Origin of the sequence: Paenibacillus sp. MMS20-IR301, assembly GCF_032302195.1 — a bacterium.
In the GTDB taxonomy this organism is placed as follows: Bacteria; Bacillota; Bacilli; order Paenibacillales; family Paenibacillaceae; genus Paenibacillus_AQ.
Map to the genome: position 1 here is coordinate 1,557,131 of NZ_CP135275.1, position 115,343 is coordinate 1,672,473.

Genomic DNA, 115,343 nt, shown 5'->3' on the forward strand with positions numbered 1-115,343 from the left:
CAAAACAACTTTGCTGGAAATGATGACCGGTTACCTGTTTCCAAGTAAAGGCTCGGTCGAGGTGCTGGGCTATAAATACGGACAGTGTGATTTGCGCGAGGTGCGCAAGGAGATCGGTTATATCGGTCCTTCCCTGATGGAAAAGCTCTCACTGAGCGATCCTGTATGGGAGGTTGTCGCTACCGGAGCCTATGCATATTTGCGTTTCTACCAGGCGATTCCGCAGGCAGTGCAGGACCAGGCGCTGCGCCTGCTCGCTGATATGAATCTTGGTGAGCTGGCGTATCATCCGTTCGGGACGCTGTCCCAGGGCGAACGCAAGAAAGCGATGCTGGCACGCTGTCTGATGGCGAATCCCAAGCTGCTGATCATGGACGAGCCATGTGCGGGACTTGATTTGTATGAGCGGGAGAAAATGCTGGCGGAGATTGACAAGCTGAAGCAGCGGAATGTTGCAGTTGTCTACGTAACCCATCATGTGGAAGAAATTGTACCGCTCTTCACGCATGTGGCGCTGATCCGTGACGGGAAGCTGGCGGGAGCCGGCCCCAAGGAGGAAGTGCTGACCCAGGATATGCTGAAGGCCACCTTCGATATTCCCGTGGATGTAGAATGGGCTGACGGCCGTCCCTGGATTAAAATTAGATCTGGAGGCACACAGAGTTGAACGATTTTATTGAAGAAGAACGGGAGCAGAATGCGGCTCCGCAAGAAAAAGTTATTTCCAGATATATCTGTACGGCGAATCATGGTTTCGCCCCCTATGCCCAGGAGGAGCTCCGCCGGCTGTTCGGCGCGGTGAAGAGCACGCTGCTGCTGCCGGGCGAGGTGTTCCTGGCTACGCTTGAGACGGAGCCGGAAGAGGTTGCCAGGCTGCTGGCCCAGAGTCCGCCGATCTTCCTGCGCCATATTCAGCCCGTACAGTTCCAGGATACAGGGGACGCATCCGCTCTTGACCGGCTTGCTGTGTATTTAAGCCGGCGTAAGGAGCTGGAAGGCGAGCGGGTGTCGCTGCATGTCCGCAAGGGCGGGACCTCCTTTTGGGAAGACAGTCCGGGCGAGCTGCGTGAGTGGCTGCAGGCCAGGCTGGAGGGCCTGGGCGCTGAGTTCACCGTGCAGGAGCCGGCTTGGATAGTCTCCGTATACGCTGACGGAGACGCGCTGTACGCCGGTGCCTCCCGGCCGGAGGAGAACCTCTCCAGCTGGAACGGCGGCATGATCCGCTTCCGTAAAGAGGATGGCCAGATATCGCGGGCCAAATTCAAGCTGATGGAAGCGGAGAAGGAATTCGCGATTCCCTTCAGCAGCTTCAGCAGTGCGGTCGATATCGGCGCTTCCCCGGGCGGCTGGACCTCCTTCCTGCTGGAGCGCGGCCTGAAGGTTACCGCAGTTGATCCGGCGCTGATGCATGAATCACTGCGCAAGCATCCGGGACTGAAGATTCTGCGGAAGAATGCCGGTGAGGTCAAATTCCGAGAGAATGAATTCGATCTGCTCGTCTGTGATATGAGCTGGAGTCCGAAGCTGATGGCGAAGCTGGTATCTGGTCTGCTGCACAGTCTGACTCCGGGCGGCACAGCGGTTGTCACCGTGAAGCTGATGCACAAGAAGCCGCTGGCGGTCATCAAGGACATAATCGCCATGTTCGAAGGGGAGCGGATGCAGATCCAGCGGGCGAAGCAGCTGTTCCATAACCGGGACGAAATTACACTTTATATGATTAAATATTAATAAGGTTTATCAAGGGAAAGCATCCCGTGATCTGCACCGCCGGCATTCTGCCGGGCTGAGGTGCGGCAGCGGGTGCTTTCCTTTTTTTTATAAGCTGAAGCTTAAGCAGGGAGGAAAACAGGATGAAGAATACAGGCAAACTGACAGCTGGGCAAATTCTTGGAGGACGTTATGGTATAACCGTTCTTATCGGCACGGGCGGCATGAGCCGTGTCTACCTGGCTGAGGATTTGAGGCTGCCGGGCAAACGGTGGGCAGTGAAAGAAAGTGTGATTCAGGAAGGCGGATACAGCGCCGGGGCGGTCACAGCGGAGGCGGAGCTGCTGCTGTCGCTGAACCATCCGCGGCTGCCGCGGATCGGCGATTTCTTCCCGCCGGACCGGGAGGGCTATTGTTATCTGGTCATGGATTATATCGAAGGGCTGACCCTGCAGCAAGCTATGGAGGAGCATCCGGCTGCTCTGCCCGGGACAATGCTGCTAAGCTATGCCCGGCAGCTGCTGGAGGTGCTGCAGTACTTGCACAGCCATGAGCCTCCGGTTATCTACCGTGATCTGAAGCCCGCGAACATTATGCTGAATCAGCAGCATGAGCTGATGCTGATCGACTTCGGGATCGCCCGCAAGCTGAGGAGCGGAGCGGGCGAGGACACGGAGAAGCTCGGCACCGCGGGCTTCGCTGCCCCGGAGCAGTACGGGGGCGGCCAGAGCAGTCCGCGCTCCGATCTCTATGGGCTGGGAGCGCTGCTGCTCTATCTGGCTACCGGCGGCAGGTATAGCCGCTGGCAGCCGGGAATGGAACGGAAGCTGCACGGCAGCCTTCCGGACCGCATGATTCCGGTGATCAGGCGCCTGCTGCGCCATCATCCGGAGGAGCGCTATGCCAGCGCCGCAGAGGTGCTGGCAGCGCTTGCGCCGCTCACGCAGGAAGCGGCGCCGGCTAAGGCTGCCCATGCCCTGCGGGGACATGGGCAGCCAGCACGGCCGCAGGCCTACCCGTCTCCGCCGGAGACGGCGGTTGCGGCCGTGCTGGGCGTGGCCCAGGGACTGGGGGCCACGCATACTTCCCTGGCCGTCAGCAGCTGGCTGGCGCGGACCGGCCGTACTGCCTGGGCGGAATGCAGCCCGGGGGCGCAGGCATTTAATGCCATTAAGAGCCTCGCTTGCGATGCGGTGGAGCTAAGCGGCATCGCGGGCCAGCGGGAGCAGGAGCAGCCCTTCACCTGGGGCGGCGTGGATTACTGGAAGCTGAATCCCGGGGACGGCCTGCCGGAGCGGCCGGATGCGGCATACAGCTTCATCGTCCTGGATCTGGGGACCGGCGGCTATGAAGCGGCGCCGGCCTTCTTCGCAGGCAGCGATCATCCTATTCTCGTCGCCTCCGGTGCGGAGTGGCGGCTGGAGGAGCTGCTGCACTGGCTGCGCCGGCGCGGGCTTACCCCGCAGCCGGACTGGACCGTCTGCCTGCCGCTGGCTGAAGCGCAGACAGTGTCGCTGCTGTCCGCACTGCTGGGAGGCGCCGATGTGCGCAGCCTGCCGGTGCAGCCGGACCCTTTTGCGCCAAAAGGGAAGCTTGTTCAGGCCGTTAAGGAACTGTTCAATCAGCGTGCCGGCAGCCGGTTGTTTGCGAAAAACAATCATAAATTTCAGAAAAGAAGCTGAAATTATTAATTTTCATCACTCATTTTACCTTCTTTAGGCTTAATTACTATTCCGGTGCGGCCTTTAGGTATGCTAGAATGGAGCGATGTATGTGTTTATGAATTTTGAAATTTTATATATATAGACAGGAGCTAGCAGAGAAATTATGAGTTTACTTACTGTAGAAGACGTTTCCCATAACTTTGGGGACCGGGTATTGTTCAAGGATGTTTCGTTCCGTTTGCTGGACGGGGAGCATGTAGGCATTGTTGGAGCGAATGGCGTAGGCAAATCGACGCTGATGAATATTTTGACCGGCAAATTATTGAAGGACAGCGGCAAAGTCGAATGGACCCCGCGTGTCCGTTACGGTTATCTGGACCAGCATACACTGCTGACAGCAGGCAAAACAGTGCGGGATGTATTACGCGATGCCTTCCTGCCGCTGCTGGAGCTGGAGAAGGAGATGCTGGCAATCACCGATAAGATGGGTGAGGCGTCTCCGGAGGAGCTGGAGGAGCTGCTGGAGCAGATGGGGGAAATCCAGGAGCAATTAGAGATCGGCGACTTCTATCTGATTGATGTGAAGGTGGAGGAAATGGCCAATGGCCTTGGCCTGTCTGTAATCGGGCTGGACCGGGATGTAACCTCTCTGAGCGGGGGGCAGCGGACCAAGGTCCTGCTGGCCAAGCTGCTGCTGGAGAAACCGAATGTACTGCTGCTCGATGAGCCGACCAACTATCTCGATGTGGAGCATATCGACTGGCTGACGAATTATCTGAAAAATTATCCGTATGCATTCATGCTGATCTCCCATGATACGGAATTCATGAATAAAATCGTGGATGTGATCTACCATCTGGAATTCTCCAAGCTGACCCGCTATACGGCGAATTATGAGAAGTTCCTCGAAATGGCCGGGATGAATAAAGCACAGCATATCGACGCCTACGAGAAGCAGCAGGAGTATATCAAAAAGCAGGAAGACTTCATTCAGCGCAACAAAGCACGGGCATCAACCTCAGGCCGGGCCAAAAGCCGCGAGAAGCAGCTCGGGCGGATTGAACGGATTGACCGTCCGGAAGAGGCGGTGAAGCCTTCCTTCAGTTTCAAGGAGAGCCGGGCCAGCGGGAAGACGGTATTTGAGGGTGTTGATTTCGAGATCGGTTATGACCGTCCCCTCTTGCCTGGCAAGCTGAATATGATCATTGAACGCGGCGAGAAGATTGCGATTGTCGGTTACAACGGAGTCGGCAAATCGACGCTGCTCAAAACGATCCTTGGCGTAATTCCGACCTTCAGCGGCAAAACCTTTCTTGGTGATTATCTGAGTTCAGCGTATTTCCAGCAGGAGGTAAAGGCAGAGAATATTACACCGATTGACGATGTATGGAATGAATTCTCCGGCCTTACCCAGAATGAGGTGCGCGGACATCTCGCCCGCTGCGGGCTTAAGAACGAGCATATTACCCGTCCGCTCAGCATGCTCAGCGGGGGAGAGCAGGCCAAGGTGCGCCTGTGCAAGCTTATGATGCGCGAGAGCAACTGGATTTTGTTCGATGAGCCGACGAACCACCTGGATATTGTGGCTAAGGCAGAGCTCAAACGGGCCTTGCAGGAATATAAAGGTACCATTTTGCTGGTCTCCCATGAGCCGGAGTTTTATGAGGATTGGGTGACCAAGGTGTGGGATGTTGAGCAGTGGTCGGCTCAAACTGTATAACTGGGACAGGGGGTTAGGCTATATGAATCCTGATGGTGACAAAAGAACAGGTGCTGGTTCCGCAAGCCGGGACGGCAGGTATTCCAGACAGATCCGGTTCACCCCCTTCGGGGCTGCCGGGCAGCAGGGATTAGCACGATCAACTGTACTGGTTGTCGGAATGGGGGCGCTGGGCACCGGTATCGCCGAGACGCTGGCGCGCTGCGGGGTAGGCCGGCTCATCCTGGTTGACCGTGATTATGTGGAATGGAGCAATCTGCAGCGCCAGCAGCTGTATACCGAAGAGGATGCCAGACAGAGGACCCCTAAGGCGGCTGCAGCCTGGCAGCGGCTGGCGGAGATTAATTCGGAGATAACGATTGAAGCCCATGTGCTGGACGGGCGTGCGGAGGAGCTGGGCAGCCTGCTGCCAGGGGTTGATCTGATTATGGACGGGACGGACAATTTCGATACCCGGCTCATCATCAATGATCTCGCACACAAGCACGGTATCCCTTGGATCTACGGGGCGTGTGTAGGAAGCTATGGAGTCACTTATACCATTTTGCCGGGTGAGACCCCCTGCTTGAATTGTCTGCTGGGTACTGTTCCGCTTGGCGGAGATACCTGTGATACGGCCGGAATTCTGCCCCAGGCTGTGCAGCTGGTAACGGCAAACGGCACTGCGGAAGCGCTCAAGCTGCTCGGCGGATACCGGGAGAAGCTGCGCGGCAAGCTGCTGACCTTCGATATTTGGCGTAATGAGCAGCAGGAGATCGGGGTGAAGGCGGCGAAAAAAGTAGACTGTCCTTCCTGTGGCAAGCAGCCTGTGTATCCGTACTTGTCGGCGTCGGGCAGTGAGCGCAGCGATGTACTGTGCGGCCGGGATACTGTGCAGATTCGTCCAGCCCGGCGCGGGAGCCTTGATCTGCAGGAGACTGCCGCCCGTTTGTCCAGTCTGGGCAGCGGCAAGGTAGAGAGCAATCCTTACCTGGTCTCATACACAGAGGAACCATACCGTATGGTTGTGTTTGCCGACGGGAGGGCGCTGATTCATGGAACCAGTGATACCGCTGCCGCCCGCAGCTTCTATCACCGGTATTTCGGATAAAGAAGGAGCGAGAACATTGAAGAATGGAACGATACGGCATATGGCCGTCTTTACACTGAAGGCTGCCCCGGATTCTGCGGAAGCCGCCGCTTTTCTGCGCGATGGAGCGGAGATTCTCAGCAATATTCCGGTAGTGATGAACTTCGAGGTGCTGCGCCAGGTCAGTGCCAAATGTGAATTCCAGTACGGCTTCTCCATGGAATTTGCCGATCAGGCGGCTTATGACGCCTATAATGCTCATCCTGACCACCAGGCATTTGTCGAGAAGCGCTGGGAAACTGAGGTTGCCGCTTTCCAGGAGATAGATTTCGTGAATTAATTCTGCTTTTGCCCTATCTAGAGTACAGTACACAAAGAGACCATCCGGAAGGAATGGTCTCTTTGCTTTGCGGGAATCCTAGGCTCATCTGCGGCGGCACAGCCGGTGCAAGGCGAACATGCGGGGGAATCCATAATGAATGAACTTATCGCTTGGTATGCTCCAGGTCTGCCCCCGGGTGAGCAGGAATCTGCGGAGGACCGGAGGAGCCGGGAAGCCGGATATTCTGAAGTTGAAGCAGCGCTCCGTGATCTGGGGATGAAGACAGCCATAAGCGAAGATGTAGAGGAGCTGCGTCTGCTGCTGTCCGGTACAGAACCTGTACTGCTGCTTGCAGAGCTGTGTGATCCGGGCGGCTGGCCAGGCTGGAGTGTTGTTGCGGATATTAGGAATCACGGAGGAATTCTGCCGGTGATGGTGCTCTCTGCAGCTTCAGAAGAGCAGCAGGGTGCGGCGGCTGTATCCGCTTTTGATGCCGGAGGGAATGAATATATGTCGCTGCCTGTGCATACCGGAGAATTCAAATGCAGAGTGCTCAATCTGCTCAAGCTGACCGGGCGCCGCAGAGGACTGGCCTCGCTGCTCAAAGTAGACGGCCTGATCCTGGATCCCAGCCGCCGGCAGGTCAGCCGGGACGGGAACGAGCTGAAGATGACCCCCAAGGAATTTGATCTGCTGTATTATCTGGCGGTGAATCTGGGTGAAATCTGTTCACGCAGCGAAATACTGAAGCAGGTATGGGGGTACCAATTCCACGCAGACACCAATGTGGTCGATGTATATATCCGCCATATCCGCATGAAGGTGGACAAGGGCCACCGGAACAAGCTCATTCATACGATACGCGGAACCGGTTATGTGCTGCGGGCGCCGGAGAACGGCGCCAACTGCTGAAGATGAGATTCAGCACACTAAGCAAAGTCTACAGTACGCGGCGGGCCTTCAGGTAGGTTCTTTTCCAGTTTCCGGAGTTGAGATCTGAAATCGTTACACCCGGTGAACCGTAGGTGTGAAGAATCTTGCCGTTCCCTGCATATACAGCCACATGGGTTACATTCTTGCCGGTAGCCCGGCTTCCGCTGGAGAAGAACAGCAAATCGCCCGGACGCAGATTGGCTTTGCTTACGGCCGTGCCGACTTTGGACTGGGCTACGGATGTACGCGGCAGATTAACGCCATATTTGCTGAAGATATATTTTGTAAATGAAGAACAGTCAAAGTATCTGGTAGTTGAAGTGGATGCGCCGAACTGATACCGCGTACCCAGATATTTTTTGCCGAAGCTGACAATGCTTGTACCGGTTGAGGAAGCTGATACAGAGGCAGCAGCGGCAGAGTCAGCTGATACAGATGCTGCGGCAGCAGGGGCAGTGCCCGCTCCGGTTGACATTAGTGTGCCGAGACCGATTGAAGTGCAGATCCCGACGGCAAGTGCTTGCTTAAACCATTGATGCTTATTCATGTAGTAATACCTCCCAGGTTTGTATCTATCTTTCTAGTGTCCTTCTCTGATTCGTAGTATAGCAGGTAATTTATATCCTAAATTCTGGGGGGGAGGGGCGGAAGTCAAGCTGGGACTGGAATGAAAGCGTTTTATTAAAAAATCATTAAAAGTTACAAAAAATTAATATTTAAGCTTAATATTCATTATAAAAAGCCGGGAATCCCTTGTCTGTCAAGGGAAATCCCGGCTTTACATATTTGAAACAAAGGTTACAGCGATGTCTCCAAATCCCTATGTAATCAGTCCTTGCTCTGGATAATCAGCAGCAGTCCGCTCTCAATAGTCACAGTTCCGGGACTAGTCAGCAGCACATTGCTAACAGCCAGGGACTGTCCCAGCTTCAGGGTGGCATTGGTGAGCGGATACTGGAAGCCCTGCAGCGTAATTCCTGTAACCTCCGGCGTCAGGGGCAGTAAGGATACATAAGTGAATCCCCGTTCCTCTACAACCGCCTGGGAGCCGGTGAGTGTAATATAGTTATGCTCGTCCATAATCGAGCACGCAACCTGCCGCTGCTGGGCCCGGGTCATCATCTGGATGCTGGCCAGTGTGTGATCCATACGTGTGCCGGTTACCCCCAGAAACAGGATGGACTCAGGCCGGGTGTCCAGCGCAAGATCCAGAGCCATCTCCGAATCGGTCAGATCCTTGTATACCGGATCACAGGTGATAGTCTTTGTTGCGCCAGCCTCAATCCGCTGCAGGTCCTCCGCAGAGACGGAATCGAAATCGCCTACGGCTATGTCGGGCTTAATCCCGTGCTGGATCAGGAACAGAGCCCCCCGGTCGGCACCGATAATATAATCTTCTTCATCTAATAGGCTCAAAAAATCAGGTGACAGTCCGCCGCCTGCAAAGATGACAACACGTCCTGTTGGCAATCCAATCTCCTCCTTGCTGCAATTAATACAGTCATCCTGAACAGTATAATGCAGTTTGAAAAGTTGTACAATTGCTGCACGGACGCTAAAATAAAGAGAGTACGTCTGCCGCACGTAGCTGTCAGAAAGTAAGAGGCACTAACTATCACTAGGAGGTGGGAGCGATCGTAAACGTATTATTCGTCTGTCTGGGCAACATTTGCCGTTCCCCGATGGCTGAGGCTGTTCTGCGCCATAAGGTTGCACAGCAGCAATTGTCCGGGCAGATTACAGTGGATTCGGCCGGAACCGGAGACTGGCATATCGGCAAGCTGCCGCATGAGGGAACCCGGCGCATTCTGGATTTGCACGGAATCAGTTATCTGGATATGATGGCGCGGCTGGTCAGCGGTGATGATTTTGACAAATTTCAATATATAGTCTGTATGGATCAGTCTAATGGAGTTAATGTGCGCAAGCTTCCCGGAGGCGATAAACGGGAGCTGATGTATTTCATGGATCTTCTGCCTGAGGAGGAACTGCGTGAAGTGCCGGATCCTTATTTCACGGGGAATTTCGAACAGGTCTATGATCTGATCAATGCCGGCTGCGATGTGCTGCTTGACCGGATCAGAAGCGAGAAACTTCAGCAGGCCTAATCTGCTGCAGGAGTTGGAGGCCGTCCTTGCATGACAAGGGCGGGCATAGCCCGCCGTAATATGAAAACGCACACACCTGCTATACATACATAAGTTCGGAAGATGTTCACTTTTAAGGCCGGTTTGGCTGTTTCAGCGGTTAAAGAAATAGAGTAATGATTCCGGTAGTTCTTTTTGCCAGAATCCCCAGAGATGGCGGCCATCCTTCTCGCGGTAGGAGACCGTTGCTCCCCTTGATTCAAGCAAGGCTTTGGTTTCCCTGTTCATTTCTACGAAATCGTAGATCCCGGTATCCGTCGCATAGTCCCGTTCCTGCAGGCCGACCACCATATTGATCTGCAGCCAGGACAGGTCCTCTTCACGCGCCAGCAGTTCGCGGGATTCGGGATAATAGGCCCCGGAGAGGCTGAGGACACGGTTGAACAATGCAGGATAAGTTAGGGCAAGATGCAGCGATACGCTGCCGCCAAGAGAGTCGCCTGCAACAATCCTCTCATCAGGTGTTCGGCGCACAGGATAATTATGTTCAATGAAGGGAATAATCTCTTCGGCGAAGCATGCAAGGTACTGCTTGTAACGGCTGCCGAACGGAGCGTACTCCTGGGTGCGTACAGCGACGTTCACTTCAACGCCCACTATAATGAAGGGTTCCACATCCTGCTCCATGATCAGCTGCCCGGCAAGTGTCGCAATCCGGCCGAAGTTGAAGAACTCCTCGCCGTCCTGGCAGTAGACTACAGGATAGCTGAGAACCTCATTGTAACCGGGGGGCAGATAAATGCGCAGCTTGCGCTCCTCCTGCAGATGCTCGCTCCATAACGTTTGTTTCACTATTGTACGTTTCAGAAAAACAGGTTCACTCATTGGCGATTCGTCACCTTTCATGTCGTTTTTTGCATTAGACTAAGCGTTGCGTTAAAATTACCCATGATACAAATGTGGGATTTATCATTTACTTGATAAATTTCCTCGCATCTGTTATATGATAATTATTCGCCTGTTATACATACAAAATTTATGGAAACATAAATTTTATGCGTATTTCTTTGACGAAACAGCTGAAACAGGTGTATAATAATTCTATAACAGAGACCACTGATATTCAAATTTTTTTATTGAGGTGAAGATAATGACTAGAGTTCCTTATGAAGTGTATACAGAGGACGTTGAAGCCCTTTCGGTACTTTCTCCGGATGGTGAAGTTATCAACAAGGAAATGATGCCTGATCTTACCGATGATCAATTGAAAGAAATTATGTACCGTATGGTATTTACCCGTACCTGGGATGACCGTGCAGTCAACCTGGGCCGCCAGGGCCGCCTTGGTTTCTACGCACCGGTATCCGGCCAGGAAGCTACAATGATCGGCAGTGAATTTGCACTGCAGAAAGAAGATTTCGTCTGCCCGGGCTACCGCGATATTCCGCAGCTCGTATGGCATGGACTTCCATTATACCAGGCTTTCCTGTATTCCCGCGGTCATCAGCACGGCGGACAGATTCCTGACGGCGTAAATGTACTTATGCCGCAGATCATCATCGGTGCGCAGATTCTTCACGCTACCGGGATTGCCATGGGCTTCAAATTGAAGAAACAGCAGAATGTTGCTATCACTTATACAGGGGACGGCGGTTCTTCCGAAGGTGACTTCTATGAAGGCCTTAACTTTGCCGGACGCTTCAAATTGCCGGTAATCTTCTTCGTACAGAATAATGGTTATGCCATCACGACTCCATTCGCTAAGCAGACGGCTTCGAAGTCCATTGCACACAAAGCGGTTGCGGTCGGTATTCCCGGAATCAAGGTAGACGGCATGGACGTCTTCGCGGTAATCGCTGCTGTGAAGCAGGCTGCTGAGCGTGCCCGTAACGGTGAAGGTGCAACGCTGATTGAGGCTGTAACCTACCGTTTCCGCCCGCATTCCCTTTCTGACGATGCCAGCAAATACCGTTCCAAGGATGAAGAAGGCCAGTGGAATGAGAAGGATCCGATTGCCCGTCTTGCCAAGTATCTGGAGAAGAAAGGCCTTTGGACCGAAGAAGATACTGCCCGCGTAAGAGAAGAAGCGAAAGCGACTGTAAACGAGCAGATCAAGAAAGCAGAACAGACCGAAAAAATGACCATTCCCGGCTTGATCGACAGCATGTTCGAGGTAACTCCGAAACATCTTGAAGAACAAAAAGCCGATTTTGAATAAGGGGGATATCAGGCAATGGCACAGATGAATATGAAAGAAGCAATTCGTGACGCAATGCGCGTTGAACTGAGTCGCGACCCTAATGTTATGATCTTTGGCGAAGACGTTGGTAATGTAGGCGGCGTTTTCCGTGTAACAGAAGGGCTGCAGAAAGAATTTGGCGAGGAGCGCATCTTCGATACTCCGCTGGCCGAGTCCGCAATCGGCGGTCTGGCTTTTGGTCTCGGGATTCAAGGCTTCCGTCCAATCGCTGAAATCCAGTTTGTCGGTTTTATTTTCGAAGCCCTCGACCAGATCGTTATCCAGGCTGCACGCCTGCGTTACCGTTCGGGCGGCAAATATAATGCACCAGTTGTATTCCGCACTCCGTTTGGCGGCGGCGTTAAGGCTGCTGAGCTGCACACGGATTCCCTTGAAGGCCTGATTGCCCAAAGCCCGGGGATCAAGGTAGTTATTCCTTCAAACCCTTATGATGCAAAAGGCCTGATGATTGCCTCGATCCGTGATAATGACCCTGTATTCTTCATGGAGCACCTCAACCTGTATCATGCGTTCCGTGCTGAAGTTCCTGAAGGGGAATATACTGTTGAGCTGGGTAAAGCGAGTGTTGTCCGTGAAGGCAGCGATGTATCCATCATCACTTACGGCTTGATGGTACATACAGCTATCAAAGCGGCTGATCAGCTCGAGAAGGAAGGCATCAAGGCTGAAGTCATCGACCTGCGTACAGTTAGCCCGATTGATATTGATACCATTGTGGCTTCTGTCAAGAAGACCAACCGGGCAATTGTTGTTCAGGAAGCCCAGAAGAGCTCCGGCGTAGCCGCTGAAGTGATTGCACAGATCAACGAAAAAGCTCTGCTGCATCTGGAAGCCCCTGTGCTTCGTGTAGCAGGCCCGGATACCATCTTCCCGTTTGCACAAATCGAGGATACTTGGATTCCAACTCCTGCACGCGTAATTACAGCTGTGAAGAAAGTTTTGGAATTCTAGGATACATTCATCTTGCCGCCCTTGCGAAAGGGCGGCAACCGTTTCTGTAATATATCTGACTGAAATTTAATTTAACTTTTATAGGAGGTTATCAAGGTGGCAAAATTTGAGTACCGGTTCCCAGAGCTGGGCGAAGGTCTGCATGAAGGCGAAATTATCAAAATGCATATCAAAGCCGGCGATAAAGTAACCGATGACGATATCGTAATGGAAGTTCAGAATGACAAGGCAGTGGTAGAGGTGCCTTGTCCGGTCAACGGCACAGTGCTTGAAGTATTCACTAAAGACGGTCAAGTGTGCCGGGTAGGTGAAGTTGTGGCGATTATCGATGCGGAAGGTGAAGTTCCTGAACAGGAAGGCGGACATGCTGCAGCCCAGGCTACCCAGGAAGCTGATGCAGCTAAAGGCGGAGCGGACACAACCTCCTCACCGGCAGCCGGCACGCCTGCAACCGGTGGAGCTACAAACTTCCAGTACCTCTTCCCTGAACTGGGTGAAGGTCTGCATGAAGGCGAAATTATCAAAATGCATATCAAAGTCGGCGACAAAGTAACTGACGATGATATTATCATGGAAGTTCAGAACGACAAGGCGGTTGTAGAAGTGCCTTGCCCGGTTAACGGTACAGTGCTTGAAGTCCGCGTGAAGGACGGTCAGGTATGCCGTGTCGGCGAAGTTGTAGCTGTCATTGCAGCGGAAGGCGAAGTTCCTCACCAGGAGGGCGGCCACGCTGAAGAAGCTCCTGCAGCCCAGGCAGCGGCACCAGCCCAAGGTACAGCAGCGGCAGCAGCACCTGCTCCTAACCGCGAAGTACTGGCCACTCCAAGTGTGCGTAAATTTGCCCGCGACAAAGGCGTTGACATCTCCAAGGTGAACGGCAGCGGCAAGAACGGCAAGATTACACTTGAAGATGTAGAGTCCTTCCTGAAGGGCGGCCAGGCAGCACCAGCAGCGGCTCCGGCAGCAGCGGCATCCGCACCGGCAGCATCTGCAGCAGCAGAAGCTCCAAAAGCTAAAGCAGCAGCTCCTGCAGCAGCCGGCAATGCCAACCTTGAAGAAGAACGCGTACCGTTCAAAGGTATCCGTAAAGCGATCTCCAATGCCATGGTTAAATCAGCCTACACAGCGCCGCATGTTACCATCATGGACGAAGTGGATGTTACTGAGCTGGTGGCCTTCCGTGCCCGTATGAAGCCAGTTGCCGAGAAGAAGGGCGTGAAGGTAACTTATCTTCCGTTCATCGTGAAGGCACTTGTTGCGGCTTCACGTCAATTCCCGGCGCTTAACGCTATGATTGATGAAGAGTCCAACGAAATTGTCTACAAGAAATACTACAACATCGGTATTGCCACTGATACAGATAACGGCCTGATCGTTCCTGTCATCAAAGACGCTGACCGTAAGAGCATCTGGATGATTGCAAGTGCCATTACCGATCTGGCAGTACGCGGACGTGACGGCAAGCTGGCTGCAAATGAAATGAGAGGCAGCACCATCTCCATCTCGAACATCGGCTCCGCCGGCGGCATGTTCTTCACTCCGATCATCAACTTCCCTGAAGTTGCGATTCTGGGTACTGGCCGCATCACTGAGAAGCCGGTTGTTAAGAACGGTGAAATCGTTGCAGCACCTGTAATGGCACTGTCCCTGAGCTTTGACCACCGGATTATCGATGGCGCAACAGCACAGAATTTCATGAACTACATTAAGACCCTGCTTGCAAATCCTGATATGTTAGTAATGGAGGTGTAATAAATGGTAGTCGGAGACGCTTCAATCGAAATCGACACATTGGTAATTGGTGCAGGTCCCGGCGGGTATGTGGCGGCAATCCGTGCCGCCCAGCTCGGCCAGAAGGTCATCATTGTAGATAAATCGGAACTTGGCGGCGTGTGCCTTAACCGCGGCTGTATTCCTTCCAAAGCCCTGATCTCAGCAGCTCATCAGTTTGAGGCTGCACAGCACGGCGAAGTGTTCGGTGTAACTGCCGAGAACGTTAAAGTGGACTGGGCCAAAACCCAGGAGTTCAAGAACGGCGTTGTCAAAAGAATGACAACCGGCGTAACCAGCCTGATGAAGGGCAACAAAATTGAAGTGTTCAACGGTGAAGCTATGTTCATCAGCACAAACGAAGCCCGTTTGTTCAATGATCATGAATCCCCGCGCTACAAATTCAATAACTGCATCATTGCAACGGGTTCCCGTCCGATTGAACTGAAGCCTTTCCCGTTTGGCGGACGTATCCTGTCCTCGACCGAAGCGCTTGATCTTCCGGAAATTCCGAAGAGCATGATCGTTATTGGCGGTGGATACATCGGTGCCGAGCTGGGTCAAATGTACTCCAAATTCGGCACAAAAGTAACGATCATTGAAGGTCTGGACACTGTACTGCCTGGCTTCGATAAGGATATGACCCGTCTTGTAGCCAAGAACATGGCGAAGACCGGTATTGAGATCGTAACGAATGCCAAAGCAGAAAGTGCTGTACAAAATGATAAAGAGGTTACAGTGAAATACTCCGTGGGCGGCGAGTCCAAGGAAGTTACTGCTGAATACCTGCTGGTTACAGTTGGACGTCGTCCTAACACAGACGGCGAGCTGGGTCTTGATCTGATCGGTGTTGAGCTGGATGAACGCGGTCTGGTCAAAGTTGACCACCAGGGCCGTACTAATATCCCTAACATCTTTGCTATCGGTGATATCGTTCCTGGTCTTGCTCTGGCACATAAAGCTTCTTACGAAGGTAAAATTGCTGCTGAAGCTATTTCCGGACATAAATCCGTGGTGGACTACAAGGTTATGCCGGCTGTTGTGTTCACAGATCCTGAATGCTCCAGTGTAGGTCTGACTGAGAAGGAAGCGAAGGATAAGGGCTATGCTGTGAAGAGCGGCAAATTCCCGTTCGCAGGCAACGGCCGTGCCGTGTCCCTGAACGCTCCGGAAGGCTTCATCAAGATTGTCGCTAAGAGCGACAACAACCAGGTGCTCGGCGCGCAAATCGTCGGTATCGAAGCTTCGAACCTGATTGCTGAGCTGGGTCTGGCGATTGAAATGGGCGCTACGCTCGAAGATATCGCACTCACGATCCACGCGCATCCAACCCTTGGCGAAATTGTCATGGAAGCGGCTGAGCTGGTCGAAGGCCATCCGATTCACGTAATTAAATAATTTCGGCCGGGTAATTCCGGTGAAATAAGCAGAGGATGTTTCCGCGGCCATGTTGAATGGTTAAGGAAACATCCTCTTTTGCCTGGGAGCTGCAGGAAATTGCATTTTCTGCACTCAGGCAAGTTACAAGGGCGGTCAGGTCATGGTAAACTGAGAAATGAAAAAGAGAGAGGGGTGCGATACTGCTTGCGTAATTATTTGGATTTATTACAGGATATACTGGACCACGGCACAGCCAAAGGCGACCGGACCGGAACAGGCACAGTCTCTGTATTCGGGCGTCAGCTGCGGTTTGATCTGTCGAAGGGCTTTCCGCTGATGACCACCAAGCGCATCCATTTGAAATCGGTGGTGCATGAGCTGCTATGGTTTCTGAAAGGCGATACGAATACTTCATACCTGAAGGAGAACGGTGTCAGCATCTGGGATGAATGGGCCGATGAGAACGGGGAGCTGGGACCGGTATACGGTTCACAGTGGCGGGCCTGGGAGAGCAAAGACGGACGTCATATCGATCAGATCTCTGAAGTAATAGAGTCGATTAAGAACAATCCCGATTCGCGGCGTCACATTGTAAGTGCCTGGAACGTGGGCGAGATTGAGCAGATGAAGCTTCCGCCCTGCCATTTTGTCTTTCAGTTCTATGTTGCGGACGGGAAGCTTTCCTGCATGCTTACGATGCGTTCAGTAGATACCTTCCTGGGACTGCCGTTTAATATTGCCAGCTACGCGCTGCTTACCCATATGGTGGCCCAGCAGACCGGTCTTGAGGTGGGTGACTTCATCTGGTCCGGCGGTGATGTACACATTTATGCAAATCATATGGAGCAGGTGGCAACGCAGCTTGCGAGAGAACCTTATCCTTTGCCGCAGCTGAAGATCCGCAGATCTCCTGACAGTATATTCGATTATACCTTCGAGGACTTCGAATTTGAGGGCTATGTCCATCATCCGGGGATCAAGGCACCGGTAGCAATCTAAACCCTATGATTTCGTGGAAAAGAGGGCATAAATATGAGTATCACAATGATTTGGGCAATGGCTGCAAACGGTGTAATCGGCAAAAATAATGCTATGCCCTGGCATCTGCCGCTGGATTTCGCCTATTTCAAGGCTGAAACGCTGGGCAAGTCCATGCTGATGGGCCGTAAAACCTGGGAGTCGCTCGGCAGCAAGCCGCTGAAGGGCCGCAGAAGCATTGTCCTGACCCGTGATCAGAGCTTTGCGCCTGATGGTGCACAGGTTGTCCATACGCTGCAAGAGGCGCTTGCAGCCGGCCGTGGAGAGGATGAGCTGATGATTATCGGCGGTGCGGAAATTTACCGTCTGCTGCTTCCGCATGCCGATAAGCTGCTCATAACGCGGATTGAAGATGATATTGAAGGTGATACCGTATTTCCTGAAGTGGACTGGAGCCAGTGGCAGGAAATATCAAATACACCTGGAATCCGCAATGAGCAGAATCCATATGATTACCGGTTCCTTGTTTATGAACGCAGGTGTGACGATAAAGCGTTTTCTCTGACACATGATGTGAAATAGTACAAAAAATCTGCAGATTAATCCATTACTGTGCGAAAGTATAGAATGCTACTATAATTAAAATTAGAAATGCTAATATTTGCGTAGTATAAAATATGCAGAATCTTCATTGCGCTGTAGACAGCTATAATTTTACTGCGGATATGCTATAGTGTACTATACATCAACACGACGAGAACGGATGGGGGAAACGTATATATGTCTACACCTACTGGATTTATGGAGTATAAGCGCCAGCTCCCAGGAGACCGGGCACCCGAGCAGCGCATTAAGGATTGGGAAGAGTTCCACGAGCATCTGACTGAGGACGAGCTCCGGACCCAAGGTGCACGCTGTATGGACTGCGGAACACCTTACTGTCATACGGGCATGGATATGAGCGGTGGGACCTCAGGCTGTCCTGTACACAATCTGATCCCGGAATGGAATAACCTGGTCTACCGGGGGCTCTGGCGTGAAGCTCTGGAGCGTCTGCACAAGACGAACAACTTCCCAGAATTTACGGGCAGTATCTGTCCGGCTCCCTGCGAAGGCTCCTGTACCGTTGGCCTGATTGGACAACCGGTAACGATTAAGACTATCGAGCTGGCTATCGTGGATAAAGGCTTTGAAGAGGGCTGGGTAGTGCCGAATCCTCCGGAGAAACGCACCGGCAAGCGGATTGCCATCGTCGGCTCCGGCCCTGCCGGACTGGCCGCGGCAGCGCAGCTGAACAAAGCAGGACATTCGGTAACTGTGTTCGAGCGCAGTGACCGGATCGGCGGCCTGTTAATGTACGGAATTCCTACCATGAAGCTGGACAAACGTGTGGTGCAGCGCCGTGTGGATCTGCTGGCAGCAGAAGGCATTGAATTCGTTGTGAACACAGAAATCGGCAAGGACATCCCGGCACAGCAGCTGGTTGACGAGTACGATGCTGTGGTCCTGTGCGGCGGAGCGACCAAAGCCAGACGCTTCAATGTTGAAGGGAACGAGCTTAACGGTGTAATGTACGCTATGGATTATCTGAACGGAACAATCAAGAGCTATCTCAACTCCAATCTGGAGGATGGCAATTATGTATCTGCGGCAGGCAAGGATGTAATCGTGCTTGGCGGCGGAGATACAGGCTCAGACTGTGTAGCTACCGCACTGCGGCACGGCTGCAGCAGCATTACCCAGTTCGGTACGCATGACAAGGCGCCGCTTACACGGGATCCGATTGCGAACCCTTGGCCGCAGTTCCCTAATGTCTATACGCTGGACTATGCACAGCAGGAAGCCAAAGCCGTGTTCGGTGAGGACCCGCGTGAATTCTCCATCATGACTACGAAGTTTGTCGGGGATGAAGCAGGAAATCTGAAGGAGCTGCATACGGTTCAAATCCGCCGGATGGTGGATGAGACCGGACGGAAGATTTATCAGCCGGTTCCCGGCACCGAAGCGGTTTATCCGGCTCAGCTTGCCCTGATCGCGATCGGCTTTGACGGACCGGAGCAGGACATCATTGAAGAGCTGAAGCTGGATACGGACCGCCGCAGCAATGTGAAGGCCCGTTATGGCAAATTCAATACCAATGTAGATAAAGTGTTCGCTGCCGGCGATATGCGCCGTGGACAAAGTCTGGTTGTCTGGGCCATTAACGAAGGCCGTGAAGCGGCGCGTGAAGTGGATAAATACCTGATGGGCTCAACCGTGCTTGTCTAAGCCTGAACCTAGATGCAAATAAGCCGCCGCCTCAGCATTGCTGAAGCGGCGGCTTTATTTTGCCTGGAATTAGAGGAACATAAGGAGGTTAGCCTCCTGCACGCCTATTCCTCGAGCTTAAAGCGCTCAATCTTATGCTGCAGATCTCCGGCCATTTTGGACAGCTCTGTCGATGAGGCAGAGATCTCCTCCATCGAAGCCAGCTGCTGCTCAGTAGCTGCTGTAACACTCTGGAAGGCATCAGAGGTTGAGCGTGATATACCGGAGATCTCATGGACGGAAGCGGCAACCTCCTGCGCTCCGGCGGACATCTCCTCGGTAATCGCCGAGATATCATGAAGCTGGCTGTTAATTTTGGCGGTGGAATGCTCAATGCTGATAAAGGCTTCTTTGGCTTCGGCGGTGACCTGAATGCCCAGCTCTACATCGGCAGCGACTGTATGGCGGACAGCTTCATAGGTCTGATCAATTAATCCGGTCATTTGAAGCAGGGTAGCCTGGATATCCCCGGCTGTGTTTTTTGATTGATCTGCAAGCTTGCGTACTTCTGTAGCCACTACGGCAAAGCCCCGGCCATGCTCTCCGGCCCGTGCAGCTTCAATCCCGGCATTCAGTGACAGCAGGTTGGTCTGTACAGCAATGGCCGTAATCGCGCTGCTCATGGCAGACACCTCTGAGTTCAGTCCGTTCAGCTGCCCGATCAGCTCTGAGGAATGATGGGTGGAGCTGCGGATGGCATCCATTTGCCGGCTGACCTGCTCCATTTTCTGGCTGCCGCTGAGCACATTAGCTTCCGTATCTGCTGAAGAATCTACGATGGTCGCTGCAGCTTCCGCAATTTTTTGAATACCGGAGGACATTTCCTCCATCGCCCGGGAAGTTTCAGCCATCGCCGATGTCTGGGTTTCAGCGCCAACGGAAGAATCCTGCACCAGCTCAGCGACATAGGCGGTAGCCTTGGCATTCTCTTCAGTCGTGGCTGTAAGCTGTTGGCTCGATGAAGCAAGCTGTGTTGAAGTGTCTGATATATCAGCTACGATACTGCGCAGTGAGCCGACCATCAGATTATAATTCTCGGCCAGTTGTCCGATTTCATCGATCCGGTCGATGTGAATCTGCTCGTTCAGGTATCCCTCACTTACCCGGCGGGCAGAATTGTTCAGGCTGCGGATCGGCTTCGTAATCGAGCGGATAATCAGGTACATCAGAAGCATTGTAATAACCAGAGCTGCACCAAGTACCATCAGGCCTGTATAAATAATCGGCATAGAGGCTTCTTTGAACTCATCGGTAGGCACTACACCTACAACTGTGAAGCCGGTGTTCCGGTCGGTAGTATAATAGCCGCGCATATCTTTACCTGTATCCGGGTTCTGATAGGCCAGATCCCCGCTGCCGCTTCCCAGCATTTTAATTACATAGTCTGCCACATCTTCACCGGCGGCTTTCACCGGGTGGGCAACGAATTTGTGATTGCCGTCAACAATGTAAAAGTAACCTGTTTTGCCGGGAGTAACTTTGTTGATCTGCTCACTCATGGTTTTGAGATTCAGCGAGGTGGTGATGACACCTTTGCCGTCTTGCAGTGTTTTGGAAATATAGAGCGTGTAGTTGCCGGTGGTCACAGAGATGAGCGGATTGATAATAGTGACTTTTCCGGGATTCAGCAAGGATGCCTTGTACCAGTCACGGACACGCGGGTCGAAATCCTGCTTACCGGGATCAGGTGCCTTCATCCAGGCTCCTTGTTCGTTGCCGACTGAGAGAATCTCAAGCTCCGGATGATTTTTCATGAATAGCTCGATCAATGCGCGGGTTTGCGGGGACTGGGCATCAACGTCTGCAGCATTGATCTGCTGGCTCAGCAAATCGACATTGCGCATTGCCGCAGAAACATACTCGTCAATTGTGCTCGCGACGAGATCCACGCTTGCGTGTGTTGCATCCTGCATAGTAATTTCAAGTTGTTTGCTTGCACTGAAATACGAGAAATAGCTGACAAGGAGGACCGGGATCACCAGCATGACTCCAAAGAGCAGCATCATTTTTCTTTGCAGCGAGCGTGAGGTGATAGTCTGGATAATACGTTTGATAGGCTTGATCATGGATATGGTTCCCCCTCGGATACATGGAAATCGGCTTTATCTGTATCAATTGCCGATTCTTTGAATTACTCTAATAATATATTCGGTTATTCGACATAATTTTTTCATATCTGTTCTCCGTTCGGGCAAAAAATTAATTGCCCAGGGATAAATTTGAGCTGTACAGGATTACATGAGGCCGGATTTTAAATGCAATAAATTGTTATTTTATACAGCTGACTTGACGGGCTGACGGATTTCGGATAGATTAAGAAGCAGATTTATAATGTAAAAGCGTTGACCAAGGATCTATGTTTCCGTAACCGCCGGAACAGAGAGGGGATTCACCGGCTGAAAGGTCCCCCGAGAGCGAGTGAGACCTATCCTGCCTTGGAAGCTGCAGCAGACATTTGCTGACGGACCCGGCCGTTATCCGGATTAGAGGACTGCCTGCTCGTACAGCAGCGGTCGAAACAGGGTGGTAACACGACGCATTCGTCCCTGACGGATGCGTCTTTTTGCGTTTGTTAGAGCTGTAATCTAATTCTTGAAGAAAGAAGCTGATCATTATGCGTCAATCCAATCTATTCTTAACCACCCTCCGCGAAGCGCCGGCCGAAGCGGAAACCATCAGCCACCAGCTGCTGCTGCGGGCCGGCTATATCCGCCAGCTGGCGGCTGGAGTGTATACATATATGCCGCTCGGGCGGCGGGTGCTGCGCAAGCTGGAGCGGATCGTCCGGGAGGAGATGGACGGAGCAGGTGCGCAGGAGGTGCTTATGCCTGCGCTGCAGCCGGCAGAGCTGTGGAAGGAATCAGAACGTTACGAGGTATACGGCAAGGAGCTCATGAAGCTGCAGGACCGTCATGAACGTGAATTTGTGCTGGGACCGACTCATGAAGAGGTAGTGACAGCGCTCGTCAGAGGGGAAATCAGCTCCTACCGCAGGCTTCCGCTTACGGTGTATCAGATTCAGTCCAAATTCCGCGATGAGCGCCGTCCGCGTTCGGGGCTGCTGCGCGGCCGGGAGTTTCTCATGAAGGATGCCTATTCTTTTGACACCGGCTGGGAAGGGCTGGATCTGGCTTATGAGCAGATGTATCAGGCCTATGGACGGATATTCGAGCGCTGCGGACTGAAATACCGGGCGGTGCAGGCAAATGCCGGAGCCATCGGAGGCAAAGGACAGAACCATGAATTTATGGCTTTATCGGAGATTGGTGAAGATACGGTGGCTGTATGCACCAGTTGTGACTATGCCGCTAATCTGGAGCAGGCGGAGGTGCGCGGGAAGTCTGTAACACCAAAGCGTGATTTCAGCGGAAATGCTGTCCCGGTTAAATTCCATACGCCTAACCAGAAGACTATTCAGCAGCTGGAACAGGAAAGCGGGATCAAGCCGCAGGAGATTATTAAGACATTGATCTATACTAATGGCAATACTGTCTTCGCCGTATTGGTCCGGGGAGATCATGAGGTGAATGAGCTGAAGGTGCAGAAATATATGGGCGGCGGTGAAATCACACTGGCGGAATATGAACTCGTGCAGCAGGCGGCCGGGGTGGAGAGCGGTTACGTCGGCCCTGCCGGCTTGTCGCTAACTGTGCTTGTTGACCAAGCTGTTGCCGGGATGGCTGAAGGTATTACGGGTGCCGGGGAGAAGGATTACCATCTGCGCGGAGTTATACCCGGCCGTGATTTCCCGCTGGAGAATGTTGGTGATTTCCGCAACGCCGCAGCCGGTGATGCTTGTCCGGAGTGCGGGAGCGGTCAGCTTGAGTTCCACCAGGGAATCGAGGTAGGACATGTATTCAAGCTGGGAACCGTGTACAGCGAGAAGCTCGGGGCGAACTTCCTGGATACTGCGGGCCGGAGCCAGCCTATGGTAATGGGATGTTACGGCATCGGCATATCGCGTCTGCTGTCGTCAGTGGCAGAGCAGAACCATGATGATGAGGGGCTGATCTGGCCATCCTCTATAGCACCGTTCGCAGTCCATATTCTGCTGATGTCCGCCAAGGATGAAGCTCAGCGCGAAGCTGCTGAAGCGTTGTATATACAGCTTACTTCCTTCGGGATTGAGACCCTGCTGGATGACCGGGATGAGCGCGCGGGCGTGAAGTTCAAGGATGCGGGACTGATTGGTATCCCAGTAGCGCTGGTTGTAGGTAAAGGGTCAGCGGAGGGCAAGCTTGAATATATGGACCGCAGAGCGGGAACCAAAGAAGTGATTGATATAGAAGAAGCGGTGGCAAGAGTGCGCGGAATTTAACAAGCCGCTGAAGTGAAGCCGCAATTATCCGCTGCTATGAACCCGGTCTTCAAGTCAATACGTTAAAAAGTGGTGAAGAAATGTTATAATAGGCTACTAGACGTATTTTGGAAGAACCATGGGTAAGGAGCGATTATTTTTGAAGACACTTATTATTGCGGAGAAACCGGACATGGGGCGGAATATCGCCGCCGCAATAGAACCGAAGGCCAAAAATCACCGTTCCTATCTGGAAGGGGAGCAGTATATCATTACCTGGGCGATCGGGCATCTCATTGGCCTGGCTGAGCCTGAAGCTTACGACAGCAAATATAAAAGATGGAACATTAATGATCTGCCGATCATCCCGGATCAGTTCAAGCTGGTGCCGAATGCGCGGACACTCGATCAGCTGAAGGTGATTGGCGAGCTTGCGAAACGCAGCGATCTGCTGGTTAATTCCTGTGACGCCGGGCGTGAAGGCCAGCATATTTTCTCACTGATTCAGCGTCATTTGCAGCTGAGCCAGCCGGTCAAGCGGCTGTGGATCTCGGACCTGACCCCGGAAACGATCCGCAAAGGCTTCCAGGAGCTGAAGGACGGCTCGGAATACGAGAATCTCACCAAGGCGGCCAAGGCCCGCAGTGAAGCGGACTGGCTGATCGGGATGAACGGGTCGCGCGCTTTTACAACAAAGCATAATGTCCTGCTCTCAGTGGGCCGGGTACAGACGCCGGTGCTCGCCCTGATTTATGACCGCCAGAAGACGATTGAAGCCTTCTCCTCGCTGAAGTTTTTTGAGGTGGAAGGGCATTTCACCCAGAATGAGCTGATGTATAAGGGAATGTGGCAGGGAGAACGTTTAACGGACGGTGCCAAGGCGGAAGCACTGGCTGCCAAGATAAAGGGTAAACCGGCCAGAATCGAATCTTATGAGGTTAAAGAAACGAAGGAGTATCCGAACAAGCTGTACGATTTAACGCTGCTGCAGCGTGAAGCGAACGGGAAATATGCTTTTTCAGCCAAAAAAACGCTCGATATCGCCCAGGCGCTGTATGAAAAGCATAAGGTGATCTCCTACCCGCGGACGAACTCCAACTATGTGACGGAGCAGAATATTCCGGAGATGCACAAGACGCTCTCGGCGCTCCAGGGGACACAGTTTGATGAGTGGGTGAAGGGGGCGAACCGCAATCTGGTTCACAAGGGCAACAAGTTCATCTGTAACCCTTCCAAGGTTGAGGATCACCATGCCATTCTGCCGACGAACCGTAAAGCCTCCGGGCTCAGTGCTGACGAAGCCAAGCTGTATGACCTGATCGTCCGGCGGTTCCTCTCCCAGTTCTATCCGGCAGCAGAGTACAAATTGCATACCGTGATCACCGTAGTAGAGGATGAGAAGTTCAAAACTACGGTCAAGGAGCTGCTAAGCCTGGGCTGGAAGGTGATCTATGCCGACCAGAAGAAGGACAAGCTGAAGCCTGCTAAAGGCAAGGGCAAGGAGGAAGAGGAGGACGAGGAGGTTGAAGTAAATGAGCCGTTCTCGGTCTCTAAGGATGATGATGTGGTCTGCAGCGATGCCATCGTGAAGGAGAAGGACACCCAGCCGCCAAAAGCTTACACGGAAGGCACGTTATTGAAGGCGATGGAGAGCGCGGGCAAACAGATTGAGGACGAAGAGCTGCGGGATGCCATGAAGGATTCGGGGCTCGGCACACCGGCGACCCGGGCGGCGACGATTGAGCGGCTGAAGAATGTCGGTTATGTAGAGATGCAGGGTAAAAAAATTGCCATTACCCAAAAAGGGCGGACCGCCATTGAGCTGATCCGCGGAGCAGGTGTGGAGCTGCTGACCTCCCCGGAAATGACCGGACAGTGGGAGCGCCGCCTGAATGAAATTGCCCGCGGTACAGCGGAAGACGGGCAGTTCATGAACAATGTCAAACGCTTCGCCTCCATGATTGTGGACAAGGTCCGGGTGCAGTCCCGGGCGGATAAAACCTCCTTCGAAGGGGAGACTCCTGCGCTAAATACGGGGGCCAAAGGCCGCAGTACGGGCGGGGCAGCCCGCAAAGCGGAGGGCAAGGAGAGCAAGCCGGCAGCGCCAAGGAAGCGCAGTATGGCGGCGGCAGCAGCTGCGAAGCCAGCGGATTCCGGTCCGAAGGTAATCGGCAGCTGCCCGCGCCCCGGCTGCGGCGGCATGATCTTCATGGGCCGCAAAGGATACGGATGCTCCCATTACAAGGAAGGGTGTAAATTCGTCATCTGGAAGGAAACCCACGGGCGTACGCTGACCGACTCCCAGGTGAAGGCGCTGATTGAGAAAGGGCGGACCGGCAAGCTGAAGCTGGCTGCTGAAGACGGAACAGCGCTTGAAGGCAAGCTGGTGCTGATGAATACGGATACCGGCCAGCTGGGTGTGGAGTAAAGATATCTGTTTTCGGGCATTAGCATAAACATGTTGGAAGACAGAATGACACACATGCTGCGGCTCCCGGCGGACGGCCTGAGAAATAATTGAACCGCAGCAATAGTAAGGGGCTGTCCCAAAAGTAGTCTTTCTACGAGTAGAGACAAATCCTTCTCATTTTTAAAACCGCAAAAAGGTCAAAAGAGCAGCCATTCTCCCGTCATTGGAGAAAGGTTGCTCTTTGTTTTTGGTCATTTGCAGCTTGCTTCAATAAATTGTGGGCAAGCGAAAGCCAACCGACCTGGGACGTCACTTTTTCCATGCCGCGAAGCAGAAAGCGCCGGAAGCCCCGGTTATTCTTCAGTTGTCCGAATACACTTTCCGGTTCCGTCATTCGGCGTACGGCCAGGGCATAGCCTTCCTCACTTCGCAGGATATCCCGAGCCTGCTTCTGGTACAGCAGCCTCTCCAGACTGACAACCACTTCCCGATTTCCTGCAGCCTTGGTGCAGCGTTCCTTTAGCGGACAGCCTTCGCAGCTAAAACAGTGGAGAGGACGGGCTGATTGTGGAAAAGCGGTAGCGGTCGCCTTGGTCTCCGGATTTTCACCGCTAAGGGGAATCAAAAAAATCTGGAGAGCACAGCGACCCAAACAACGGTCCGTTCTCGGAGCGTCCACTTAAGTGCTCACGTTGATCCTACTCCAAAATAAAGAGCTGTCCCAAGCAGCCATTTCATGGCTTTTGGGACAGCTCCTTTTAGATTATTATACCGGACAAAGATTACTTGGCTTCCGCCAGACCGGCTTCAATCGCAGCAGCTAAGCCTTCATAAGAGGAGTCCGGCAGCAGAACACCGTTCACCATGAACTTGGGTGTGCCGTTTACGCCGTAAGCCCCGGCAATTTTGAAGTCCTCTTTGACATCGTACATGTAGGTGTGGTTCTTGATATCCTGCTCAAACTGGGCATAATCAAGGCCTTCAATATTGTCTTTGACAAACTTCAGGATGAACTTCTGGGTAGCCCAAATCTTGCCCTCATCCCCTTGATTCTCATACAGCTTGTGCACATATTCCCAGAACTTCTCGTTGCTCTGCTTATAGATGGCTTCTCCAGCACTTGCGGCAAGATAGGAGTCGCGGTCAATAAAGGCAAAGTTCATGAAATAGAACTGGACCTTTCCGGTGTCCACATAGTCCTTGATGAAGGTATCCAGATAGGATGCTGTCCATTTCTTACAGGCCGGGCATTTGAAGTCGGCAAATTCAATGACCTTCACCTTGGCATCATCACTGCCCAGATGCGGCTGCTTCTCATATTTCAGGCCGTCGACGACGAAGGTTCCCTTGACATCCGTGTAATTCGGGAGATTGTCGAGCTCGTCTGTGCCCTCAGAAGTGTTGCCAGTAAGTAGGAAGACAAGTACGGCAACCAGAATAACGACCACTAGTGCAAGCAGCATAAGGAGCAGATTCTTGTTGCCTTTGGCATTCCTGCCAACCGTTTGTTTATTCATGAGTGACCTCCTGCACGATATGAAAATCTACTCAAATAGTATAAACATACCCGCAGTCAGCTGCATATGCCATTTGTAACATAACCGTAACAATGTGAGCCGGGAGCTCAGCCGTGATGCTTGCGGAGCGCGGCTGAGCGGATCACCGGAGGAACCTCGCTGATTGCCGAAATCGTCCGTACAGACTGCTGCATTTCACGCTGAAGCTCGATCAGGTTGTAGAGCCATTCATTGGGCTGCTTCAGATAAATGCTGTTAATGCCGGCAGTCAAGGCCGGAAGCACATCGGTCCGCAGGGAGTTGCCGATCATCCAGGTGATTTTGCGGTCAAACTTGTAAGAATTCAGAATATCCTCCAGCGACTCCACGTTTTTATGCTGGCGGATATAGATCCGGTCATCGAAATAAGCGTCGAGCTTCATTTGGGCGATTTTGCGCTGCTGGATGGAATCATCACCGCCGGTATAGAGGTAAAGTGAGTGCCCGTCCTGCTTCAGCGTGTCCAGTGTCTCCACCATTCCCGGGTAAGCCTCAATCTCCTGATCATATACACTGAGGCCGAGCTTCATCAGCTGCTGTTCCTCATAGGGATCTGTCTTGCGGGCAAATTTGCTGCTGAAGAACCTGTATGTGGCAATCAAGGATTTCGGGAAATTATCACTGGCCAGTCCGCTTGTGCTGACGGTCTCTACATCGATTTCAACCTGCTTGGCGCGCAGCTCACTGGTCGTAACGCCGTAGTCACTGAACCAGTCGGACATCAGCTCGAAATAGCGGCCCAGAATGAGGTCAAAATATTTGTTGCAATGCACCAGGGTATCATCCAGATCGAAAATAACTTGTTGTGTCAAATATTTCATCCTGCTCACTCCTAAAGTTTTGTGAGAATCCATCTATGCTCCGCCAACTAAATGCGAATATAGGATTCCAGGAACATCTGCAGCTCGGAGGCCCCGTCCGGGCGGATGCTGTACCGCTCGGTGCCCTCACCTGACAGATGTACACGCAGCAGTCCGGCGACCCGCAGGCTGAGCAGATGATGCATCAGCATTTCCTGTGACTGCTTCAGCTCAGCCTGCATATCCAGGAGTGTTTTGGGTTCACCGGCAACGAACCGCAGCAGCCGGAGCCGGGTCGGGTCGGAGAGCGCCTGGGTCAAGCGCAGCAGCACTGTAGGCGGTTCTTCCTCATCCTCCGAAGGCACATCGACCGGATACTGGACGAGCATCAGATTTTTATAGAAGCAATACGTATTAATCGGCCGGTTATGTACGGTCGGGAGGAGGACAATCGTTTCAAGCCCCGGAACATCCTCAATCACCACACCGCCGGAGGCGTACTCAATTAACGGCACCATATCCATTTTGCTCTCCAGCATCTTCTTCTCGGAGGCATCCTCGATCAGAAGCGGAAGAATGTTGTGCTCCACATGGCGGAAATAATATTCATACCACAGCCGCAGCAGGGGAGTATAGCCATCCTTGATACGGGAACATTCTGCAGCCGTGAAATTATGGAAAAAAGGCTTGGTCCGCGCGAGGCATTCTTCGACCCTCGAGGAATCCAGCTCATCCAGAAACTGCTGTACCTTCGAGGCTTCGCCACGGCTGTAAGCCCATGCATACAGCACATCATAATCATCAAAGGGCCACTCGGCAGCCTGTCTCAGCGCCTGCAGCTGCGCCGGTGTAAAACGGCTGTCCACATCCCTGATCCAGTCGGTGCCGATCTCCAGATTGGAAATCCACTTCTTTGTCACATATAACATAAAACTGTCCAGCAGCTCATATACGGGGGATACATCAATTTTGAGTTCATAGTTCAGCAAACCGGTCACCTCCAGAAAATCCGTCACTTCTATATATTATCTCTTGTTTTGAAGAGGGTTGTCCACTATAATGTTCGGTGTTTGCCGCTCCGGTGTCTGATTGTTATACCGCCGGATTACATAGGAGGATTCAAACGTGTCAGATTCCAAAGCGATTCCGCAAGAAATCAGCAGCAAAATGAATTATGTTATTTTGATTACCGTAATTATCCTGGCCGGACTGAGCCAGGGGATGCTGCTCCCGGTGCTCTCCATCCTGCTGGAGCAGACTGGCATATCCTCATCGCTCAACGGACTTAATGCTGCAGCGCTGTATATCGGCTCCTTCGCCATGACGCTGATTGCCGAGCGGATGCTCGGGGCGCTCGGCTTCAAGAAGCTGATCAGCGGCGGGTTAGCCCTTGTACTGGTAACCTTGCTGCTGTTTCCGCTTATTCCGGGAGTGAAAGCCTGGTTCGTGCTCCGCCTGCTGGTCGGCATCGGCGACTCGGCGATAAACTACGCGGCACAGCTGTGGGTGCTGCTGATGTCACCGGCGGAGCACCGCGGACGCAATCTCTCGCTGTACGGCATGTCCTACGGCCTCGGCTTCAGCCTGGGGCCGCTCGGCATAAGCCTGCTGCGCTTCGGGCAGTCCGCACCGTTTCTGATTACCGCCGTATTGTTTGTGCTCGCGCTGCTGCTCGTCACCTTGAAGCTGCCGGATTCCCGTCCGGAGGCGATGGAGCATAGCGACGGCCAGGCGAGCCGGTTCGGGCGGAGCTACCGGCTCGCCTGGTATGCACTGATCCCGGCACTGCTCTACGGTTATATGGAAGCCAGCCTGAACAGCAACTTCCCGGTCTATGGCCTGCGTATCGGCTATAATACGGATCAGATTGCGACCCTGCTGCCGTTTGCGGGCATTGGCGGACTGCTGCTGCAGCTGCCGCTCGGAATCTGGAGCGACCGTTACGGCCGCAAGAAAATTCTGGTTGCTGCCGGAACAGGCGGCGGACTGGCCTTCGTCCTGCTGCCGCTGGCGGGCGGGCATTTCCTGCTGACGCTGCTGCTGCTCATGGCTGCCGGCGGGCTGGTCGGTTCCTTCTTCTCGCTGGGGCTAAGCTATGCCGCAGATATTCTGCCGCGGAGCCTGCTTCCGGCGGCGAATGTAGTCTCTTCCTTTCATTATAGTCTGGGAAGCATCGCCGGACCCGGCATCGGCGGACTGCTGCTGCAGTTCGGCTGGGGCGGCAGTGTATTTGCGGTGATGGGCGGTTTATATATTTTGTTCGGACTCCTCGGGTTATTATTCTCGCCACCGAAGACGATTTGAGGTAAAATAGGAACGAATGCTCGCATGGAATTTGATCCCGCTTTCAGAGTACACTATAGAGTAGAGTAGAGATGAGAACAGGAGAGGCTGAACTTATGATTACAGTTGAACATTTGGCCAAAGCGGTCGGGGAAGATAAAGCACCGGTACTGCAGGACATCGGATTTCAATTAGAGCCGGGAGAATTTGTAGCGGTGCTGGGAGGCAGCGGCAGCGGTAAATCCACACTGCTGAAGTGTCTGGCGCTGCGCGAGAAATGGGACAGAGGAAATTTCAGGGTAGACGGCACGGATATTATGAAGAGCCCCTTCGCCGGCAAACGCAAGATCCGCCGGGAGTGGGCTTATCTGGAGCAGAACGCGGAGCTGAATCCGAACCGCACAGCACTGAAGAATGTGCTGATTGGACAGGCCTCCCAGACACCGCTGTGGCGGATGGCGACAGGCATGGTCCGCTCGGATGATTATATGGGGGCCATGGACCAGCTGGATCTGCTGGGTCTTCTGGACAAAGCGAAGATGAAGACCAGCCAGCTAAGCGGCGGTGAGCGCCAGCGTGTGGCTATTGCCCGCGCACTGGTTCACGGCGCGAAGGTAATTCTTGCAGATGAGCCGGTTACCGGGCTCGATCCCAAGACAGCGGAGAATGTGCTTGATACACTCCGTAAGCTGTGCAAGGAAACAGGGCTTACCGTTATTACCGTACTGCCGATCGAGCTGGCAGAACGTTTCGCCAGCCGGTTATGGGTGCTGGAGGACGGCAGAATCAAACATGATGTGAAAGGACGCCGGCTGACCTCGCAGGAGCGGCTGCATCTGTGAGTGAAGCAAGGCGCGTAATAAGGAGAGCGTGATGATTGTGAATAAACGGTTACTCGGAAGGCTTGCTGCAGCTTCTCTGACCCTGCTTGCCCTGTCGGGCTGCACGTTCATCAGCGATCCGGTTTCCCAGATGAAGGTGCCGCAGCTGTCTGCGGATAAGGCTTCCCTGATGACAGCCATTAATTCTGCACTGAAGCCGCTGGATGCGGCGCTGATCCGTCCGGCTAATGATGATGACAGCTCCATTTTTACTGAGGATCTGGACAAGGACGGGATACTGGAGACGCTTGTCTTTTATCAGACGAAGAATGAAGCCGTTGTGATTCATGGAATGATTCTGGAGAAGCATGACGATGAATGGGTCAAGAAGCTGGTTTTTGACGGGGATGGGACGATGCTGGATTCCGTTGATCTGAAGGATGTGACAGGGGACGGGAAGCTGGATATCGTGACCGGCTATTCGCGCGGGGAAGAAAAGGGAATGGTTGTCTACAGCTATTCCGGCGGAGAACTCGAAGAAATTCTGACGAAGCCGTACACCAAATATATCGTGGATGACCTGAATGAAGACGGGGTCTCCGATATTACAGTCGTTTATTTCAAGCGGAATGAGTTCTCTACAATCACTACTTATCAATATAATGACGGCTTCAAGGTGCTGGATGAGCTGGACGAGCTGGACCCGTATTTCAATAATTATTACAATATTGTCTCAGGAAAAGTGGCCCAGAACAAAGAAGGTATAGTTCTGGATTCCTCCGTAGATTCACGCTCCGCTTACACAACGATGGTTGTAATGGAGAATAACAAGCTGCGTGTGGCTATTCCGGGGGATGTCCGGACCTTCAAGGACCGGAAGATTGTCAGTGAAGATATCGACGGGGACGGAATTATCGAGATCGGGATGCTTGAACCGCCGGCGGGCTGGGAATATTTCGACCCCGAGAGTATTCCTTACTTCAATTCGTATTTCAAATGGGACGGCAACAACGGCCTGACCTTCAGCTCGCAGCAATACAATGATCCGGAAGAACGGTTCATTATTAAATTTTCCCCGGAATGGCATGAGAAAGTCACCGTGGATACCAAGTCCGTACAGGACAAATCGCTGAAGTTTATTATGTCTGACACCGGGGAGACGGTTGCTGAAGTATCGTTCTTCACTCCTGCGGAATGGGACAGGGTAAAGAACACCGGCTGGAAGCTGCTCGGGCGTGATCTTGATAAGATGATCGGCTACCGCGGGGAGCTGGAGCAGAGCACAATCGGAGGAGACGACGGCAGAGTCAAATCCTCTATTGAAAGGAAGGGAATCGATGAGTAAAGTACTGATTCTGGAGGATGAAGAATCCATCCGCAGTTTTATTGTAATTAACCTGAAACGCAACGGCTTCGAAGTGCTTGAGGCAGCTGACGGAAATGAAGCGCTGCATAAGCTGACTACAGTTCCTGATATTGATATTGCACTGCTGGATGTTATGGTGCCCGGCATCGATGGCTTTGAGGTCTGCAGACGGATCAGAGAGACTAATGAGCGTCTGGGTATCATCTTTTTAACCGCCAAGGTTCAGGAGCAGGATAAGGTGTACGCGTTGTCGGTAGGTGCAGATGACCATGTCAGCAAGCCGTTTAGTCCTACTGAGCTGATTGCGCGGATTCAGTCGCTGCTGCGCCGGGTGAATGTGCACCGGGAGCAGTCGGCCAAGGTGTCGTTCCAGTCGGGTCCGTTCACGCTTGACCTGATCTCCAAGCAGTTTAAGCGCAGCGGGGAAGCAATTGAGCTTACGCCTACGGAATTCTCGCTGGTACAGTTCTTCCTCGAGAAGGAGAATACTCCGCTCAGCCGGGATTCGCTGCTGGATCATGTGTGGGGCAAGGAGTATATGGGGGACCCCAAGATCGTTGACGTAAATATCCGCCGCTTGCGCCAGAAGATTGAAAATAATCCGTCAGAGCCCGAATTTTTGCAGACGGTGTGGGGGCACGGCTATAAATGGAAAGGTCAGGTACAATGATCAGGAAGGGGATGCGCAGACAGATTGTACTGCACTATATTCTTGTAGTCTTTGTGGCGCTTCTCCTCGTTGAGACTATCTTTCTGCTGGCGATCCGGACGTATTATTACGACAGTATTTACAGCAAAATAACCCTTCATATCAGCACCGCCGAAACGTTTCTGAAATACGAACTGTCGGATGAGCGTTCACCCAATCAGCTCCAGAAGCTGCTTGATTTCTTCAATCTCGAATATACCGAGCTTGAGATTCTGACATTGAACGGTGATATCATCACCAGCTCAACCGGCTTTCAGCCTGACCGGACCATTACGACCAGTGATGTTCCCGAGGCGGTAGGCGGCAGTATCGGACGCTGGGTAGGCCGTCAGGCCGGCACGAATGAGAGTGTAATGGCTGTCTCGAAGATGGTGCAGATTAACGGGCATGATACTTATGTTTTGCGGTACCTGACCTCGATGGAGGGGGTGAATGCGGACCTGCTTAATCTGACCCTGCTCTCCATCGGTATCGGGGCAGCGGTTATGACCATTGTTGTCCTGTTCAGCTTCGGACTGGCCAATTCCATAGTGCGTCCGCTCAATAATATAACGGCGGTATCGGCGCAGATGGCCAAAGGCAAATTCACTACCCGCATCAAAGGGGATTACCGGTACGAAATCGGTGAACTGGCTTCAACGCTCAATTATATGGCGGAGGAGATTGTCCGCAGCAACCAGATCAAGGATGATTTCATTTCCTCTATCTCCCATGAACTGCGTACACCTCTGACCAGTATCAAGGGCTGGAGTGAGACGCTGATCTCCGGCGGCTATGATCCCGAGGAAACCAAGCTCGGTGTCGGCATTATCTCGAAGGAAAGCGACCGGCTGATCGGGCTGGTAGAGGAGATCCTCGACTTCTCCAAGCTGCAGCAGAATGAAATGAAGCTGTCCATCGGACAGGTGGATATCAAGGTGCTGCTGCAGGAGACCCTGCTGAATATCTGGGCGAAGGCTGAGAAGAAGCGGATTCACCTGCTGCTTGAGTGCGAGGAGACGATCTATACGAAAGGGGATGCCAACCGCCTGAAGCAGGTGTTCCTGAATCTGGTTGACAATGCGGTGAAATTCTCGCCGGAAGATTCCAGCATTGTGTTGTCCGCAGAGCGGCTGTCCCATGATGAAATGGCAGTAGCCGTACGCGACAGCGGAATCGGCATCAGTGAAGCCCATTTGGCCCGGGTGCGCGACCGTTTCTTCCAGGTCGATGCGCTCAACGGGGGAACCGGCCTCGGGCTCGCGATTTCCCAGCAGATTGTCGAGCTGCATAACGGCAAGCTGGAAATGGACAGTGAGCTGGGTAAAGGTACACAGGTCACTGTGATTCTGCCGCTGATCGAGCAGGCCCTGCCGGTTGATGGCAGCCAGCTCTAAGCAGGCTTGACAATCTATATATGTAAGTACACAAAAGGGATACAGCATGGGCCGGAGGGGCCGCAGTTGTATCCCTTTTGTGCGAGATGATTTAAATGCTATTGGGTTAAGAAGGCATTCCTTCGGCGACCAGGCGGCCGGTCTTCTCATAGACCTCTTGCAGGAGCCGGGAAGGCTGGGTACGGATGAGCGGTTTGGCCGCTACGATCTCATGAGGGCCGACTACTACAATATTGTCTGCACTGCCCTTGATCACAGCGCCGTCTTTAATGACGGCTCCTTCACCAATAATCGCATTCTCGATCAGGACACCGCGGCCGATGCGTACGCCCGGCATTACGACGCTCTGTTTGATTTTGCTCTGCTTGCCGATCTCTACACCGCCGAAGATTACAGAACGCTGCAGGCTGCCTTCCAGCAGGCAGGTCTCATGGACCAGGCAATCCGTGGATGGAGCCTGAGCCCGCGGCCGGTAAGCTGCCAGCTTGGTACGCAGCGCGCGGCTGTACATCGGCCAGCGGGAGTTATCGAGGCTGAAGCCGTCTTCTTCCTGTAGCAGGTCCATATGAGCCTCCCAGAGGCTGTCAACGGTACCTACATCTCTCCAGTATCCTGCAAAACGGTAAGCGAACAATTGATCACCCGCATCCAGCATAGCCGGGATTACATCTTTACCGAAATCATGGCCGGAGTCGGCACTGGTAGCATCACGCAGCAAATGCTCTTTCAAATACGCCCATTCAAATAAATAGATACCCATGGAGGCCAGATTGCTCTTGGGAGCCTTTGGCTTCTCGGCAAATTCGGAAATTTGCAGCTCCTCATTTACATTCATCACACCAAAGCGGCTCGCTTCATCCCACGGTACCTCCATGACTGAAATCGTTGCCTTGGCTGCTTTGAGGATATGGTAATCCAGCATTTTGCGGTAATCCATATGATAAATATGGTCAGCCGACAAAATGAGGACATGCTGCGGATTTTGACTGTCTATGAAATCAATGTTTTTATAAATGGCGTCAGCGGTACCTGTGTAGCTCTCTCTCCCTTCAATTCCGGAAGGAAGCAGCTTCACTCCCTGATCACTGCGGCTGTGCAGGCCCCAGGGCTCACCTTCACCAATATGCTGATGCAATGAGTTTGCTTCGTACTGTGTCAGCACACCTACAGTGTCAATTCTCGAATTCACACAGTTGCTGAGGGGAAAATCAATGATTCTGTACTGTCCACCGAAAGGGACTGCAGGCTTAGCCATACTGGAGGTCAAGGGGGCTAATCTGCGTCCTTCCCCGCCTGCCAGGAGCATGGCGATACATTCTTTTTTACTCATTAGTTATCCCTCCCATTTTTTTGTCAATGCTTGTAATATAACCTTCGGGCAAGTGCTTGAAACGACATAGGTGAATTATATTGCGGTACTTCTGGAAAAATTACATGAATAATTTTCTTTATTCAGAAATGCTGATTTTGCCCGCAAAGTTATTTTCAAATGGCAAATATTCGGGTAATGTAATAGGTGCATCCTATATACTAAGGTGGTGATGATTTGGCCGAAATACCAAAAACAGTAAACCTCCCGTCATCTGAAGATATTTATCTGTTCCATGAGGGCACGAATTATCGCAGCTATACGATGCTTGGCGCGCACATTGCCGTAGAAGAAGGGCAGGCCGGCGTTCGCTTTACCGTGTGGGCTCCTCATGCGGCATATGTAGGACTGGCTGGTGATCATAACAGCTGGGATGGAACAACAGACCTCGACACGTTATATAAGATACCCGAATCAGGATTTTGGAGTCGTTTTTTTCCGGGAATAACACCGGGAACTTTTTACAAATACAGGATTACTGGTGCAGACGGGACAAGCTTCCTCAAAGCCGACCCGTACGCGTTCAAGGCTGAGCTTCGCCCGGCGACGGCATCCGTTGTGGCCGATCTGGGCGGTTACCAGTGGGGGGATGCGGCATGGCGGCGGAAGAGCAAGCCTCCGTACAATGCACCAATGAATATTTACGAAATGCACGTTGGCACCTGGCGCCAGAAGGAAGACGGGGAGCTGTACACCTACAAAGAGCTGAGCAGCCTGCTGATTCCTTATCTGACCGATATGAGCTACACCCATGTGGAATTTATGCCGCTGGCTGAGCATCCCTATGATCTGTCCTGGGGATATCAGGGCACAGGTTATTTTGCCGCTACCAGCCGTTTCGGCGAGCCGCAGGATCTCATGTATCTGATCGATCAGCTGCATCAGGCAGGAATCGGCGTCATACTGGATTGGGTTCCGGCCCATTTTGCCAAGGATGCGCACGGTCTCCGAATGTTCGACGGTTCTCCGCTCTATGAGTACGCAGATCCGCTGCTGGCTGAGAAGCCGGGCTGGGGCACCTTGTCCTTTGATTTCAGCAAACCGGAGATTTCCTCGTTTCTGATCTCCAATGCACTATTCTGGTTTGAGCAGTATCATATTGACGGCATGCGTGTAGATGCAGTGACCAGCATGCTGCGGCTGGATTTCGAGAAGCAGCACCACCAGTACAGAAGGAACAGGAACGGCGGCATGGAGAATCTGGAGGCGATTGCTTTTATCCAGCAGCTTAATACGGCAATCTTCCGTTATTATCCGAAGGCGCTGATGATGGCTGAAGAATCCAGTGCCTGGCCGGGCGTCACCTCACCGGTGCATGAAGGCGGACTGGGCTTCAATTACAAATGGAACATGGGCTGGATGAACGACACCCTGGGTTACATAGAACATGATTTCGGGGCAAGGCCGTACCATCATAATCTGCTGACCTTTCCGATCTGTTATGCCTATTCGGAGAACTATACCCTTCCGCTGTCCCATGATGAGGTGGTGCACGGCAAGAAATCGCTGCTCGACAAAATGCCGGGTACCTATGAGCAGAAGTTTGCCGGCCTGAGGCTCCTGCTCGGTTATCAGATCAGTCATCCGGGGAAGAAGCTCCTGTTCATGGGCGGTGAATTCGGACAATTTATTGAATGGAAGGACCAGGACCAGCTGGACTGGCTGCTGCTGGATTATGAAGCCCACCGCAGGATGCTGGCGTATACCGCTGCTCTGAACAAGCTCTATCTTACGGAGAAAGCGCTGTGGGAGCTGGATCATGATATGGAGGGCTACCAGTGGATTGACGCAGACGACAGCGGACAAAGCGTGGTTTCTTATATCCGCAGGGGCAAAAAAACTGTCGACACGCTGCTGATCATTATCAACTTCCAGCCGGTGGAGCGGCGTAATTACCGGATCGGCGTACCGCGTCCAGGAACCTATGAAGAGATATTCAGCTCAGAGAATATAGAATATGGCGGAACAGGTATTCACAATGAACCGCTGAAGAGCACGAAGAAGGATTGGCATAACCAGCTGAACAGCCTGGAGCTGACGATCCCGCCGCTTGGATTCCTGGTGCTGAAGAAAACGGGACGCAAAGCAGTTAAATAAATGATCCATAATTCAAAAGGGGGAAATCGGGATGAAAGTTTTATTTGCCGCAGCGGAAGCCCATCCGTTTATCAAAACAGGCGGACTCGCCGATGTCATCGGCGCTTTGCCGAAAGCGCTCAAGGCCGCCGGAGTGGATGTACGGGTCATTTTGCCCAAGTATAAGGGAATTGCCGAGAAGTATTCCTCGCAGATGGAGCATGTAACTGAGCTTGAGGTGCCGATCGGCTGGCGCAACCAGTATTGCGGAATTGAACGAATCGTCTTTGAAGGTGTGCCTGTGTACTTTGTAGACAATGAGTACTATTTCGGGCGCGACGGAATCTACGGGTATATGGATGACGGTGAACGTTTTGCCTTCTACAACCGGGCGGTGCTGGAATGCCTGCCGGCCATTCAGTTTCAGCCGGATGTGCTGCATTGCCATGACTGGCATGCAGCGGTAATCCCGCTGCTGCTGCAGGGACACTATCGGCATGATCCCTTCTACAGCGGAATGCGCACCGTGTTCACGATACATAATCTCCTGTATCAGGGCGTATTCCCGTATTCGGTACTGGGCGAGCTGCTTGGCCTGGACGGCGGGTACTTCCCGAGCGTGGAGTATTATGGCAATGTGAATTTCATGAAGGGCGGGATCGTACACAGTGATCATGTCACTACGGTCAGCCCGACTTATGCAGATGAAATCCGTACGCCTTATTATGGTTACGGGCTGGACGGGCTGCTTGGCTCACGCTCTGAGGCGCTGAGCGGAATCGTCAACGGAATTGATACCAAGGTGTATAATCCGGCCAGTGATGCGGCGATTTACACCCGGTACCGTTCCAACCTGGCTAAGAAAGCCGAGAATAAGCTGGGCCTCCAGCAGGAGCTGGGTCTGCCTGTCGCTCCGTATATCCCTATGGTGGGGATGGTTACAAGGCTTGTAGATTCCAAAGGTCTCGATTTGCTGACCCGCGTACTGGATGAGCTGCTGTACTATGATGATATCCAGTTCGTGCTGCTCGGCACGGGAGATGAAGTCTATGAGCGCTGGTTCCGTGAAGCGCAGTGGCGTTATCCTACCAAGCTGTCGTCGCAGATTACGTTCAGTGATGCCTTGTCCCGCAAAATCTATGCCGCCAGCGACCTGTTCCTGATGCCGTCCAAGTTTGAGCCCTGCGGGATCAGCCAGCTGCTCGCCTTACGTTATGGCAGTATTCCGGTTGTACGTGAGACCGGCGGGCTGAATGACACCGTTCATGCCTATAACGAAGTGACCGGTGAAGGCAACGGCTTCACCTTTAAGGATTACAACGCCCACGATATGATGCACACGCTCCGCCGTGCCGTATCCTTTTACCACCAGCCCGACCACTGGAAAAGAGTAGCCAAGAATGCCTTCTCCGGCGATTACAGCTGGAACGTATCGGCGCAGCAGTACATTGATATTTATACCAAGATTACGGAGTAGAAAATTAATGATACAAAAGGCACTCCCCTGGTTGAAGACTGGGGGAGTGCCTTTTGCTTAGTCATTATGCCGAGTACCCGGAAAATAGATGGATTTTCTCCACTTGTTAACGAAAAACGGGGACGATTTCAAATAATAATTGGAAAAAGAACACTTAATATCAGGAAAATAGGGCAGAGTAAGAGAAATGGGAGAAGTTAAATGACATTTATCCAATTAAATATCCCGGAGTAGCTAAATCAAAGAAATTAAGATACGTTTTTCCACTTAATTCCATTGGATGAGTTGGCTGATGTACTAATCAGAGCGGCCACTAATTATCAGAGGCTGAGCCAGCTGCTGCTTCGTTTTCTCCGTACGGATAATAGTGTGGTGTTTTCGATTGAAACTCCTTTAACCTCACAATTCTGTTCCCAGCATTAAATTCAATCAATGACACTCCGTCAAAATCTCCAATCTCCGACTCATATTCGCACTGGAAGTACCACTCAACGGCAGTTGAACTGCCTTGATGAATGAATTGTTTGATCTCCCAGCAGAGGACCGTACCCTTCGTGTTCCAATCGTCGAACCATTGCTCAATAGCAGCTAATCCGTGGTATTCAGGACCGTAGCATTCCGTGTAGATGATGTCCGGAGCGAAGGTTTTCGCTAATACCGGTTTGTTTTTATAAATCCAGGACTCAAAATAATCTGCAATGATCTGTTCCCGTTCTTTCATTATGTATCCCCTTTCTTTGGCTGCTATTAGTGTACTACATAGGAGCATCCATACAGAAGGGTTATCCCATGCAGCCAACGTTCGGCTGAAGAGATAACCCGTTTTTATTAACCATACTCAATCCAGATTACGGTACAGAATCCGGTACCTGTACGGATCAAGCGCAATATTCATCATCCCGTTCTCTGGGATTACCGCTTCACCTGTCAGCGCATCGAGCCAGTCATCTGTCTCCATCGGGTGGCTGAGTGTACGCAGCTGCGGTGAATTATTCATCCAGACGGTGAAGTGGATCAGCTCATCGGCGCGCTCGTACACAATGCAAGGGTCGTTCTCACGGGCATACAGGATCCGGAAGCGGCCCTCACGGAGCGCCTTATGCTCCTTGCGCAAAGCAATCATCAGCCGGTAAAAGTCGTACAGCTCGCGGTCCTGCTTGTCCTTATCCCACTCCATGCATTTACGGCAGTCCGGGTCTTCATGACCGGTCAGCCCGATTTCGTCTCCGTAGTAAATGCAGGGCGTGCCCATGAAGGTGAACAGGAAGACGACGGTCAGCTTCAGCTTGCGCTTATCTTCGCCAAGGACGGTCAGCAGGCGGGGGGTGTCATGGCTGCCCAGCAGATTAAAGACAACCTCGTTCGTCTGCTGGGGATAACGCATAAGCAGGCCGCCGATGCGCTGACCGAAGGTAATCCCGTCCATTCCGCCGTTGAAGAATTCCAGTACGGTACCTGAGAACGGATAATTCATCACAGAATCAAACTGGTCACCGAGCAGCCAGTTTAACGAGTCGCTCCATACCTCGCCGACGATATAGGCATCCGGGTTCGCGGCTTTGACTACTTTACGGAAATCACGCCAGAAATGATGATCGACCTCATTGGCTACATCCAGCCGCCAGCCGTCGACTTTAATCTCCTTGATCCAGTACTCGGCAACCTCCAGCAGGTAGGACTTCACTTCGTGATTGGCAGTGTTAAATTTCGGCATATTACCATAGAAGCCGAAGGTGTCATACGTCGGAATGCCGTCAACAATTTCCGCCGGATATGAATTAATGTGGAACCAGTCACGGTAAACGGAGTACTCTCCCTTTTGCAGCACATCCTGGAATGGCGGAAACTGATCGCTGCAGTGATTGAACACGGCGTCCAGCATAACACGGATGCCGCGCTTGTGGCATTCCTCCACTACCTGCTTCAGCAGCTCATTATCGCCGAAATACGGGTCCACTCTTTTATAGTCAACAATGTCGTATTTATGGTTGGAAGGGGAGACGAACAGCGGCGTGAAGTAGAGGGCATTAATGCCGAGCTCCTGCAGATCATCCAGATGATCGAGCACCCCCTGGAGGTCACCCCCGAAGAAGTTATCCAGCTCCGGCTTGCCGCCCCAGGCCTCTGTTCCCTCAGGATCATTCAGGGGATTGCCGTTTGCGAACCGCTCGGTCATAATCTGATAGAACACCGCGTCCTTGGCCCAGGTCGGAACCTTGAACAGATCAATCCCGTGAATATAAGGGAATTCGTAAAAATGGTTTGGCGGCTGCGGACAATAGGTGCGGATGCCGTTATCGAGCAGATACACCGTTTCTTGTCCTTTGCTGACCCGGAAAGTATAGCTGAGCCGCTTGTATTTGGGCCGGACGGCCGCTTCCCAGTAGTCGAATTTATCGTCTGAGGCGGCTTTTTCCATGATGATGTCATAAGAAGTATGCTCCCAATCGTACTTGTCGCCAGTGAGCGCAACAACATAGTCTACATCATCACGTTTCGTGCGTACCCGCAGATGTATAGTTTTGGTGTCGTAGGCATAAGCCCACTTATCACGGGGAACATGGTACATTGCTTCCAGCAGCATGAGGGCACCTCCTAAAAAATTTTGTTACTTCAGAAGCACATACTTAATTCCAATTTATACCGCCGCTGAGTCCGCCTGAAACAATGCGGTTATTTCAGCAGCATGTGGAGATAGTAAACAGTATATACCCCCATTCATAGGATGTGCAAAATGCAGAGTACGCAGACATTACTGAATACGCTTCCTCTAAGCCCGTGAATTTGACAGGGGTTGTCACAAAAATGTCTTTGCATATTCATGCGAAGTGATTTATAATAAATCGGTCAATGAGACTACTTAGAGAACTTAATGAACTTAGAAGAATAGGGGAGAGAGACAGATGAACAAATGGGGTAAACTTTCTATGGGGCTGCTGCTGGCAGCAGGACTGCTGGCTGGATGCGGCTCCAATAACAACGACAACAATACCGCAGCTAGCGGAAATACCAATACGGGGAATGCAACTGCAGCCAAGAAGCTGATTATGGGAACAAGTGCAGATTTTCCGCCATACGAATTCCACAAAGTAGTTGACGGTAAAGACACCATCGTGGGCTTTGATATTGAAATTGCCAAGGATATCGCTGCAGATATGGGTGCAGAGCTAGAGATTAAGGACCTGCCATTTGACTCTTTGCTGAATGAGCTGTCAAGCGGCCGGATCGATATGGTCATCTCCGGACTCAGCCCGACTCCTGAACGTGCCGAAGCTGTAGGTTTGTCCGATATCTACTACAAAGCTGAACAGGCTGTAGTGGTGCGTGAAGCGGATAAGGATAAATTTGCGACGATGGATTCATTGAAAAATACTAAGATCGGTATTCAGACCGGATCGATCCAGGAAGATATCGCCAAGGGCATCGAAGGCGCACAGCTGACTTCGCTCGGCAAAATCTCCGAGATCGTGCTGCAGCTGCAATCGAACCGTGTAGACGCTTCTATTATGGAAGGACCTGTAGCCAAGTCCTTTGTGAAGAATGTTAAGGGACTTGTGATTACTGACGCCAAGCCTGAAGTGGAAGATGACGGTTATGTTATCGGCGTGAAGAAGGGCAATACGGAACTGCTGGATCAAGTGAATAAGACGTTGACCCGCCTGAACTCGGAAGGTAAGATTGACGAGTATGTAGCGGCAGCAAGTGAGCTTGCTGAGAGCAAGTAGAACAGCAAGCCGTGAACACGGTTAGCTGAAGATTTACAACCCGCAGCACGATTTGCGGGACATGCTCTGGTATTGACAGAAAATGGCGGTGATCCGTCGTTTTCTATTTTTTTGAAGACAGGAGGTAATACAGGACATGAATTTATTTGATATTGCCTATGAATACCGCAATTTTTTCTTCTCCGGTTTGAAGTATACACTGCTGCTGGCCGTCCTTGGAGTATTTTTCGGTTTCTTGCTGGGGATTGTTGTTTCTTTACTGCGGATGTCCAAGTGGTGGATTTTGCGCTTTATCGCTACTGCATGGGTTGAGTTCCTCCGCGGGACACCGATGCTGGTCCAGTTATTCCTGATTCACTACGGCTTAACGAGTCTGGGACTGGAGTTCACACCGATTCAGTCGGGAGCCATAACACTGACGATCAACAGTTCCGCTTATCTGGCGGAGATTTTCCGCGCGGGTATTCAAGGTGTTGACCGCGGTCAGACGGAGGCTGCGCGCTCACTCGGTATGAAGCAGGGGATGACGATGCGTTATATCGTGCTCCCACAGGCGCTTAAGAATGTACTGCCGGCCATCGGGAACGAATTTATTACGATCATCAAGGAATCTTCCATTGTCTCCATGATCGGGGTAGCAGATCTGTTCTTCCAGGCCAAAAGTATTACAACGATCACATATGAAGGTTTGACTCCGTATGTCATCATTGCCCTAATCTATTTTGTAATGACCTTCACACTGTCCAAGCTGCTGGGTATACTGGAAAGGAGGCTGAATACGGATGATCGAGGTTAAGAATCTGCAGAAGAGCTTTGGCAAACTGGATATCCTGAAAGGCATAGACCTGAACATTCATAAAGGTGAGGTTGTGGTTGTCATCGGTCCCAGCGGATCGGGTAAAAGCACCTTCCTGCGCTGTCTGAACCTGCTGGAGCAGCCTACCGGCGGCGAGATTAAGTTTGAAGGGGAGTCTATTACTGCCCGGAAGCATGACATCAACGTAACCCGTGAGAAAATGGGGATGGTCTTCCAGCAGTTTAACCTGTTCCCGCACAAATCAGTGCTGCAGAACATTATGCTCGCGCCGCTGAAGGTGCGGAAGCAGCAGGCGGCCGAAGCTGAGAAAATTGCCATGGAGCTGCTGCGTACCGTTGGCCTTGAGGACAAGCGGAATGCTTATCCGGCCCAGCTGTCCGGCGGACAGAAGCAGCGGATTGCCATTGCCCGTGCGCTCGCGATGCAGCCGCATGTGATGCTCTTCGATGAGCCTACCTCGGCGCTTGATCCGGAGATGGTCGGCGAAGTGCTGGAAGTTATGAAGCAGCTGGCTGAGCAAGGGATGACGATGGTCATCGTCACGCATGAAATGGGCTTCGCCCGCGAAGTCGGCGACCGCATCCTGTTCATGGACGGCGGCGTTATCGTTGAGCAGGGCACTCCGGCAGAGGTGTTCGGCCAGCCGAAGCATGCCCGCACCCGGGATTTCTTGAGTAAGGTTCTGTAATCATCTACGCCCTAACCTCACTTTGTGGGGTTATTTTTATTTTGCGGAGCAGGAAATGGGTGATATAGTATACAGATGATCAATCTACTTGAAAAGGAGTACATACAGATGAGAGATGATCTTTGCCGGATAGGCATTATAGACATTGGTTCTAACTCCATACGGCTTGTAATCTATGATACGACACAGGCAGGCGGCTATAAAATAATTAAGGAATGCAAATACTCTGCCCGCCTGAGTGAGAAAATTACCAAGGACGGAAGACTGGAAACAAAGGATATGGATACCATTGTTCCTGTCCTTCACCAGTTCAAGGAGATTTGTGATGACTTTGAAGTGGATAAAATCCGGGCAGGCGCTACTGCAGCGATCCGCAACGCCGCCAATTCCTCCGAAATTATCAGCTATTTATCCGCAGCCTCATCCATTCAGATCGAGGTCATCAGCGGTCACCAGGAAGCCTATTTCGGATTTCTCGGTGTGATCAATGCCTTTGATATCCAGGACGGATTTGTCATTGATATCGGAGGGGGCAGTACCGAGGTTACCTTATTCCGTGGCAGGCGTTACCAGCACAGCATCTCTTTCCCGTTCGGTGCGGTGAATACCAACGTGATGTTCAGCCACCACGGCAACTGGAACAGTGATCAGGTACGTAAGCTGCAGGCTTATGTTACCGGCAGGCTGGTTGAGCATGACTGGCTCACGGAAGGGGCAGGGCTCCCGCTGTACGGTCTTGGCGGAACGCTGCGTTCGCTCGGTAAGCTGGATCAGAAGAACCGTGATTATTCGTTGCCCAATTCGCACGGCTATATGCTGTCAGGTGAGACAATCGACAGGTTCATGGAAGTTCTGCCGGCGACCCCTTACGAGAAGCGTAAGGAACTGGAGGGGTTGTCCAAGAGCCGGGGGGACATCATCGTCTCCGGTCTGATTATTTTTCACACAGTCTATCATTATATTCAAGCCAGCGGTGCCTTAATCAGCGGAGAGGGCCTGCGGGAAGGCATGCTGCACGATCTGCTGAAGCCGGACGAGCCTGTACGTGACAGTGCGCTGGAATACAGTCTGGATACGATTATCCGCTTTGATATCCGTACCTCGAAGCGCCATCTGGATCATATCTATAAGCTGGCACTCAGTTTGCTTAACGCCTTCGAGCCCGAAGGAGACCGGGCTGAGCAGGAGATGCTGGTCTATGTGGCGATTATGCTGCACCGGACTGGCTCCAACATTAACTATTACCAGTCCAAGCGCCATACGCGCTACTGGCTGATGAATTCACCGATCCGCGGGCTTACCCACCGCCAGCTGATTCTCAGCGCTCTAATTGCTTCGTACAGCACAAAAAGCCGGAAGCAGAAACTGTCCCAGATGCATAAGGACATTTTACTGGCTTCCGACGAGATGTGGATTCATAAGCTGGGGACGCTGGTGCAGCTGAGCATCGCGCTTGACAGCACCGAAATCGGGATTGTCAGCGGGCTGAATACACGGCTGCACAACAACACCCTTGATCTGGAATTGCTGGGCGGACAAGTCCTGATCGGCCTCGAGGATATTGAGAACGGGCTCAAAGCTTTCAGGAATGCTTGGTCGGTGAAGGTAAAGCTCGGCTTCCCTTCCAGCGGGAAACATTCATAGCGGCGAACTGGCTCCGGAACGGGGCCTTTTTGTCGTCAGCCAGCTCATAATATCCGTTAGGCTGCAGGAAGCGGGCTTTCACATTGTCCTGCAGGGTCATCTCCAGAATTTTGATGATCTGCTTACGGCTGATATCGTCCTTCACCGGACACATCAGCTCGATCCGCCGGGTCAGGTTGCGGGTCATCCAGTCCGCACTGGACAGATAGACCTCCGGCTCTCCGCCGTTCTCGAAGTAATAGATCCGGGAATGCTCCAGGAAGCGGTCAACGATACTGCGTACCTTAATCCGCTCACTAAGCCCTTCAATGCCTGGACGCAGGCAGCAGACCCCTCTTACGATCAAATCGATGTTCACCCCGGCCTGGGCAGCTGTGTACAGATTATCAATGACCTCCTGATTGGACAGCGAGTTCATCTTGGCAATAATTCTGGCAGGTCTGCCGGCAGCCGCATGCTCCGCTTCCCGCAGAATCAGCTTCTGTAGCGACAGGCTCATATTGGTCGGTGCCACAATGAAGGAATTCCATTTGTAGTTGGCGGAATAGCCGGTCATCTGATTGAACAGCTCTGAGGCATCCAGCCCGATTTCGTGATTTGCCGTAAACAGACTGATATCAGTATAAGCCTTGGCTGTGCTGTCATTATAATTCCCGGTTCCTACATGGACATAACGCCGCAGCTCCGGACCTTCCTGGCGGACGATCAGGGTGACCTTGGCATGGGTCTTGAGTCCGACAAGCCCGTAGACGACATGGCAGCCGGACTGCTCCAGCTTGCGTGCCCAGGCAATATTACGCTCCTCGTCAAAGCGGGCCTTCAGCTCCACGACCACGGTGACCTGCTTGCCCGATTCTGCGGCTGTAGCCAGGGCGGCAATCAGCGGGGAGTTGCCGCTGACCCGGTAAAGCGTCATCTTGATGGCCATGACCTGTTCATCCTCAGAAGCCTGGGTAATGAAATCAGTCATCGCATCAAACGATTCATACGGATGATAGACCAGCACATCGCGTTCGCTCAGCACCTGGAAGAAATCCTCGTTCTCTTCAAATTCCGCCGGATAGAGCGGTTCAATCGGTGCATAGTGCATATAGCTGAAGCCTTTAAGGCTGCCGGCGAAGCTGCGCAGGAACCCGAGATCAAGCGGCCCTTCAATTTCGAAGACGAATTCCTCCAGCTCGAATTCCGCCTGCAGCTGCTCCAGCGCATAAGGATGAATGCCTTTTTGCACCTCAAGCCGGGCAGGCACGCCGCGGCGGCGCTTGCGCAGCTCCTTCTCGATTTCCTCCAGCAGATCCTCCGCGCCTTCCTCGTCAATCGTCAAATCGGAGTTGCGGGTCAGCCGGAACTCGCTGACGGCTACAGGATCATAACCGCTGAATAAGGTCTGGATATGATAGCGGATGACGTCTTCAATGAAGACGAACTGGCGCTTCTTGCTGTTGGAGCGGTGAGGCAGCGGAATGCAGCGCGGCAGGTTCGAAGGAATCTGCAGAATAGCGAAATAGGGTTCTTCCTCCTGGCTGTTCCTGCGGGTCAGCACAACTGCCAGATAGATGAACTGGCTGTGGACAAGCGGAAACGGACGGCTCTGGTCGACAGCCATCGGAGTCAGGACAGGGAAAATAATATCACGGTAATATTGCTCAATCGACTGCTCCTGGGCATGGGTTAAATCCTCATAATCTACGAAGACAATGCCTTCTTTATGCAGATTACGGGAGATATCCTTGAAGGTACGGTATTGGTCAGCGACAATTTTGGTTACCCGCTTGCTAAGACGCTTGTACAGCCCTGAAGGGGTGTAGCCGGTGAAATCCTTCTTGGTATAGCCGGCACGGATCTGATCCTGGATGCCTGCGACCCGGACGCTGATGAACTCATCCAAATTGCTGGATACAATTGCCAGGAATTTCGCCCGCTCCATCAGCGGGTTCTCCGGGTCCTGGGCCTCGGCGAGGACCCGGCGGTTGAATTCGATCCAGCTGAGGTCACGGTTAAGATAGGCCGTAGCGGGACTGGTATGGCTGATTTTTTTTTCTTCTACATTCACGTTCATTGACCCTCCAAGTATGCTTCAGTGTCTATTAAAATCTATCGTATTCTATTATTCTACTATTTGCAGAAGAGAGAAATGTTAAAACTGTGTAAAATTTTCGCGCAGCAGGCATGAAGCTGTTTTATCCAAAGTGGAGGCAGATAAAACGATTTCGATAAAAAATTAAGAATATGTAATTTTTTCGGCTGTGAAAACGCTAAATATAGGATAATTTTTGCCAATTGTAACAAAATCATAGCCAGAGGTTACAAAAATGTGATATATTCATTCCTGTCAGTTTACACAACACTGCATTTCGGCAGACCTTTAAGGAAGAAAGTACATAGGTCCAGCACCCGCGGCGCCATAAGGTTCACAGAATTGACCCTTACTGACGCCTACAAATGAAGGAGGCACTATGAAAATCAAGCCCTTAGCCATCACAGCCATCGCGGCCGTACTGGGACTTGGCACATTGCTTCAAGCCGCTCCCGTCCTGGCCGACAGCGTACATGTCGCTGGAGATTCTACTACCTATTATACTCTATCTAACCATTATGGCATAAGTGTAGAAGAACTAATGGATGCAAATCCGGAAATTCCCTCTGATAATATCTATCCTGGTCTTAAGCTTGCAATTCCGGGAACGGTCCAAGCGAAGGCTGCTGCAGCAGAGGCAATTACTGCAGCACCGGCGGCGAAGGCCGCAAGCGCTGCAACCTTCAGCGTTGAACCGGCATCGAATACTGTTCAAGCCTGGGGCAAGGAATTTAATTATGCCAAAGTCCTGCAGGTGAAGGCCTCAGCCTATTCCTCCGCCGCGAGCGAGAATGGAAAATGGGGGGCCGTCGATTATTTCGGCAACGCGCTTAAGCTGGGAACGATTGCGGTTGATCCTAGCGTTATTCCTTTGGGCACGAAGGTGCTCGTCACCGGTTATTCGCACCCGGGGCTGCCGAAGCAGGCTTTTCTTGCCACCGCAACGGATATGGGGAGCGCAATTAAGGGCAACCGGATTGATATTTTTATCCCCGGAAGCCAGAGCTTTGTAGCGGATTTCGGCTATCAATATGTACAGTTGTTTATTATTCAATAACCCGATAATCGTATAGTTGCACCAGTGCAGAGGAAACAAAACCCGGCCGTGCCGGCAGTTTTGTTTCCTCTTTTTAATCATTAAGAATATATATGTTTCGGGATCCCTGCAAAGTAGCTGAGTCAGCACCCGAAGATTCGGCTGCACTGTGTGGGGGGGTTATTTACTCTTGCTGACCTGGAACATTTGCGGAACGGTAACAAAGCTGTATCCGCGTTTACGCATAATGCTGATGATTTCCGGGAGTGCCTGAATGGTTCCCTGCAGGTTGCTGCCCTTGCCGCCGCCCCCGTGCTGCAGAATAATGGCGCCCTTACCGGCCCGGGCCAGAATATTATTCCTGACCTGAGTTTTGGATAAGCCTCGCCAGTCGAGGGAATCCACGTTCCAGTTCACCAGCTTATACCCGTGCGCTCTGGCCCAACGCAGCTGCGGTTCATTGATATCACCGTATGGCGGGCGGATCAGCCGCGGCTTGTAGCCTGCCATCAGCTGGAGAATATTCTCCGTCCGGATAATCTGGGTCCGGAATTCATTCATGCTGAGTTTGCTGAATTCAGGGTGGTTGTAGGAGTGGTTGCCGATGACATGGCCTTCTCTGATCATCCGTGCAACCAGATCCGGGTGCTTCTCCGCACGGCTGCCTACTACGAAGAAGGTTGCCTTGACGTGATACTTGTGCAGCACATCAAGCAGCTCGGGAGTAAAGCGCGGGTCAGGCACATCATCAAAGGTCAGGGCAATACTCTTGCTGCGCGGTCCTTGGGTCTTGATCGTATCCGGATATTTTCGCAGCAGCTGGCTAAGTGAGAGGCTTTTGTTTTTTTTACGGCGCTGTACAGCAGAGCTGGATGTGCCTGAGCCTGCGGGTATGGCTTCATCATCTGCAGCTTCATCCGGCTGTGGCAGAAGATAGGACTGGATGGAAAGAGCTGTTTGAAGGGAAGCGGAGGCTGAAGCAGACCCGGCAGCCGGGTGGACATCGGGCATTATTACTACAATGGTAAGAACCAGGAGCAGAATTCGGCGGATTCCGGTCAGCTTCATGGAAATAAACCTCCTTTATGTGAGCTTCCGTTATTTTAAAAGTCAAGAATTGTTATTTCCAAGGTTGTCTGATTTTATGCCGCAGCAGGAAGAGCAGAAGGATTTATCGTATCCGCAAATGCGTGTATAATTATGAATACGTGGGACTCCCGCTAAATGATAGCGAACAGGAAGGATGGAGACAAGCATGACCGATTTGTTTGCACCTTATGAACTGAAAGCCCTCACCTTGAAGAACCGCGTGGTTATGCCGCCGATGTGCCAATATGCCGTAGAGCAAGAGGACGGCATTGCCACTGACTGGCACTTTGTGCATTATGTCAGCCGTGCCGTCGGCGGTACCGGGCTAATCATTGTAGAGATGAGCGGGATTCATCCGGACGGGCGGATTACCAGCCGCGATACAGGAATCTGGGATGACAGGCAAATCGCAGCATTCAAGCGGATTACCAGTGCTGTTCATGCAGAGGGGGCCAAGATTGCAATACAGCTGGGACATGCCGGCCGTAAAGCGGTGGATGCCGCAGTTCCTGTTGCGCCTTCAGCGGTTGCCTTTGATGAACGCTCCAAAACGCCCCGGGCGCTTACCCGGGAGGAAATTGCCGGACTGGTCACTGCTTACCGTGATGCTGCACTCCGGGCGGTAGAAGCCGGGTTTGATACCGTAGAGCTTCATGGGGCCCACGGCTATCTGATCCACCAGTTTCATTCTCCGCTCACTAATCTACGTGAGGATGAATACGGACAAGATCCGGCATTGTTTGGTATGCAGGTAGTGGAGGCTGTACGTGAGGTGCTGCCGGTGGAAATGCCGCTGCTGATGAGGGTTTCAGCGAAGGAGTACGTGGAGGGCGGTTATAATGAAGCTTACGCGCTGGAATTCTGCCGCCGCTACAAAGACGCAGGAGTGGATATGTTCCATGTCTCCTCCGGAGGAGAAGGACCCATCGGATCGAACGGCGGTCCTAATGCAGGACCTGCATATCAGGTGGAGCTCGCCGAATACATTCGGAGCGGGCTGCATGTACCGGTAATCGCTGTCGGAAGGCTGGAATCCTATGAGGAGGCACAGGCAGTTATTGTTGAAGCCAAGGCGGAGCTTGTAGCAATCGGCAGAGGGATGCTTAGTGATCCTTACTGGGTATTGCATGCTGAAGAGGCGCTGGGCGGGATTCGTGTAGAGCATCTGCCGAAGCCTTATGTCCGCGGACATTGGAACAAGAAATAGAGGGCTATAATTGTGAAGAATATCACAGATTTTACGCTCCTTCTAAGGCATGGTTAATAAGATTAAATTTGAAGGAGCTTGATAACGTGGCGACGGTGATTAGTAACGAGCGGCTGGGAGACGGAGTATACCACCTGGTGGTTGAAGGAGGGAATGGTGGTGCGATGGGTCAGTTCTACATGCTGCGGGCATGGGGAGCCTATCCGCTGTTGTCCAGACCGCTTAGTATACATCAGGTGAATGATAATGGTGTTGATTTTTTGTATCATGTGGTAGGTGAAGGCACCGAGATTCTCGCGGGACTGAATCCGGGAGATTCTCTTGAGCTTGAAGGGCCATTTGGTACCGGTTTTCCTAAGGTGGAAGGAAAAGTTGCACTCGTAGGCGGGGGAATCGGAATTGCGCCGCTCTATTACTGTGCCCAGGAGCTGCCGGATAGCGATATTTATCTCGGCTTCAGCCGTGAGTCCTTCCGTACAGACGCATTCCGTCCGCTGGCTGCCGAACTGACCGTTGATGTTGGCGGCCTGATTCTGGACAGCGTGGATTTTGCAGCTTATGATCATATCTTTGTCTGCGGGCCGCATCCGATGCTGAAGGCAGCGCAGCTCAAACGGATCGCCGTGGAAACCTCCGGCAAGCGCCCTAACGTGTACTTATCGCTGGAGAACCGTATGGCTTGCGGAATTGGCGCTTGCCTGGTCTGCAGCGTATCCTGCAAGGACGGGCAGCGGAAGGCTTGTGCAGACGGGCCGGTCTTCCTGGCAGAGGAGGTGCTTTTCCATGATTAAGACCTCTGCAACGATAGCCGGAGTGCATTTCAAGAATCCGATTGTTATGGCTTCGGGTACATTTGGCTTCGGCCGTGAATACGGCAAGCTCTACGATGTATCTCTCCTAGGCGGAATTTCGGGTAAGGGGCTGACTCTTCATGCCAAAGCGGGAAATCCCGGTGTGCGGGTGTATGAGACCGCTTCTGGCATGCTGAACAGTGTGGGTCTTGAGAATCCGGGAGTGGAAGCCTTCCTGGCTAAGGAGCTGCCTTACTGGGAGACACTGGATACAGCACGGATCGTGAATCTGGGCGGCAATACATTGCCTGATTATGTGCTCGGAGCCGAGCTGATCCAGCGTGATGCCGATGCCCGCCTGCTTACGGGCAAGAAGGCTGTCGATATGATCGAGCTGAACATCTCCTGTCCGAACGTGAAGGAAGGCGGAATTGCCTTTGGTGTGAAGACTCCGGCGGCCCGTGATGTGGTCCGCGCCGTGAGAGCGGCAACCAGCCTGCCTCTGGCGGTGAAGCTGTCCCCGAATGCTGAAGACATCGCAGAGATGGCCGAAATGTGCGAAGCTGAAGGTGCGGATGCCGTATCGCTGATTAACACCATCTCGGGGATGAAGATCGATGTCCGCCGCCGCCGCAGTGTGTTCAATAACCTCTACGCCGGTCTGTCTGGCCCGGCAATCAAGCCGGTAGCGTTAAGAATGGTACATCAGGTTGCCAGACGGGTAACCATTCCCGTAATCGGCATGGGCGGCATCACTACAGCTACGGATATTATTGAGTTCATTATGGCGGGGGCAACGGTAATTCAGGTAGGAACTTATAACTTTATGAATCTGCGGGCAGGCAGCACCCTCACCGAGGAACTGCAGCAGTTTATGGCTGAAGAGAATATTTCCTCGCTGGATGAAATCCGCGGCATCGTATAAATATATGGCCTGTTCCGGACGGTACGGAGTATTATTTGCAGCTTGAGAAATCTTCGCTTACTATGGTTAATATAATGGGTAAGGGGGGATACTGCGTTGCTATCACATCAGCCTCATCCGGATGACATAGAACTGTCCGAGATTGCGGTCGGCCGCGATTTACTGCTGCTGATTACCGGCGGAGTCCGCCATATCGGTGCCGCAAGCACGGCATATATGGACGGAGAGACGGCCAGAGTCATGACCTCTGCAGTCCCGCATCACAAGGAGCATACAATCAGCGAAGCCATTGCACTTGAAGTGGCAGCTGCGCTGAACAGGACAGTTACGGTAGTGATGGGGATTCATTACGATAATCTCAGCAAAGAAGGCATCGCAGAGGTTGTGCGAATCGTGGGTGATAAGGTATCACAATATTTATTGCGGCAAGGTTAAATATTTTTTGAAACGATACTGGCACTCCCTGCGTAAAAGATAACAAATGAGCAAGACACTTTTATTTTGGAGGAATGAACCCATGTCTATATTTAAAAGATTACGTGATTTGACCATGTCCAATGTGAATGCGATTATTGATAAAGCCGAAGATCCGGTAAAAATGACTGACCAGTACATCCGTGATATGACCGAAGATCTGGAGGATGCCGAAAAAGCGGTAGCTGCACAGATCGCCATCGAGAAGAAATTCAAACAGCTATACGAAGAACAAGAAGCACTGGTCAACAAACGTAATCAGCAGGCCCATGCCGCTGCCCAGGCCGGTAATGCCGATCTGGCCCGCCGTGCGCTGGAAGAGAAGAAGGCCGCAGAAGCCAAGCTTGCTGAATACAAGACGAGCTTCGACCAGAATAAGGCTTCAGCGGATAATCTCCGCGGCAAGCTTGATGAAATGCGCAAGCAGCTTACCCAGATGAAGAACAAGCGCGAGACGCTCGTTGCCCGTTATAATGCAGCGAAGGCACAGACCGAAATCAACAAAGCGATGAGCGGATTCAGTACGGATTCAGCTTCCGCCGGACTCAAGCGGATGGAAGACAAGATGCTGCAGGCGGAAGCCCAGGCAGAAGCCAGCAACGAGATGGTATCCGGCAACAAATCGCTGGATGATGAGTTCGAGAAGCTGAGCAAGGACCAGGCTGTCGAAGATGAGCTGGCTGCGCTGATGAAACAGTACGACAAACAATAATATACTGGCATAAGCCGGACTTCAGGCGGATGTCTACAGGCGGAGGGGAGACAGAACCAGCGGTTTCTCCTTCGCCTTATCTATGTCTTTACGCTTCACAAGTAAACTGAACAAACGGGGGCTTGAGCAATGGATTTCCATAACCTGGTGTCCATGGTAGTGTGGACGGTCAGCGGTGCAGTGCTGCTGTGTGGGCTGATGTTCGTGGATTCGCTGTTTACCCGTTACAATGATCTGGAAGAACTTAAGGCAGGCAATCTGGCGGTGACTACCCGGTTTGTGCTGAAGCTGGTTGCGCAGGGCTATATTCTGTCGTCATCCATTGCAGTGGCCAGCCGACTCGGGAATGCGCTGATCGTCTCGGCTGTTTCTTTTGTCCTGTTATTCGTTCTTGAGAAGACGGCTGAGCTGCTGCTGGGCAAATGGGGCAAGGTTGATCTCGATCACGGCACACAGCTGGGCAAGGTCGGCTATGGGCTGCTTGCTGGCTCATTGCATGTGACAGGCGCTTTAATTATTGGTGCATTTATACGGTAATAGACCGGAATGAGCAGAGACTTTGAGATGGACCAAACATTAGGAGTGATAGCTTTGAGTATCTGGAAAAGAATCGGTAACATCTTCTCGAAGCCGGAGGCGCCCGCTGCGCCGAAGAGTATGCTGAACCTGTCCCCAGGTGATATTTGCGAGGTTTCCCTGGTAAGCTACGAAGTGACCGGCCGGACCAAGACCACCGGCCGCAACGCTGTGGTGCTCACACTGCGTGACGGAAGCCGGATTGCCTACCTCTATATTGAAGAACGCGAGCAGGTACAGTACCGGCTCTATTATCCCATCGACGGCCGGCTCGACAGCCCTTCCGAGGTTCCCGCCACGCTGGAGCTGGATGACCGTACCTTCTATCTGGAGGAGGAGTATGAGGGGTATGCAGCTGTTAAGGGACAGACGCCGTATATGAACGGCGGGGAGCAGCATGTCTGGCAATACCAGTCGGATGACTCACGGCTGCTGCGGGTCGAGTGGCAGAACGGCAGATTCATGCTTTACGAGGGCGAAAGTATCATTCCGGCAGATGTCAGAGTGATCCGTGCAAGTTAGGGTGCCGGAAGCAGTGGAACTGCTGCGGCATTACAGGCATTACAATAGAAAGTAATCAGGGAATGCCACCGGCGGGTAATGCGGGTAGCATTCTCTTTTTTGTCGTCGCTTATTTTTACTTTCCGGGGCAGCGTGTTAGAATAGGGCTGGACCAGCCGGACTATGACTTTGGCAGAGTAATGAAGGAGGATAAGCCGATCTATGAACAACTCAGAGGAATACAGCAGCAGTAAATTTCAGCGTACAGTGATTTCCGTAGAAGAGGCCGGGGCAAGGCTGGCTGCTTATGCAGTACTGCTGGAACAAGAAGTGGTCCCCTTGAATCAAAGCTGCGGACGCATGCTGGCTGAGCCGGTACATACTCCGCATCCGTTTCCGGCGTTTGACCGCTCCGCTATGGACGGGTTTGCCGTCCTTGCGGCAGATACTGCGGCTGCAACAGAAGATAATAAGGTCTGGCTTGAGATTGCGGACTTTATCCCCTGCGGTGCAGTGGCTTCCAGAGATGTAACTTCCGGGACAGCTGCACGGATTATGACCGGAGCGCAAATTCCGGGCAGTGCAGATACGGTAATTATGATGGAGGCCACCGAGAGCAGGGTGGTGAACGGCATTACTTATGTCGGCATCTGCAAGCCGCAGGAGGCGGGATTACATATTACTCCTTGCGGCTTAGAGATGCAAACCGGGGAACTGGTGCTGCAAGCCGGCAAAATCATCGGTGCTGGTGATATCGCAGTGCTGGCTGCACTCGGAGTGTCCGCTGTTCCAGTGCGCCGCAGGCCGAAGGTAGCCGTTTTTGCGACCGGAACTGAGCTGCTGGATGTCAGTGTGCCGCTTGAGCCGGGTAAAATCCGCAACAGTAATTCACCGATGCTCGAAGCGCTTATTAAGGAGGCCGGCGGAGAACCTGTTATGCTGGGTACAATTGCTGATAATCTGGAGCTGGCCCGCCATAAAGTACAGATGGCACTGGAGGCTTATGATCTGGTGATTACCACGGGAGGGGTCTCGGTCGGCGATTACGATATTATGGGTGATTTGGTCCGGGAGCAGAGCGGTGAGATGTTGTTCAACAAAATAGCCATGCGGCCCGGCAGCGTAACCACCGCAGCAGTCCGCGGGGGAACACTTCTGCTTGCATTGTCAGGCAACCCCGGTGCCTGTTTCACTGGATTTCAGCTGTTAGCCCGTCCCGTGATCGGTATGATGCAGGGTGCGGCACAGCCTAAGCTGCCGGAATGGAACGCACGGCTGGGGGCGGATTATAAGCGGAGCAACAGCTATACACGGTTTGTCCGTGCCCGGCTGGAGCTCCGGGAGGGAATGCTCTATGCGCATCCGGCTGCTGTGGATGAATCTTCGGTAATGGTGACGATTAAAGACAGTGATTGTCTGATTGTTATTCCGCCTAACAGTGGCCTTATATCCGCCGGAGAGCTGGTCACCATCATTAAGCTGCCGGGTGAAATCCGCGGCTGAGCGGCTACCTGGGTAGCTAGTATAGTATCAGTTCTTAATCTGTGAATTAAACTCACTGCTTAGGTGTGGTGAGTATTGTTTGATCCTTACGGACCGTACAGCCGTTATTTGTCTCCAATATGCTCTTTTCGCCGGCTAACGGACCCCACAGCGCTTATTGTTTCTCAAGCAACCCCAATTGGTGTAAATATCAGTAAATAAAGCCTCTGGTGTCCGCCTGCAGAAAAATGAGATATATTCGAAATAAGAGCTGCTGTGTCCGTTGAGCTTTAATAATCCAGCAGGTACCCCGTTATGCAGAGGATGTCTACAAAATTCACTTCTGCGGCCGCCATCTGCTGCATAGTTGGCTCCACCATGATTCATAAAATTCATCATATGAAAAATTCGAAAAAGAAATACCACTTTAACAAAAGAAATACCACTTCAACGTTTCACCGCCGGTCATCACTATCGTTAGTTGACCTGATCCTCATCTCTATTCATGAAATCCGTTTTGTACTCCGGCCACTATGACGGTTGGACCCCGCTGCCCACCTTCGAATCGGCAGGCGGGGCTGGGACGGCGGGTGAAAAAGCTGTCCGGCAGAACGTCGAACCAAAAACAATAGCTGTATTTTGTTTTATTATTAAAAATTTCATCATGTGAAAAATTCACAACAGAAAGCTATAATATGTAATACTTCCTTAGCGCGAACACTCTATAACCCCCGGTATAAAGCCAGTCCCGGCCCTTCACCGCAGCAGCTGCGGTGAAGGGCCGGGACTGGAATTACCTCAAGCCCGCTATCAAGGAGCACTAAAGAAATAAACGAAATACAAAAAAGAAGCGGAAATTTGGAACTGTAGGAGTGAAAGCTCCGCCTTTGTCACCGGATTTCTACCGTTAAAAACGGTAATAATCAGGAAATCTGGGGACAACAGCGGCCGGAAGCCCAAAGGCTCACTGCAGTGACAACTACGCTATAAGTTCAAGTCTTAAGTGCGTCTTATATAGCGGCTGTAAAAATAAGAAGTAGAGTAACATATCTTCGTTTCCAGGCGGAAACTCTCGGGATAGTTGTATTATGTGCAACTAAATGGAGCAGTAAGCGATTTTTGAATTGTATAGATGCACTCTGTACAATTAAATTCGCCCGAAATACGTTAAATCAAGCTGCTCACGGCAGTTTAGTTGCACGAAATACAGCTAAACCGATAATAGGTGGACTATCAGATTATCTAGTTGTATGTTGTGCAATTAACATATCGTTGTTGGGATAACACAAACCTCCGGCAAGCGCACTCCACTTTCATTTCACAGATTTAAATCTGATTGAGTGAAGCGTTGAAATGCAACACTCCGGCTGCTGCATCTTAATGCAGTGCTGCGGCCCAATGCTCAGGATATGACAATCTCTCCGGCAGCCTGGTCGTGTGATCTCCCTTGGCGGCTTGCAGCTGTGCCTGGGTAAGGAAGAGGGCGTGCCGCAGGTCCGCGCTGCACAGGTTCGTGTCGCGCAGATCCGCACCGATTAAATCACAGTAACGCAGATCCGCACCGCTGAGGTCAGCGGCAATCAGGTATGCCCCGCGCAAGCTGGTGCAGCGCAGATCGGCCTGGCGCAGCTTCGCGCCGATCAGATCTGCGCCACGGCCGTAGTTCTTCTGGCGTCCGGGTGCCGGCTTCAGCTGCTTCAGGGTCGCCGTGCGCGTCAGTTCACTGGCCTGCAGCAGCAGCCCGTTGATCTCCGCCCGGTGCAGCGGCACATTGAGCTTTACAAGCTCATCAGGCGGGAGACTGGTTAGCTCTGTAGTCTGCTCTAGCAGTGATTTCATTGAGCTATGCAGACTGTCCACGGCGTAGAAGTCTATAGCCTCATGCAGATACCACAGCAGTTCATGGAGCTGGCGCATTACCAGGAACGCTTCGAACATCTGGCCTGCTGTTTCCGGCGCCTGCCGCCAGTCGTGCCCGCCGTAAGTCTGCTGCGAGACTTTCTGCCCGGCTCCGAAGCAGTCATATACGGTACAGCCCCGGAAGCCGCGCGTTCTAAGCTCCGTATGAATGCCGCAGCGGAAATCCCCGCGCAGATTAGGACAAGGCTGTCCGGCCTGCTTGTCGATGGCGAAATCAGATGAAGCCGCGAACGGCAGCGCCGCGCAGCACAAGCCGAAGCAGCTTAGGCAGTCGGAATGCAGCTCCGGCAGGCCGGGATGTTGAAAGGAAACTTGGGATAATGGATGATCAGTCACAGCAAAAAAACCTCCGCATTAAGTGATAAAATGGTTAATTGAACGGTTAGCGGGGACGTAAAGACCCGGTTATTCTTTCTGGGCTTCGTTCTCCAGGCGGCGCTCAATTGCTTCCGACATTGTTTTATCGGTGAGATGGGCATAGATTTCGGTAGTCTCTGTTGAAGCATGTCCAAGCTGTTCCTTCGTCCGGTAAATATCATTTTGCAGATAGTAGTCGGTGGCGAAGGAATGCCGCAGCTTATGCACCGTCAGATAAGGCTTGCCGAAACGTTTGGCGTATTTGATAATCATCTCCTGGATCGCCCGTTTGGTCATCCGTTTCCCCTCGGTACTGCCGTTAGGGAGCGCGATGAACAGGGCTTTTTCCCGTTTCGGTGTCTTATAGCGGCTCTGGCGAAGGCTGAGATACAGGCTTAGATCATCTTTTGACTGCTCGCGGAAATAGACCGGAGTCTTGAATGTCTCGTCGTTATGCCCCTTGCGGAATACATAGATCAGCTTGTTGTTCAGATCTAAGTCATCCATATTCAGATTGACCACCTCGGAGACACGCAGGCCGGAGTTCAGAATCAGGCTGGCGATGCAGGCATCCCGTTCACGGTTAAGCTGAAAAGAGTAATAAGCCTGTTTATTGGCCTCCACATCCTTGCCGTAGCCTTCATAGATATATCCTACGAACTCCAGCAGCTCCTCGTCCTCAAGGATTTTGCCTTTCAGCTTGGCTGCCGTATCCTTCGGCTTGTGGATGCGTTTGATCTCCACCTTGGCCATGATATTCCGCTTCAGCAGCGGATAAAAGTCCTCATCCTCGGCAATCTGGCTCAAGTAATGGAAGAGGGAGCGCAGTGCAGACAGCTTCCGGGACACGGTCACACGGCTATTCGCACTCTCCGCCCGGGTTGTCAGATGCAGCCGGTATCCGACAATGCTGTCCATGTGCAGGGTTTCCAGCTCTAATAATGTGATCTCGGCGTTGCTTGCGCCGGCAGACAGCCCTTCACCCCGCAGCCAGCCGAAAAAAGATTCATAATCGCGGATATACTCCAGCAGCGTGGAGGGGGAGAGGTCGGGCCGTTTATAATCTATAAACTGCTGCACGAACCAGGGCATTAACGGCAGCCGCTGGTCGAGCTTTTGGCGGTCGGCTGTTTTTTGAATGCTGATGAGCTTCACCTTCTTTGTAGTTTGCCTTTAATTAGCAGGAACCGTCTTTCTTATATTATCATGTTTCAGCCGTTAACGGCCTTGTATCTGCTGCGTTCATAGCGGCGCCCTTGCTCCTGATGTGACAAAGTTATATGATGTGAAGTAAACGTAAACGGCAGAGGTGAACCTGATGGAACTTGGAATCGAGCTGGTTCCTAAAGAGCAGAAGCAGATGTTAAACAGATTAATGCAGTTTTACCTGTATGATTTCACCCGTTATCTGGAGCTGCAGGTGGACCGGGACGGGTTATTTCCCGCCTATCCGGGACTTGAAGCTTACTGGAGCAGCGGCACCAATAAATTCCCGTATGTGTTCACAGTAGACGGCAATATTGCCGGGTTCGCCCTGGTTGACCGGCTGCTGCGCGACCCGGAGGGGCAGTTTTATATGACAGAGTTCTTTGTCATGCAAAGATACCGCCGCAGCGGAGTGGGAACCTGGGCCGCACACCGGCTGTTCGATATGTTTCCCGGCGACTGGAAGGTATCCCAGATCCGGGCGAACCTACCGGCGCGCAGCTTCTGGCACCGGGTGATCGGGGAATACACGGGCGGTGACTTCAAAGAGCGTTTCAATACACGCCAGGGGAATCCCAGCCAATATTTCAGTACCATACACTCGAATCCGAACATTAACCGGATGAAGAAATAATCTTCAACCGGAATTCGGCAGCAATGTTCAGCCGGTAATCCGGCCGTATCGCAACTTTAGCCTATTACCAGCGTCTGGTAAATGAGGTGATTATCTATGTCCATGCGTAAGCGCATGATTGGAGCCGGTTGGATTGCTGTTGTCCTTGCACTGAGTACAGGCTGCACCAGCGGGAAGAACACTGACAACGGAGTAGAAGGAACAGCACAGCCTGAGGCCAGCCCGGTAACGGTTACACCACAGCCTGCCGCTGCTGGGACAGCATCAGCCAGTCCAGCAGCCACAGCGGCGATGCTTCCGGCAGGTTCTGTCCCTCTGATCCCCGAAGTAGAGGAGTACAGCGGGAGCGGCCGGGAGTTCGAGATTGCGGGTACGCTGGTCCGGGCCGGTTTCTCTGCGGATCAGGAATTGCCGCTGGGCCTGTTCCTGCCCGAAACCATGATCCGCTTCGGGCAGGAGGGGAGAACGGCCTGGGGGACTGCCGACAAGCTGAACTATATTACCTTTGTTCATGTGAAGGGAACTGAGGCAGAGGCTGCTGAACCCAGCTTCAAGCCGGGTACAGATCAGGCATTGCTTAAGTACAAAGAATACCTCGGAACCAGCAGCGGGCCGGGGCATCCGGTTGAAGCTTTCCGGTTCATAGCCATGGGAGAGGAATACCGGGCAGAACTGACGGTTACAGCGGCGGAGCGGGCAGCTATTCTTCCTGTTCTGGTCCAGATGCTTAGCCAGGTTGAGCATATGGAGAAGCGGACGCCCATCGTTCCCGGTGTATTCCTTCAAGAGCCGGATGTAGGAGAGGACCCGGGGAACCGGCAAGCGCTGCAGGAAACTATGAGCTGTATCGAAGCCTGGGTTGCCAAGGATAAAGATAAGTTCGCGGCCACGATGCATTCGCTGGGGATTAATGAGGCGCTGCAGTTTTTGCTGGATGGAAAGAATGTCTACCGCATCAATGAGCTGACGCTGCTGGGCATTCCGATTGAAGGGACCAAGCGGGCGGGCTTCACTGTTGGCTATGAGCAAATGACCTCTGAAGGGTACATTACCAAGGGGACATATGAAATCTCGCTGCTCCGCAATAAGCAAGGTGAGTGGAAGATTGCCAATATCGATTAGGTACACAAATGCTGCTACAAATTCATTTTGCAACAACTGTCTATACTGACAGGTGCCGGAAATGAGGATTTATCATGTCAAGACAATCAACACCAGCAATATCCAAAGCTATATCTCAGCCGCTGTCCATCCTGATTACGCTCGCAACTGCTCTGGCTGGCGGCGGTATATTCATGCTGCTGCACTGGCCGCTGCCATGGCTGCTTGGCCCGATGATCGCTGCCCTGATCAGCTCAAATCTGCGCAAGCAGGCTTACTCCTGGCCAGGACAAATCCGGAATACCGGGATGATTATTGTCGGGTACACCATTGGCCTTTCCCTGACTGCCCCGGCGCTCACAGAAATCTCCCGCCAGCTTCCTGCAATGCTGTTGATGACCGCGCTGCTGCTGCTGTTCTGCGCTGGAATAGCTGTTCTGGTCTCCAAGGTGTCCGGAACCAATTACAAAACGATTCTGCTCGGGAGTATTCCCGGCGGGTTAACCCAGATGCTGGTGCTGGCTGAGGAGTCGGAGGATGTTAATCTGACCGTGGTGACAGTGATTCAGGTGATCCGCCTAATGATGATCATCATTTGTATCCCTCTGTTAATTTACAGCCCGCTGTTTGCCGGCCATGCAGGGGGGGCTGACAGTACACCGCTTGTGTCGGCCGCCGCTGAAAGCACAGGCGTGTTGTTCCCGAATATCATCTACTTCGGCATCGCATGCACGCTTTGCGGAATTGGCGGGCAGAAGATTAAGTTTCCTACCGCGTTCCTGCTCGGACCGGCGATCATAACAGCAGTGCTGCAGATCAGCGGCCTTGAGGGGACGATGCTGCCTGCAGTATTAACCAATGCTGCGCAACTGATGATCGGGGTCTACGTTGGATTGCTGCTTGATCCGCGCAAGCTGAACCATAAGCTGCTGACGCTGTCACTTGCGGTAGGGAGCGGGGCTGTGCTGATTGCCGGTGCTTACGGCTTCAGCCTGCTGTTTGCTTATCTGGAATCCGTATCTGCGGCGACTGCACTGCTGAGCCTGGCGCCGGGCGGGATGGATCAGATGAGTCTGATTGCGCATGAGGTCGGGGCCGAATTGCCGACAGTTGCCGGTTTCCAGCTGTTCCGGACATTTTTTATCTTTTTTGCGGTTCCGCCGCTGTTCAAGCTGATTTTTCATGAGCGGAAAAGAAAACCGGAAGCAGCCGGCACTAAGTTAACATAACTTAGATTATGTTAACTATCCGAAGCGAATGTTGTATTTGCGATATATAGATGTTTCATAGAACGAACTAACAGTTGAGCTTGGGATGCCTGTAATGGGCCGCCTCAGGCTTTTTTGAAGTTCTTAGAATTTTAACCTGAAAGTTGTCAGAATAATCATATTATTTCAAGCATGCTATAGCATACACTAATCATTGAACAGTGTTCAACATAAATTACAGTGTTCAAAATAACGATGTTACATCAGGAGGAACTTTGGATTATGGGCAGAGAGCAGAAGCAGGAACAGGAACGGGAAGCGATGCGCCGTCTCATTCTGGCAACAGCCGCTGAGCTGGCCGCCGAGAATGGGCTCGATAAGCTGTCCGTCCGCAAAATTGCTGGCCGGATGGAATATTCTGCCGGAATTATCTATCACTATTTTCAAGGGAAGGAGGAGATTGTGGAGCAGCTGCTGCAGCAGGGATACCAGAAGATGATTAGCGGTATGGATGCTCAGGTTCAGCTGCCTGCTGAACAAATGTCTGCGGAAGACAAATTCAAATATTCCCTTACTCAATTTATCCGCATGGGTATAGCTGAGCGTTCGCCATACAGCAGTATTATGTTAAATAGTTCACCAGCCGTCCTCAGTCTCACCGCCGTACTTCATCAGGGAGCAGCGCAGGAACGCAGTGCAATCGGGATGCTCTGCAGCATCATCGGTGAGCTGGAAGGCAGGCCCTTACAGAAGGCAGAGGTGACTGAAAAGACGGCCCAGGTGATCTGGAGCGCTGCTTTTGGGCTGATCATACGGCTGAACTTGGAAAAGAATTTGCCGGAAGCACAGAAGGAGGCGCTGATTGACCGGCTGGTGGAAGGGATGTTAATTATTGCCCGGAGCTAGAGCCAGGCGGCGGAAATATTGGCTAAGGAGGAAGATGGCGATGAGGTATAGGCGGTCTGTCAGTATTTTAACATGTATAATTGCTGTTCTGGCCATAATTGCTTCCGGATACGGGCTGTTGTCGGGAGGCGGTGAAACGGCGGGGGGAAGTTCCGGTATGTTCACCTCGATCCGGGGAGAAGAGGTTGAATTATACGGCACAGGAATATACAGGCACGACTCCGTGTCTGCGGCGGCACAAGCCCGGGCACAGGATGGGGTAACTCTGCTTGCAGCGGTTCCGTTACTGCTGCTGTCTCTGCGTATGAGCCGCAAGGGCAAGATTAAAGGTCAATTGCTGCTTAGCGGAGTTTTAGGCTATTTTACGTATACTTACGCTTCATACAGCTTCCTGGCAATGTACAATAACCTGTTTCTTATCTATGTAATGCTGCTGTCAGCCAGCCTGTTTGCGTTCCTCTTAACACTGGTATCGCTGGAACGGGAGCAGGTGAAACGTTATTTCAAACCGGGCTTGCCGGCAGCCAGTATCGGCGGATTTCTGCTGTTTATTGCTTTTATGCTTATGATGTTATGGCTGGGCAGAATTGCAGGGCCGTTAATGCATGGAACTGTACCCCAAGGACTGGAGCATTACAGTACCCTGGTCATTCAGGCATTGGACTTAGCGGTTGTAGTACCGGTTACGGCAGTTACAGGAATTATGCTTATCCTCAGACGGGCAGCGGGGTTCCTGCTGGCTTCCGTAGTTTTAGTTAAAGCTGCCACGTTGTTAACCTCCATCTCGGCCATGATCGCCGGAATGCTGTATGCGGGGGTAAAGGTATCGTTAATAGAGCTTATCGTGTTTCCTGTGTTTAATCTGGGCGTGGTGATCTGTTTGTTTGTCGTGCTGAGCCATGTCCAGGAACCCGGCAAACCTATATCAGTATGATCAACGGAACAGGGGCGGATCTAATGGGACGAACACTGATTGTATATACGAGTAAATACGGCTGTACTGAGAAAGCGGCGTTGCTTCTGAAAGCCAGGCTTGACGGGGCGGAAGCTGTTAATCTGAAATCTGCTAAAGTACCGGCTCTGACCTCATATGACACAGTAATTCTTGGCGGTTCCATATACTTCGGGAAGATCCGCAAAGAAATGGTGCAGTATACTGCGAAGCATGAACAGGAGCTGTCAACTAAGCGGATAGGATTATTCATCTGTGCCGGTATGAGGGGAGAGCAGGCGGAGCAGGAGCTGAAGCAGGCTTATCCTGAATCTCTGAACAAGATTGCTGTCACAAGGGTTAACCTGGGAGATGAGATATATCCGGAAAAGCTTTCTTTTATGGATAAATGGGTTGTGCGGATGGTGAGAGGAAAGGGGATGGGGGCAGCTGGCGGGTTATCCATGGATCAGCTGGACCGGTTTGCTAGGGCGATGACCGGTTCCGGATAGGATTGGCAGAGCGGCGGCACAAGAACGGCATGAGCAGCAGTGAAAAGGTAGTACTATTTTAATGCTGGCGCTCATGCCGATGCACGTACTATTTTGATTAGAATAACATAATAATAGTTATGTTAACCGATTCGTTGTATTGATTTTAAAACTGACGAGGGTTGAAATCACATCCGGCAACGGATATATTTTCAACTCTCTAATTATGTAATTTCAACATATGAAAAATTCACATTAGAAAACATCCCTCCTAACTCTCCGCAACTATCCCATAGACACCAAACAATCTATTTACTTAGCTACATCAAAGAGGAAAAAGGAAGAACTATCATACCCTGCCCTCCGCGTCAATAAAAATCTCCCAGTGGTGGTATGTTCAGTTACGAATGAACTTTTTTTGCAAGCTGCTCCGTCAGCTTTAACGCTGTTTCGAGCGATTTCTGCGCGTGCAGCATGGATTGAATAGAGACTGTACCGTGCTGCAGTGACAGGAGTGCATGGCGCAGGCTTTGCTCATAAGAGTTGACCGGGCTTAGCGGAATCTCTTCTTTGCCTGCAGCAGTATAGCTGGTCAAGGTAGCCGTTGTCTCGCCAACCTCATTGCTGGTTTCGTGAAAAATCAGCTTCGCCTGCTCGAAATAAGCCTCATAGCTTACTGTAAACGGATGAGAACCAGGCAATTGGGAAGAGACAATGACCTGTGCGCTCAGCTCAGGCTGCTGGAAGGAAGCATGTACGAGCGCCTGACCGTCCTTACCTCCGGAAGTTCCCCATACCGCAGATAATGCCGGAGCATCAAGCAGCCATTCGATAAAGTCCAGCTCATGAATCATCAGATTGGCAGCGATGGACCCGAGGCCGAGATCTCCCCAGACAGGTGCGGTTTCCCGGCGCAGTGTGAGATGCAGCAGTTTACCGTAGGTCGCTCCGCGTGCAGCCTCATATAGAACCTGATGTGCATATTCGTATTTGATGAATTGATTGACCAGAATCCTGCGGCCGTACTGCTGTTCGGCTTGCAGCATGTCCCGGGCATCCTCCAGATTCAGGGCAACCGGTGTTTCGCAAAAAACATGTTTGCCGCTCTTCAGCGCCTCTACAGCATAAATCTTGTGCAGTGCAGACGGCAGACAAATATCCACCACATCTATTGCCGGGTCCGACAGAATATCCTCGATAGATAACGTAATCTCTACTCCAAGCTCTTCCTGCAGCTTCAGCAGCTTACCCTCATTCCGTCCGAATACAATGACCCGGTCAACAAACTCCATCTGCTTCAGCAGAGTAGCGTGATACGCCCCAAAGCCTGTTCCCAGTATGCCAATATTCATTTGCAACAGCTCCTTATGTTTGATACATTCATTGTAATGCTCAATTGTTGACAACAGAGTGGCAAGAATAGAAATATGAAATGATAGCCGATTATGAAGCGGCCAATGGAGGAATACGATGCGGGTACACCGTTTGATTGCGATATTATTACTTATTGAATCCCGGGGGAAAATGAAAGCCTCTGCTCTGGCCGAAGCACTTGAAACATCCGTCCGTTCAATCTACCGGGATATTGATGTACTCGCAGAGTCAGGCATTCCGCTCTGTACCACAACCGGACCCGGGGGCGGGATTTCGCTGATGGAGGGGTATACGGTAAATTTGCGGCGGCTGCATGGGGAAGAGGTGGTTCAGCTTTTTTTGACCGGGATGGGGATGCCTGCTGAAATGACGGGGGAGAGTAGTCTGCTGCTCACCAACGCACTGCTGAAGCTGGAAGCAACTCTGCCCGCTCCGTACCTCCAGGATATCCGGACCGCACGGAACCGGTTCCTGTTCGACACTGCGCCCTGGTGGGATGAACAAGCTATACTGCCTTGTCTGGAGACGCTGCGTGCTGCAGTATGGAGAGGAACCAAGCTCAAGGTGCTGTACCGTAAAGTGAACGGGGATATGTCACATCGTAGCCTGCATCCCTATGGGCTGGTCGTCAAACAGGGCGCGTGGTATCTTGTGGCCTATTGTGAAAGCGCATTGGAGGTCCGTACGTTCAAATGTGAGCGTTTCGCTTCAGTAGAAGGATCAGGGGAGAACTGCACAATTCCGGATGACTTCTCCCTGCAGCAATACTGGTCAGAATCGAATAAGACCTTTATGGATAACAGCAAAACCCGGGAATTCTACCCGGTAGTCCTCCGGACGCAGGGGTACAATCAGGAGCTTCTGAATCAATTGGAAGTACTGGCAACAGAGCACGCCAGAACTGAGCTGATCATTACTGCCAATATGTACGACTATGAGACTGCCTGTGCCAAGGTACTGCCATTGCTGGTGCAGGCTGAAATTCTGGAGCCGCTGCCGCTGCGGGATTATATTGCAATGCAGATTCGGACGTGGCAAAATATATATTTGTGCGACTAGTTTACATAATCAATATTATGTTAACTACATGCGTTTAATTGTATCTATAATTATAGGCAACTGCTGAAGCTATGTTTATATAAAAATGGGGCTGTCCCAAGCAGCCATTTCATGGCTTTTGGGACAGCCCCATGATGCTAAATCATATGTTCAACTTCTTTGTTCTCCCGCTTCAACAAGCTCTCTGATCCGGAGCCGCTTATGAGCGGTAAAGAGGAAGGGCAGGCCTAGCGCAGTAGTCAAGGCTATCGGTATGAAGACCGCAGGGCCGTTCGCCGCACCGAATTGATCGAGCAGCACGCCCCCGAGAACAGGCGCCATTACGTTGCCCAGGTTATTGAAGCCGATGGTGCCGAAATAGGTGCCTTTCCACTCCGGCCGGGCAATCCGGTCAATCAGCATATCCATCATGGTAAAGAGGAGCACCTCCCCGACCGTGAACAGGATTACGCTGAACATTAGCAGGGCAATTCCGCCTGGCATGCCGAAGAGCAGCAGGCTAAGTGCAATGCAGACATTCCCCAGAATCAGCGGGAGGATCGGCGGGAATTTGCTTGCTGTGCGGACGATCGGGTACTGCACAACAAGCACAGTCACCGCGTTCAGCGACAACATATAGGAGAAGATCTGCCCGCCGTTTGTATAATGTGTGTTCATCGCCAGAAACTGGGCCAGTGTGGAACTGAAATGCCCATAGCCTAATACGCAGAAGATAGTACCCAGCAGAACAGGCAGGAACACCTTATCCCTCCCGGTGGTTGCCAGCGCTTCGCGCAGTTTTGGCGTCTGTGCTTCACCGTGAACCGGCAGGCTGGACTTGTGTACTGAAAATTGCAGAAACAGCACCAGGCCATAAGCGATATAGACCAGCCCTGCGATCAGGAAGGGGAAAGTTGATTTTGCCGATCCCAGCTGCAGCCCGATAATCGGTCCGAATACTACACCGACATTAACCGCTGCATACCGCAGATTGAAGACAAGCAACTTATGCTCTTTCGGGGTAATGTCTGACAGCAGCGCCCGTGAGGTTGGTTCAAATACGGCCCGGCATAATCCGTTCAGCGTATTGACGAGAAAAAAGACCCATAAATGCTGCGCGGCAGCAAAGCCGAAGAATACACAAGCCCAGCCGAATACGGAGACCAGCATGACGATTCTGCGTCCGATAACATCAGAGATGTATCCGCCGTAGAAACTGATCATTACGCCTGCCAGTGAGCTGACGGCTACTGTAAATCCGGTCTCGGTTGAGGAAGCGCCCAGGACCTGTGTCAGATAGATTGAAAGAAATGGAATGCTCATGGAGGTGACCATCCGGCCGAACATCGTGCCGATGATAATCGTCCAGGCCAGAGGGTGAATATGCCGCAAATGCTGTTTCATAATAATCGGGTGTCTCCTAATCAGGTAGATTAAATGTGTCTGATGCTTCTTGTAGCTGGATTAAGTATAATTGTATAGAAAAAAGGGGGAAGTAAAAGTGTAAAGTTTATTTACAGCTTTTCACCTTTAAAGGAGCGGAAGTTAATGGATACCAGCAGCACACACTATCTTTGCCTGGCCGGGGCGCTTGACGCCTCGCTCAAGCAGCAGCCCATTCCGGTGACGATCGAGCAGTTAACCGGGATTCTGTGCTGCACACCGCGCAATGTGAAATTCATCCTGCGGAAGCTTGAGGAGCTGGAGCTGATTGCCTGGCAGCCCGGCAGAGGGAGGGGGAACCGCTCGCTGCTGACCTTCAGACGAAGCACTGAAGAGGTATTAGAGGAGAGCTTTCAGGAGCTGGCCGGCAAGGGCAGAATCAAGGCAGCGATTGAGCTGATCAGCCGGTATCAGGTCGGGGAGGCACTTAAGGAGCGGCTGCTGACGGTGCTTGACAAGCAAATGGGCTTCCGCACAGAACAGGGGGCGGCAGCCGGGGAAGAAGTGCTGCGGATCTCCCGTAACCGGGCAATGGAAAAGCTGGATCCGGCAGCGGTATATACGGCTTTTGAGACCTACCTGCTGGGTCATATTTGCAGTACTCTAATTACCTATGATGCCGGGAGCAGCAGCTTCCAGCCGGGGCTGGCCCATACCTGGGAGAGCAATCCGGAGCATACCAGTTATCTGTTCTATTTGCGTAAAGGGGTCAGATTCCATCACGGCAAAATGATGACTTCGCGTGATGTTAAGGAGACTCTGCAGCGCCACATTACCCTGAACAGTCCGGCAATGAGTCATTTCCAGGATATTCAACATGTGGAGCTGGAGAGTGATTACCGGATCCGCTTTGATCTGTGCCGCCCGAATCTCTTTTTCCTTCATCTATTCAGTTCAATCTACATGTCTATTCTTCCTTATGATGTGGACTTTGCCGTTAACCCGGTGGGAACAGGCCCATACCTGGTGCTGGATCACAGTGAGAGTGTGCTGGTGCTTGGTGCATTTGACCTCTATTATGGCATTCGTCCGCTGCTGGACCGGGTTGAAATCTGGTATTTACCCCATGCAAGCTCAAACATACGCCAGTACCAGCTGACAGAAGCCAATCTCAGCCCGCTTCCGTCCGAGGAGAATCAGAGTCATAACATTGATTATCCGGCGCTCGGTTGCCGCTATATTCTGTTCAATTTCAAGCGGGAAGGTGTTCAGCATAAGCCGGATGTACGGCAGGTGCTGCAGATGCTGTATAATCAGCCTGCGATGATCAGAGAGCTGGGGGGCAACCGGATCAGGCCGGCGGACAGCTTCCTGCCCTGGAAGAGCAGCGGACATGCATTCACCGAACCTCCATTAGAAGCGGCCTGCAGCTTGCTGAAGGCCGCTGATTACAATGGTGAGGTGCTGACCGTAGCTTACCGGACCCGGAAGGAAGATCAGGAGGAAGCACTATGGCTGCAGGAACGCGGCCGGAAGATTGGGCTGCAGCTTCGGCTTCATCCGTTAAGCGAGTATGACCTTGCTGATGTTATGAGCCATGCAGATATGCTGATTGCCGAGGAGGTACTGGAGGATGACTGGCAGTGGGGGATGATTAATTATTTCCGCAATGAATCCAATTATCTCCATGATCTGCTGCTGGAGGAGCAGCTGCAGTCACTGCGGCATTTACTGGAGCCGTTCTCCGCATTACCTGCAGCTGCAAGAACTCAGCTGCTGGAGGCAGCAGAGGATAAACTGCGCAGCAGCTCGTGGGTGCTGTATGGCTGCCATATGAACAAAAAAGCACAGCTGAGCCAAAGCCTGTACGGGCTGCAGACCGGCTCCTTCGGCTTTCTGGATATTTCGAAGCTGTGGGTCAAATCAGGCTTTCAGCTTTAACCATGCCATAAAATGCGAAACGGCCGCTGTCCGCTGGAGACAGGCAGGCCGTTTCTTTGCGCTAATCAGTGTTCAGCCTGCCTGTTTACCGTCACATTTCTTGCAGACGGCAAGCTTATCGCCTTGCGCCCCCTGGCCGAAATAGAGCAGCTTGATCCGGGTGCTTCCGCAGATCGGACAGGTTCCTCTTGCTCTGGAGGGCATACGCCATAATGCTTTGCCGCGTTTGTTCTTGGACATGTAATACTCCCACCTTCACCATTGATAAACTATCATATGCCCGGTACATTCCGGACATGCTGCGGGTACGATAACATTTCATAACATTTATGCGGCAAGCAGAACAATTCTGGCGCGCCAACGATAGGACATGCCAGTTTCCATTCAGAACTTTAACTATTTTAATGATGCTTAACATGGCGTACAAAAAAGGCTATTTCCTATTGGAGATAGCCTTTTTGTACGTATTCATTTATTTGGATGGATAAAAGCCCTTCAGCATTTCACGCATATCTTGCTTAATTTTGATATCCGGACGCTTTTCTTTGGCCAAGACTTCAGCTTCTTCTACAGTTGCAGCAAGACCTAACTCAATCAAAACACCAGTAGCAACCGTTCCAGTACGCCTTCGATCAGTTCATGATAATTTACCATTAAAGTTCTCCTTTTTGTTATTCTTCATTATTTCGCTGTTTCAGCGAATTGCTTGATTCGTTCGCCCACCTGATCACGGACTCGCTGGAATACTGCCCATTTCTCCTCATCTGTTCCTTGAGCTTTCGCGGGATCATCGAATCCCCAATGTTCACGTTTGACTTGAGGCGGGGTAATTGGGCATTTATCTGCTGCATCTCCACACAATGTAATGACGAGATCGGAACTATTCAGTAGCTGTGGATCAATAATATCTGACGTTTGACCTGAAATATCCATTCCTACTTCGCTCATCGCCTGAACAGCTTTAGGATTCAGACCGTGAGCCTCGATGCCGGCACTATATACATTCCATTCATCGCTCAAGTATTTCTTAGCCCAGCCTTCGGCCATCTGGCTCCGGCAGGAGTTTCCTGTACACAAAAAGTAAATCGTTTTCTTATCCATGAGTCGTAATCTCCTTTGAGTTTAAAATAAAGTCAATGTTATATAGAGGCCCAGCAGCGTAATAAATAGCGTAGGGATCGTCAAAATAATGCCTGTTTTAAAATACGTTCCCCAGGATATCTTCACACCTTTGGTGGAAAGCACATGCAGCCATAGCAAGGTTGCCAGTGAACCAATCGGTGTAATCTTCGGTCCCAAGTCAGAACCAATTACATTCGCATAAATCAATGCTTCCTTAATCAGTCCCGAGGTTTGCGTAGTATCAATGGCCAGTGCATCAATCATAACGGTAGGCATGTTATTCATGATGGAGGAGATCACTGCGGCTATAAAGCCCATCCCCATTGTTGCCGCGAACAGCCCTTGATCCGCAACGGCCTGGATGACATCAGCTAATACGTCTGTAAGACCCGCATTTCTCAGACCATATACGACAACATACATCCCGATGGAAAAGAAGACAATGGCCCAAGGTGCCCCCTTCACCACTTCCAGTGTGGATACAGCCGGACTTTTCCTTGCCATGAGCAGGAGAAAGATCGCGATGATACCAGCCACTACAGATACCGGAATGTTCAAAAACTCACTGACAAAGTAACCTACCAGCAGCACTGCAAGTACAAACCAGGAGAGCTTAAACATCTGTTTGTCTTTAATAGCCTCTTCAGGTTTTTTTAGCTGGGAGCTATCAAAGTTTCTTGGAATACTTTTACGGAAGAAAAGATAGAGCACCAGAATACTTGCCCCTAAAGAAAATAAGGTAGGCATTAGCATCCTTCCGGCGTATTCCATAAAGGTAAGCCCGAAAAAGTCAGCCGATACGATATTCACCAGATTGCTTACAATTAGGGGCAAAGACGTAGTATCTGCTATGAACCCGCTGGCAATGATGAATGGAAAAACCCTTTTCTCATCAAAATTCAGCGCGCGGACCATAGCCAGCACGATTGGTGTTAGAATGAGAGCTGCACCATCGTTAGCAAAAAATGCTGCTACAATGGCGCCAAGAATGATGACATAGATAAACATCCGGGTACCATTTCCACTGGCAGCTTTGGCCATATGTAAAGCAGCCCATTCAAAGAATCCAATTTTATCGAGGATCAAAGAAATAAGGATGATTGCAACAAAAGCCAGTGTGGCATTCCATACAATCAGCGTAACATCCAGAACATCATTTAAGCTGACTACACCGACAAGTAGAGCGAGTACTGCTCCTCCGCAGGCAGACCAACCAATGGACAGGTTTTTAGGCTGCCAAATGACAAAAATCAATGTAACTATAAATATAAGACTTGCCAGAGCTACCAAATGAATTCCCCCAATTTATGTCCAATTCCCATATATCAGAGCACTCCCTCCAAAAGATTAAGTTGAATATTGAATATAAGTATATAATTATACGCTTATATACTCAACGGAAAAATATTATTCGCAGCAAACAGTGCTAGACGGCTTATTAAAATTCAATAAAAGGATACTAGCTTCTGGCGCAAAATCTAAAATGGCCTTAATATGGGGTTTATCTTCAATATTTAATGAATAATATACCCATTGGCCCTTTTTTTGTTCCTTTATTAATCCACTGCTTTTTAGTTTGCGCAGATGCTGACTAACGGCTGGCTGTGAAATGTCAAAAAGATCCACTAACTCACATACACACCACTCTCGCTCTTGGAGAAGTGTAAGAATTGTGAGACGTATTTTATCTCCAAGGAGTTTTAAATCTTCTGCAAGATCATTTAGTAAATCCACTATAAACTCTCCTCCCCCTGTATATAAAGATAATACTTATATTCTAAATCCTGAATGATCAATTATCAACTAAACAAAATAATATTTGCAATTTGCAATTAAATTCGATATAACTTTGTTGAGAGGTGAAAACAATGGAAACTCCACGAGAACTATTCCAAATTATGACCCGGCGTCTAGGTCTGCTAAATAAGGATTGCTGCAGCGTAGGGGGATGTAATCTTTCCGCGGCCCAAAGCCACCTGTTATATGAGATAGATCGGAGCCATAATCCTTCCATGCAACAAGTTGCCGAAACACTGGGCACAGATATTACAACCTTCAGCAGACAAGTCCAGTCTTTGGTGAAAATGAACTTGGTTAAAAAGACTCCTGATTCCACAGATCGAAGAATTTATAACCTGTCACTTACCTCTGAAGGAATAATGGTGGCTACGACAATTGATCAACAAATGAATGAATACTTGAATGAAGCCTTCTCACACATGAGTGAGTTTGAAGTAGAAACATTACTACGATCCATTAAGCTTTTCAACGAAGCCATGGGGAAGTCCAGCAATTGCTGCGCACCTGTAAAAGGGTGATTTTTCTTAATATTTACTTGCAAGTTACAAGTTTTATTAGAAAAGGAGTGTTTAATTATGAGCAAACTTACTAATGATCAGATCCGCCAAAATGTACGGGGGCGCTATCAAAAAATCGCTGTAAAACAGGCCGAAGCTTCCTCTTCCTGCTGTACACTTGATGACAGAAGTTGCTGTGACTCCCCGGCTGATTTCGATGCCATATCCGCTAAGTTAGGTTATTCTAGTAGTGATCTCGCTGCAGCACCTGTGGGCGCGAATTTAGGCCTTGGTTGCGGTAATCCTCAGGCTATTGCTGAACTGCAGGCGGGGGAACATGTTCTGGACCTCGGAAGTGGCGGCGGATTTGATTGCTTCCTAGCTTCCCGGCAGGTAGGGGGCCAAGGCCATGTTATAGGTGTCGATATGACGCCTGAGATGATCAGCCGAGCAAGGGATAATGCTATTAATGGTAAGTTCATTAATACCGAATTCAGATTAGGTGAGATTGAGTATCTTCCTGTCGCCGACAATTCTGTTAATGTCATTATTTCCAACTGCGTAATTAACCTCTCACCAGACAAACAGCAAGTATTCCATGAAGCCTTTCGTGTTCTTCAACCTGGTGGACGTCTGGCTATCTCTGATATCGTAACTACAGCTGAGCTTCCCCCTGAGATCAAAAATGACCTGGACGCATTGTATTCCGGTTGTATCTCCGGAGCCTCCTCCATCACTGATGTAGAGCAGATGCTTCGGGAAAGTGGATTTTCTGAGATTAGTATTGAGCCAAAAGACGAATCCAGAACATTCATCAAAGACTGGGTTCCTGGTGTGAACGTTGACCAGTACATCGTTTCTGCTGTAATTAAAGCAAGAAAGTAAACTGAAGGGGATGTTCATGATCAATACATTAACTGTTCGCCAGGCCACTCCAGTGGATCTCGAAAGTATCCTTCGTATCTACAATCAGGGAATCGAGGACCGGATCGCTGACCTCTCCGTCTACATTGACCGAAGCTTTCGTGGGCAGGGTGCAGGTAGCTCTCTACTGGAGTCCTTACACAAGGTTGCAAAAGAAAACAACTTTTATAAAATTGTTCTATTTGCCTTTCCGTTCAACCATGGCGGTCAGGGATAGCACATGAAACTGGGTTACCGGCAGGTTGGTGTGTTTGAGAAACAAGGGGTTATAAACGGAGAGTTTGTTGATGTGATGATTATGGAGAAATTTCTTTGAAAAACAGTAATTGAGGCTGTAAAGTACCGAATAACCTTTGAACACTTAGTTCAACTGACAGATGTTTTATGACAACGGATTTCGTCTAGAAAAGAAAGAAGCAGTACTTAACTAGGGTTGCATACAGGCCGAAATATTTCAAGACGTTGTGGTGTAGCTATTATGAATACATTCCAGAGAATTCACTTTTGGACCCCTATAGACGCGAAGCAGACGTATTGTTGGAATCCAGAATTGAGTAATTTTAGTGCGAATGATGTAATAAAAGGAAAGAGTATTAATTGCATAAAATAAACAGTTACTTATATATGTGTCGCTGGACAATTATGCGGCAAGCAGAAATACGGCATTTTCCGGCCCCGAAAAACAGCGTATAATATAAATTATACGCTGTTTCGCTTCAGAGAGACTTTTATATCAGTTTTGAAGCTAGTGATCAGCTGCAATTGAGCTATTTTATAGAATAATAATATAAAGAAACCTTAATATACCATTTGCAGATAAGGTCATTCTTTCGTGCGCTCAGCGGACAGAACACATGCTATACTATTTGATAAAAACAAATGCCGGAGGTAATACATTGACACACAGCAGCGCAAAACAAAAATGGAGATCGGACAAGCTGGCGCATTTGGGATCGTCAATATTCGCTGAAGTCGCCGCAACGAAAGCCGAAGTCCGGAAATCGGGGATTGAAGTGATTGATCTGGGAATCGGCAGTCCGGACCGGGGACCGTCTTATAAGATTCGTGCGGCCTTAAGTGAAGCGGTGCTGAGGGAAGACAGCTATTCGTATCCGGCCTCCAAAGGCAGTGCTGCCTTTCGCCGGCAGGCGGCGGAATGGATGAACTGGCGGTTCGCTGTCGAAGTGGACCCGGAAGAGGAGATGGTCGCCTTAATGGGTTCGCAGGACGGACTGGCGCATCTGGCACAGGCGGTATGCAATCCCGGAGATCTGGCAATCGTGCCGGACCCGGGTTATCCGATTTATTCCGGTGCGCTTGCGCTGGCTGGTGTACGGGCCTGGACGCTGCCGCTGCTGGAAGAGAATGCGTTCCGCCCGGATCTGGAGCAAATTCCCGAGGAGGTCTGGCGTGAAGCGGTATTCATCCTGCTGAGCTTTCCCGGCAATCCTATTTCGGTTACCGCAGATTTGCCGTATATGACGAGACTGATTGAGCTGGCCCGTAAATGGGATGTACTGGTTGTTCATGATCTGGCCTATTCAGAGCTGGGCTTTGACGGATATAGGCCAATCAGTATTTTGGAGGTGCCCGGAGCATTGGACACAGCGGTCGAGTTCCATTCCTTCTCTAAAAGCTTCAATATGGCCGGCTGCCGGATCGGCTTCATGACAGGGAACCGCACAGCCGTTGGAGCACTTCGTGAGCTTAAGAGCAACGTGGACTACGGTGTCTTCGGTCCGGTTCAGGAAGCGGCGGTTGTTGCCCTGGAGCAGGCGATGGCATCAGCACCGGATGAGGGAGTATCTAAGATGTATGAGCAGCGGCGGAATGTTTTCGTGGAGGCTTTGGCACGTGAAGGCTGGACCGTCCGGCTACCGGAAGCGACGATGTTCATCTGGGCGAAGCTGCCTGAAGCCTATGGCGTGAACGTTGAGGCAGGAAGATCCCGGAGGTTCGCGCATGAGCTGCTGCTGGCCACCGGAGTCGCGGTGATTCCCGGCGATGCATTTGGCCAGCAGGGAGAAGGGTATGTACGGATTGCACTGGTGGAAGAGGAAGAGCGGCTTCTGGAAGCCGCCCGGAGAATGGGTATTTTTTTGCGAAGAAATGGCTGTTAAGATTTACTTAAGTTACTGGTATTGTTGCGGCAGGGCAACAGCGATTATATGATGCTCCGTAGGGATCAGGGCTGTTCCATTATGCAGCGTAATGTTACCGAAGCTGGGATAGGTGCTTCCGGCCTCAATCATGCCCAGCAGTGCGCCGGTATCGTAGTGATGGACTGCGATATAGCCATTGTTGTATAGGGTAAATACAGCCTTGCCGACTCGTTGCAGATGTAACGCCTTACCGGCCGGAACATTATAAGAAGTAACGCTGTCATCCGCAAGGTTTAATGCAGTAATCCTGTTATCTTGCTGGAAGTAGGCTATGCCGCCCGCCGGTCCGGCCAGCCAGCTGCCATATTGCTCATAGCTTGTGGTAGCTGCTTCAGCATCTGCTCCGCGCAAAAAGCGTGTAAGCGTATATCTATCCGTATCCGGATTCATGTCAGCGGAATAGACATAGGAATCCTGGATTATTGTGAAATTGTTCCGTATTTTGGAGATGTCAGCTATTTTATTATAGTTGTTCCTGGCGGTAATTTTACCGGTAACAGGATTCAAGCGGGCCAGAGTTAACTGGTAGCCCGGCACGGGTGCCGAAGGGCTTTTTGCCGCATAATCCGTCTGCTCCCGCAGCAGCAATTGCCCGTTCTCATAATTTACATAGCTGTACAACCCTTCGATTCGCCAAAGCTTCTTGCCGCTAGCCGGATCAAGGCCATAGAATTGGGAACGGATATTATTCACTGTACTGGAAACGACAAGCACACCTCTATATTCTCCATAGATCGTGCCCGCGTACATAGGGATCTCTTTGTTGTCCCACAGCCTTTTACCGGATACCGGATCATAGGCAGTAACTCCGCCGCTCTCATTGGCGAAATAGATTGTTCCGTTCATCAGGCGGGCTTGTGCGCCAATTTCAATCAGCTGATCTGCTACCTTCACCTTCCAGATAACCTTTCCGGTTGCAGCAGATACTTTGACGAGACGTTCTTTGTGATCTATGAAGAAAACGGAGTTATTCGTAACGATTTGCGGATGTCCGCCCTGCGGATAAGACCACTCCATTTTACCGGAGGCTATATTTTTGGCATAAAGTGTACTGTTGATGTCTGAGTAGTACAGAATTCCGTTACTGACGGGCGGCTTGCTGTCGTACATGCCCATGCCATTCGCAGCGGCCTTCCATTTCAGCGGGACCAGCGAGTCTTTAGCGGCCGAAGTGATGGATGTGGTTCCAAGAGTTGTATGAACACTGCCCCGCGTTATATCCGGCATTGTAGTTAATGCGGTTGATGACAGCAGGCTCATAAAGAGCAAGGGGGTAAGTAAGGATTGGATGGGCGGCAATAGGTTCAGCTCCTTGTTAAGTCTTGTTCTCTGTAATAAGACGCTGAAAGATTACATTGGTTGCTAAAATAAGGAAAGACAATATTGTAACCAGAAGAAATGATTTCATATTTATACTGACTGCTATATCGCCAAAGCTGATTTTGGGTAATAAGGAGCAACTACAATGATCAGGAGGGTACAGCAATGGGATTCAATCTTGGAGGTCTTGGCGATAAAATACAAGGAATGGTAGGCAGCCTGAAGGACAGCGGAGTAGGTGAGCTGCTGCAAAAGCTTCCACTGGACAAGCTTCCGCTCGACCAGCTGCTGGAGAAGCTGCCTCTGGAGCAGCTATTGTCCAGCTCTTTTCTGCAAAAGTTCACTCCGTTCTCCTCACTTAAAGAGCTGCTGCAAAGCGGCGGATTCGCGGCGGGTTCCACTGAGGAGCTGAAGACGCTGCCGCAGGACGAGCTGGATGCGCATGTAAACAAAACCACTTCCTTCGGCTCGCTGAAGGATCTGCTGATTAAAGCGGCTGAGTTCTATGCCCAGCGGAAGTAGCGGATGTTATAAATACTTATCTTTTTAAAATAAAACAGCAGCAGCCATGGACTGTATTATATCCATGGCTGCTGCTGTTTCGTGTATGGGTTATTGCTTCAGCCAAGCTGTTGCGAGCAGCAAGGCGCCTTTGTTAGCCTGGGTGTCGGCAAGGGCATCCAGCATGACAAAGTCGTGGATGATGCCCTGGAACCGCACAGCGGTTACAGGCACGCCGGCTTCACGCAGCCTGGCGGCATAAGCTTCGCCTTCATCGCGGAGGACATCGGCTTCGCCCGTGATGACCAAAGCTTCCGGCAAGCCGCTAAGCTGCTCCAGACTGGCCCGCAGCGGTGAAGCGGTTATCTCTGCCCGCTCATCAGGATCCGTAGTGTACTGGTCCCAGAACCACTTCATTCCGGTCCGCTGCAGGAAGTACCCTTCGGCGAACAGGTGATAGGATTCGGTATCGAAGGCGGCATCGGTTACCGGGTAGAAGAGCAGCTGCTTGGAGATGGCCGGGCCGCCGCGCTCCTTGGCCATCAAGGTGATGGCTGCTGTCATATTACCGCCGACACTGTCACCGGCCACGCTCAGCCGGGAAGCATCCAGACCGTAGGCTGCGCCGTCACGGCTGATCCAATCCAGCACAGCATATATTTCTTCAATGGCTGCCGGGTATTTAGCTTCCGGAGACAGACTGTATTCCGGGAATACGACAGCTGCGCCGGCTCCGGCAGATAACTCGCGGATTAAGCGGTCATGAGTGTGGCTGTTGCCGAATACCCAGCCTGCTCCGTGTATATAAAGAATGACAGGAAGTGAAGTCTGGGCAGTACCAGGCGGCCGGACAATCCGTACCTTGACCTCTCCACCGGGGCCGCCTGCTACCGTCAGATCCTGAAGATCTGCTTCGGGCTTGGGAATGTCACCGGACTGGACTTCATTAACAGTCTCGCGGCCTTTTTCAGGTCCAAGATCAGGCAGAAAGGGAGGCTCGGAGTTATCATCAGCAAATTTCCGGGCTGCAGGCTCGAGAATAATTTTGTTATGATCAGGCATAGTTCACAGTCTCCTTCTTATCTGATTATGTTGAAGCTCACCTTCATCCATAACCACCTGACCGTTATCTGAAACGATAAGCTTACAGTGCCTGACTTGAATCCTCTTCAGCCTTCAGGTGTGAAGGAACCTTAGCTGCAGACTTACGGCCATGTCGTAAATACTCAATCAGCGCAAACAATATAGTAATCAGCAGCGGATATATAATAGCCCAGCCGGTGAACGGGAAGACAGCTACGGTAGCGGCGAAGGAAATCCAGCTGATAGTCACACCGGCACGGCTGCCCTTGAGCAGGCGGATTCCGGCTGCACAGCCGCCGATGTAAGTCAGAATAAAGGTGGCATTAGGGAATTGAATTAATGTAGTAATCGACAAGAGGCCGCTGCCGTACAAGGTCAATACAGCAGTGAAGCAAAAGGTCAGGAACCCGATGGCCCCGACTGGCGTCTGGTAGCGGTCCGAGAGCCGGCCCATCCACTTCGGAGCATATCCTTGCCGCGATAAAGCGTAAGCGACGCGGGAAGCGGCGCTGGAATAAGCGATAATCGTCGCGGTGCAGATGAACAGCCCGGTAAGCCCGGCGATGAATCCGCCCCATGCCCCAAGCGGCTGGCTGATGATCCAGACGAGGGAGGAATCGGCGCCGCCGCGCAAATAGCTTTGTGTCCCGACGGTTGCCAAGGCGGAGAGGAAGTAGAGCACTCCGACAATAACCGCAGCGATGGTAACCCCTTTAACCGCTGCCCGCTGCGGGTCTTTGAACTCTTCTGACAGATGCGAGACGGCTTCCCAGCCGATGAAGCACCAGAAGAGAATTGCCGCAGCCTGTCCGACACTGCTCCAGCTATGCGGCATGAACGGAGTGAAGTGGGCGCTCTCCATTCTTGGAAGAGCAGCAGCGAAAGAGAAGACCAGAACCGCGATAATGGCGATGACCACTGCAATTTGCACTTTGCCGGCAACCTTCATGCCGATCCAGTTGGTGATCAGGCCAATAGCCAGCATTCCGGCGGCAATGGCAATGCGGGCCGGATCCCCCCAGCCCATGGCGGCAGTCATATATCCCGCACCGGTTAAGGCGGCGACAGGTCCGCCGATAGGTACCGACATCAGGAAGAACCAGCCGACCAGAGCACCGGCCTTCGGACCGAAAGCCAAGGTGGCGAAATGGGATACACCTCCGGCATTCGGGAACTTAGCAGAGAGCAGGCCCATAGAGAGTGCGAGCGGAAGAATCAGCAGTGTCATGAAGCCCCAGGCGAGCAGGGAAGCAGGACCAGCCATTTCGGCAGCCAAGCCCGGCACAATCAGTACCCCTGAACCTAAGACGGCTCCGATGTACAGGGCAATCGCCTGCGGCATGCCGATATTCCGTTGGAGAGATTTATTTTCCTTCATATCATTAGTCCCGCTTTCCTTGTAATTAAATCTAGAGTATCAGATAATAGATCCATTGGAAAAACGGAATTATCGAATGGAATCCATTCGTTTAACCGATAGGTTGAAGGAGGCCCGTATGGAGTCAAAGCATCTTTTTACTTTTCTTGTCGTAGTAGAGACCGGGAGCTTTACCCGTGCAGCCCAGAAGCTGGATTATGCCCAGTCCAGCATTACCGCACAGATTCAGGCGCTCGAAGCTGAACTCGCTCAGCCCTTGTTTGACCGGATCAGCAAAAAAATCATTCTCACCGATGCCGGCCGCCGTCTGCTGCCTTACGCCCAGGAAATCTCCAAGATGCATACGATGGCCGAGAATGCGCTGCGCTCCGAAACGGAGATAGCCGGCTCACTGCGGATTGGTGCGCCGGAATCGCTGGCTGCGTTCCGCCTGCCGGGAATTATTAAGGAATTCCGCACCCTGCATCCGCAGGTACAGATTACACTGAAGCCGGGTGCATGCTGGGAGCTTACCGAGTTCGTCCGCTCCGGCGAGCTGGATTTGGCTTTTCTGCTGCAGCCGGAGACGGAGTATAAGGATATGTATTGCGACACCCTGATTCATGAAGCCATGACGCTGGTCGCGCCGCTGGATCATCCGCTGTGCGGGCTTCCGGAAGTGGAGCCGCAGCATCTTAAGAATGTAACCATTCTGCACACCGAGACGGGCTGCACCTACCGGACCTTATTCGAGCGGCATCTGAACAGCCACGGGGTGTTTCCCGACCCGAATTTGGAGTTCTGGAGCATTGAAGCGATTAAGCAATGCGTGATGGCCGGGCTCGGCATTTCCTTTCTGCCGCTGATTACCGTCCGCAGTGAGCTGGCGGAAGGCAAGCTGGCCGGGCTGCACTGGAATGATGAATCCCAGCGGGTAGCTACCCAGATTGCGTACCACAGCAAGAAATGGAAATCACCTGCACTGAGTGAGTTCCTGGGAATAGTGCAGAAGCATGCTGCTTCATGGAGGGGGACGGCAGATGTCTTAACACAAAGGGTGAAGCGTAGAGCATGAATGAGCTGGAGAATAGCTATGAAGAAGAGCTGGATGCATTTCTGATCTGGATGAAGGATGCCGGTTATACGGCTTACACGCAGAAATCTTATCTGGCTGATGTGCGGGAATTTCTGGCTACTTTGAGCGGCCGGGAGCTAACCTCTGTCAAGAAGCTGCATGTTGTCTCCTACCTGACATCGGTCCGTGAACGCGGGGTAAGTGATGCCACCCGTAACCGCAAGCATGCTTCCGTCAGCTGCCTGTTCAAGGCGCTGACGGAGATGGAGCTCCTGAATATGAACCCGGCCGCCGGGATCAAGAAATCCAAAACCGAAAAAAACCGCGAGCCGGTCTACCTGGATGAAGCGGATCTGCAGCGGTTCTTGTCTGCGGTGGACGGCAAATATCGAAGCCGCAATCTGGCAGTTTTTCTGCTGATGTCTTATATGGGGCTGCGGGTAGGGGAAGTCCATACGCTGAATCAAAGCGATTATAACGTAGAAAGACGTTCATTGCGTGTCTTCGGAAAGGGCCGCAAATGGCGTAATGTTCCGGTTCCCGACGATATTGCACCTTACCTGGACCAGGCTATAGCCGACCGGCTTCCGCCCTGGCGCAGCAAAGAAGAAGCCTTATTCATCTCCCAGAAGGGCCGCCGGCTCTCCATCCGCGGAATCCAGGGGATTGCTGCCAATACATTCAGCCGCTTCCAGAGTGAAGTCCCTTCCTCCCAGCGTCTCCCGTACTCCAGTCACAAGCTGCGCCACTCCTTTGCCACCATGCTGCTGCGCAAGGGAGCGGATCTGCGCACGGTACAGGAATTACTTGGACATTCTTCCATCCAGACAACCACTGTATATACACATATTACAAGCCGCGAGAAGGAAGAAGCCATGTCCAGACTGCAGATCAGCATGCCTGAGCCTGCAGGTCATAATGTATAAATAACCGGGGGGACAAAAGCAAGAAGCTATAGTATGAACATTTGTTCAAAACATAACGTATAAATCACATGTAATGTACATTTTTATAATGACAAGAGAGCCGTGAATTGCTAACATGATAAAGGGCCAAACAGCCGCCAATCCGTGAGAGGGTTGGCGGCTGGCTTGTCCATATTTATGCTGGCTAAGCCGGAGTTACAGCTCCAGCTTGGCAATTTCGCCTTTGAGCTTATCTGCAGACTGCTGGAACAAGACCTGCTCCTCTTCACTGAGCGGGAGATCCAGCACTTCGCGCACACCTGAACGGTCAACGACACATGGAGCACCGAGGAATACATCCGAAACGCCATTGTAGTTGTTCAGCAGTGTGGATACGTTCAGCACAGAGCCTTCATTGTTCAGGATGGATGCAACAATCCGGTCCAGTGCCAGGGCGATAGCATAGGAGGTAGAGCCTTTGGCATCGATAATCTCGTATGCGGCATTTTTGGTATCCTCGAAGATATCCTTGCGTTCGGCTTCATCAAAGCCCAGATCGATCCCCGCGACATTGGCGAGACTCCAGACCGGCAGCTCGGAATCGCCATGCTCCCCGATGATTTGACCGTGGATGCTGCGCGGATCGATTTCTTTGTGGCGCCCGATCAGATAACGGAAGCGTGCGCTGTCCAGCACGGTTCCGGAGCCGATAACCCGTCTGCGGTCGAAGCCGCTGATCTTCAGGGTAGCATACGCTAGAATGTCGACCGGATTGGTAGCAATCAGCAGGATAGCATGATGATTGTATTTCGTAATTTTCTGGATGATATCTTTGAATATCGTTATATTCTTGCGAAGCAGATCAATCCGCGTCTCCCCGGGCTTCTGGGAGGCCCCGGCTGTAACGATGATGATGTCGGCTTCCCGGCAATCCTCATAGGTGCCGGCCCATAGCTTTACACCGCCGACAAACGGCATGCCATGGTTCATATCGAGCGCTTCACCCAGCGCCTTCTGATGGTTCACATCAATCAGTACGAGCTCGGGCATGCGTTTACGCAGCAGCAGCGTATAGGCGGTTGTGGTTCCGACTGCACCGGTGCCGATGACTACGACACGATTGGGCTTAAATGGGGCCATGGTTAATCTCCTCCAGCTTTTGAATTTTGAGAATCTTATCCATCATAATCGCTAAGGATAGTGTTTTCAAGCTGTCCGCTTTTAATCCATTACCCCGAATTGGGCATGCTAACATGGTATTTCATAGTATTCACTCAACCATTTGACAGGAGCGAACTACAGAATGGATTTATTCCGTAAAAAACCGCTGGCGATTCCCCAGAATGCCGGATCAGAAAAACTTAGCAAGACACTGGGCGCAATGGATTTAACCATGCTTGGTGTCGGGGCCATTATCGGCACCGGGATCTTCGTGATGACCGGAGTGGCGGCTGCCGAGCATGCCGGACCGGGGCTGGTGCTGTCTTTCATCATCGCCGGCTTCGCCTGCGTGCTGTCCGCACTCTGCTACTCCGAATTTGCCTCCACTCTGCCTGTATCCGGCAGTGCATATGCTTACAGCTATGTTGCCTTCGGTGAACTGCTGGCCTGGGTGCTTGGCTGGGATCTTGTACTGGAATACGGAGTGGCGGCGGCTGCAGTAAGCAGCGGCTGGTCAGGGTATTTCCAGGGCTTGCTTGAAGGCTTCGGCCTGCATTTGCCCACAGCTTTATCCGGAGCGTATAATGCGGATAAAGGAACTTTCATTAATTTGCCTGCAGTGATAATTATCCTGCTCATTTCTTATCTGCTGACCCGGGGAGTGAAGGAGACCGCCCGCTTCAACGCGGTTATGGTTGTCATCAAAATATCGGTAGTGCTGCTCTTCATCTTCACCGGAGTATTCTATGTGAAGCCTGAGAACTGGACGCCGTTTCTGCCGTTTGGTTTCCATGGTGTGATGAACGGGGCGGCAACTGTATTTTTTGCCTATATCGGATTTGATGCTATTTCAACGGCTGCCGAAGAAGTAAAGCGCCCGCAGCGGGATTTGCCGATTGGCATTATCTCTTCGCTGGCGATCTGTACGGTGCTGTACATTGCTGTTTCGCTGGTGCTGACAGGGATTGTACCTTTCCAGAACCTGAATGTCAGTGATCCGGTATCCTTCGCCCTGCGGTTTGTTGACCAGAATATGATTGCCGGACTGATCTCAATAGGTGCTATTGCCGGGATGACTACCGTGCTGCTCGTTATGCTGTTCGGCCAGACCCGCCTGCTGTTTGCCATTTCCCGCGACGGTCTGCTGCCGCAGAGCCTGTCCAAGGTCAGTCCCAAAACTCATACCCCGGTGCGCAGCACCTGGATGGTAGGCGGGATTATTGCTGTTATGACCGGCTTCGTTCCGCTGGACAAGCTGGCTGATCTGACCAGTATCGGTACACTGTTTGCCTTCCTGGTAGTTTCACTGGGAGTCATTGTACTCCGCCGTACGCATTCCGATCTTAAGCGGGGATTCAGAGTGCCTTGGGTACCCTTTATTCCAATTTTGAGTGCCTTAACCTGCGGTTATCTGATGACCAATCTGGGCAGACATACATGGATCGGCTTCCTCGTCTGGGTTGCAATAGGGCTGGTAATCTACTGGCTGTACGGATATAGACGCAGTAATTTGAATTCAAAGAAATAACGGATATATAGAGGAGGAGAGAGGGCATTGGCAGCGAAAACATCAGGTTATACATTTCTGAGAGTAGGGTTCATGCTGCTCATGACTCTGCTTATTCTCTCGGCCTGTTCATCTGCTCCTGCCCCGGAGCCTTCCCAGCCGCCACAGCCGACGGAAGCGCCGGAGGAGGGCCAGACGATTACGGTGATCACGCCAGACGCGAAGAACGTAGACAACGAGAACGCGACGAAATACCAGATCCAGACCCGGCTGACGGATTTCAGGCTGCTGAACGATGCAGCAGGCATAGCCTGGGGAGTTACCAAAAATGAGCTGCGCATGTATATGACGCTTAATAACGGCAAGACCTGGGCGAATATTTCCCCGTCGACGAATGTGCAGTTTCTGACTAATCCGGTGTACGGTAAAGAGATTTTCTTCACTGATCCCAGTAACGGCTGGATTATAAGAAGCGCTTACGGCACGACCGAGACGGTGGTGCTGCGGACAACGGATGGGGGACACAGCTGGAAAATATCCGCTTTCCCGGATTCCAACACGATTTCCTCCATCTATTTCAGCTCCCCGGACAGCGGCTGGCTGATGACCTCCTGGGATGCTTCTTCAACCAAAGAGAGCAAAGCCTTATACGCGACTGAGGACGGAGGGGCAACCTGGAATCTGGTCATGCAGAATGAGCAATATAATCCGAACCTGCCGAATAATACAATTCCACTCGCGGGTGTAACCACTGGCATGCTCTTCCGGGATCCGAGCCGCGGGTTTGTAGCGCTGCAGACCGGTGCCCTGCCGAGAACCTTCATGACCCGGGACGGGGGATCCAGCTGGGTGGCCGGTCCTGACTTCCTTGTGAACGAGAGCTTTGCCGGCTGCGACAGGGTACTTACCGGTGTGCCGGAATTTTTCGGGGAGGACCGGACCGGCGGGTGGATGTCAGCGGGCTGTCAATTAGAGAAGGAAGGCAGCGTAACTTATAGCGGCTACTTTACCGCTAACGGCGGAGAGAACTGGAAGTTTGTCAGCCTGGGTCGCCCGGCAGTCTCGGGAATTAACCGCCATGTTGTGCCTGACTTTTTGAACGCTCAGACCGGCTGGGCACTGGAAGGCAATTTGCTGTACAAGACGGTGAATCAGGGGCAGACCTGGTCGGCGCTTCCGGCCAGCAGTGTGCTGCAGTCTAAGCTCCTGGAATACCCAGAGGTTGTGAAGCTGCAGTTCATCTCCAGCGATGTAGGCTGGCTGCTTATTGAGAAGGAAGAAGACCGCAGATCTATCCTGCTGCAGACTACTAACGGCGGGGTAAGCTGGCGGGTCATGTAAGTGTAAGGAATTTTAGAGGTTGTCCGCTGCTTCGCGGGCAGCCTTTTTTTGGAGTACACGTAAGGCAGGAGGATTCCAGTATGTGTTAAACTGATTGCAGACAAGTATATTCATTTAATATGAGGTTGGGAGGGTGAGGATGGATCAACAGCTGATTGAACAAGTCCTGGCTATGCTTCAAATAGAGTCTACAGATTATAGGCTTATAGGCGGGTACTGCAGCAATGTATTTGAAGTTGGAGCCGGCAGGAAGCTTATCGTTAAAATCCTCGACAATGCAGTAGCTCTGGAGACCTCTACGCTGGCTGAAATGGAGTGGTTAGCCTGCCTTTGCTCACAGGGAATTCATGTCCCTAGACCGGTACGCATTCTGGGACAAGACTATATAAAGCGGATTAATAACGGATTTTATTTTATTGTATATAACAAGATAGACGGCTTACCAGTCAATCCGGCCAGCAAAGAAATGTGGAATGCCCGCCTGTTTGAACGCTGGGGTGAGCTGTTGGGGCAAATTCATGCTGCCTCACAAGCTTATACCGCGAATCATGTCTTTCCCAAATGGAATGAAAGCAAAATGTTGCTGCAATTGGAGCAGGCTGAGCTTCATCCGCACCTGGCCGGAAAATGGCTGAGATACGTTGACGAGCTAAACCAAATGAAGGTATCCACTGACCGGTTCGGGCTCATTCATGGAGATCTTCATCACGGCAATCTGCTAATCAATGATAATGTATTAAGTGTCATTGATTTCGGCGACTGCGAGTATCATTGGTATGCTTATGATGTAGCCATAGTGATGTATCACACCGCACAAACGGTGGGCAAGAGTGAACGGGAGCAGTTCATACAAGCATTCTGTAACTATTTTATGAAGGGCTATGTCCGCGGAAATCCGGGTACGGATGTTGTTCAGGATCTTAACTATTTCATTCAGTACAGGCATTTATACTCCTTCACGTATCATATGATGTATGCTGACAAGAGTCAGCTCTCGCGGCAGCAGGCAGAATATCTGCAGGCAATGGAGGCGTCACTGCTTAAGGATGAACCGTACCTGAATCTCATATTATCTTAGTGAATACTGCGGTTTATACAGAAGTTGATAATCGGAAAAAAGGTAATTAAAATTTTCTTTAAAAATGTGAAAAAAATCACATGACAAACTATAAATCCTGTGATATATTTAACACATAGAGAACAAGTTCATTTTTTCACAAACTTTCATCCCGAAGAGGAGAGATTATTATGAAAACATTTGAAACGGATTATATGACTAGAAACCTGCTGCAATTGTGCTACAACTGTGATGATGCCCACCTGTGTGAAACCGAAGAGCAATGCAGAGCCTGCTGGGCAGACAATGGCATGATGCCGGTAGAAACAGATGAAACCAGACAATTGTTAGACCTCGTACATGCTTAATGTGACTGCCCTTCTGGCGATAATGAAGACCATTTAGATTCCTTGAATTACGGGAATGTAGATGGTCTTTTTGCTGTTAGGGCAGCTTGTGCTGTCTTGAAGAGAAGGGGCATATACTTATAGCAGTCCTGTGAAGGACAGGGAAGCTAATTCATCGGAACAAGGGGGAAGAGATCATGGGAACGGGACCGGACCCATCCTGGATGTTTGATTTTACAGGAACGGTATTGCCGATATTTCTCGCTCTGATCGTGGGAATTATCGCTGTATCTGCAGGCAGAGGACTGCTTCAGTGGAGCCGGAACAATAACGCCCCCCTGCAGTCCGTCCCTGCCCGGATCGTCAGCAAGCGCAGTGAAGTACGCCAGCAGCAATCATCGGATGAAAGTCAGTCCAGCCGGACCAGTACAACCTATTATTTGACGTATGAAGCTGAGGATGGCGTCCGGAGAGAATTCAGGGTGGATGGCCATGAATACGGCATGAGTGCTGAAGGGGACCGGGGAATGCTGACCTATCAAGGAACACGGTATCATGGTTTTCAGCGGCGTCCTCATTACTCAACTGCAGAATAGATTCAGGTAATAAGGCTTCATCAATTAACAATTCAACTCCAGCCCTCTTGCCTCCCCCCGCGGAGACAGAGGGTTTTTTGAATGAGAAGACAGTAAACCGTTCAGTCAGCAGGTTTTTGGGCGGAGACTGTCACCACTCTGGGCGGATACACATACAATACAGCGAGCAGCAAAGAACAACGGATGCTTGCGCAGACAGCAGTTCATAAAGAGTTACAAGGAGGAGAACGCGTGGCCGTCATCAAAACGAACTCGGAGGATGTAAGGGTGCTTGCGCGGCTGATGCGGGCAGAGGCCGAGGAGGATGGGGAGTCAGGCATGCTGATGGTCGGCAATGTTGGGGTGAACCGGATTCTGGGCAACTGCCTGGATTTCAACAACATCCGCAGTGTGAATGATATGGTCTACCAGAGCCCCGGAGGCTTCGAAGCCCCGCAGAAGGGATACTTCTATCAGCGGGCCCGGGAAGCCGATGTCCGTCTGGCAAGGCGGGCCATTAACGGCGAGCGTACCTGGCCGGCATCGAATGCGCTGTGGTTCTTCCGGCCAGTCGGAGCCTGTCCGGATACCTGGTATAACCAGCAGAACACAGGCCGTTATAAGGCACATTGCTTCTTCACTCCGACAGCAGCAGATTGCCCGTCATTATTCTAGGCTATGCAGAGACCGGAGGGAACAGGTATAGCGGCCTGCTGCATAAGTACAGGGCGCCAGACCATTCGCCTGTCCTCCCGGGCTGCTTCTTGCAACGCTGACGTTCAAACATGAAGCAGCAGTTTTAAGATTTTCAACTTACTTATTAGGAGGTTTTTCACAAATGATCGGTCAACCTTACCGTCCCGTTACTTATATGATGGGCAGCACACCTGCAGGAAATATGAACAACATGAACAACATGAGCAACATGAATGGTATGGCTCCCATGGGTACAATGGGCGCGATGAGCAATAAAGGCAGTATCGGCAATATGGGTACCATGAGCGGTATGCCGCCGCAGGTGACCAGCGGCAGCCCGATGACTCCGGCCGGAACTGTAATTTCGACTGCGGCTCCGGTGTATGAGCAGTCTTATGTAGAGAACATTTTCCGCCTCAATCTGGGCAAGGTTGGCACCTTTTACTTTACGTACGAGAACAATAAAGACTGGAATGCCAAGGTGTATACCGGTGTGCTAGAAGCAGCCGGCCGTGACCACCTGATCATCAGTGACAAGGCAACCGGACAGCGGGTTGTACTGCTGATGGTGAACTTTGATTATGCTACTTTCGATGAGCCGCTTGTCTATCAATATCCGGGCGTCATTGGAAATCCCGGTGGTGTACGGGGCTGCCGATAAGCTTTCTGGCCATTTATCCATAGAATAACGCAAAAACGGCTGTCCACCTTTGTTTAAGGCGGTCAGCCGTTTCTTATGCCCCCGTACTTACATATGCTGTATTTTTCGAGGGGACACGCATGCTTGCTGTTTCGCCTAATATATTTATATAATAAAAGTATTATTTATAATTCGTGATTTCGTACAGGAGCTGAAGACACTTGGGAAATTGATGCTGAAAGGAACAGATCGTATGATCCAGTCTGACATTTTGAACAAACGAAGGAGGTGGGCCTATCCGCCCGCACAGGAAACGGCGGATAGGAGTATAATTTGAGCGACCCTTTACCCGGTATATTTAACGTAGGACTTATCATTTTACTTGTGCTGCTTAACGGTTTTTTTGTTTCGGTGGAGTATGCGATGGTGAAGGTGCGCAGCGGGCGCATTGATGCACTGATTGAAGAAGGCAGCAAACGGGCACCTGCAGCAAGAATCATCGTTCATAATCTGGACGGCTTCCTGTCTGCCTGCCAGCTGGGGATTACCCTGGCTTCGCTTGCGCTGGGCTGGCTCGGTGAACCGGCGATTGCCACCATTGTGGGGCCGCTGGTCACGAATCTCGGCTTTGGCGAGACCACGGTGTTTGTGATATCCCTGATTATTGCCTTCATGTTCATCACCGTATTGCATATCGTGCTTGGTGAGCTTGCCCCCAAAACGATCGCCGTGAATAAGGCGGAGGCGGTACTTCTGCTAACTGCGGGTCCGATGAATGTTTTTTACCGGATCATGTATCCTTTTATTTGGGTGGTTAACGGCCTTGCTCTCGGGCTTCTGCGGATCTTCCGTCTGACTCCCGCTTCAGAGCTGGCTACCGCACATACGGAGGAAGAAATACGCATTTTGATGCAGGAGAGCAACAAAAGCGGCCTGATCGACAACACCGAAATGGCACTGGTGGATAATATCTTCGAATTTGCGGATACGATGGCCAGGGAGATTATGATTCCCCGCACGGAAATGATCTGCCTGAATACCCATTTGGATACCGAGGAGAATCTGGAGATCGCCTTTGACGGCATGAGAACGCGTTACCCGGTCTGCGACGGGGATAAGGATCATATTCTCGGTTTCATTCATATCAAGGATATGATCCGCGATCAGGCGCCGAAATATAACGAACTGATCCGTCCAATCCTGACCGTGCCGGAATCCATTCAGATCAGCAGCCTGCTAAAGGTCATGCAGCGGGCCAAGACTCAAATCGCCATCCTGATTGATGAATATGGCGGTACCTCGGGAATGGTTACCCTGGAAGATATAATGGAGGAGATTGTCGGAGAGATTCAGGATGAGTTCGATGAGGAGCGCCCCGGCATCGAGATGCTGGGCGAGGATGAGTATTCTATTGACGGGCTTATGCTGATTGAAGAAATCAATGACAAGCTGGGAATTCATATGGAGACGGATGATTATGATACCATCGGCGGCTGGCTGTACTCGAAGCTGGAGATCAATCCTCCGCAAAAAGGCCAGACCGTTGAGTTCGACAATCATCTGTTTGTGGTAGAGGAGACGGAGAATAAGCGGATTTCGCGGATTAAGCTGCTGAAGGTGCAGTTTTTGACCGAGGAAGCCGGGGCTTAGGCCTTATTCAGGAAGAGCATGACGCTGGTTACAGCGTCCGTGCTCTTTTTTTTAGCGGTAAAAACTGACTGTCCATTTCATGTAAACTGCCGATTCGACCGGATTCGTTCGGGGTAAAGCATGTGTAAATAGGTGTAGTCTAAAAGGAAGGGGCGAGGTATTTGGGACATCCTCATAACCATTACAATGATTTGCTTGTCCTTCTATCGCTAACAATAGCATTCTTATCCTGCTTTACGGCACTGGATCTGGCGGAACGTATGCTTCGCGGAGCAAAGGGGCAGCTGTATATGCTGCTGATTTCCGTTGTGCTGGGTACAGGAATGTGGACGATGCATTTTATCGGAATGCGCGCAATGGACTTTGGAGTTCCGGTGTCTTATGATCTCCCGCTGCTGGCCTTCTCACTGGTAATACCGGTGGCAGCTTCCTATATGCTGTTCGTCATGCTGAACAACCCGCATACCCGCAGCCGGATCTATCTGGGACTTGGCGGACTGCTCTTCAGCAGTGGCATCCTGATTATGCATTTCAGCGGAATTCTGGCAATGAAGCTGGCTGCGACCTATGAGCAGGGGATAGGCTCCATGATCCTCTCCGTATTGTTTGCGCTAATTGTTCCAGCCGTGACCGCTTCTTATAACGAACAGTGGCTGAGGAATAAGTATAATATGTTCAGTTTCTCAAAAATACTGCTTGTGCTGCTATTAACCGGGGCGTTCGCCGGTATCCATTATGCCGCTATGGCCGGTGCCGCGTTTACACCGGATGTTTCGGTCAGTTATACGGGACAGTCGCTGCTGATGGATGATTCCCAGCTTGGTCTGTTGCTGGGGGGAGCCTTCCTGTTCATTGTGGCGGCAACGCTGGGGCTCCTGTACAGGGACCGGCAGCGTGTGCTGCATTCAGCCGAGTTCAATGAGCAGCGTTACATCGCATTGTTTGAGCATAATCCTGATATGGTGCTGTGCATTGATCCGGTCCGGCATAGGGTAGTCAGTATCAATCCCGCCCTCCGCAATACTACCGGATACAGCAGAGAGGATTTGGGGAATTATAAACATATTCTGTATAGTGACCGGGATGCTGCAGCGATTCATGAGGCGGTCCTGCAAGCCTCGCGGGGGCAATCCTCGAAGCTTGAGCTGAAGGTCCGGACCAAAGGCGGAGAGCAGATGATCTGCAGTGCGACAGTGTTCCCGCTGCTTCACGGCAAGGAGCATCTGGTGTATATCGTAGCTGAGGATGTGACTGCCCAGATGGCCAACCAGCAGGAGCTGATCACGGCCCGGGATGCTGCGGAAAGTGCTGCAAGGATGAAAAGCGAGTTCCTCGCAACCATGAGCCATGAGATCCGTACCCCGCTTAACGGCATCATCGGTATCAATCAGCTGCTGGCTGAGGAGATCAGCAGGCCGGAGCATCTGGAGCTGCTGAAGCTGCAGAGCAGCAGCAGCCATGCACTCCTGCATGTCATGAGCGATGTCCTGGATATCTCCCGGCTGGAGGCAGACAGCCTTGTTCTGCATAAAGCGCCTTTTGATCTAAAGGTACTGCTGCAGGAATGTATCGATATGTATGCGGTGGTTACGAGGGACAAGCAGCTGGCGCTTGCGCTGGAGATCGAAGAAGATCTTCCCGCCGGCTTTGTAGGTGACAGTGCGCGCATCCGCCAGATTTTGATTAACCTGATCGGCAATGCGGTGAAGTTCACGCCTTCCGGGACGGTTACTGTTACTGTAGAATCCTATGGAATACGCGGCGCTACTCAAGGCCTGCAATTCACTGTACAAGATACGGGCATCGGTATTCAGCCGGATAAGCTGCAGCTGCTTTTCCAGTCATTTTCACAAATGGATGCAACGCATACCCGTAAATATCCGGGGACGGGGCTGGGGCTGGCCATCTGTAAAAAACTGGTTGATCTGATGCAGGGGGCAATCTGGGCCGAGCCGGCAGAAGGGGGCGGCAGCCGGTTTCTGTTCAGAATTATGCTGCAGTCACTGGAGCAACCGGCGGAACTGATATTCACTCAGGAGAAGAAAAGCGGATTTCCGGCAGATAATGCAGCTGTATAATTCAGGGTTTGCCAAGGAGAGAATTTTAATTATATAATTGAAAGTAACTTATCTTTTATCACGATAGTCCTGAAGGACGGAAAGGAACTCTCTTTGAGCAAACCTAAAAAGAACAATGCCGCAGTTCCCCAAATGAGCAAACAGGAGAAACGCAGGGCAGAGCAGGAGCAGCAGAAGCAGAAAACGAGAATTCTGATCGTGAGTACAGTAGCACTGGTCGTAATTATTTTCGCCGGCTTATTCCTCCTGGCCTCGAAGGACAGCTCCACTACCGCTTCAAATGCAGATCCGGTTAATTTCAATTACAGTGAGATGGCGCGGCTCGGCAAAGAAGACGCCCCAGTCAAAATTGTGGAATTCGGAGATTACAAATGCCCGGCTTGTGCCCAGTTTACCGGGGTAATTAAACCGCAGCTTGTGCAAGAATATGTGAATCAGGACAAAGCCGCCTTCTATTTCGTCAACCTGGCCTTTGTCGGTGATGATTCAAGAACAGCCTCACTCGCAGCATTGTCTGTCTATCATCAGGACCAGGAAGCCTTCTGGAAATTCTTCGATGCAGTGTACGCTAACCAAGGCGATGAGAATGAAGAGTGGGCTACAACGGATTATCTGGTAAGTCTGGCGAAGCAGCTGGAGCTGCCGGTAGACTACGATTTGATGCGTAAGGATATTGAAGACCAGACCTATTCCGCTGAACTGGAAAGAGATATCGAACTCGGCAGAAGCTCAGGGGTCACGACAACGCCTTCGATCTTCATCAATGGAGTTAAGGTAGCTGAACCGTTCAATATCGAAGCTATCGACGCTCAGATCCAGCTGGCTGCTGAAGCAGGGACTGCACAGTGAGTGCCTTTTCTGCCTTTTGCCGGCGCAACTGCCTCTACCTGGCCTGGTTTGTCTCTGTCATTGCTGTGGCAGGGAGTCTGTACCTTAGTGAAGTTCTGAAATATGAGCCCTGCAAGCTGTGCTGGTTCCAGCGCATCTTTATGTACCCGCAGCTCTTCCTGCTCGGGATCGCCACCTACCGTGGAGATAAGCGCATCATTCCGTACGTGCTTCCGCTTAGCCTGATTGGCGGGAGTATCTCAATCTATCACTATGCGGAACAGAAAATACCGGCACTCAGCAAGGTCCTTCCATGTACGATTGGTGTTCCCTGCAATAAGGATTATCTGAATTATTTCGGATTTATTACGATTCCTTTGCTTGCCCTGATTGCGTTTGCTTTAATCGCAATTTTGCTCTGGACAGGACGTAAAGAGGATACAGCAGAGTAAGAAGGCTGCCGGCACAATAATAAGATTGATTTTTCCTTTAATTTTGGACAAATAGTTAGGCAGAAATGCTGCAAAATCACGCCATAATGGGATAATAAGAGAGAATGAAAGATCCAGACATACCGGATGTTAGATTTGGTTGTTTTGGATGCTTTTCATTCTTTTTTCATTTGTTTCAACGCTTTACGGAAAGCCTGTTGTAGACTAATATTAGTCCTTGTGAGAAGTTGAATATGCGCTGAATTTTTCGGAAGGAAAAACGGGGGAACCACACTTGGTCTTCATGACAAAGGGGTGAATCGGACCGGGGTCACATACCCGGAACCGTAGGGCTACCACAGCCCGAATCCGCCAGCTAACCTCGTAAGCTAACAGTGGGATAATGACCATGCACCCCTTAAGCATGCGGATCATTTCCGTATGCTTATTTTTGTGCCTGCATTTATGAAATCCACTTTGAAAACAGCGCACGGAATATCCGATTCAACTCAACCAAGAAAGGAACTGTTACTACGATGGTAAGCAAGGTAAAACGACTATTGATCGGACGTCCGATGAAGTCGAACGAACTCGATCATGAAAAGTTATCCAAGGTGAAAGCACTGGCTGTCCTGTCTTCTGATGCGCTCTCGTCTGTAGCCTACGGAACAGAACAAATCTTAATTGTACTCGTGGCTGCCGGATTTACAGCTATATGGTACTCATTGCCAATTGCCTTAGCCGTACTGGGCCTGCTGGCTATCCTGATTATGTCCTACCGGCAGACTATCTTTGCCTATCCGCAGGGCGGAGGCGCATATATCGTTGCCAAAAGCAATCTGGGCGTGCATACCGGACTTCTGGCCGGCGGCTCGCTGCTGGTGGATTACATTCTGACTGTGGCCGTAAGTGCTTCAGCGGGTACGGATGCGATCACTTCAGCTTTTCCAAGTCTGCATAATCATAGTGTATTAATTGCGGTTTCTGTAATCCTGCTCTTGACAATTGTCAATCTGCGGGGCGTTACCGAGTCTGCTTCCTTCATAGCTATTCCGGTGTACCTGTTCGTTGTCTCCATCTTCGTGCTGATTATCGCAGGGTTCATCAAGTATATGACCGGCGGTGCGCATGCGCATGTGCCTGAGATCGGGTCAGCGGTATCGAATGTCAGTATGTTCCTGCTGCTCAAGGCATTCAGCTCTGGCTGTTCGGCACTTACCGGGGTTGAGGCGGTCTCCAATGCTATTCCTAACTTCAAGGCTCCTGCGGAAAAAAATGCCGCCAAAACCCTTATGCTGATGGGTCTGATCCTCGGGATTATGTTCACTGGAATTACGCTGCTGGCTTACTGGTACGGTATTATGCCGGATGAGAAGGCGACGGTGGTCTCACAGATTACCGAATCGACCTTCGGCCGCGGCGGTTTGTACTTTTTCATTCAAGGGATTACAGCAGTGATCCTGTTCCTGGCAGCTAATACAGCTTACTCGGCATTCCCGCTGCTGGCCTTCATGTTCGCCAAGGATAAATATCTGCCGCATGCCTTCATGGTCCGCGGTGACCGGCTGGGCTTCTCGAACGGTATTATTTTCCTCGGAGTGTTGTCGGCTGTACTGGTAGCAGCATTCCATGGGAATACAGAAGGGCTGATCCCGTTATATGCAGTCGGGGTATTCATCCCGTTCACACTGTCCCAGCTGGGCATGATGGTGCAGTGGTTCAGAACCAAGCCGCAAGGCTGGAAGAGCAAGTTCGCGGTTAATACGGTAGGCATGCTCACCACCTTGACGATTACCCTGATCTTCATTATTACCAAATTCTCAAGCGTGTGGATGGCTTTCATCTTCCTGCCGCTCGTCATTATTGTGTTCCACCGGATTCACCGTCATTATATGAATATTGCCGATCAGCTGCGGATTTGCCCGGCTACCGATAAGCCCTGCATCAAGGGAAGTACGGTTGTCGTTCCCGTTGCGGGCGTAACCCGCGCGGTGCTGCATTCGATCAGCTACGCAAAGTCCTTGACTGATAATGTAGTGGCTGTCTATGTAGGGTTCGATGAGGAAGAGATTCATAAGATGGAACAGAAGTGGGAGGAATGGAATCCCGGTGTCCGGCTGATTGTACTCCGTTCGCGGTACCGCAGCATTATCCGCCCGCTGGTGAAGTTTATCGATACGGTAGAATGGAAGACAGCGTCAACTGATCATATCACTGTATTAATTCCGCAATTTGTAACGAAGCACTGGTGGCAGGCGGTTCTGCATAATCAGACCAGCTTGTTCATCCGCTCTTATCTGATGAATCAGAAGGATATTGTTATTGCAACCGTTCCTTATCATTTGCACAAATAAACATTTCTGAAGAGATGTGAACAGACAGTTCCTGCAGGCGGGGGAGCTGTCTTTTTAATGTGACAGGGTTGTTTTATATAAAACTAAACAATTTTGTTGACATAGAGAATGAGAATCAATATCATCTAATAATATGAGGCAAAGGCATCAGGCACCTTTGACCGATCAAAGAATGTAAATACAGGAGGGGTAATCAAATGTTGTCGTTCAATCTGCAAAGACCGAAGAGTATGAAGCTGGCCGTGGCCGGACTCATGACCATGACGGTACTGCTGTCCGCATGCGGTAATAATAATGCTGCAAACAGCGGAGCGGCTGCAACGGCTGCACCGGCAGCTGAAACCACGGCTGCACCTACAACTGCACCGGCAGAAACAGCTGCACCGGCTGCGGAACAAACGGTGACAGACGCAATGGGGCATAAAGTTACGATCCCGGCGAACCCGCAGCGTGTACTTGCATCTTATATGGAGGATTATCTGGTGGCTCTCGGTGTGACTCCGGTTGCCCAGTGGTCCGTAGCCAACGGTATTCAGGAATACCTGGCAACCCAGCTCAAAGATATTCCAACGATTAGCTATGACCTTCCGCTGGAGGCTGTAACCAGCTTCGCTCCGGACTTCACCATCGTACAATCGGAAGGCCTCGTTCAGAACGGGCTGTATGACCAGCTGAACAAAATTGCACCTACGTATGTTCTGGGTGATGAGGTCAGCAAAGACTGGCGTGCAAGCTTGCTCCGGATCGGTGAGCTGTTAGGGAAGACTCCTGAAGCTGAGAAAGCCCTTGCAGATTATGATCAAAAAGCGGCTGATGCCAAGGCGAAAATCACCGCTTCAATCGGTGATCAATCTGTAGCGATCCTGTGGCTGGTCTCCAAGAACTTCTTTATCGTAGACGAAACCCGCAGCAGCGGGGCGGTACTGTATGGTGATCTTGGTTTGAAGCTGCCGAATCTGGTTACCGACATCCCGGCAGAGTCCAGAGCAACCTGGAATCCAATCACACTTGAGAAGTTGTCCGAGCTGACTGCAGATCAGATCATCCTGGTGAACAGTGACGGGGCGGATGCAGCTGAAATTACGGATGGCGCAATCTGGAAAGGAATTCCGGCTGTAAAGGCGGGGAATGTTCATGAGTTCGGAAGAGAATCCAGCTGGCTGTACAGCGGGCCGGTAGCTAACTCCAAAACCATTGATGATGCCCTGAGCAGTCTTGTAAAGTAAGCAGAGCTGCGGTAAGAAAATTTACCGCCTGAGAATGTGCAGGTCCTTGTATCTTTCAGATACGATGATCTGCACGTTTTTTTTAGTACTGTATAAGTTGTACAATTTTCATATATTTGCGATAATGAGAATGATAATCAGTCAGGTGCTCGTAATAATCCTGTTAAGGAGTCGGCTTATGGTTTCATCTACAAGATCCACACTTCATTCTTCTGCTGCTCCCGGAGACCAACCGGTAAAGTCGCGGCCGGTTGCCGCAATGACTATTCTGGTGCTTGGGATCGCAGCAATTATTATCGGGCTGATGTTATCCGTATCTGTAGGTGCTGTGGATATCAAGCTGGCCACCGTATGGGCAGCGGTCTTCCGGTTCAACCCGGAGCTGTCCCAGCATCAGGTAATCCGTGAGCTGCGCATTCCCCGGGCCTTGGCCGGAGCGCTCGTTGGAGCCTGCTTCGCCGTTGCCGGGGCGATTATGCAGGGGATGACCCGCAATCCGCTGGCCGACTCGGGCCTGCTGGGACTGAATGCCGGTGCGGGCGTGGGCCTTGCGCTGGCCTTTGCTTTTGCGCCATCACTGTCATTCGTGTATATCCTGTTCTACTGCTTCACAGGTGCGGCTGTGGCCTCACTGCTGGTGTTCGGCATCGGCTCGCTCTCCCATAGCGGCCTTACGCCTCTGCGGCTTACTCTTGCAGGCGCGGCAGTCAGTGCCATGCTGCTGGCAATCAGCCAGGGGATAGCGATTCTGTTCAACCTGTCCCAGGACATCGCATTCTGGATGGCGGGCGGGGTTGGCGGGGCGAACTGGACGCAGCTTACAATCATCTCCCCCTGGATCGGGGCGGCCTTGACAGCTTCTTTGGTGCTCTCGCGGTCCATTACACTGCTGAGCCTGGGCCGGGATGTTGCGGCGGGGCTTGGACAGCGCACACGGCTCGTGCAGGCTGCCGGGATCATCATAGTGATCATACTTGCCGGAGCTGCAGTATCGACGGCCGGGCCGATTGCTTTTGTCGGATTAATGATTCCGCATATTACACGTTATCTTGTCGGCGTCGATTACCGCTGGATTATCCCTTGCTCGGCGGTTCTTGGAAGCCTTCTGATCCTGTTCGCGGATATTGCGGCAAGAATGATCAATGCACCGTATGAGACTCCGATTGGAGCCTTAATCGCTGTAATCGGGGTGCCGTTCTTCATCTATCTGGCCAGTAAGCGCAAGGGGGAGCTGTAATGAACCGGACACTTGCAGTATCCTCAGTGAAACCGCGCCGCGCCAGGGAATTCAGTATTCTGGGCATCCTTGCCGGACTAATCGTCCTTATGTTTGTTATCAGTATGAATACCGGATTCATGCGGCTGTCTCCGCTTGAAGTTCTACATACCCTGCTTGGAGAAGGCAGCAAGCAGCAGAAGCTGATTCTGTTTGATTTCCGGCTTCCGCGTATCGTGATCTCCTTGCTGATCGGCGCGGGGTTTGCTGTATCAGGCAGCATTCTGCAAGGCTTGTCACGCAATGCCTTAGCAGAGCCTTCTACCTTGGGGATTAATGCCGGTGCAGGGTTTGCTGTCCTGATTTTCATTTCCTTTGTCCCTGCAACTACGGCGGCCCCCATCTTTGTCCTGCCGCTGCTGGCGCTGGCAGGTGCCGCCCTTACGGCAATGCTGATCTATCTGCTGGCCTACCGCAGAGCAGACGGACTATCACCTACCCGGCTGATTCTGATCGGAATTGCCGTCGGTGCCGGCATTTACGCATTTCAGCTCATCCTGTCGCTGCGGCTCGATCCGCAGAACTATCAGTTCGTGGCGGTCTGGCTGGCCGGCAAAATCTGGGGCGGGGACTGGCGGTTCGTGCTTGCCCTGCTGCCCTGGATTCTCATTCTGCTGCCCTTTGCTTTGTATAAAGCGCAAGTACTCAATGTGCTGAACCTGGGTGATGATACGGCAAAGGGGCTGGGGTTGCCGCTCGAGCGGGAACGGCTGCTGCTGTTAGCCGCTGCCGTAGCTCTGGCCGGCGCTTGTGTCTCGGTAAGCGGCGCCATTGGCTTCGTAGGACTGATTGCGCCGCATCTGGCCCGCAGGCTCGTCGGCCCGCGCCATCAGATTCAGCTGCCTGCAGCTGCACTGGTTGGTGCGCTGCTGCTGCTGACTGCAGATACGGTCGGGCGCTGGATTCTCCAGCCTGCAGAGGTTCCTACGGGTATCGTTGTAGCTATCATCGGCGCGCCGTACTTTTTATATCTGCTCGCCAAGTCAAGGGCATAAGGAGCACGGCTCCATAAAACTTTGGCTTATGCTTACGAAGCGAGTTTTTGCGAAGAGTTATTCATAGAAGCGTATGCTTCAAAAACTTAAGCTTATGCTTACGAAGCGAGTTTTATTGCGCAGTTATTTCTAGAGGAGCATGGCTCCATAAAACTTTTAAGGAGTGAAGATCATGTCGGAACGTTTAAATACCGAACAGCTGAGTATCGGCTATGCAGAGGCAATGATAGTAAAGGGGCTCAATCTGTCGCTTCCGACAGGGAAAATCACCGCACTGGTCGGGGCGAACGGCTCCGGGAAGTCAACGATTCTGAAGACAATGGCCCGGATTATGCGGCCGAAGAGCGGCAGTGTCATGCTGGACGGAAAGTCGATTCACAACCTGTCCACTAAAGAGGTGGCCCGCCAGCTGGCCATTCTGCCGCAGAATCCGACGGCCCCGGACGGGCTGACAGTTTCCGAGCTGGTCGGTTACGGGCGTTACCCGCATCAGAAGGGCTTTGGCACCATGACTCCGGAAGACCGGAGCATCATCGCGAACGCAATTGCCGTAACCGGCATGAATGAGTTCCATGACCGCCCGATCGACCGGCTCTCCGGCGGCCAGCGGCAGCGGGCCTGGATTGCGATGGCTCTGGCACAGCAGACGGATATCCTGTTCCTCGATGAGCCGACGACCTTCCTCGATATGGCTCATCAGCTGGAAGTGCTGCAGCTGCTGCAGAAGCTGAACGATGAAGAAGGCCGGACCATCATCATGGTTGTCCATGACTTGAATCATGCCTCTCGTTACGCGCAGCATATGGTTGCGATCAAATCCGGCAGTGTCATCAGTGAAGGGTCTCCGGAAGAAGTGATGACACCGGGTGTACTGCGTGAGGTGTTCGGAATTGAAGCGGATATTGTACCTGATCCGCGTACCGGAGTACCGCTGTGCCTGCCGTACGAATTGGCGGCTTACAAGGCTGCCGGTCTCTAGCAGCTGAAATATATTTATTACCGGAACGGAGAGGAGCAGGAACATGAATGAGTTACTTATAAAAGAGTTCGCCGTCCGGTTCGATCTTCATCCTGCAGCGCCGGAAGGAACGCAGCATTCGTTCGCAGCCTCGGAGCTGGTGCAGGAGCAGGGGATGGAAGCATTCGTGAAGGCCTACCGGCCGCTGATGAAAGCGCTGGATGACAAAGCCGTCGCTGCGTATTTTGGCGGTTATCTGTCCAGTATCGCGCTTGCGGTGCAGTATTCAGTTACAGGCTTCTCCTGCGTTCCGGACTTCAGCCTGGACAATCTGGCCATTCATCTGGTTCCCGCAGACGGCTACTGCCGGATAGCTTACTCGCTTCAGGAATGGAAGCCCGAATATGGACCGGCAGCAGAGCAGGGCGGTTCACGGGAAGCATGGCGCAGTGAAGTATTAATCCGCTTTTACAAGGAGACAGCCGGACCCTTAATCCGCAGTATCTCACAGGTAAGCGGACTAGCCCCAAGCGAGATTTGGGGGCAGCTGCCGAGTAAGTTCAATTACTACGTAGAGGCTTTTGCTGCCGGAGTTACGGATACTGCACTGCTCCAGCGGATTGCTGACGATTATGGTTACCTGAAGGATGAGCTGCCGGCGGAAGTCTTCCAGATGCCGCGGAATCCCTTCCAGGTAAAGGTACGCAGAATGGAGTCTCTTGCTGATCCGGAGCAGACTGTACAAATGCGCAACCGCTGCTGTATGTATTACCGGACAGAAGGCGGCCGTCTCTGCTACACCTGTCCGCGGATGAAAGAGAGCGAACGGGCTGAGCGGAGGGAAGAATACCGCTTGGAAATGGCTGCGGCGAAAGAATAGGTTATATTCAGGAAAGTTGCAACATAATAATGCTGTAAGCAGCTTCAGAACAGGCTCCTGTCATTGACAAGGGAGCCTGTTCGTTGTTACAGTTGGGGTTGCTGCAGTAGGAAGGATTCAGCGGCGGCCAAGGATTCCGGTCATTATTTATCCAGAGTTAGGAGCATGAGCAATGAATATCGATAACATATATAAGGATTTGCAGGAGCTGGTTACGGAAGGCTCACTGAAATGTCATGAGAATCTCAAGGATCTGGTCTATACCCGCATGGGCGGCGAGGCGGATATCTGGGTGGCTCCTGCATCATACGATGAAATTAAACTAATTTCTACATACGCACAGGGTAAGCAGATTCCGCTTACCGTGCTTGGTAACGGTTCAAATGTAATCATCCGGGACGGCGGCATCCGCGGGATTGTTCTGCAGACTTCAGAGATGAAGGAGACAGGAATCCGGGACGGACTGCTCTATGCCCAGTGCGGTGCGAAGATTATTGATGTCTCGCGGTACGCCCTTGAGGCAGAGCTGACAGGCTTGGAGTTTGCCTGCGGTATTCCGGGAACAGTAGGCGGGGCGCTATATATGAACGCCGGTGCTTATGGCGGAGAAGTGAAGGATGTGCTCCATAGCGCTCTTGTTCTGGATAAGGACGGCCAGCTCTTAACGATGCAGGGCGACCAGCTTGCCTGGGGCTACCGCAAAAGCGTCTTTGCAAGCGGTGATTATATTGTGCTGGAAGCACGGTTTGCACTGCAGCAGGGCGACCCTGCGGCTATCAAAGCGTCGATGGATGAGCTGACCTATCTCCGCGAATCCAAGCAGCCGCTGGAATATCCGTCTTGCGGCAGTGTGTTTAAGCGGCCGCCGGGCCGGTTTGCCGGGCAGCTGATTCAGGAGAGCGGGCTGCAGGGAACACGGATCGGCGGAGCCGAGGTCTCGCGCAAGCATGCCGGATTCATCATCAATGCAGACAATGCCTCGGCTAGTGATTATATCGGGCTGATCCAGCATGTGCGCTCTACGGTCAAGGATAAGTTTGACGTTGAACTGGAGACAGAAGTGGAGATTATCGGCGAAGAAGTATAGGCCTTACACCGTCGAATACCCCGCGGGCATAAGCCGGCGGGGTGTTCAGATAAACTAAGCTGGGCGTCTTCACTTTACCACGCTGAGGGCTTTATGAAAACAAACAAGTCCGGACTCTTGAAAAAATGACGGGCTCAAGAATTTTCTATGTGCTTCAAAAAAACAGCCAGTTCCCGGAGATCACCGGCGGCTGGCTGTTTGTATTTAGTTCTTATTGCAGTCTATCCGCGCAAGACCAGCGAATACTTCGCCCTGTCTGTCTGCAGCTCCACATGGTCTTCGGCCAGGGCAATTACCTTCAACCCGTTCACTGCGATCTCATAGCTGGGCTGGGGCAGCGGCACCAGCTCTCCGTCAGCATTGAGTGTGCTGCCGGAACCGCGCAGAATCAGCGCACTGCTGAGGTATTCATCAATAACATCATCTGCGTTACGGTAGTCTACAGAGTTCAGATTGAAATGGACGGTGTCCAGATCATCAAGCTCCTGTTTCTCGATTACAAGCGAAGCCTCCGGTTGTGCTTCAAGCCATTCCATAAGCCTCTGTACATTTTGTTCCATACCAGTGCTCCCATCTTTCAGTGATTTAGAGATTATTAATTCTAAGTTACCCCCTTTGATGAAAATGAATCCATACGATTGCCACATCTCTGCCAGCCGCATCACAGGAATTGCCCGCGGTAGAACCGAATGTTAAGAATATCAGCTCAGAGGGATGTTACTCTGCTTCAAGGAATAAGCTTGGGTATGGCAAACTATGAGCAAAGGTGGTAAGTCCATTGATTGAGCTTAAAGAGGTCTCCAAACAATATCAGGATAGGTGTGCTGTTGACCGGTTGTCATTCACGGTGCAGGAGGGTGAGATATTCGGATTCCTTGGTCCGAACGGTGCCGGAAAGACGACAACAATCCGTATGATGACCGGACTGCTCACTCCGAGCGAAGGTGAAATTTTAATTAATGGGATTAATATTTCACGGCATAAAAAGAAAGTTCATTCGCTCATCGGTGTTGTCTTCGAGCTGCCAAATCTGTATACGCGCAGTACGATCCGCGGTAATCTCAGCCTGTTCGCCGATTTGTACGGAGTAACGCCGCAGCGGGTGGATGAAGTGCTGCATAGCCTGCAGCTGGAGGAGCGGCAGCATGAGAAGATCAGCAGCTTATCCAAGGGCTGGAAGCAGCGGGTGCTGATTGCCCGCAGTCTGCTGCATAAGCCTGCAGTCCTTTTCCTGGATGAGCCGACAAGCGGACTCGACCCTAATTCGGCAGCCATGATCAGAGATTACATCCGGACTATTAAGGCTGAAGGAACAACTGTAGTAATTACCACCCATGATATGCAGGAGGCGGATGAGCTAAGTGACCGTGTAGGCATTATGCATGCCGGCAGCCTGGTAGCACTGGATCAGCCACGGCAGCTGAAGCAAGCCTGCGGAAGACGGGAGCTGGCGGCGGAGTTCTGGCAGGGTGAACGGATTATCCGGGAATGCTGGCCGCTTGATGAAGAATCTACGAAGGAGCAGGTGTACCAGCTGCTGTCCGGAGGACAGATGATCAGCCTGCACAGCCGGGAAGCCACGCTTGCGGATGTCTTCGCAGCCTTGACGGGAAGTGAGCTGAGTTGAATCAGGTACTGAAGCTGACTAAGCATGAATGCAGGGATTTCCTGCACAATCCTTCGTTTCTTATCCTCTTTATTTTACCTGTTTTCATGTCAAAAATTCTAATTGCGGTAATGGATAACGCCGGACTTAACTTCATGCTGCTGTCGACATGGATTCTGTTCGCTGAGGTAATGGTCGGCATCATGCTGACCGGGCCGTCCCTGCTGGAAGAGCGGGAGAGCCGGACCTTTGATGCGCTGCTGGTCTCGCCGCTTGGCAAAGGGCAGATTCTTGCAGCCAAGGGGATGACGGTGCTGTTATTCTCTCTGCTGGCGCAAATTGCCGTATACCTGGTGAACCAGAAGCTGAATTCCGGATTCTTGGCCGCAATGCCGTATATGCTGGCCGGCGGACTTTTGTTTGTGGAGGTCGGAATGATCATCGGGCTGAAGCTCAGCTCGGCGAAGAACGGATCAGCCGTCAGCTCTGCTGTGATGATTGTATTCTTCCTGATTGTCTCCGTGTATGGAGCTTTGCCGGACTGGACGTATCCGTTGTTCATTATTCTGCCAAGTATTGCACTTGTTGAGAATCTGAATAGTGTAATGAGCGGCAATGCTCCCCTGCTTGTTGAGAGCCTCCTGCTGCTCTTATGGATAACCGGGTTGACCGTGTGGATCTGGCGGATAGATGTTGAGTAGGTAACGCTGAATCAGCTTCCCGGTGGGAACGGGATGTTTGCCTTGCCGGATTACGGTGTAATCTACTTCTAAGCACTAATCAAGATACATAATCGGGGAAGGTGAATCTATTGTGGAGCGCATTGACATGGGGAGCGGTGTCCGGTTCTGCCGTATTGATCGGGGCGCTGCTGGCTCTCTTCCTGCCGATTCCGGGTAAGCTGATTGGCTTCATTATGGCGTTTGGAACAGGCGTGCTGATTGGTGCAGCAGCTTATGAGCTGCTGGAGGATTCTGCGAATGACGGCGGCTTAACCCCTACGCTGATCGGATTTACCGCCGGGGCGCTGGTCTTCACGCTGTTCGACTGGCTGATTTCACGGCGGGGCGGAGCCGGGCGGAAGCGTTCGGCTGGTGCTCCGGCAGGAGCCAAAAGCGGTGGCCTGGCCATTTTTGCCGGAACCGTACTGGATGCCATTCCCGAATCGATTATGATCGGGGCCAGCCTGATCTCCGGACAGGGCGTAAGCCTGCTGCTGGTCATTGCCATTTTTATCAGCAACATTCCTGAAGGCTTATCCAGTACGGCAGGACTGAAGCAAGGCGGCTATGGAAAAAGCAAGATCGTACTGCTCTGGCTCGGTGTACTAATAATTTCCACTGCGGCATCGGGCGGCGGATATCTGTTCATGGATCATGCAAGCGAGCATACAGAGGCTCTGATTGCTTCTTTTGCCGGGGGCGGAATTATCGCCATGGTCTCCTCAAGTATGATGCCTGAAGCCTATGAGGACGGCGGACCGCTCACGGGCTTCATCGCTGCGATGGGGCTGCTGTGCTCACTGGTTCTGGATCAGCTGTGAGGGTTGTCAAGCCGGCAGTAAACATGATATAGTTCAAGACGCACCGACAGTCCAGTCATAAGTATAAAGAAGGAATCTGCGCCGCATGCGCAGGAGAGGTTCGCAAACTCCCTCTATAAAAAACTAAGACCGCCATCCGCATAACCGGCTAACCGGCCTCCCGGAAGCTATTCAAGTATGGGCCGCTACAGCCTGTGCTTATTCGCTGTTATGCAGTTAAACAGGCGTGTCTCATCTTAGTAGAGCATGTTTTCGAAATCTCGTTCTTCTTTCCAGTTCCGGCCACGGGCCGCGGGAAAAGAGAGGGGTTTTTTGTCATGTCAGAAGGCAGACTGAAAGAGGAAATGCAGGAGGTTACCCTGCTGGGTAATCAAGGTACGCAGTACAAGTTCGGTTACGCGCCGGAGATTCTGGAGTCGTTCGATAACAAGCATCCCGGGCGTGATTATTTTGTTAAATTCAACTGTCCGGAGTTCACCAGCCTGTGTCCGGTTACCGGCCAGCCTGACTTCGGGGTGATGTACATTTCGTATATTCCGGATGTAAAGATGGTGGAGTCCAAATCACTGAAGCTCTATCTGTTCAGCTTCCGGAATCACGGGGATTTCCATGAAGACTGCGTCAACATTATTATGAATGATCTGATCTCGCTGATGGAGCCGCGTTATATTGAGGTCTGGGGCAAATTCACGCCGCGCGGCGGCATTTCCATTGATCCTTACTGCAACTGGGGGCGTCCGGGGAGCAAGTATGAGGCTATGGCCGAGCACCGGCTGATGAATCATGACCTGTATCCTGAGAAAGTGGACAACCGTTAATCCGGCCGAAGCGAAAGGAGCGTATATATAATGAATAAAAAAGCACTGGTCGTCTTCAGCGGCGGCCAAGACAGCACTACCTGCCTGGCCTGGGCTATGCAGAAGTTCCAGGAGGTTCAGGTGGTTACGTTTAATTATAACCAGCGGCATGCCGAGGAGATTGAGGTCGCCAAGGAAATTGCCGCGAAATTCGGAGTGAAGCAGCATATTCTCGATCTGGGGCTGCTGAATCAGCTGGCTCCGAATGCCCTGACCCGGGATGACATTGAGATTGCCGCCGGCGGAGAGGGGGAGCTGCCGAGCACCTTTGTGGATGGGCGGAACCTGCTGTTCCTGTCCTTTGCAGCCATCCTGGCAAAGCAGCTGGGCTATGCGAACATCATCACCGGCGTGTGTCAGACGGATTTCAGCGGTTATCCGGACTGCCGGGACGTATTCGTGAAATCCCTGAATGTGACGCTTAATCTGTCGATGGATTATGAGTTCGTGATTCATACCCCGCTGATGTGGCTGGATAAGAAGGAAACGTGGAAGCTGGCTGATGAGCTGGGCTGCTTCGACTATGTCCGTGAGCAGACTTTAACCTGCTATAACGGGATCATCGGCAGCGGCTGCGGCACCTGTCCGGCATGCCTGCTGCGCCAGCGCGGTCTGGAGCAATATGAAGCTGAACGCCAGGGGGCGGGCCACTGATGCCGGGCGAAGTATCGGTCTGCAAAATCTTCACCTTCGACGCCGCCCACCAGTTGATCGGCCATCAAGGGAAATGCAGCAATCTGCACGGGCATACTTACAAGCTGGAAATAGTGCTGAAGGGGGTTCCATCTGTAGAGGAAGGGAGTTCAGGTGAAGGCTTCGTCATCGATTTCAGCGAAATCAAAAGGATCGTGAAGCAGTCTGTTGTGGACCGGCTGGATCATGCCTTCCTGGCCATGGGCAATGAGCCTGTACTGGATACGCTGAAGGCTACCGGCTCCAAGGTGGCCCAGCTGTCGTTCCGGACGACGGCGGAGAACCTGTCTGCTTATATTGCCTATGAGCTTAAACAGGCAGCCTTGCCGGTATACTCGGTCAAGCTGTGGGAGACACCGACTTCCTGGGCGGAGGTACGGGCAGCCGATATACCGGAGGCAGGACCCTCTTACCGTCTGTATGGAGGCTGTGACCATGAGTAGAATTCCGGTTATCGAAATGTTCGGTCCGACGATTCAGGGGGAAGGGGCAGTAATCGGTGTCAAAACGATGTTCGTCCGCACCTCCGGCTGTGACTACCGCTGCAGCTGGTGTGATTCTGCCTTTACCTGGGACGGTTCGGCCAAAGATAAAATAACGCTGATGGAGCCCGGGGAGATTCTCGCCGGACTGCTAGAGCTTGCCGGGGATAACTTTGACTGTGTAACCATTTCCGGCGGCAATCCCGCGCTGATCGGAGAAGCCATGGGAGAGTTCATTACCCTGCTGCATGAACGCGGTATTCAGACAGCCATTGAGACGCAGGGAAGCAAATGGCAGGACTGGTTCCTCGATGTGGATGTGCTGACGGTCAGCCCCAAGCCGCCCAGCTCCGGCATGAAGACGGACTGGGACAAGCTGGATGAGATCATGCGCCGGGTAGAGAACAGTAACAGCGGTAAAGGGGCGCACAGTCTGAAGGTCGTTGTCTTTAATGAAGAAGACTACGACTACGCACGTAAAGTTCATTTCAGATACCCGGAGGTTCCGCTGTTCCTGCAGCCGGGCAATGATAATGTTACCGAAGAGGGTGATATTTCGGGCCGGCTGCTCGGCCGGCTCGAATGGCTGTTCAATCTGGTCATTGCCGATCCGCAGATGAACCAGGCACGGGTACTTCCGCAGCTGCACGCACTGATTTGGCATAATAAGCGGGGCAAGTAGATTTTTCATATATATAGAAGACCGGACTTCCAGCATAGCGGAGGCTCCGGTTTTTTTATATACTTAATGGAGGATTAAGCACAAGGGGGAGCAGAAATGGAGAACGGATATTACGCCGGCTGGGGAACGCTGGCTCTAATCAATGCGGGAATTGCCCAGGGGAAGAACCGGAGCGGATTGAACTGGTTCCTGCTGTCCTTGCTGCTGGGGCCGCTTGCCACCTTTATTCTTGTGATCTCGGACAAACTTCCGGAACGAAGCTGACGGGTAACCAGAAGCTCCGCAGATTCTTCTGCAGCTTCAGCGGGTCAGCCTGCGGCTGACTGATTTGTACAGCATATGGCGGATCTTCTTCAGCCGGGCGAAATTCTCAGCAAAGCTGACACCGGAAGATCTTCTCAGACCCTCACCGAAATCCCTTTTGTAACGCAAGGGCGCCTCCAGATAGAGGGCGATAATATGCAGCTGATTCCAGCCGGGATACCGTTCGTTGTGGCAGAGGATTTCGGCAGTTTCGAGTGCGGTGAAGCTCTGGCACCACTGCCGTTCTTCAAGAATGAACCGCATGGCCGGCCCGTTACCTGCAATCATGATGTCACGGAATTCATTCAGGGCGTGACTGGCCACATCAACATATTCTACAATCTGCAGTGGCTTCAGCCAGCGGCGGCGGAACTTCGGAGCAGGCTCAGGGTAATTACTATCCGGGGTGCTGAACAGGATCTCCTTGCGGATCATTTCAGCAGCGGGGAAGCGCTCAAGGTTGTCGAGTCTTGCGAGGCATTCTTCCGCTTGCGGCTTCCCTCTCAGCTGCAACAGATGCAGCATATTCCATACTGTGAATTTGCCGTGTTGCTCAGCCGTCTTCCTGTGCTGATAAATTGTGCAGGAGGCTGTCAGATCATTTAGACTGTCATAGAACGGCATGATCGTACTGCGGACATACCGGAAGTAGGCTTTCAGCTCTTCCTTAGGCACTCTATAAGTAATAGCGAGATAATAAGTATCATTAAGCGGATTCATTGTTCTGTTCACTCCTAAGCAAAGTATTACATCCATTTTAGCAGAGCCAGCCTGCCGGTCCCGGACAAGAACAGGATTGTTTTGAACGAAATCTGGATTATCTTCATTTGCAGCAAGCTCTTAAAATCAAGGAGGAGGCGTTAGTAATGACCACGGCTTTACTGGTGATAGATGTTCAAGAGGCAATGTTTTCTTATCCCGGAATGAGTCTGTATGAGGGAGAGCAGGTGCTGGAGCGGATTGCTTCATTGATAGCGAAGGCCCGCTCTGCGGGTACTCCGGTAATTTACATCCAGCATACGGAAGATGAAGGTGAATTCGTAAAGGGTACACCTGCCTGGGAGATTAACAGCCATATTGCCCCGCTTGCAGGGGAGAGGGTCATTGAGAAGACGACGCCGGATTCCTTCCATCTCACCGGGCTGCAGCCGGAGCTTGAACGGCTTGGGGTTAACGAGCTGTACCTTTGCGGGATGCAGACGGATTATTGTGTGAATGCCACCAGCAGACGCGCGTCTGCCCTAGGGTATTCAACTGTACTGGTTAAAGACGCACATAGCACCTTCGACAATGACACGCATAGCGGTGAAGAAATTGTGAATCAGCATAATCAGGACCTCGGTTCGGGAATTGTAACCCTGCGCGCAGAGCAAGAGATATCGTTCACATGAATCCGGTGATTACGGCAATGAAGCCAATCCGCCGGTCCAGGCTGAGACTATTCGCGGGCAAGCGGTATTTTACCTGGAAAAGATACTGGAAATGGATTACCGCAAGCCATGATCTGGCAAAAGAACACCGCACGGAATCCCTTCCTTATGAGCCTGTCAGTCACGCTACCCCGCTGCTTCGGAGCCTGCGTAATGTGGATATGCAGCTGCAGTATAATAAAATAACCAATCTGCGCCTGGCGTTTGCGAAGCTGGATGGCCTGGTAATTCAGCCGGGTGAGACTTTCTCCTATTGGAGGAGCATCGGCAAGCCTACCCGGAGGAAGGGGTATCTGGATGGAATGGTGCTGCAATCGGGCGGCTTCCGTTCCGGAACAGGCGGCGGGCTGTGCCAGCTGTCCAATCTAATCTACTGGATGACGCTGCATACACCGCTCACGGTTACCGAACGGCACCGTCACAGCTATGATGTCTTCCCCGATGAGCAGCGGACCCAGCCCTTCGGAAGCGGAGCTACCTGCGCTTATAATTATCTCGATTTGCAGCTGAGGAATGATACAGAGCATGCTTACCAGCTGAAGCTTCATCTGGATGAGACGCATCTCCATGGGGCGTGGCGCTGTGCAGGCAGACAGCTCTACACTTATGAGGTCTATGAGGACGGCCACCGCATCAGCCTGGAGCCTTGGGGCGGTTATGTCCGCAGCAATGCCATCCGCCGGAGAGTATTTACGCTTACAGGGGAGCTTGCTGGTGATGAAGCTGTTACCGAGAATTATGCGCTGATGATGTATTCTCCGCTGCTGCAGGGATAAAGCCGGACGATTCGGGGTTATAACATAGTGGATCGGATCTTCATATCTATAATGGAGAAATCCCGGGAATGCATGATGACTACATTATCGGGCATGAGCCTATGGGGATCGTTGAGGATACAGGACCGGAGGTTACCAGAGTCAAGAAGGGTGACCGTGTGATTATACCTTTTAATGTAGCCTGCGGACAATGCTTCTTCTGCCAGCATGAGATGGAGAGCCAATGCGACCATGCCAATGAAACTAAGGATACCGGCGGTTATCTGGGATACTCTGATACTTACGGCGGCTTCGCCGGAGGGCAAGCCGAGCTGCTACGTGTACCGTACGGCAATTTTGGCCCGTTTGTCGTCCCTGAGGATGCTGAAATGGAAGATGAGAAGCTCCTGTTCCTTTCGGACATCGTTCCTACTGCCTGGTGGGGTGTTGAGAATTCGGGAGTGAAGGCCGGTGACACGGTCATTGTGCTGGGCTGCGGCCCGGTAGGTCTGCTGACGCAAAAATTCGCCTGGATCAAAGGAGCGGCCCGTGTGATTGCAGTGGATTATATTCCTTACCGGCTTCAGCATGCGAAGCTCACGAACAACGTGGAGACGGTTAATTTCGAAGAGACCAAGGATGTTGAGCTGTACCTGAAGGAAATTACCCGCGGCGGGGCGGATGTGGTCATTGATTGCGTAGGTCTTGACGCTAAGAAGACTGTTGTAGAAAAGGTAGAGACTGCCTTAATGCTGCAGGGCGGTTCACTGGGCGCTTTCCGTATTGCCTCTGGGGCCGTCCGCAAATTCGGGACCATTCAGCTTGTCGGGGTATATGGACTGAACTATAATATGTTCCCGCTGGGCCATCTGTTTGAACGTAATATTACGCTGAAGATGGGACAGGCGCCTGTTATCCATTACATGCCGCTGCTGTACAAGATGATCAAAGAGAATAAATTTGATCCTACGGACATCATTACTCACCGGCTGCCGATCAGCAGGGCGGAGCACGCATACAATATTTTTCAGGAGAAGGAAGAGGATTGTATAAAGGTTGTACTGAAACCGTAGAGGGAGGACCAGAGCAGCGGTAGTCTCTAATAAAAAGCATTAAAGGCATGAAAATCCGTTTCCGGCGGATTTCATGCTTTTATTTGTGAAAAATACTGCTTTTTTCTGCAATTTGCGTTAAATTAACATAATGAGTCTTACATATTGCAAAAGGGGCGCCT

The 115,343-nt window shown here is 51.7% G+C and carries 107 protein-coding genes, 2 pseudogenes and 2 riboswitches (1 of these 111 cut by a window edge); of the genes and pseudogenes, 81 read left to right on the top strand and 28 right to left on the bottom strand.

Annotated features, from left to right (window positions below):
• From LOS79_RS06885 to LOS79_RS06915, 7 genes are all read left to right on the top strand, one after another.
• On the top strand, window positions 1-667 hold the 3' portion of the coding sequence (locus LOS79_RS06885; protein ID WP_315417365.1) for an ABC transporter ATP-binding protein. It extends 116 nt beyond the left edge of the window; only the last 667 of its 783 coding nucleotides appear in the window; its start codon lies off the left edge, out of view; its stop codon occupies window positions 665-667.
• Complete coding sequence (locus LOS79_RS06890) at window positions 664-1,731, top strand: SAM-dependent methyltransferase (protein ID WP_315417367.1); 1,068 nt, start codon at window positions 664-666, stop codon at window positions 1,729-1,731. Before LOS79_RS06885 ends, LOS79_RS06890 begins: the two co-directional genes overlap by 4 nt.
• Window positions 1,732-1,853: 122 nt before the next feature.
• The gene (locus LOS79_RS06895) at window positions 1,854-3,392 is read left to right on the top strand and encodes a serine/threonine protein kinase (protein WP_315417369.1); all 1,539 of its coding nucleotides are present in this window, start codon (window positions 1,854-1,856) and stop codon (window positions 3,390-3,392) included.
• Between the two features lie 145 nt (window positions 3,393-3,537).
• Window positions 3,538-5,094: an ABC-F family ATP-binding cassette domain-containing protein gene (locus tag LOS79_RS06900; RefSeq protein WP_315417372.1), complete on the top strand. Its 1,557-nt coding sequence runs from the start codon at window positions 3,538-3,540 to the stop codon at window positions 5,092-5,094.
• 22 nt (window positions 5,095-5,116) lie between these two features.
• The gene (locus LOS79_RS06905; protein ID WP_315417374.1) at window positions 5,117-6,184 is read left to right on the top strand and encodes a ThiF family adenylyltransferase; all 1,068 of its coding nucleotides are present in this window, start codon (window positions 5,117-5,119) and stop codon (window positions 6,182-6,184) included.
• Window positions 6,129-6,503 carry a Dabb family protein gene (locus LOS79_RS06910; RefSeq protein WP_315417376.1) on the top strand — a complete coding sequence of 125 codons (375 nt, stop codon included), beginning with the start codon at window positions 6,129-6,131 and terminating at the stop codon, window positions 6,501-6,503. Before LOS79_RS06905 ends, LOS79_RS06910 begins: the two co-directional genes overlap by 56 nt.
• A gap of 135 nt (window positions 6,504-6,638) precedes the next feature.
• Complete coding sequence (locus tag LOS79_RS06915; RefSeq protein WP_315417379.1) at window positions 6,639-7,397, top strand: response regulator transcription factor; 759 nt, start codon at window positions 6,639-6,641, stop codon at window positions 7,395-7,397.
• A 28-nt stretch (window positions 7,398-7,425) separates the two neighbouring features.
• On the opposite strand, the gene LOS79_RS06920 is transcribed toward LOS79_RS06915, so the two are convergent.
• Complete coding sequence (locus LOS79_RS06920; protein ID WP_315417382.1) at window positions 7,426-7,965, bottom strand: C40 family peptidase; 540 nt, start codon at window positions 7,963-7,965, stop codon at window positions 7,426-7,428.
• A gap of 281 nt (window positions 7,966-8,246) precedes the next feature.
• Complete coding sequence (locus LOS79_RS06925) at window positions 8,247-8,888, bottom strand: thiamine diphosphokinase (protein WP_315417384.1); 642 nt, start codon at window positions 8,886-8,888, stop codon at window positions 8,247-8,249.
• 164 nt (window positions 8,889-9,052) lie between these two features.
• On the opposite strand from LOS79_RS06925, the gene LOS79_RS06930 reads away from it, so the two are divergent.
• The gene (locus LOS79_RS06930) at window positions 9,053-9,526 is read left to right on the top strand and encodes a low molecular weight protein-tyrosine-phosphatase (RefSeq protein WP_315422043.1); all 474 of its coding nucleotides are present in this window, start codon (window positions 9,053-9,055) and stop codon (window positions 9,524-9,526) included.
• 132 nt (window positions 9,527-9,658) lie between these two features.
• On the opposite strand, the gene LOS79_RS06935 is transcribed toward LOS79_RS06930, so the two are convergent.
• The gene (locus LOS79_RS06935) at window positions 9,659-10,390 is read right to left on the bottom strand and encodes an alpha/beta hydrolase (RefSeq protein ID WP_315417387.1); all 732 of its coding nucleotides are present in this window, start codon (window positions 10,388-10,390) and stop codon (window positions 9,659-9,661) included.
• Window positions 10,391-10,655: 265 nt separating this feature from the next.
• On the opposite strand from LOS79_RS06935, the gene pdhA reads away from it, so the two are divergent.
• The 7 genes from pdhA to LOS79_RS06970 all read left to right on the top strand — a co-directional run bounded on the left by pdhA (window position 10,656) and on the right by LOS79_RS06970 (window position 19,112).
• Complete coding sequence (gene pdhA / locus LOS79_RS06940; protein ID WP_315417389.1) at window positions 10,656-11,723, top strand: pyruvate dehydrogenase (acetyl-transferring) E1 component subunit alpha; 1,068 nt, start codon at window positions 10,656-10,658, stop codon at window positions 11,721-11,723.
• Between the two features lie 15 nt (window positions 11,724-11,738).
• The gene (locus LOS79_RS06945) at window positions 11,739-12,716 is read left to right on the top strand and encodes an alpha-ketoacid dehydrogenase subunit beta (RefSeq protein WP_315417391.1); all 978 of its coding nucleotides are present in this window, start codon (window positions 11,739-11,741) and stop codon (window positions 12,714-12,716) included.
• A 96-nt stretch (window positions 12,717-12,812) separates the two neighbouring features.
• Window positions 12,813-14,468: a 2-oxo acid dehydrogenase subunit E2 gene (locus tag LOS79_RS06950; RefSeq protein WP_315417393.1), complete on the top strand. Its 1,656-nt coding sequence runs from the start codon at window positions 12,813-12,815 to the stop codon at window positions 14,466-14,468.
• Window positions 14,469-14,471: 3 nt separating this feature from the next.
• On the top strand, window positions 14,472-15,884 hold the full coding sequence (lpdA, locus tag LOS79_RS06955) for a dihydrolipoyl dehydrogenase (RefSeq protein WP_315417396.1): 1,413 nt from the start codon (window positions 14,472-14,474) through the stop codon (window positions 15,882-15,884).
• A gap of 186 nt (window positions 15,885-16,070) precedes the next feature.
• Entirely contained in the window at window positions 16,071-16,865 is a 795-nt protein-coding gene (locus LOS79_RS06960) for a thymidylate synthase (protein WP_315417398.1), read from the top strand.
• Between the two features lie 33 nt (window positions 16,866-16,898).
• Entirely contained in the window at window positions 16,899-17,426 is a 528-nt protein-coding gene (locus LOS79_RS06965; RefSeq protein ID WP_315417400.1) for a dihydrofolate reductase, read from the top strand.
• A gap of 198 nt (window positions 17,427-17,624) precedes the next feature.
• Window positions 17,625-19,112, top strand: a complete 1,488-nt coding sequence (locus tag LOS79_RS06970) for a glutamate synthase subunit beta (protein WP_315417402.1) — start codon at window positions 17,625-17,627, stop codon at window positions 19,110-19,112.
• A 104-nt stretch (window positions 19,113-19,216) separates the two neighbouring features.
• On the opposite strand, the gene LOS79_RS06975 is transcribed toward LOS79_RS06970, so the two are convergent.
• Window positions 19,217-21,217, bottom strand: a complete 2,001-nt coding sequence (locus LOS79_RS06975) for a methyl-accepting chemotaxis protein (RefSeq protein WP_315417404.1) — start codon at window positions 21,215-21,217, stop codon at window positions 19,217-19,219.
• Window positions 21,218-21,765: 548 nt separating this feature from the next.
• Between LOS79_RS06975 and LOS79_RS06980 the strand changes: the two genes are divergently transcribed.
• Together LOS79_RS06980 and LOS79_RS06985 are read left to right on the top strand one after the other, a co-directional pair.
• Window positions 21,766-23,469, top strand: a complete 1,704-nt coding sequence (locus LOS79_RS06980; protein WP_315417407.1) for a proline--tRNA ligase — start codon at window positions 21,766-21,768, stop codon at window positions 23,467-23,469.
• Window positions 23,470-23,608: 139 nt separating this feature from the next.
• Window positions 23,609-25,876: a type IA DNA topoisomerase gene (locus LOS79_RS06985; RefSeq protein WP_315417409.1), complete on the top strand. Its 2,268-nt coding sequence runs from the start codon at window positions 23,609-23,611 to the stop codon at window positions 25,874-25,876.
• A 202-nt stretch (window positions 25,877-26,078) separates the two neighbouring features.
• Here LOS79_RS06985 and LOS79_RS06990 read toward each other — a convergent pair whose 3' ends face one another.
• From LOS79_RS06990 to LOS79_RS07005, 4 genes are all read right to left on the bottom strand, one after another.
• On the bottom strand, window positions 26,079-26,537 hold the full coding sequence (locus LOS79_RS06990; RefSeq protein ID WP_315417411.1) for a transposase: 459 nt from the start codon (window positions 26,535-26,537) through the stop codon (window positions 26,079-26,081).
• 103 nt (window positions 26,538-26,640) lie between these two features.
• Window positions 26,641-27,375, bottom strand: a complete 735-nt coding sequence (locus LOS79_RS06995) for a DsbA family protein (protein WP_315417415.1) — start codon at window positions 27,373-27,375, stop codon at window positions 26,641-26,643.
• Window positions 27,376-27,482: 107 nt separating this feature from the next.
• Window positions 27,483-28,235, bottom strand: a complete 753-nt coding sequence (locus LOS79_RS07000) for an HAD family hydrolase (RefSeq protein WP_315417418.1) — start codon at window positions 28,233-28,235, stop codon at window positions 27,483-27,485.
• Window positions 28,236-28,282: 47 nt separating this feature from the next.
• A complete protein-coding gene (locus LOS79_RS07005) occupies window positions 28,283-29,200 on the bottom strand; it encodes an ArsR/SmtB family transcription factor (RefSeq protein WP_315422046.1) in 918 nt (305 codons plus the stop codon).
• Between the two features lie 181 nt (window positions 29,201-29,381).
• On the opposite strand from LOS79_RS07005, the gene LOS79_RS07010 reads away from it, so the two are divergent.
• The 5 genes from LOS79_RS07010 (at window position 29,382) to LOS79_RS07030 (ending at window position 34,769) form a co-directional block, all read left to right on the top strand.
• Window positions 29,382-30,518, top strand: a complete 1,137-nt coding sequence (locus LOS79_RS07010) for an MFS transporter (protein ID WP_315422048.1) — start codon at window positions 29,382-29,384, stop codon at window positions 30,516-30,518.
• A 95-nt stretch (window positions 30,519-30,613) separates the two neighbouring features.
• Window positions 30,614-31,339 (top strand): phosphonate ABC transporter ATP-binding protein, encoded by a 726-nt coding sequence (locus tag LOS79_RS07015; RefSeq protein WP_315417420.1) that lies wholly within the window; start codon window positions 30,614-30,616, stop codon window positions 31,337-31,339.
• Between the two features lie 37 nt (window positions 31,340-31,376).
• Window positions 31,377-32,663 (top strand): hypothetical protein, encoded by a 1,287-nt coding sequence (locus tag LOS79_RS07020; protein WP_315417422.1) that lies wholly within the window; start codon window positions 31,377-31,379, stop codon window positions 32,661-32,663.
• Entirely contained in the window at window positions 32,656-33,354 is a 699-nt protein-coding gene (locus tag LOS79_RS07025; RefSeq protein WP_315417425.1) for a response regulator transcription factor, read from the top strand. The genes LOS79_RS07020 and LOS79_RS07025 overlap by 8 nt, the downstream gene beginning before the upstream one ends.
• The gene (locus LOS79_RS07030; RefSeq protein ID WP_315422050.1) at window positions 33,351-34,769 is read left to right on the top strand and encodes a sensor histidine kinase; all 1,419 of its coding nucleotides are present in this window, start codon (window positions 33,351-33,353) and stop codon (window positions 34,767-34,769) included. The genes LOS79_RS07025 and LOS79_RS07030 overlap by 4 nt, the downstream gene beginning before the upstream one ends.
• A gap of 106 nt (window positions 34,770-34,875) precedes the next feature.
• Here LOS79_RS07030 and LOS79_RS07035 read toward each other — a convergent pair whose 3' ends face one another.
• Window positions 34,876-36,099, bottom strand: a complete 1,224-nt coding sequence (locus LOS79_RS07035) for a glucose-1-phosphate adenylyltransferase (protein WP_315417427.1) — start codon at window positions 36,097-36,099, stop codon at window positions 34,876-34,878.
• Between the two features lie 303 nt (window positions 36,100-36,402).
• Between LOS79_RS07035 and glgB the strand changes: the two genes are divergently transcribed.
• Window positions 36,403-38,235, top strand: a complete 1,833-nt coding sequence (glgB, locus tag LOS79_RS07040; RefSeq protein WP_397386781.1) for a 1,4-alpha-glucan branching protein GlgB — start codon at window positions 36,403-36,405, stop codon at window positions 38,233-38,235.
• Window positions 38,236-38,266: 31 nt separating this feature from the next.
• Window positions 38,267-39,691 (top strand): glycogen synthase GlgA, encoded by a 1,425-nt coding sequence (gene glgA, locus LOS79_RS07045; protein ID WP_315417433.1) that lies wholly within the window; start codon window positions 38,267-38,269, stop codon window positions 39,689-39,691.
• A 313-nt stretch (window positions 39,692-40,004) separates the two neighbouring features.
• Here glgA and LOS79_RS07050 read toward each other — a convergent pair whose 3' ends face one another.
• Window positions 40,005-40,412 (bottom strand): nuclear transport factor 2 family protein, encoded by a 408-nt coding sequence (locus LOS79_RS07050; RefSeq protein ID WP_315417436.1) that lies wholly within the window; start codon window positions 40,410-40,412, stop codon window positions 40,005-40,007.
• A 117-nt stretch (window positions 40,413-40,529) separates the two neighbouring features.
• Window positions 40,530-42,275, bottom strand: coding sequence for an alpha-glycosidase (locus LOS79_RS07055; RefSeq protein ID WP_315417438.1), 1,746 nt, complete (start codon window positions 42,273-42,275; stop codon window positions 40,530-40,532).
• A 319-nt stretch (window positions 42,276-42,594) separates the two neighbouring features.
• On the opposite strand from LOS79_RS07055, the gene LOS79_RS07060 reads away from it, so the two are divergent.
• From LOS79_RS07060 to LOS79_RS07075, 4 genes are all read left to right on the top strand, one after another.
• Window positions 42,595-43,416: a transporter substrate-binding domain-containing protein gene (locus LOS79_RS07060; RefSeq protein ID WP_315417440.1), complete on the top strand. Its 822-nt coding sequence runs from the start codon at window positions 42,595-42,597 to the stop codon at window positions 43,414-43,416.
• Between the two features lie 136 nt (window positions 43,417-43,552).
• Window positions 43,553-44,212 (top strand): amino acid ABC transporter permease, encoded by a 660-nt coding sequence (locus LOS79_RS07065; protein WP_397386739.1) that lies wholly within the window; start codon window positions 43,553-43,555, stop codon window positions 44,210-44,212.
• Complete coding sequence (locus LOS79_RS07070; protein ID WP_315417442.1) at window positions 44,199-44,921, top strand: amino acid ABC transporter ATP-binding protein; 723 nt, start codon at window positions 44,199-44,201, stop codon at window positions 44,919-44,921. Before LOS79_RS07065 ends, LOS79_RS07070 begins: the two co-directional genes overlap by 14 nt.
• A gap of 108 nt (window positions 44,922-45,029) precedes the next feature.
• Entirely contained in the window at window positions 45,030-46,565 is a 1,536-nt protein-coding gene (locus LOS79_RS07075; protein ID WP_315417445.1) for a Ppx/GppA phosphatase family protein, read from the top strand.
• Here the strand turns inward: LOS79_RS07075 and ppk1 are convergent.
• Window positions 46,504-48,624, bottom strand: coding sequence for a polyphosphate kinase 1 (gene ppk1, locus LOS79_RS07080; RefSeq protein WP_315417447.1), 2,121 nt, complete (start codon window positions 48,622-48,624; stop codon window positions 46,504-46,506). The two genes, LOS79_RS07075 and ppk1, sit on opposite strands and share 62 nt — an antisense overlap.
• A gap of 397 nt (window positions 48,625-49,021) precedes the next feature.
• Here ppk1 and LOS79_RS07085 point away from each other — a divergent pair, with 397 nt between their 5' ends.
• Window positions 49,022-49,699: a 3D domain-containing protein gene (locus LOS79_RS07085; protein ID WP_315417449.1), complete on the top strand. Its 678-nt coding sequence runs from the start codon at window positions 49,022-49,024 to the stop codon at window positions 49,697-49,699.
• 159 nt (window positions 49,700-49,858) lie between these two features.
• On the opposite strand, the gene LOS79_RS07090 is transcribed toward LOS79_RS07085, so the two are convergent.
• Window positions 49,859-50,746, bottom strand: coding sequence for a polysaccharide deacetylase family protein (locus tag LOS79_RS07090; RefSeq protein WP_315417451.1), 888 nt, complete (start codon window positions 50,744-50,746; stop codon window positions 49,859-49,861).
• A gap of 187 nt (window positions 50,747-50,933) precedes the next feature.
• Here LOS79_RS07090 and LOS79_RS07095 point away from each other — a divergent pair, with 187 nt between their 5' ends.
• From LOS79_RS07095 to glp, 8 genes are all read left to right on the top strand, one after another.
• Complete coding sequence (locus LOS79_RS07095) at window positions 50,934-51,974, top strand: NADH:flavin oxidoreductase/NADH oxidase (RefSeq protein WP_315417453.1); 1,041 nt, start codon at window positions 50,934-50,936, stop codon at window positions 51,972-51,974.
• A gap of 86 nt (window positions 51,975-52,060) precedes the next feature.
• Window positions 52,061-52,765: a dihydroorotate dehydrogenase electron transfer subunit gene (locus tag LOS79_RS07100; RefSeq protein ID WP_315417455.1), complete on the top strand. Its 705-nt coding sequence runs from the start codon at window positions 52,061-52,063 to the stop codon at window positions 52,763-52,765.
• Complete coding sequence (locus LOS79_RS07105) at window positions 52,758-53,690, top strand: dihydroorotate dehydrogenase (RefSeq protein ID WP_315417458.1); 933 nt, start codon at window positions 52,758-52,760, stop codon at window positions 53,688-53,690. The genes LOS79_RS07100 and LOS79_RS07105 overlap by 8 nt, the downstream gene beginning before the upstream one ends.
• 96 nt (window positions 53,691-53,786) lie before the next feature.
• The gene (locus LOS79_RS07110; RefSeq protein ID WP_315417460.1) at window positions 53,787-54,125 is read left to right on the top strand and encodes a prenylated flavin chaperone LpdD; all 339 of its coding nucleotides are present in this window, start codon (window positions 53,787-53,789) and stop codon (window positions 54,123-54,125) included.
• An 82-nt stretch (window positions 54,126-54,207) separates the two neighbouring features.
• Window positions 54,208-54,876 carry a PspA/IM30 family protein gene (locus tag LOS79_RS07115; RefSeq protein WP_315417463.1) on the top strand — a complete coding sequence of 223 codons (669 nt, stop codon included), beginning with the start codon at window positions 54,208-54,210 and terminating at the stop codon, window positions 54,874-54,876.
• A 129-nt stretch (window positions 54,877-55,005) separates the two neighbouring features.
• Window positions 55,006-55,413, top strand: coding sequence for a DUF350 domain-containing protein (locus tag LOS79_RS07120; protein ID WP_315417466.1), 408 nt, complete (start codon window positions 55,006-55,008; stop codon window positions 55,411-55,413).
• Window positions 55,414-55,467: 54 nt separating this feature from the next.
• On the top strand, window positions 55,468-55,974 hold the full coding sequence (locus LOS79_RS07125; protein WP_315417468.1) for a DUF4178 domain-containing protein: 507 nt from the start codon (window positions 55,468-55,470) through the stop codon (window positions 55,972-55,974).
• Window positions 55,975-56,175: 201 nt separating this feature from the next.
• Window positions 56,176-57,456 (top strand): molybdopterin molybdotransferase MoeA, encoded by a 1,281-nt coding sequence (gene glp, locus LOS79_RS07130; RefSeq protein WP_315417470.1) that lies wholly within the window; start codon window positions 56,176-56,178, stop codon window positions 57,454-57,456.
• Between the two features lie 1,356 nt (window positions 57,457-58,812).
• Here glp and LOS79_RS07135 read toward each other — a convergent pair.
• Window positions 58,813-59,691 carry a pentapeptide repeat-containing protein gene (locus LOS79_RS07135; RefSeq protein ID WP_315417472.1) on the bottom strand — a complete coding sequence of 293 codons (879 nt, stop codon included), beginning with the start codon at window positions 59,689-59,691 and terminating at the stop codon, window positions 58,813-58,815.
• Window positions 59,692-59,760: 69 nt separating this feature from the next.
• On the bottom strand, window positions 59,761-60,858 hold the full coding sequence (xerS, locus tag LOS79_RS07140; protein WP_315422052.1) for a tyrosine recombinase XerS: 1,098 nt from the start codon (window positions 60,856-60,858) through the stop codon (window positions 59,761-59,763).
• 172 nt (window positions 60,859-61,030) lie between these two features.
• Between xerS and LOS79_RS07145 the strand changes: the two genes are divergently transcribed.
• The 6 genes from LOS79_RS07145 (at window position 61,031) to LOS79_RS07170 (ending at window position 66,210) form a co-directional block, all read left to right on the top strand.
• The gene (locus tag LOS79_RS07145) at window positions 61,031-61,552 is read left to right on the top strand and encodes a GNAT family N-acetyltransferase (RefSeq protein ID WP_315417475.1); all 522 of its coding nucleotides are present in this window, start codon (window positions 61,031-61,033) and stop codon (window positions 61,550-61,552) included.
• 96 nt (window positions 61,553-61,648) lie between these two features.
• Window positions 61,649-62,674, top strand: a complete 1,026-nt coding sequence (locus tag LOS79_RS07150; RefSeq protein WP_315417478.1) for a hypothetical protein — start codon at window positions 61,649-61,651, stop codon at window positions 62,672-62,674.
• 74 nt (window positions 62,675-62,748) lie between these two features.
• Window positions 62,749-63,882, top strand: coding sequence for an AbrB family transcriptional regulator (locus LOS79_RS07155; RefSeq protein WP_315417479.1), 1,134 nt, complete (start codon window positions 62,749-62,751; stop codon window positions 63,880-63,882).
• 261 nt (window positions 63,883-64,143) lie between these two features.
• The gene (locus tag LOS79_RS07160) at window positions 64,144-64,767 is read left to right on the top strand and encodes a TetR/AcrR family transcriptional regulator (protein ID WP_315417481.1); all 624 of its coding nucleotides are present in this window, start codon (window positions 64,144-64,146) and stop codon (window positions 64,765-64,767) included.
• A gap of 40 nt (window positions 64,768-64,807) precedes the next feature.
• Complete coding sequence (locus LOS79_RS07165) at window positions 64,808-65,701, top strand: hypothetical protein (RefSeq protein ID WP_315417483.1); 894 nt, start codon at window positions 64,808-64,810, stop codon at window positions 65,699-65,701.
• 23 nt (window positions 65,702-65,724) lie between these two features.
• Complete coding sequence (locus LOS79_RS07170) at window positions 65,725-66,210, top strand: flavodoxin domain-containing protein (protein WP_315417485.1); 486 nt, start codon at window positions 65,725-65,727, stop codon at window positions 66,208-66,210.
• 380 nt (window positions 66,211-66,590) lie between these two features.
• Here LOS79_RS07170 and LOS79_RS07175 read toward each other — a convergent pair whose 3' ends face one another.
• The gene (locus LOS79_RS07175; protein ID WP_315417487.1) at window positions 66,591-67,541 is read right to left on the bottom strand and encodes a Gfo/Idh/MocA family protein; all 951 of its coding nucleotides are present in this window, start codon (window positions 67,539-67,541) and stop codon (window positions 66,591-66,593) included.
• A 118-nt stretch (window positions 67,542-67,659) separates the two neighbouring features.
• Between LOS79_RS07175 and LOS79_RS07180 the strand changes: the two genes are divergently transcribed.
• Window positions 67,660-68,622 (top strand): helix-turn-helix transcriptional regulator, encoded by a 963-nt coding sequence (locus tag LOS79_RS07180; protein WP_315417489.1) that lies wholly within the window; start codon window positions 67,660-67,662, stop codon window positions 68,620-68,622.
• A gap of 150 nt (window positions 68,623-68,772) precedes the next feature.
• Here LOS79_RS07180 and LOS79_RS07185 read toward each other — a convergent pair whose 3' ends face one another.
• Window positions 68,773-70,005 carry an MDR family MFS transporter gene (locus LOS79_RS07185; protein ID WP_315417492.1) on the bottom strand — a complete coding sequence of 411 codons (1,233 nt, stop codon included), beginning with the start codon at window positions 70,003-70,005 and terminating at the stop codon, window positions 68,773-68,775.
• Between the two features lie 144 nt (window positions 70,006-70,149).
• Here LOS79_RS07185 and LOS79_RS07190 point away from each other — a divergent pair, with 144 nt between their 5' ends.
• On the top strand, window positions 70,150-71,925 hold the full coding sequence (locus LOS79_RS07190) for an ABC transporter substrate-binding protein (RefSeq protein WP_315417494.1): 1,776 nt from the start codon (window positions 70,150-70,152) through the stop codon (window positions 71,923-71,925).
• Window positions 71,926-71,997: 72 nt separating this feature from the next.
• Here the strand turns inward: LOS79_RS07190 and LOS79_RS07195 are convergent, their stop codons facing one another.
• From LOS79_RS07195 to LOS79_RS07215, 5 genes are all read right to left on the bottom strand, one after another.
• A complete protein-coding gene (locus LOS79_RS07195) occupies window positions 71,998-72,165 on the bottom strand; it encodes a hypothetical protein (RefSeq protein WP_315417497.1) in 168 nt (55 codons plus the stop codon).
• A gap of 232 nt (window positions 72,166-72,397) precedes the next feature.
• Window positions 72,398-72,523 (bottom strand): protein-tyrosine phosphatase family protein, encoded by a 126-nt coding sequence (locus LOS79_RS07200; RefSeq protein WP_315417500.1) that lies wholly within the window; start codon window positions 72,521-72,523, stop codon window positions 72,398-72,400.
• 83 nt (window positions 72,524-72,606) lie between these two features.
• A complete protein-coding gene (gene arsC, locus LOS79_RS07205) occupies window positions 72,607-73,026 on the bottom strand; it encodes an arsenate reductase (thioredoxin) (protein ID WP_315417503.1) in 420 nt (139 codons plus the stop codon).
• A 21-nt stretch (window positions 73,027-73,047) separates the two neighbouring features.
• Window positions 73,048-74,343, bottom strand: coding sequence for an arsenic transporter (locus LOS79_RS07210; protein WP_397386782.1), 1,296 nt, complete (start codon window positions 74,341-74,343; stop codon window positions 73,048-73,050).
• Between the two features lie 111 nt (window positions 74,344-74,454).
• The gene (locus LOS79_RS07215) at window positions 74,455-74,781 is read right to left on the bottom strand and encodes an ArsR/SmtB family transcription factor (RefSeq protein ID WP_315417507.1); all 327 of its coding nucleotides are present in this window, start codon (window positions 74,779-74,781) and stop codon (window positions 74,455-74,457) included.
• A 134-nt stretch (window positions 74,782-74,915) separates the two neighbouring features.
• Between LOS79_RS07215 and LOS79_RS07220 the strand changes: the two genes are divergently transcribed.
• The 4 genes and pseudogenes from LOS79_RS07220 to LOS79_RS07235 all read left to right on the top strand — a co-directional run bounded on the left by LOS79_RS07220 (window position 74,916) and on the right by LOS79_RS07235 (window position 78,388).
• The gene (locus LOS79_RS07220) at window positions 74,916-75,365 is read left to right on the top strand and encodes a MarR family winged helix-turn-helix transcriptional regulator (RefSeq protein WP_315417508.1); all 450 of its coding nucleotides are present in this window, start codon (window positions 74,916-74,918) and stop codon (window positions 75,363-75,365) included.
• Between the two features lie 57 nt (window positions 75,366-75,422).
• On the top strand, window positions 75,423-76,229 hold the full coding sequence (locus tag LOS79_RS07225; protein WP_315417511.1) for an arsenite methyltransferase: 807 nt from the start codon (window positions 75,423-75,425) through the stop codon (window positions 76,227-76,229).
• Window positions 76,230-76,245: 16 nt separating this feature from the next.
• Window positions 76,246-76,584: pseudogene (locus LOS79_RS07230) on the top strand (GNAT family N-acetyltransferase).
• 538 nt (window positions 76,585-77,122) lie between these two features.
• Entirely contained in the window at window positions 77,123-78,388 is a 1,266-nt protein-coding gene (locus LOS79_RS07235) for an aminotransferase class I/II-fold pyridoxal phosphate-dependent enzyme (RefSeq protein WP_397386740.1), read from the top strand.
• A 12-nt stretch (window positions 78,389-78,400) separates the two neighbouring features.
• Here the strand turns inward: LOS79_RS07235 and LOS79_RS07240 are convergent, their stop codons facing one another.
• Window positions 78,401-79,729 (bottom strand): outer membrane protein assembly factor BamB family protein, encoded by a 1,329-nt coding sequence (locus LOS79_RS07240; RefSeq protein ID WP_315417515.1) that lies wholly within the window; start codon window positions 79,727-79,729, stop codon window positions 78,401-78,403.
• Window positions 79,730-79,915: 186 nt separating this feature from the next.
• Here LOS79_RS07240 and LOS79_RS07245 point away from each other — a divergent pair, with 186 nt between their 5' ends.
• Window positions 79,916-80,272 (top strand): hypothetical protein, encoded by a 357-nt coding sequence (locus tag LOS79_RS07245; RefSeq protein ID WP_315417517.1) that lies wholly within the window; start codon window positions 79,916-79,918, stop codon window positions 80,270-80,272.
• Window positions 80,273-80,362: 90 nt separating this feature from the next.
• Here the strand turns inward: LOS79_RS07245 and LOS79_RS07250 are convergent, their stop codons facing one another.
• Together LOS79_RS07250 and LOS79_RS07255 are read right to left on the bottom strand one after the other, a co-directional pair.
• Complete coding sequence (locus tag LOS79_RS07250; protein ID WP_315417519.1) at window positions 80,363-81,313, bottom strand: alpha/beta hydrolase; 951 nt, start codon at window positions 81,311-81,313, stop codon at window positions 80,363-80,365.
• A gap of 82 nt (window positions 81,314-81,395) precedes the next feature.
• Window positions 81,396-82,712, bottom strand: a complete 1,317-nt coding sequence (locus LOS79_RS07255; RefSeq protein WP_315417521.1) for an APC family permease — start codon at window positions 82,710-82,712, stop codon at window positions 81,396-81,398.
• 118 nt (window positions 82,713-82,830) lie between these two features.
• Between LOS79_RS07255 and LOS79_RS07260 the strand changes: the two genes are divergently transcribed.
• The gene (locus LOS79_RS07260) at window positions 82,831-83,766 is read left to right on the top strand and encodes a LysR family transcriptional regulator (protein ID WP_315417524.1); all 936 of its coding nucleotides are present in this window, start codon (window positions 82,831-82,833) and stop codon (window positions 83,764-83,766) included.
• Window positions 83,763-84,692, top strand: coding sequence for a tyrosine-type recombinase/integrase (locus LOS79_RS07265; protein WP_315417527.1), 930 nt, complete (start codon window positions 83,763-83,765; stop codon window positions 84,690-84,692). The genes LOS79_RS07260 and LOS79_RS07265 overlap by 4 nt, the downstream gene beginning before the upstream one ends.
• A 195-nt stretch (window positions 84,693-84,887) precedes the next feature.
• Here the strand turns inward: LOS79_RS07265 and LOS79_RS07270 are convergent, their stop codons facing one another.
• Complete coding sequence (locus LOS79_RS07270) at window positions 84,888-85,811, bottom strand: L-lactate dehydrogenase (protein WP_315417530.1); 924 nt, start codon at window positions 85,809-85,811, stop codon at window positions 84,888-84,890.
• 163 nt (window positions 85,812-85,974) lie between these two features.
• Between LOS79_RS07270 and LOS79_RS07275 the strand changes: the two genes are divergently transcribed.
• From LOS79_RS07275 to murB, 18 genes are all read left to right on the top strand, one after another.
• Complete coding sequence (locus LOS79_RS07275) at window positions 85,975-87,360, top strand: branched-chain amino acid transporter BcaP (RefSeq protein ID WP_315417533.1); 1,386 nt, start codon at window positions 85,975-85,977, stop codon at window positions 87,358-87,360.
• 27 nt (window positions 87,361-87,387) lie between these two features.
• Entirely contained in the window at window positions 87,388-88,680 is a 1,293-nt protein-coding gene (locus tag LOS79_RS07280) for a WD40/YVTN/BNR-like repeat-containing protein (RefSeq protein ID WP_315417536.1), read from the top strand.
• Window positions 88,681-88,819: 139 nt separating this feature from the next.
• Complete coding sequence (locus tag LOS79_RS07285) at window positions 88,820-89,758, top strand: phosphotransferase enzyme family protein (protein ID WP_315417539.1); 939 nt, start codon at window positions 88,820-88,822, stop codon at window positions 89,756-89,758.
• Between the two features lie 170 nt (window positions 89,759-89,928).
• The gene (locus tag LOS79_RS07290; protein ID WP_315417542.1) at window positions 89,929-90,105 is read left to right on the top strand and encodes a hypothetical protein; all 177 of its coding nucleotides are present in this window, start codon (window positions 89,929-89,931) and stop codon (window positions 90,103-90,105) included.
• 176 nt (window positions 90,106-90,281) lie between these two features.
• Window positions 90,282-90,680: a DUF2500 domain-containing protein gene (locus LOS79_RS07295; RefSeq protein WP_315417546.1), complete on the top strand. Its 399-nt coding sequence runs from the start codon at window positions 90,282-90,284 to the stop codon at window positions 90,678-90,680.
• A gap of 231 nt (window positions 90,681-90,911) precedes the next feature.
• The gene (locus LOS79_RS07300) at window positions 90,912-91,334 is read left to right on the top strand and encodes a cell wall hydrolase (RefSeq protein ID WP_315417549.1); all 423 of its coding nucleotides are present in this window, start codon (window positions 90,912-90,914) and stop codon (window positions 91,332-91,334) included.
• A 163-nt stretch (window positions 91,335-91,497) separates the two neighbouring features.
• Window positions 91,498-92,016, top strand: coding sequence for a spore coat protein GerQ (gene gerQ, locus LOS79_RS07305; RefSeq protein WP_397386741.1), 519 nt, complete (start codon window positions 91,498-91,500; stop codon window positions 92,014-92,016).
• Window positions 92,017-92,328: 312 nt separating this feature from the next.
• On the top strand, window positions 92,329-93,645 hold the full coding sequence (locus LOS79_RS07310) for a hemolysin family protein (RefSeq protein WP_315417552.1): 1,317 nt from the start codon (window positions 92,329-92,331) through the stop codon (window positions 93,643-93,645).
• Between the two features lie 161 nt (window positions 93,646-93,806).
• Complete coding sequence (locus LOS79_RS07315; RefSeq protein ID WP_315417554.1) at window positions 93,807-95,723, top strand: ATP-binding protein; 1,917 nt, start codon at window positions 93,807-93,809, stop codon at window positions 95,721-95,723.
• Between the two features lie 132 nt (window positions 95,724-95,855).
• Entirely contained in the window at window positions 95,856-96,572 is a 717-nt protein-coding gene (locus LOS79_RS07320; protein WP_315417557.1) for a DsbA family protein, read from the top strand.
• Window positions 96,569-97,003 carry a disulfide oxidoreductase gene (locus tag LOS79_RS07325; protein WP_315417560.1) on the top strand — a complete coding sequence of 145 codons (435 nt, stop codon included), beginning with the start codon at window positions 96,569-96,571 and terminating at the stop codon, window positions 97,001-97,003. Before LOS79_RS07320 ends, LOS79_RS07325 begins: the two co-directional genes overlap by 4 nt.
• Before the next feature lie 226 nt (window positions 97,004-97,229).
• Window positions 97,230-97,389, top strand: a riboswitch (cyclic di-AMP (ydaO/yuaA leader).
• 129 nt (window positions 97,390-97,518) lie between these two features.
• Complete coding sequence (locus tag LOS79_RS07330) at window positions 97,519-99,336, top strand: APC family permease (protein ID WP_315417563.1); 1,818 nt, start codon at window positions 97,519-97,521, stop codon at window positions 99,334-99,336.
• Between the two features lie 197 nt (window positions 99,337-99,533).
• A complete protein-coding gene (locus tag LOS79_RS07335) occupies window positions 99,534-100,562 on the top strand; it encodes an iron-hydroxamate ABC transporter substrate-binding protein (RefSeq protein WP_315417565.1) in 1,029 nt (342 codons plus the stop codon).
• A 178-nt stretch (window positions 100,563-100,740) separates the two neighbouring features.
• A complete protein-coding gene (locus LOS79_RS07340) occupies window positions 100,741-101,799 on the top strand; it encodes a FecCD family ABC transporter permease (RefSeq protein WP_315417568.1) in 1,059 nt (352 codons plus the stop codon).
• Window positions 101,799-102,833, top strand: a complete 1,035-nt coding sequence (locus LOS79_RS07345) for a FecCD family ABC transporter permease (RefSeq protein WP_315417571.1) — start codon at window positions 101,799-101,801, stop codon at window positions 102,831-102,833. Before LOS79_RS07340 ends, LOS79_RS07345 begins: the two co-directional genes overlap by 1 nt.
• A 172-nt stretch (window positions 102,834-103,005) precedes the next feature.
• A complete protein-coding gene (locus LOS79_RS07350; protein WP_315417574.1) occupies window positions 103,006-103,812 on the top strand; it encodes an ABC transporter ATP-binding protein in 807 nt (268 codons plus the stop codon).
• 43 nt (window positions 103,813-103,855) lie between these two features.
• Window positions 103,856-104,671: a (2Fe-2S)-binding protein gene (locus tag LOS79_RS07355; protein ID WP_315417577.1), complete on the top strand. Its 816-nt coding sequence runs from the start codon at window positions 103,856-103,858 to the stop codon at window positions 104,669-104,671.
• A 172-nt stretch (window positions 104,672-104,843) separates the two neighbouring features.
• Entirely contained in the window at window positions 104,844-105,758 is a 915-nt protein-coding gene (gene murB / locus LOS79_RS07360) for a UDP-N-acetylmuramate dehydrogenase (RefSeq protein WP_315417579.1), read from the top strand.
• 221 nt (window positions 105,759-105,979) lie between these two features.
• Here murB and LOS79_RS07365 read toward each other — a convergent pair whose 3' ends face one another.
• Window positions 105,980-106,318, bottom strand: coding sequence for a protein YmzB (locus tag LOS79_RS07365; protein ID WP_315417580.1), 339 nt, complete (start codon window positions 106,316-106,318; stop codon window positions 105,980-105,982).
• A gap of 218 nt (window positions 106,319-106,536) precedes the next feature.
• On the opposite strand from LOS79_RS07365, the gene LOS79_RS07370 reads away from it, so the two are divergent.
• The 8 genes from LOS79_RS07370 (at window position 106,537) to LOS79_RS07405 (ending at window position 111,885) form a co-directional block, all read left to right on the top strand.
• On the top strand, window positions 106,537-107,385 hold the full coding sequence (locus LOS79_RS07370) for an ABC transporter ATP-binding protein (protein WP_315417581.1): 849 nt from the start codon (window positions 106,537-106,539) through the stop codon (window positions 107,383-107,385).
• An 86-nt stretch (window positions 107,386-107,471) separates the two neighbouring features.
• Window positions 107,472-108,065, top strand: a complete 594-nt coding sequence (locus tag LOS79_RS07375) for an ABC transporter permease (protein ID WP_397386742.1) — start codon at window positions 107,472-107,474, stop codon at window positions 108,063-108,065.
• Between the two features lie 110 nt (window positions 108,066-108,175).
• Complete coding sequence (locus LOS79_RS07380) at window positions 108,176-108,907, top strand: ZIP family metal transporter (RefSeq protein WP_315422057.1); 732 nt, start codon at window positions 108,176-108,178, stop codon at window positions 108,905-108,907.
• Between the two features lie 89 nt (window positions 108,908-108,996).
• A riboswitch (PreQ1 riboswitch) is annotated at window positions 108,997-109,040 on the top strand.
• Window positions 109,041-109,224: 184 nt separating this feature from the next.
• Window positions 109,225-109,725, top strand: coding sequence for a preQ(1) synthase (gene queF / locus LOS79_RS07385; RefSeq protein ID WP_315417583.1), 501 nt, complete (start codon window positions 109,225-109,227; stop codon window positions 109,723-109,725).
• 30 nt (window positions 109,726-109,755) lie between these two features.
• Window positions 109,756-110,418 carry a 7-cyano-7-deazaguanine synthase QueC gene (gene queC, locus LOS79_RS07390; RefSeq protein WP_315417585.1) on the top strand — a complete coding sequence of 221 codons (663 nt, stop codon included), beginning with the start codon at window positions 109,756-109,758 and terminating at the stop codon, window positions 110,416-110,418.
• Window positions 110,418-110,900 (top strand): 6-carboxytetrahydropterin synthase QueD, encoded by a 483-nt coding sequence (gene queD, locus LOS79_RS07395; protein ID WP_315417588.1) that lies wholly within the window; start codon window positions 110,418-110,420, stop codon window positions 110,898-110,900. The genes queC and queD overlap by 1 nt, the downstream gene beginning before the upstream one ends.
• Window positions 110,893-111,621 carry a 7-carboxy-7-deazaguanine synthase QueE gene (gene queE, locus LOS79_RS07400; protein WP_315417590.1) on the top strand — a complete coding sequence of 243 codons (729 nt, stop codon included), beginning with the start codon at window positions 110,893-110,895 and terminating at the stop codon, window positions 111,619-111,621. Before queD ends, queE begins: the two co-directional genes overlap by 8 nt.
• A 96-nt stretch (window positions 111,622-111,717) precedes the next feature.
• Window positions 111,718-111,885 (top strand): hypothetical protein, encoded by a 168-nt coding sequence (locus LOS79_RS07405; protein ID WP_315417592.1) that lies wholly within the window; start codon window positions 111,718-111,720, stop codon window positions 111,883-111,885.
• A 36-nt stretch (window positions 111,886-111,921) separates the two neighbouring features.
• Here the strand turns inward: LOS79_RS07405 and LOS79_RS07410 are convergent, their stop codons facing one another.
• Window positions 111,922-112,644, bottom strand: coding sequence for a hypothetical protein (locus LOS79_RS07410; protein WP_315417595.1), 723 nt, complete (start codon window positions 112,642-112,644; stop codon window positions 111,922-111,924).
• Between the two features lie 146 nt (window positions 112,645-112,790).
• Here LOS79_RS07410 and LOS79_RS07415 point away from each other — a divergent pair, with 146 nt between their 5' ends.
• From LOS79_RS07415 to LOS79_RS07425, 3 genes and pseudogenes are all read left to right on the top strand, one after another.
• The gene (locus LOS79_RS07415; protein WP_315417598.1) at window positions 112,791-113,315 is read left to right on the top strand and encodes a cysteine hydrolase family protein; all 525 of its coding nucleotides are present in this window, start codon (window positions 112,791-112,793) and stop codon (window positions 113,313-113,315) included.
• Window positions 113,312-114,130, top strand: coding sequence for a VanW family protein (locus tag LOS79_RS07420; RefSeq protein WP_315417600.1), 819 nt, complete (start codon window positions 113,312-113,314; stop codon window positions 114,128-114,130). Before LOS79_RS07415 ends, LOS79_RS07420 begins: the two co-directional genes overlap by 4 nt.
• Window positions 114,131-114,159: 29 nt before the next feature.
• A pseudogene (locus LOS79_RS07425) lies at window positions 114,160-115,182 on the top strand (alcohol dehydrogenase catalytic domain-containing protein); the annotation flags it as partial.
• Window positions 115,183-115,343: the final 161 nt, after the last annotated feature.

Coding starts and splice junctions, on each gene's coding strand:
- LOS79_RS07235 (WP_397386740.1), top strand. CDS start 77,123: ATGCTATACTATTTGATAAAAACAAATGCCGGAGGTAATACATTGACA.
- LOS79_RS07275 (WP_315417533.1), top strand. CDS start 85,975: ATGGATTTATTCCGTAAAAAACCGCTGGCGATTCCCCAGAATGCCGGA.
- LOS79_RS07155 (WP_315417479.1), top strand. CDS start 62,749: ATGTCAAGACAATCAACACCAGCAATATCCAAAGCTATATCTCAGCCG.
- LOS79_RS06995 (WP_315417415.1), bottom strand. CDS start 27,375: ATGAATAAACAAACGGTTGGCAGGAATGCCAAAGGCAACAAGAATCTG.
- LOS79_RS07085 (WP_315417449.1), top strand. CDS start 49,022: ATGAAAATCAAGCCCTTAGCCATCACAGCCATCGCGGCCGTACTGGGA.
- LOS79_RS07355 (WP_315417577.1), top strand. CDS start 103,856: ATGAATGAGTTACTTATAAAAGAGTTCGCCGTCCGGTTCGATCTTCAT.
- LOS79_RS07250 (WP_315417519.1), bottom strand. CDS start 81,313: ATGCCTGATCATAACAAAATTATTCTCGAGCCTGCAGCCCGGAAATTT.
- LOS79_RS07090 (WP_315417451.1), bottom strand. CDS start 50,746: ATGAAGCTGACCGGAATCCGCCGAATTCTGCTCCTGGTTCTTACCATT.
- queE (WP_315417590.1), top strand. CDS start 110,893: ATGAGTAGAATTCCGGTTATCGAAATGTTCGGTCCGACGATTCAGGGG.
- LOS79_RS06905 (WP_315417374.1), top strand. CDS start 5,117: ATGAATCCTGATGGTGACAAAAGAACAGGTGCTGGTTCCGCAAGCCGG.
- LOS79_RS07175 (WP_315417487.1), bottom strand. CDS start 67,541: ATGAATATTGGCATACTGGGAACAGGCTTTGGGGCGTATCACGCTACT.
- LOS79_RS07120 (WP_315417466.1), top strand. CDS start 55,006: ATGGATTTCCATAACCTGGTGTCCATGGTAGTGTGGACGGTCAGCGGT.
- LOS79_RS07010 (WP_315422048.1), top strand. CDS start 29,382: ATGAATTATGTTATTTTGATTACCGTAATTATCCTGGCCGGACTGAGC.
- LOS79_RS06980 (WP_315417407.1), top strand. CDS start 21,766: ATGCGTCAATCCAATCTATTCTTAACCACCCTCCGCGAAGCGCCGGCC.
- LOS79_RS07345 (WP_315417571.1), top strand. CDS start 101,799: ATGAACCGGACACTTGCAGTATCCTCAGTGAAACCGCGCCGCGCCAGG.
- LOS79_RS07220 (WP_315417508.1), top strand. CDS start 74,916: ATGGAAACTCCACGAGAACTATTCCAAATTATGACCCGGCGTCTAGGT.
- LOS79_RS07095 (WP_315417453.1), top strand. CDS start 50,934: ATGACCGATTTGTTTGCACCTTATGAACTGAAAGCCCTCACCTTGAAG.
- queD (WP_315417588.1), top strand. CDS start 110,418: ATGCCGGGCGAAGTATCGGTCTGCAAAATCTTCACCTTCGACGCCGCC.
- LOS79_RS07180 (WP_315417489.1), top strand. CDS start 67,660: ATGCGGGTACACCGTTTGATTGCGATATTATTACTTATTGAATCCCGG.
- LOS79_RS07415 (WP_315417598.1), top strand. CDS start 112,791: ATGACCACGGCTTTACTGGTGATAGATGTTCAAGAGGCAATGTTTTCT.
- LOS79_RS07165 (WP_315417483.1), top strand. CDS start 64,808: ATGAGGTATAGGCGGTCTGTCAGTATTTTAACATGTATAATTGCTGTT.
- arsC (WP_315417503.1), bottom strand. CDS start 73,026: ATGGATAAGAAAACGATTTACTTTTTGTGTACAGGAAACTCCTGCCGG.
- LOS79_RS07055 (WP_315417438.1), bottom strand. CDS start 42,275: ATGCTGCTGGAAGCAATGTACCATGTTCCCCGTGATAAGTGGGCTTAT.
- LOS79_RS07270 (WP_315417530.1), bottom strand. CDS start 85,811: ATGGCCCCATTTAAGCCCAATCGTGTCGTAGTCATCGGCACCGGTGCA.
- LOS79_RS07330 (WP_315417563.1), top strand. CDS start 97,519: ATGGTAAGCAAGGTAAAACGACTATTGATCGGACGTCCGATGAAGTCG.
- LOS79_RS07335 (WP_315417565.1), top strand. CDS start 99,534: ATGTTGTCGTTCAATCTGCAAAGACCGAAGAGTATGAAGCTGGCCGTG.
- LOS79_RS07225 (WP_315417511.1), top strand. CDS start 75,423: ATGAGCAAACTTACTAATGATCAGATCCGCCAAAATGTACGGGGGCGC.
- LOS79_RS06920 (WP_315417382.1), bottom strand. CDS start 7,965: ATGAATAAGCATCAATGGTTTAAGCAAGCACTTGCCGTCGGGATCTGC.
- LOS79_RS07115 (WP_315417463.1), top strand. CDS start 54,208: ATGTCTATATTTAAAAGATTACGTGATTTGACCATGTCCAATGTGAAT.
- pdhA (WP_315417389.1), top strand. CDS start 10,656: ATGACTAGAGTTCCTTATGAAGTGTATACAGAGGACGTTGAAGCCCTT.
- LOS79_RS06915 (WP_315417379.1), top strand. CDS start 6,639: ATGAATGAACTTATCGCTTGGTATGCTCCAGGTCTGCCCCCGGGTGAG.
- LOS79_RS06970 (WP_315417402.1), top strand. CDS start 17,625: ATGTCTACACCTACTGGATTTATGGAGTATAAGCGCCAGCTCCCAGGA.
- gerQ (WP_397386741.1), top strand. CDS start 91,498: ATGATCGGTCAACCTTACCGTCCCGTTACTTATATGATGGGCAGCACA.
- glgB (WP_397386781.1), top strand. CDS start 36,403: ATGCTTGGCGCGCACATTGCCGTAGAAGAAGGGCAGGCCGGCGTTCGC.
- LOS79_RS07420 (WP_315417600.1), top strand. CDS start 113,312: ATGAATCCGGTGATTACGGCAATGAAGCCAATCCGCCGGTCCAGGCTG.
- LOS79_RS07405 (WP_315417592.1), top strand. CDS start 111,718: ATGGAGAACGGATATTACGCCGGCTGGGGAACGCTGGCTCTAATCAAT.
- LOS79_RS07170 (WP_315417485.1), top strand. CDS start 65,725: ATGGGACGAACACTGATTGTATATACGAGTAAATACGGCTGTACTGAG.
- LOS79_RS07015 (WP_315417420.1), top strand. CDS start 30,614: ATGATTACAGTTGAACATTTGGCCAAAGCGGTCGGGGAAGATAAAGCA.
- LOS79_RS07185 (WP_315417492.1), bottom strand. CDS start 70,005: ATGAAACAGCATTTGCGGCATATTCACCCTCTGGCCTGGACGATTATC.
- LOS79_RS07195 (WP_315417497.1), bottom strand. CDS start 72,165: ATGTCCAAGAACAAACGCGGCAAAGCATTATGGCGTATGCCCTCCAGA.
- murB (WP_315417579.1), top strand. CDS start 104,844: ATGAATATCGATAACATATATAAGGATTTGCAGGAGCTGGTTACGGAA.
- queC (WP_315417585.1), top strand. CDS start 109,756: ATGAATAAAAAAGCACTGGTCGTCTTCAGCGGCGGCCAAGACAGCACT.
- LOS79_RS07150 (WP_315417478.1), top strand. CDS start 61,649: ATGTCCATGCGTAAGCGCATGATTGGAGCCGGTTGGATTGCTGTTGTC.
- LOS79_RS07105 (WP_315417458.1), top strand. CDS start 52,758: ATGATTAAGACCTCTGCAACGATAGCCGGAGTGCATTTCAAGAATCCG.
- LOS79_RS07050 (WP_315417436.1), bottom strand. CDS start 40,412: ATGAAAGAACGGGAACAGATCATTGCAGATTATTTTGAGTCCTGGATT.
- LOS79_RS06900 (WP_315417372.1), top strand. CDS start 3,538: ATGAGTTTACTTACTGTAGAAGACGTTTCCCATAACTTTGGGGACCGG.
- LOS79_RS07025 (WP_315417425.1), top strand. CDS start 32,656: ATGAGTAAAGTACTGATTCTGGAGGATGAAGAATCCATCCGCAGTTTT.
- LOS79_RS06945 (WP_315417391.1), top strand. CDS start 11,739: ATGGCACAGATGAATATGAAAGAAGCAATTCGTGACGCAATGCGCGTT.
- LOS79_RS07145 (WP_315417475.1), top strand. CDS start 61,031: ATGGAACTTGGAATCGAGCTGGTTCCTAAAGAGCAGAAGCAGATGTTA.
- LOS79_RS07160 (WP_315417481.1), top strand. CDS start 64,144: ATGGGCAGAGAGCAGAAGCAGGAACAGGAACGGGAAGCGATGCGCCGT.
- LOS79_RS07035 (WP_315417427.1), bottom strand. CDS start 36,099: ATGAGTAAAAAAGAATGTATCGCCATGCTCCTGGCAGGCGGGGAAGGA.
- LOS79_RS07255 (WP_315417521.1), bottom strand. CDS start 82,712: ATGAAGGAAAATAAATCTCTCCAACGGAATATCGGCATGCCGCAGGCG.
- LOS79_RS07295 (WP_315417546.1), top strand. CDS start 90,282: ATGGGAACGGGACCGGACCCATCCTGGATGTTTGATTTTACAGGAACG.
- LOS79_RS06965 (WP_315417400.1), top strand. CDS start 16,899: ATGAGTATCACAATGATTTGGGCAATGGCTGCAAACGGTGTAATCGGC.
- LOS79_RS07410 (WP_315417595.1), bottom strand. CDS start 112,644: ATGAATCCGCTTAATGATACTTATTATCTCGCTATTACTTATAGAGTG.
- lpdA (WP_315417396.1), top strand. CDS start 14,472: ATGGTAGTCGGAGACGCTTCAATCGAAATCGACACATTGGTAATTGGT.
- LOS79_RS07265 (WP_315417527.1), top strand. CDS start 83,763: ATGAATGAGCTGGAGAATAGCTATGAAGAAGAGCTGGATGCATTTCTG.
- ppk1 (WP_315417447.1), bottom strand. CDS start 48,624: ATGAACGTGAATGTAGAAGAAAAAAAAATCAGCCATACCAGTCCCGCT.
- LOS79_RS07030 (WP_315422050.1), top strand. CDS start 33,351: ATGATCAGGAAGGGGATGCGCAGACAGATTGTACTGCACTATATTCTT.
- LOS79_RS07375 (WP_397386742.1), top strand. CDS start 107,472: ATGTCAAAAATTCTAATTGCGGTAATGGATAACGCCGGACTTAACTTC.
- LOS79_RS06975 (WP_315417404.1), bottom strand. CDS start 21,217: ATGATCAAGCCTATCAAACGTATTATCCAGACTATCACCTCACGCTCG.
- LOS79_RS07245 (WP_315417517.1), top strand. CDS start 79,916: ATGGGATTCAATCTTGGAGGTCTTGGCGATAAAATACAAGGAATGGTA.
- LOS79_RS06895 (WP_315417369.1), top strand. CDS start 1,854: ATGAAGAATACAGGCAAACTGACAGCTGGGCAAATTCTTGGAGGACGT.
- LOS79_RS07070 (WP_315417442.1), top strand. CDS start 44,199: ATGATCGAGGTTAAGAATCTGCAGAAGAGCTTTGGCAAACTGGATATC.
- LOS79_RS07290 (WP_315417542.1), top strand. CDS start 89,929: ATGAAAACATTTGAAACGGATTATATGACTAGAAACCTGCTGCAATTG.
- LOS79_RS06910 (WP_315417376.1), top strand. CDS start 6,129: ATGGAACCAGTGATACCGCTGCCGCCCGCAGCTTCTATCACCGGTATT.
- LOS79_RS07365 (WP_315417580.1), bottom strand. CDS start 106,318: ATGGAACAAAATGTACAGAGGCTTATGGAATGGCTTGAAGCACAACCG.
- LOS79_RS07260 (WP_315417524.1), top strand. CDS start 82,831: ATGGAGTCAAAGCATCTTTTTACTTTTCTTGTCGTAGTAGAGACCGGG.
- LOS79_RS07190 (WP_315417494.1), top strand. CDS start 70,150: ATGGATACCAGCAGCACACACTATCTTTGCCTGGCCGGGGCGCTTGAC.
- LOS79_RS07320 (WP_315417557.1), top strand. CDS start 95,856: ATGAGCAAACAGGAGAAACGCAGGGCAGAGCAGGAGCAGCAGAAGCAG.
- LOS79_RS07350 (WP_315417574.1), top strand. CDS start 103,006: ATGTCGGAACGTTTAAATACCGAACAGCTGAGTATCGGCTATGCAGAG.
- LOS79_RS07285 (WP_315417539.1), top strand. CDS start 88,820: ATGGATCAACAGCTGATTGAACAAGTCCTGGCTATGCTTCAAATAGAG.
- queF (WP_315417583.1), top strand. CDS start 109,225: ATGTCAGAAGGCAGACTGAAAGAGGAAATGCAGGAGGTTACCCTGCTG.
- LOS79_RS07000 (WP_315417418.1), bottom strand. CDS start 28,235: ATGAAATATTTGACACAACAAGTTATTTTCGATCTGGATGATACCCTG.
- glp (WP_315417470.1), top strand. CDS start 56,176: ATGAACAACTCAGAGGAATACAGCAGCAGTAAATTTCAGCGTACAGTG.
- LOS79_RS06935 (WP_315417387.1), bottom strand. CDS start 10,390: ATGAGTGAACCTGTTTTTCTGAAACGTACAATAGTGAAACAAACGTTA.
- LOS79_RS07340 (WP_315417568.1), top strand. CDS start 100,741: ATGGTTTCATCTACAAGATCCACACTTCATTCTTCTGCTGCTCCCGGA.
- LOS79_RS07075 (WP_315417445.1), top strand. CDS start 45,030: ATGAGAGATGATCTTTGCCGGATAGGCATTATAGACATTGGTTCTAAC.
- glgA (WP_315417433.1), top strand. CDS start 38,267: ATGAAAGTTTTATTTGCCGCAGCGGAAGCCCATCCGTTTATCAAAACA.
- LOS79_RS07065 (WP_397386739.1), top strand. CDS start 43,553: ATGAATTTATTTGATATTGCCTATGAATACCGCAATTTTTTCTTCTCC.
- LOS79_RS07060 (WP_315417440.1), top strand. CDS start 42,595: ATGAACAAATGGGGTAAACTTTCTATGGGGCTGCTGCTGGCAGCAGGA.